Origin of the sequence: Pantoea sp. X85, assembly GCF_029623675.1 — a bacterium.
In the GTDB taxonomy this organism is placed as follows: Bacteria; Pseudomonadota; Gammaproteobacteria; order Enterobacterales; family Enterobacteriaceae; genus Pantoea; species Pantoea leporis.
Genome location: NZ_CP121108.1, coordinates 3969246 through 4084588, shown reverse-complemented (window position 1 = coordinate 4084588; position 115343 = coordinate 3969246). Strand labels below are relative to the sequence as shown.

Genomic DNA, 115343 nt, shown 5'->3' with positions numbered 1-115343 from the left:
TCGGTCCGGAGCCGCTCAGCAGCGAATTTGATGGTGCCTATCTGTTTGAAAAGTCACGCGGCAAACGCACCGTGATTAAACAGTGGCTGATGGATAACAAAGTGGTGGTGGGCGTCGGAAACATCTACGCCAGCGAATCACTGTTTACTGCCGGGATCTTGCCCGATCGTTCGGCAATGAGTTTGAGTCAGGAAGAGGCCGAGTTGCTGGTTAACACCATCAAAGCGGTGTTGTTACGCTCGATTGAGCAGGGCGGCACCACGCTGCGAGATTTCCTGCAAACGGACGGTAAACCCGGCTACTTCGCGCAGCAGTTGCAGGTTTATGGCCGCGCCGGCGAACCTTGCCGTGCCTGCGGTACGCCGATTGTCAGCGGCAAACATGGTCAGCGCAGCACCTTCTGGTGTCCACGCTGCCAGCACTGAGTTAAGGCTGCGCCAGTCGCGCCAGTAACGCCTTGTGCACAACGGCAGGCAGAAATGCCTGCACGTCACCGGCATGGCGCGCGACTTCTTTGACCAGCGAAGAAGAGACGAACGAGAAACCTTCTGACGGCATCAGAAACACGCTCTCCAGCGTGGGCAACAGATGACGATTCATCTGCGCCAGCTGCAGCTCATATTCGAAATCCGATACCGCACGCAATCCACGCACCAGCACATTGGCATTCTGCGCCTGGGCAAAGTTCGCCATCAGGTCGCTAAACCCGATTACTTCGACATTCGGCAGATGTGCCGTCACCTGACGCGCCATATCCACGCGCTCATCGAGACTAAACAGCGGCTTTTTACTCGGGCTGGCGGCAATCGCCACGACGATGTGGTCAAACATCTTCGCTGCACGCGTCACAATATCCAGATGACCCAACGTGAAGGGATCAAAGGTGCCGGGATAAATCGCTTTCGTACTCATACGCGACCTTGTGTTGAGGTGTGATGCAGCGCCCAGAGCGCCGAGTATTTGTTGAAAGTGTACTGCGCATTAACCACCGCCAGAATCCAGCCCTGCTTGCCATCGAGAAAACCGGCGCGCAGCAGCAGCGTTTTAACAAATGCGCCGAGCGTGTGGCTAAAGATCGAGAACAAGCCGCAGCGTTTGCCGCGCTGGAAACGCTCATTTGCCCAGGCTTCGGCATAGTTCATCTGCTTACGCTGAAACGCAATCAGGTCACGACAGGTGAGATGTTGCAGATCGCCCGCCAGCTTCACTACCGGCGCACCCTGCGTCTCCAGTGATTCATGCACCAGATTGTCGTTGTAATTGAACTTGCGCGGATAGAGGCGCATAACGCGATCGGGATACCAGCCGCTGTGGCGCATAAAGCGGCCAAGAAACAGGTTGCTGCGACCGAGGCTGTAAACATTGTCCGAGGCAGGCTGTGCGAGAACCTGCTCGATAGCGCGACGCAATTCGGGTGTAACGCGTTCGTCGGCATCGATCATCAAAATCATCTCGCCTTGCGCATGGGCCTGCGCGCGCTGGCGCTGCTTGCCAAACCCCTGCCAGCCTTCAGCCTGGAAAACCTGCGCGCCCTGTTCGCGAGCGACCTGCATCGTGTTGTCGCTGCTGCCGGAATCGAGCACCACAATCTCATCTGCCCAACTGACAGAAGCCAGCGCCTCCGGCAGCAGTTCAGCTTCGTTTTTGGCGATCATCACCACGGAGAGACGTTGGCGTTGCGACATGAATTAGTGAGCTCGCGGCGGTAGGTGAGGTTCGAGTAACTGTAGCAGACGCTGTAATGCGCCCTGATTTTGATGCAGCACTTCCACAGCATGACGGCCGTAATAGCGGCGATAATCGTCATCCTGCAGCAGGTTAGCGACTTCTTTCTGCAGCGATACCACGTCAGTAACGGTAATCAGCCCTTCGGCCTGCTGCAGCTTGGCGCAGATATCTTTGAAGTTCCAGATGTGCGGGCCCATCAGCACCGGAATGGCATGCGCTGCCGGCTCCAGCGGATTGTGGCCGCCGCGCTCAACCAGGCTGCCGCCAACAAAGGCGAGGTCGGCGATGCCGTACAGCATCATCAGCTCGCCCATGGTGTCGCCAATCACCACCTGCGTGGAGCTTGATGGAATTTCGCCGCTGCTACGCAGGATAAAGCTGAAGCCGCGTTTTTGTGTCAGGTCGCAGGCATCTTTGAAACGTTCCGGATGGCGCGGCACCAAAATCAGCAGCAGATCGGGGAACTGCTGCAGTAGACGTCGATGCGCATCGAGCACAATTGCCTCTTCGCCTTCGTGAGTGCTGGTGGCGATCCACACCGGACGACGCGACGCCCACTGACGACGCAGCGTGACCGCTTTTGCCGCCAGCTCTGGCGTTACGGAGATATCAAACTTGAGGCTGCCGGTAACGGTGAGATGCGAACGTTTCAGGCCAAGGCTGAGGAAACGGTCGCCATCTTCGGCGTTTTGCGCGGCAATCAGCGTGATGCGCTGCAGCAGGTCGCGCATAAAGCCGCCGAGTTTCTTGTAGCCTTTGGCCGAGCGCTCAGATAGGCGCGCGTTGGCAATTACCAGCGGAATCTTGCGCTGATGCAGAATACGGATAATGTTTGGCCACAGCTCGGTTTCCATGATGATCACCAGTCGCGGATCGACGGTATCGAGGAAACGGTTAATCGAACCTGGCAGATCGTAGGGCAGGTAAACGTGGTGTACATCTTTGCCAAACGCGGACTGCGCACGCTCGGAGCCGGTTGGCGTCATGGTGGTGACGGTAATCGGCAGCGTTGGATAGCGGTGGCGCAACGCGCGCACCAGCGGCACTGCCGCCAGCGTCTCGCCGACGGAAACCGAGTGCAGCACAATGCCATGTGGCAGCACTTTTCCGCTGCAATAGCCGTAGCGTTCTGCCCAGCGTTTACGATAGGTCGGTGCTTTTCGACCGCGCAGCCACAGGCGCAACCAGATTAGTGGCTGAATCAGGTAGAGCAAGGCTGTGTATAGAGTCGTCATAGTTACCGTTACGACAGAATCGCGTCAAAAAACAGATGAAAGGCGGCATGTTATCAGAAATTAACCGCCTGCTCATACCACTTCGTCAGCTGGTCTGCAGCACTTGCTGATACAGCGAGGTCAGCGCGTGCGCCAGCCGCTGCGGACCATAAGGTTCAATTCTGCGACGTGCGGCTTCGCCCATGGCAGAATTGTGTGAAAGCGCCGGTGTTGCCAGCACGGCTTCGTTTAACGCGTTGATATCTAATGCATCGCAGACAAAACCTTCCTGACCCGCAGTGATAAACTCTGCGCCGCCGCAGCCGGTGCTGGTGATCACCGCCAGGCCGCAAGCCATCGCTTCCAGCACTACATTTGGGAAGGGATCATAAAGCGTAGGCAGCAGCAGCGCATCGGCTGCATGGTAGAACGGTTGCACGTCCTGCTGCACGCCGACGAAGCGTAAGCGATCGAGGCAATTGAGCTGGTTTGCCAGCTGCTGATAGCGCGACAGCTGCTTATCCTGGCCGACCACCACCAGATAGCGATCGCTTTTCGCCACCGCTTCAATCGCCGCTTTTAAGCCTTTACGCTCAAAACCCGAACCCACGTAAATCATCACCGTGGCATCCTGCGGCAGTTTGAGCTGCTGACGTGCTGCATGACGCAGCGCTTCGCTGGCTGGCTGGAAGCGTTGGCTATCAATCGCGTTGTGAATCACATGGATCTTGCTGGCATCGAGCCTGAAATGACGCAAAATATCCTGTTTCACCATCTCTGAGTTACAGATCACCGCTTTCAACGACGGCGCGTTGAACATATCGGCTTCCGCCTGTAACACATAACGATGATAACGACTAAGGCGGGCGCTTAAGCGCTGCCACGGCGTCACAATGCGCGCGCGCTGCTCCAGCCAGACGCGATGCACGCCATCACCGGCACGAAAGATATCGCAACCGGCGATGCGTTCGTGGCTTTGCACAATATCGAACTTTTCGCGTTCCCAGCATGCACGCGCGGCACACGCAAAACCGCGCTCGCGCGAGATGCGACCGAATTTCGCTGGATTGCAGATGTGCAGATGCCAGGCCGGATTCGGCGTGCCCTGCCAGCTGCGAGTGATGATATTGAGATCGAGCTGCTCGCTATCCAGCGCTTCCAGCGCACGCGAAATAAAACGTTCAGCGCCGCCGTCTGGGCGGTATTTCTGCCGGACAATCGCCAGGCGTAACTTACTCATGCAAAAAACTCCGGGCGGCAGCCACCACATCCTCAACGGGAATGGCAGAAAGATAGCGCTGTTGCGTGTTGGTATCGATGTCGTCTGGCGAGGGTAGCGGGCCGTAATCACCGGCCCAAATCACGCGATTATGATCGCCCCACGGACGCCAGTGTTGCAGCTTGGTCGGTCCAAACAGCGCAAGACACGGCGTTTCCAGCGCGGCGGCCATGTGCATCGGCGCAGAATCTACGCCGATAAACAGCTGTGCCGCGTCAATCAGCGCCGCCAGCTGCGGCAAGGATAATTCTCCCGCCAGCGACACCACATTGTGGCTGCGACACAGCGACTGAATATTGGCGATCATTGCCATTTCTTTCTGGTCCGGCGCCGCCGTCAGTACCACGGTGCGGCCTTCGGCAGCGAGCGCATCAATTAGCTGTGCGACTTTTTCATCTTCCCAGCATTTAAACAGCCAGCGTGAAGTGGGTTGCAGCACAACAAACGGCATTTTCACCGCATGATGAGCCAGTACATCCTGCACTTTTTGTTGATCGGCTGTGCTGAAATGCATCGAGGCTTTTGCGCCGGCGGCGCTGATGCCCAGCGGCTTCAGCGCGGCCATATTCTGTTCAACCGTATGCAGCTGATGATGATCTTCCGTACTGACCAGATGGTTGTGCATCCAGCGCCATAAGGCGTTATCACGTTTGCGGAAGGCAAAACCAATACGCACCGGCGCGCCAGAGAATCCGGTAATGATGGCGCTGCGCCACTGATCGGCGAGGTTAATCACCAGGTCATAATGGCACGCGCGCACCGCGGAAAGCAGGGCCATTTCATGCCGGAATTTCTGCCAGCCGCCTTCCTTCTTCCAGTTGCGATCGATGATGTGCAACTGGCGAATGGCCGGGTGCGCCTCCAGCATTGGACGGGTTTCTTTGTAGAGCAGAACGTCGATGTTCGCCTGAGGATAGCGTTGGCGCAGCGCGTTTATCGCGGGCGTGGTCAGCAGCATGTCGCCGTGATGACGCAGCTTGATCAGCAGAATATTTTTCGGTGCAAATTGGTCTGGAATCGGGCTTGCCATACTCAAATGATCTCAGAATTCAGTCAGCTGATTGTAAGGCAAACCCCAAAGGCGTGAAAGCCGGACGCGGCGCTTATTTCTTGCGCCAGCGGTAAATCCGGCTTAGCCACAGCAGCAGTTGATACCATTGCTTTATACCGCGCGCGTTACGCAGCATGCGCCTGTGAGTTTGCGTAGCGAACAGATCGGCAATCATCGCCTGACGTGCGCTCTCTTCGGGTTCGCGTCGGATACAGTGGCAGACGCTGAGCGCCTCATGCGTAATCTGGTAGTGAAATGCCGGGTAGATTTTTACCTTATGACGGTAGCGTGCATTGAGCTCTTCCAGCAACTGCGCGATTCTCAGGTAGTGACGCTGATATTCCACATTACGCTGGCCGGTGCGCTTACGGTTGCTGATGGAAGCATCATGCATGTAGTAGCAGTACAACACTTTATCGGTGTAACGCACACGTTGCGCGTTGAGCATGAACTCGGTGGTCCATGGAATGTCCTGATGATGCAGGCCGGGTTCAAAGTAGAGTTTGAGCTGTTCGATCAACTCTCGGCGGTAAATGCCCAGCCAAACCACATGCATGTAGCGATGCGTTTGCAGCGCCTTATTAAGCCACTCAGGGCCGCTCAGTACCTCGGTGCTGGTGAGGCGATCGAGCGGAATCAGCGGTTTTACTTGCTGGCTGGCTTTGAAAAACCATTCCGCGTTGCACTGTGCGGCATCCAGGTTGTCGCGCTCCGCCATCTCAACCAGCGTTTGATACATCGCGGCATCCATGGTGTCGTCAGCATCCGGAAACGAAACGTACTTACCGCGCGCCACCGCTAAGCCCGCATTACGCGCGCGCGATACGCCGCCATTGGTCTGATGGATAACACGAACATGGGGATGCTGCTGCGCATAAGCATCAGCACGCTCCCCCGAACCGTCAGTGGAACCATCATCGACAATGATAATTTCCAGTGAGGTGAGAGTTTGAGCCAGTAGCGAATTCATAAACGTCTCAAACATCACACCAGCGTTGAACAGGGGCGTGATGACCGAGAGCAAAGGGATAGTTTGCGACATTGTTCATCTAATAATTTACAAATTTATTACATCAATTATTAGTAGGGAATTCAGAACTTTTTGCACATTAATGGTCAAAAGCCTTTTGTTCCCTGGTTTTCCGCATTTTTTTTGAGTTTGTCTTAGTGGATAAGCGAGACAACGCTCCTCAATCTGGGCATCAGCATGAAAAATATTCTCGTGATTAGGCGCGATAACATTGGCGACATGGTGTGTACCACCCCGCTACTGGAAGGATTAAAACGGGCCTTTCCCGAGGCAAAACTTACCTTGTTAGTAAACAAAGTTGCTGAGGATGTGGTGAGCCATAATCCGCATGTTGATCGCCTGTATGTTTACAAGAAAGCTAAGCACCGCGCTAAAAACGAAACCACGCTAGGTGTCTATTGGCAGCGAATAAAGGTCATGCTGGCGCTGCGTAAAACGCGCTTTGATGCGACCATTCTGGCGAATCCTGTGCCGTGTAAATACAGTCTGCGATTGGCGAAAATGGCCGGAGCAGGGAATGTGATTGGCGCGGCTCAGAATGACGCACAGCTTGATCATCCGTTCCAGAAAAGTGATTTCCACGGCGAGCATCAGGTTGAACACACTTACTCTTATCTCTCTGCGCTAACCAGCACGCCGCCTGCTATACCCGCTGTGAATCTCTATCTCTCCACCAGCGAACGTGAAGCAGCTGGCAAACGCATCAGCGCTCTGTTCCCCTCATTGGGCAAGGTTTATGGCGTGCACATCAGTAGCCGCAGCCCAAAGCGCCGCTGGCCGGTTGAATCCTATGCGGCTTTTATCAATAAGCTGCTGGAAGATGAGCAGGCGCGCGTGCTGGTATTCTGGTCGCCGCAGGGAACGCTTGATTTCAATGATAAAGGCGATGCAGTACGCACCGATGAGCTGATGCAGTTGGTCAATTCGCCGCGTGTGGCGCGCTATCCCACCGCATCTGTGCGCGAACTGGTGGCGGGTTTTGATCGCTGTGAGCAGATTCTGTGTAGCGATGGCGGGCAGATGCATCTTGCCGCCGGGCTGCACAAAAAGCAGGTGGTGTTTTTTGGTGATACCAATGCCAGCCAGTGGCATCCGTGGTCAGGGGAATACCGGATCATGCAGACCGCTTCGGGCGAATGTCAGGATGTCTCGCCAGAAGCAGTATGGGAAGCATGGCAGCAACTCAGCGTTAAGCCTGTTGCAGTTTGAAGTTGTCGTGATACTCCGACAGTGTCTGTCCGACGAAGCGGGGGGCTAACCAGCTAAACAACGCTTCTAAATCTTCGTACAGTCGCTCGATATCCTGTTGGTTTTTGAACGTTGGACTGCCGTCAGGCATAAATTCTGAGCTGTGCAGCATAAACTCGGCGTAATCCTGGCCTTCGGCCAGCGACATTTCAACCACGCGTTTCATGTCAGCCAGATTCCCGCCTGATGGACGTAACCAATAAACGGCAGGACTCTTTTGTTTGCCGCGTAAGCGGTACAGACCCTGTTTGACCGTATTCATCAGCGGTGAATACTTGTATTGAATACTCATGGGGATTTCGAGCAGCGAGGAGTGACCGCTGCGTGAGATGTCGTCAGGATCGATAAAATAAGGTTTATGCGGGAAGTGAGTGTAGTTCGTGCCGCCTTTCCCCTGCGGCGCACCACGGGTGTAGGCCCAGTTAACGCGCGGTGTGACGGAGCAGTCTACCTTATAGCCCAGTTCAGTTAAGATCGCCGCATAGCGCTCATCAAAAGCCCAGCGTCCGGCACGATGGCTGAGCATTTTTGTCTGGAACTTCTCCTCCAGCAGATCAGTCATATAAGCAACTTTATCCCGCAGTACTGAATCGGGATATTCAATCAGAAAAGGTTGCCAGCGCCAGTCATCATCGGTGAGTGGCGCTTCCGGTGGGCTGTTCCAGGCGTGAAGATGCATGCCAATTTCGCCCTGCTTGCGTGCAATCACATCTTTGCCGAATTCGACAAAAGCAGGATCCGTTGCCATTTCATAGTTGGTTAGCCAGGTAGGTTTAAAACCATAGCGCTCACATAAAGCCTGAAAGCGTGGCAAATAGCCGGTATTTTCAGTGGTGATGGAGCGATGATTGCGCCAAAGGTTGTCGCCTTCGGTGTCTATGGTAATAAGGAAAGCATGCCGGGTCATGTTTGCCGCCTGAGGCCAATAAAATCGCAATGTTACGCTGTGCTTTTCAGTGACGCAAAACTAATTGCTGCGGATGCTTAAAGCGAAAATAGCGCCGTGAAAAATCGGATTTGCTAGCAGACTGCGTTAAGATTCACGCGGCATTATTTAGGCAAACAGAGTTTTAAAATCAGACAGGTGGAGCATTTTGTCAAAGCGCATACTGATGGTGATTGATGGTTTACCGGGCGGTGGAGCCGAAAAAGTCGTGCTGACGTTGGTGACCGGTATGCTTGAGCTGGGACATCGGGTGTCGCTGTTTTCGCTGCGCAAAGTATGCGATTACCCTTTGCCTGACGGCGTTGATTATCAGGTCATCCAGGATACGAATCGTCAGCCCTGGCGCAAGCTGACCGAACTAACGCGTCGCGCCAGATTGCTGGATGACGCTGTTCTGCGGGCAGAACAGCGCGCCGGTAAGTACGATTTAGTGGTATCTCATTTACACAAAACCGATCGTATTGTGCGCCGTTGTCGGACGCTCTTGCCTCGTAAAACCTGGTTTTGTCTACACGGTGTATTCTCCGCCTCCTATCTGGGCCATCGTGCGGGACTATCGCGCTGGTTAAAAGCACGCAAAATTCACCGTGTTTATCAGGCACGCAACGTGATTGGCGTCTCTGCTGCTGTGGTGGAAGACCTAAAGACTGCTTTTGCGGTTACGCCGGCGCGCGAGGCCGTGATTGGTAATCCGTTCGATATCGAAGATATTATGCAACGTGCAGCCGAGCCGGCTGATGTGCCGCCGCAAGGATTTCTGGTCCATGTGGGGCGATTTCACGAAACCAAACGTCATGATCGCTTGTTGCAAGCCTATGCACTGAGCAACATACCGCTGCCGCTGGTGTTATTAGGCCAGGGATCACCGCAGCGTAAAGCTGCGCTGCAGACGCTGGCCCAGCAGTTGGGTATTGCGGATCGCGTCATCTTTCAGGGATTTACGCTCAATCCTTATGCGTGGATTAGCCGGGCAACAATGCTGATAGTCAGCTCGGACAGCGAAGGTTTTGGTAATGTCCTGATTGAAGCGATGCTGTGCGGCACGCCGGTGGTGAGTACGCGCTGTCCGGGTGGGCCAGCTTCGTTACTACAAGGCGATTTGGCGCGCGGACTGGCGGATTTAACACCTGAATCTGTGGCAGAAAAGATGCTGGAGATTTATCAGTCCCCACCTCAGCTCCATGCTGGTGAGTTCGCTGCTTTTGATACCAAGGTCATTTGCCAGCGCTATCTGGCGCTGGCCGAATAATCATAAATGGGAGCATTGCTCCCTTTTATGAGTGTTTAATCCCAGCTCAACACCACTTTGCCGGATCTTCCCGAGCGCATCTCATCAAAGCCCTGCTGGAACTCATCGATGTGATAGCGATGGGTGATGATAGGCGTGAGATCGAGGCCGGACTGAATCAGCGCGGCCATCTTGTACCAGGTTTCGAACATCTCGCGGCCGTAGATGCCTTTGATGAACAAGCCTTTAAAGATCACCTGATTCCAGTCGATGGACATCTCGCCCGGCGGAATGCCCAGCAGCGCGATGCGGCCGCCGTGGTTCATTACCTCCAGCAAGGTGCGGAACGCCGGTGGCGCACCAGACATCTCCAGACCGACATCAAAACCCTCGGTCATGCCGAGTTCGGCCATCACATCACGCAGATTTTCCTGCGCCACGTTGACAGCGCGCGTTACGCCCATTTTGCGCGCCAGATCGAGGCGATAGTCGTTGATGTCGGTGATCACCACATGGCGCGCGCCGACGTGCTTGCACACCGCCGCCGCCATGATGCCAATTGGCCCGGCACCGGAGATCAGCACATCTTCGCCCACCAGATCGAACGAAAGCGCAGTGTGCACCGCATTGCCAAAGGGATCGAAAATCGCCGCCAGTTCATCAGAAATGTTGTCGGGAATTTTGAAGGCATTAAACGCCGGAATCACCAGATATTCGGCAAAGCAGCCCTGACGATTAACGCCAACGCCTACCGTGTTGCGGCACAGATGCGTGCGTCCAGCGCGGCAGTTGCGGCAATGGCCGCAGGTGATGTGGCCTTCACCGGAAACACGATCGCCAACGGCAAAGCCCTTAACTTCCTGGCCCATTCCCACCACTTCACCCACATATTCGTGGCCGGTGATCATCGGCACCGGAATGGTTTTGCGCGACCAGTCATCCCAGTTGTAGATGTGCACGTCGGTACCGCAGATAGCGGTTTTACGAATCTTAATCAGTAGGTCGTTATGGCCGGGTTCAGGTATTGGCGCGTCCTTGACCATCCAAATGCCTTCTTCGGCTTTTAATTTGGCGAGTGCTTTCATTTCCCTGCTCCTGAAATAACGCCCAGCTGTTGACCAATACGGGTGAAGGCCGCCACGGCGTGTTCCAGCTGCGCCTGCGTATGTCCGGCAGAGATCTGCGTGCGGATACGTGCCTGACCTTGCGGTACCACCGGATAGAAGAAGCCTGTGACGTAGATTCCTTCCTGCTGCAACAGGCTGGCAAATTGCTGCGCCACTTTGGCATCGCCCAGCATTACGGGGATGATGGCGTGATCGGCGCCGGCCAGCGTGAAGCCTGCGGCAGTCATCTTCTCGCGGAAGAAGCGGGCATTTTCCCACAGACGCTGGCGCAAACCGTCACCTTCACTCAGCAGCTCCAGCACACGCAGCGAGGCAGCCACAATCGCAGGCGCCAGCGAGTTGGAGAACAGATACGGACGCGAGCGCTGACGCAGCCACTCAACCACTTCTCTTTTCGCCGCCACGTAGCCGCCCGATGCGCCACCCAGCGCTTTACCCAGCGTGCCGGTCAGAATGTCGACGCGATCCATCACGCCGCAATATTCGTGCGTGCCGCGTCCGGCAGAACCCACAAAGCCCACCGCATGGGAATCATCGACCATCACCAGCGCATCGAATTCATCGGCCAGATCGCAAATGCCCTGCAGATTGGCAATCACCCCATCCATCGAGAACACGCCATCGGTGGCAATCAGGATGTGGCGCGCGCCTTTGTCGCGTGCTTCCTGTAAACGCGCACGCAGCTCACTCATGTCATTATTGGCGTAACGATAGCGCTGCGCTTTACACAAACGCACGCCATCAATGATCGATGCGTGATTAAGGGCATCTGAAATAATCGCGTCTTCGGCGCTGAGCAGCGTTTCAAACAGGCCGCCGTTGGCATCAAAGCAGGACGAGAACAGAATCGCGTCTTCCATGCCGAGGAACGCAGCCAGCTTGTGTTCCAGCTGCTGGTGGATGTCCTGCGTGCCGCAGATAAAGCGCACCGAGGCCATGCCAAAACCGTGCGAATCCATGCCGTCTTTCGCCGCCTGGATCAATGCCGGATGATTGGCTAAACCCAAATAGTTATTGGCGCAGAAGTTGATGACGGGCGGGCTGTTGGCAACGTTGATTTCTGCCTGCTGCGCCGACGTGATGGTGCGTTCTTGTTTGAACAATCCGTCCTGACGTGTTGTCTCAAGTTGTTGACGAATTTGCGAATAAAACTGACTGGACATGATTATGCTCCTCAGATAGCAAATATTTGGCACATATTACTGATCGAAAAGCGAATCAACGACATTTTAGCCATCAATATCTCGGTTTTGCAGCATAGTTCACGCTGCGAACAGGATTTGTGCAGCGCATACGGCGTCATCTGGCTGCCTGCGTCTGGCTGAAATGTTATGATGATAGGCATTCGTGGGTGAAACCTCCTGTTTCCCCCCAACTCTTTAAAGGCAAAGCATATGATTATCGTAACCGGTGGCGCTGGCATGATTGGCAGCAACATTGTTAAAGCGCTGAACGACCGCGGTCTGACCGACATTTTGGTGGTGGATAATCTGAAGGATGGCACCAAGTTCGTGAATCTGGCGGATCTCGACATCGCCGATTACATGGATAAAGAGGAATTCCTCAGCTACATCATGTCTGGCGAAGATCTCGGCCCCATCGAAGCCGTGTTCCATGAAGGTGCGTGTTCCGCAACCACCGAGTGGGATGGCAAGTACATGATGGATAACAACTATCAGTACTCGAAAGATCTGCTGCACTTCTGCCTCGAGCGCGAAATCCCGTTCCTCTACGCCTCATCTGCTGCCACTTACGGCGGCCGCAATGAGAACTTCATCGAAGAGCGCCAGTACGAGCAGCCGCTGAATGTGTACGGCTACTCAAAAATGCTGTTCGATCACTACGTGCGCCAGATTCTGCCTGAAGCAGACTCACCGGTGTGCGGCTTCCGTTACTTCAACGTGTACGGTCCGCGTGAAGGCCACAAAGGCGGCATGGCGAGCGTCGCGTTCCACCTCAATACGCAAATTAGCAACGGTGAAAATCCAAAACTATTCGAAGGCAGCGACGATTTCCGCCGCGACTTCATCCATGTTGATGACGTGGTTGCGGTAAATCTGTGGTGCTGGGAAAACGGTGTTTCCGGTATCTACAACTGCGGAACTGGCCGTGCTGAATCTTTCCAGGAGGTGGCGGATGCGGTGCTGAACTTCCATCAGAAAGGCCAGATTGAATACATTCCGTTCCCGGACAAGCTGAAAGGCCGTTATCAGGCGTTTACCCAAGCCGATCTCACCAATCTGCGTGCAGCCGGTTACGACAAGCCGTTCAAAACCGTTGCGCAAGGCGTGGGCGAATATATGGCCTGGCTGAACCGTAACGTATAAGGAAACCGGCAGCAGCGATGAAAATTCTGGTTATTGGCCCATCATGGGTCGGCGATATGATGATGTCGCAAAGTCTCTATCGCACGCTCAAGGCTGAGCATCCTGAAGCGGTGATCGACGTGATGGCGCCGGCCTGGTGCCGCCCATTGCTGTCGCGTATGCCGGAAGTGAATCAGGCGCTGGCGATGCCGCTCGGCCACGGCGCATTGGCGCTGGGCGAGCGTCGTCGTTTGGGGAAAACCCTGCAGGCCAGCGGCTATGACCGCGCCTATGTGCTGCCGAACTCCTTTAAATCTGCGCTGGTGCCGTTTTTCGCCGGGATCAAACGTCGCACCGGCTGGCGCGGCGAGATGCGCTATGGCGTGTTGAATGATGTCCGTGTGCTGGACAAAGCGGCCTTTCCGTTGATGGTTGAGCGCTATGTGGCGCTCGGCTATGACAAACCGGTTGCTTCCGCGCAGCAGCTGCCGCAGCCGTTGCTGTGGCCGCAATTGCGCGTCGATGACGATGAAAAGCGGATGACGGCGGCGCAGTTTGCGCTGTCAGCCGATCGTCCAGTGATTGGATTTTGTCCGGGTGCAGAGTTTGGCCCGGCGAAGCGCTGGCCGCATTATCATTATGCCGCGCTGGCAGAGCAGCTGATTGGCGAAGGTTATCAGGTGGTGCTGTTCGGTTCGGCGAAAGATCGTGAAACCGGCGACACCATTGTGCAGACGCTGTCAGAAGCGGCGCGTGCGCACTGTAAAAATCTGGCGGGTGAAACGCAACTTGAGCAAGCCGTGATTCTGCTGGCGAACTGTGGGGCGGTGGTCAGTAACGATTCCGGCCTGATGCATATCGCTGCGGCGCTTAATCGTCCGCTGGTGGCGCTGTATGGTCCAAGCAGCCCGGACTTCACTCCGCCGTTGTCTCAGCACGCGCGCATTATTCGTTTAATCACCGGCTATCACAAAGTCCGCAAAGGTGATGCCGAACAAGGTTATCACCAGAGCCTGATTGATATTCAGCCAGCGCGCGTCCATCAGGAATTGAGCGCGCTGTTGCATCCGGTGCAGGAGTAAAGATGCACGTTTTGATTGTTAAAACCTCCTCGATGGGAGACGTGCTGCATACCTTGCCCGCGCTCACGGATGCGATGCAGGCGATTCCTGGCATCAAGTTTGATTGGGTGGTTGAAGAAAACTTTGCTCAAATTCCCGCCTGGCATCCGGCTGTGAATAGAGTGCTGCCGGTGGCGATTCGCCGCTGGCGCAAGCACTGGTTCGGTAGCCAGCAGCGTGAAGAGCGTGTGCAATTTAAGCGTGAGCTGCAATCGCGTCAGTATGATGTAGTGCTGGATGCGCAAGGTTTGATCAAAAGCGCCGCGCTGGTGACGCGCCTGGCAAAAGGCGAGAAGCACGGGCAGGACAGCCGCAGCGCACGCGAACCTTTCGCCAGCTGGTGGTATGACAAACGCCATGAAATCAACAAGCAACAGCATGCCGTCGAACGCACGCGCGAGCTGTTTGCCAAAAGCCTCGGCTATGAAAAGCCTGCAACGCAGGGCGACTACGCGATTGCCGGCCATTTCCGCTCTACGCTGCCCAATGACACGCAGCCTTATCTGGTGTTTCTGCATGCTACCACGCGTGATAACAAACACTGGCCGGAGTCACACTGGCGTGCGCTGATTGAGTTAGTTCAGCCAACAGGATTGCGCGTGAAATTGCCGTGGGGCGCAGAGCATGAACATCAACGCGCACAGCGTCTGGCCGAAGGCTTCGACCATGTTGAGGTATTGCCTAAGTTAACGCTGGAGCAGGTAGCGCAAGAATTAGCTGGTGCGCGCGCGGTGGTGTCGGTAGATACCGGTTTAAGTCATCTGACGGCAGCGCTGGATCGTCCGAATATCACGCTATTTGGTCCCACCGATCCGGGATTGATTGGCGGGTATGGCAAGAATCAGCATGAATTAAAAGCAAGCGATGGTACCATGCAGGCAATTACGGCCGAGATGGTTATGGAAAAATTGAAGGAACTGCTCTGAATGACCTCAATTTTTAAACAAATCTATCGTTATACTCATGCAAGGGCATTGAGACATAACGAAAACTTGTGGCCCCATATTAAGATCCGCCGAGCCAAAACCGATAATATTCAGCGGCTAAGCTACTGGGGAAAGCAAGTTAAGATTGAGGATCTCATCGCATTGCGTGCCACGATAACGGGAGATGTGACAATCCTGGCTACTGGCCCTTCGGTTAAATCATTAGACATTGAGAAACTTGCCAGCACCACATTTGTGGGCGTGAATGGCGCCTATAATCTGCGCGATAGAATTACCTTTGCATATTATGTCATCGTCGATCGGGGATTTATCGATAAAAGATTCGATCTTGTCACTGATATTATTAATGACGAAAAGCTGGTTCTGTTTACAACCGTGCACTGCTTCAATGATATCTTGCAGCGCGCTGATTTACGGGACGTTAAGTGCCGCCTGGCAATTATTGAAGATCTCAGCTTTAAAGTATTCAGAGGTATCGTTCGCCCTGAAGAGTATGCCCTCAATTATCAGGGAAAAATGGGGATTTCTCTCTCTGAAACGCCATTCATCTCTGGTTTTTCCTGGGATATTTGTCAGGGGGTTTTCGATGCCGGCACGGTTGCTTATTGGGCCTTGCAGATATCCGTCTGGCTGGGTGCCAGTCGTATTTTATTAGCTGGCGTTGATATGAATAATTTTTCAGCGCCGCGCTTTTATGAAAGCGACAATGATAAGCTTCCAAGCCTACTTGAATCTAACTTTAGCGCGGTTATTAAACCCGCCTTTATCCATGCAAGCCGGGAATTAGAACGAGCGGGGATTAAAGCGTATAACCTTTCATTAGAAAGTGCTCTTGATGAGAATATTTTTGAGAAGGCTACACCAGAAGCTATTTTTTAAAATAGATCACAACCTGAAATCTATTTATTCTTTTTTATTTTTCTAATTTATAAAAAACTATACCAGGCTTCACATTAAAACCTGGTATATATTATCAATTTAACGTTTTCAACACTGCGTTATAGACCTGTTCCACATTGATTTTCCGCATAGGAAATTGTGGGTCATCATTTTCCTCAGGCTCAATACGGATTATCTGGTGAATATCCAGATCCTGATAAGGTCCAGTATGGCGAGGATTGGCACCCACATACAGACTTACCGTCGGCGTTTGCGCGGTAACAGCAATATGTAATGGCCCCGTATCGCCCGTTATCAATACATCAATTCGCTTAATAAGCTGAAGCAGTTCGGGCAGACGCGTTTTGCCAATATATGAAGTGACCCGATGATGATACTTTTCTGGCAGTAGTGCAAAGAAGGCGCTTTCGATCGGGCGATCCTGGCCGGCGCCAGTCAGAACCAAAGTGGATTCTGGACTATGGCTAAAAATACGTTCTGCCAATTGTGCAAAGTGTTCCACGGGCCAGCGACGGTTATCACCTGATGCGCCCATTTGAAAACCGACAATGGTTGAGCTTTCCTGCTGGTGACCATTATCAACTTTTATAGGAAATTCCATGCGGATATCAGTGGTGTCACAGCCTAATGAACCAATAAGATTCAGTTTACGTTGAATAATGTGTGATTCTGCTCGCGGTGAGTAGAGATCAAGCCAATGATTAAATACAGGATTATCGCTACCGAAATTATCTCTAACCAGATATTTTGAGCCGCTTAACCGCGCGCAAAGAATATCGTAGCCTAAGCTGGAGTGCAGTAGCAGCGTTAGATCAGGTTTGAAACGGCGTAGTTTCCTGATCAGATTAGGCGCACGGACAATTTTATTGTCCCAAATAGCCACTTGATCAAACCATTCGCTGTCTTCAACCAGATCGCGGTTTTTATCGCTGGAAACCAGCATGATTTTGGCGGATGGATAACGGCGCTTAATCGCTTTTATTGCTGGTGTGTTAAACAGCAAGTCACCTAATGCCGTCGTCGAAAAAATAACGATGCGCTCGAACTCATGGGTCGCGCTCAGCGGGGACTTATTTCTGTCGATTTGGCTCAGTTTAGCGTGCAGACTCAGCACGGAGTTAATTAGATTTATTTTCCAACGCTTTTTCATTAATACGGCTTACCCTAGAGAATCTGACTATTCGACAGCCATAGCAAAAAATAATTTCGCCATTATAACGAAAAAAACATCAGCCCCGTATAGAGGCTAACGTTAAGGCCGATTTGCACTTTGACTTAATTTAGAACAAAGACTCTAAATGCTTGAACAATGGGCTTTGCGCAATGCTTTCACTAATCAACTCAACGGCATAGTGCTGCGGCACGGGCGGCAATGGTTTGCCCGGCTTACACACGCCTGGCGCACGGAAGCGTGGCGGCTGCGTTTTGGATGGCGGCGGAGTCGCACCCTGATGCTGCGGCTCATTCAGCAACTGGCTTGGCCGCACTAGCGTGATATCGGCTGGCAATGTCGGCAGCATCTGCTGCAGTACGCGCACCGTCGTCGGATGCGGATGACCAATCGCAATGGCATAACCATCGCGCTGCGCAAGTTTCACTGCGCGGGTAAACTGCGCGCGGATTGAAGCCTCATCCTGACTATCATCAAGGAACACGCGGCGTTTCAGGACTTTAACGTTGGTACCTTGCGCGGCTGGGATCGACTGACTATTGCCAATCGTCATGCTATCGAGAAAGTAATAGTTGTAGTGATTGAGCACCTGCATCACTTTCTGCATGCCGGGCAGGCTGGAGGTCATTTTGCTGCCCATATGGTTATTCAGGCCAACCGCAAAAGGCACTTTGCCGCTGGCTTCTCGAATAATCCGCTCGATTTCCGTGCTGCTCATCTCGGGCGTCAGCGTGTCTTTCTCCAGCGGCTGTTTGCTGAGCGGTGCCATCGGCAGGTGAATTAGCACTTCGCGACCACCCTGATGCGCTTTGGTGGCCATCTCACGCGCATGGGGCGCATTCGGCAGGACCGCAACGGAAATCGCGGTGGGCATCTGCAGCACTTTATTCTCTTCTTTTGGCCGATAACCAAAGTCATCGATCACGATGGAGAGTTTTCCCGCATGGGCGGAAAGTGACAGAAACAGGCCGCATAGGGCGGCCGAGAGCTTAGAGGGTTGAAACAAAACTTATCTTCCTAACCACGGTAGTGGATTGACGGCCTGTCCCTGGCGTCGGATTTCAAAGTAGAGCGAAGGCGTGCCGCGGCCGCCGCTGGTGCCCACAAGGGCGATAGGCTGTCCTGCCTTCACCTGAGCACCCACGCTCACCAGTGCGCTTTGGTTGTAGCCATAAAGGCTCATATCACCTTTACCGTGTTCCAGAACGACAACCAGACCATAGCCTTGCAGCCAGTCGGCCATTAATACGCGTCCATCAGCAATGGCTTTCACTTCGGTACCTTCTGGTGCATCGACTACCAGACCTTTCCAGCGTAATTCGCCCTGCATCGATTCACCGAAGCGATGTTCAATACGTCCCCGTACCGGCCAAACCGCTTGCCCGCCGGGCTTGCCTAATCCGCCGGTACGCGCCATCAGCTCGCGCTCACTCTGCGTTGGCTGATAACTTGATCCTTTGGCTTTCGCCTGCGCCTGACGCTGACGCACTTTTTCCGCCTCGCGCGCTTCACGTTCCGCACGTTCGCGTGCTTCACGCTCTGCCTTGGCGATTTTGCTTTGCAGGCGGCTTTCGTTCTCACGCATTTCAACCAGGTCAGCCTGATCTTTCTCCAGCGAGCTTTCTAGTATGGTGAGCGTCTTCTTACGCGCCGCGCTGGCGACTTCCAGCTTGCTTTGCTGCGTCTGCTGCTGGGCCAACAACGATTTTTGCTGCTCCTGTTTGCCCTGCAATGATTGACGCTGTTCCGCTAATTGCTGCTGGGTTTGTTTGAGATCGTCGATGTTTTTCTGGCGTGCGGCGTTGAGATAGCCGAAATAGGCAAGAATACGCTCACTGCGCTGGGCTTCTTCGCCTCCGAGCAGCAACTGCAGACCATTATGCTGTCCCTGACGGAAGGCGGCATCAAGCTGTTGTGCCAGCAGTTTTTCCTGCTGTGCTTGCTGCTTTTCCAGCCGCGAGATAGAAGAGGTGACCTGCGCAATTTCACCCTCGAGCGTGCTGAGGCTGTTACGCGTTTCGCGCAGTTGACGGCTGGCCTGCGCAATCACTTTTTCCTGGCTTTGCAGCTGATCCAACAACTTACTGCGCTGCACTTTCTGCGCTTTAACGCTCTTTTCTTTCTCGGCAATGTCCTGCTGAATGGACTTCAACTGCGTTTTACTGTCATCCGCACTGCGAGCGGCGGCAGGAAGTAATAATGTGCCTGCCAGAAGCAGACTCAGGGAGATTTCGGACCAGCGAAATGACAACGGAAGCGCAGTGCCGTTGTAACGGGTCCTTGTGTGTGTAACGGTCGCTTTTCCCTTCATAGTCGATAATTATTCCACGATGAACAGCCGCTTACCAGTTAGCCCGGCCGGGTTTTACTTTACTAAAAATGTCTGTACCGAGCTTACCGGCATAAACTTTGTCTTAATTTTGGGATTAGAACACTTTTTTTGGAAAATGACGCACAAATCGTAACTCTGTCCCCTTAGCGACTGTACATGCGAAGTGGCGCAGGTATACTCAGAACCCTTGTTTTAGCTTATCAGCCCGGTTTGGAGTCGTTACCCCTCATGCAAGAAATTATGCAGTTTGCAAGCAATCACCCCATCCTCAGTCTGGCATGGGTCGCTTTACTCGTTCTCGTGATTGTGACCACCGTTAAAGGTATGTTCTCTAAAGTAAAAACTATCAGCCGTGGTGAAGCTACCCACCTGATAAACAAAGAGGACGCGGTGGTGGTAGACGTGCGTTCACGTGACGATTACCGCAAAGGACACATTTCTGGGGCTATCAACGTAGCGGCAGCAGACATCAAAAAAGAGAGCTTTGGCGAGCTGGAAAAGCACAAGTCACAGCACATAATTGTAGTTTGCGCGACCGGTCAAAGTGCGGGTGAATCTGCAGCGAAATTGAGCGCAGCGGGTTTTGAAAAAGTCTCCGTACTGAAAGATGGCGTGAGCGGCTGGAGTGGTGAAAATCTGCCACTGGTGCGCGGTAAATAACTTCTCAGAGGTAACCGTATGGCGAATGTAGAGATCTACACCAAAGTCACTTGTCCTTATTGCCACCGTGCAAAGGCGTTGTTGGATCAGAAAGGCGTGTCGTTCCAGGAGATTCCCATTGACGGGAACGCGGCGAAACGTGAAGAGATGATTCAACGCAGCGGCCGCACTACGGTGCCACAGATTTTTATTGATGCGCAGCACATTGGCGGCTGTGACGATCTTTACGCGCTGGATGGGCGTCAGGGACTTGATCCTTTACTCCAGGCATAACTTTTCGGTCAGACAATTTTAACTCACAGGATTTAGTCACATGTCAGAGCAAAGCAGCAGCGAAATGCAGTTCCAGATTCAACGTGTTTACACCAAAGATGTTTCTTACGAAGCGCCAAATGCACCGCAGGTTTTCCAGAAAGAGTGGGAACCGGAAGTGAAGCTGGATCTGGACACCGCCTCTTCTCAGTTAGCTGATGGCGTTTTTGAAGTCGTTCTGCGCGTTACCGTAACGGCAACCGTTGGCGAAGAAACCGCATTCCTGTGTGAAGTACAGCAAGCGGGCATTTTCACCATTAGCGGTATCGAAGGCACGCAGATGGCGCATTGCCTCGGCGCGTACTGCCCGAACATTCTGTTCCCGTATGCACGCGAATGCGTAACCAGCCTTGTGTCTCGTGGTACTTTCCCGCAGCTCAACCTGGCGCCAGTGAACTTTGATGCGCTGTTCATGAACTATCTGCAGCAGCAAGGTGAAGGCGAAGCGCCACATCAGGATGCCTGATGACTACACTCAACGCTTCAATTAGCGTCATCGGTGCCGGCTCGTACGGCACCGCATTGGCCATCACGCTGGCCCGCAACGGCCATCCGGTTCTGCTCTGGGGCCACAATCCTCAAAGCGTGGCGCAGCTGCAAGCTGACCGCTGCAATGCCGCTTTCCTGCCCGATGTCCCTTTCCCTGATAATCTTGTTCCTGAAGCCGATCTGGCAACCGTGGTTAACGCCAGTCGCGATCTGCTGGTCGTCGTGCCGAGCCATGTATTTGGCGACGTGCTGACGCAGCTTAAGCCGCATTTGCGTGCCGATTCGCGGATTGTCTGGGCGACTAAAGGACTGGAAAAAGAGACTGGCCGGTTGCTGCAGGATGTGGCGCGTGAAATCCTCGGCGATGCGATTCCACTCGCGGTGATTTCCGGACCTACCTTTGCAAAAGAGCTGGCAGCCGGCATGCCAACGGCCATCGCACTGGCATCCACCGATGCGGAGTTTGCTGAAGACCTGCAGCAGAAGCTGCACTGCGGCAAAAGTTTCCGCGTCTACAACAATCAGGATTTCATCGGCGTGCAGTTAGGCGGCGCGGTCAAGAACGTGATTGCGATTGGTGCGGGGATTTCTGACGGCATTGGCTTTGGTGCCAACGCGCGTACCGCCTTAATCACCCGCGGCCTGACGGAAATGAGCCGTCTTGGCGCAGCGCTGGGCGCCGATGCCACCACCTTTATGGGCATGGCCGGTTTGGGCGATCTGGTGCTGACCTGTACCGATAATCAGTCGCGCAACCGTCGTTTCGGCATGATGCTGGGGCAAGGCGAGAGCGTAGACGAGGCGCAACGCATTATCGGACAAGTTGTAGAAGGCTACAGAAACACCAAAGAAGTCAAAGCATTGGCCGCGCGCGTCGGCGTAGAAATGCCGATTACCGAGCAGATTTATCAGGTGCTCTATTGCGGAAAATCAGCGCGAGAGGCAGCATTGACCTTACTTGGCCGTGCAAGGAAGGACGAAAACAGCCAAAGCTAAAGCAGGATGCGCCAGCGTCACCACCTGTAGCGCCCCATCAGGCGCTTTTTTTATCGGGAGCAAACAGCAATGTCGTCTGAAGAGTTAGAACTGGTCTGGAACCATATCAAAGCCGAAGCCAGAGCCCTGGCCGACTGTGAACCGATGCTGGCCAGCTTTTACCATGCGACACTGCTCAAACACGAAAACCTCGGCAGCGCGCTCAGCTACATGCTCGCTAACAAGCTGGCGAACCCGATCATGCCCGCTATCGCTATTCGCGAAATCGTGGAAGAAGCCTATCGTGAAGACCCGGAGATGATTGTCTCTGCGGCCTACGATATTCAGGCTGTACGCCAGCGCGATCCCGCCGTTGATAAATACTCTACGCCGCTGCTTTACCTCAAAGGTTTCCACGCCTTGCAGGCCTATCGCATCGGCCATTGGCTGTGGAAAGAGGGCCGCCGCGCGCTGGCTGTCTATCTGCAGAACGAAATCTCCGTCTCATTTGCCGTGGATATTCACCCGGCGGCACGCATTGGTCGCGGCATCATGCTTGATCATGCTACCGGCATTGTCATCGGCGAAACGGCAATCATTGAAAATGATGTTTCAATTCTGCAATCGGTGACGCTCGGCGGTACTGGTAAAACCAGCGGCGATCGCCATCCGAAGATCCGTGAAGGTGTGATGATTGGCGCCGGCGCCAAGATTCTGGGCAACATTGAAGTGGGGCGCGGCGCAAAAATCGGAGCCGGTTCGGTTGTCCTGCAGCCTGTACCGCCGCATACCACGGCGGCCGGCGTACCAGCGCGCATTGTCGGTAAACCGACCAGCGATAAACCGTCGATGGATATGGATCAGCACTTCAACGGCGCAGGCTTTGAGTACGGCGACGGCATCTAGCCTTTGATCAGTGCGCCAGCATAATCGAGTTGGCGCCACGCTTCATACACCACCACTGATACTGCATTAGACAGGTTCATGCTGCGGCTCTCCGCCATCATCGGAATGCGGATTTTCTGCTCAGCGGGTAGCGCGTTGAGAATTTCTGCGGGTAAACCGCGACTCTCCGGACCAAACACCAAATAATCACCCTTCTGATAGCTCACCGCGCTGTGCGCAGGCGTTCCTTTGGTGGTGAGGGCGAACATGCGCTGTGGCGTTTCTGTTGCCAGAAATTCTGCGTAATTGGCGTGTTTTTTCAAGGCGGTATATTCGTGGTAATCCAGCCCGGCGCGGCGCAGGCGCTTGTCATCCCAGGCAAAGCCCAGCGGTTCAATCAGGTGTAACTGGAAACCGGTATTTGCGCACAAGCGAATGATGTTGCCGGTATTTGGCGGAATTTCAGGTTCAAATAAGACAATGTTTAGCATAAGGCCCCCAGAAACGAGGGCCGAAGCATAACAAATTATTGACGGGCGGAGTACAGCGGCAGCCACAGCGTGAGGCGTAAACCGCCGAGCGGGCTGTCATCCGCTTTAACCCAGCCGCGATGCTGCTGGATGGCGGTTTCGACAATCGCCAGGCCCAATCCGGTGCCGCCTGACTCACGATCGCGCGCCTCATCGGTGCGGTAGAACGGACGGAAAATCTGCTCGCGATCTTCTGGGCTGACTCCTGGACCATCATCATCGACATGAATGGTGATGCCCGCAATATCCACCGAGAAGCTGACGCTGATGTGCGAATTCGAATAGCGCAGCGCATTACGCACGATATTTTCCAGCGCACTCTCCAACGCATGGGGATTACCGTACAGCGGCCACGGGCCAGGCGGATAGGGCACTTCCATCAGTTTGCCCATCTGCTCGGCTTCAAATTTGGCATCTTCCAGCACGCCATTCCAAAGCTGATTGGCCTTCATCGCTTCGCTAACCAGCGCGTTATTGTGCTGCGTTCGCGACAGCACCAGCAGATCGTTAATCATGCCATCCAGACGCTGCGCTTCCGTTTCAATGCGCTGCAGCTCTTTGCCTTCACCGTTACGGCGACGCAGGAGCGCGGTTGCCAGCTGCAAGCGAGTTAACGGCGTACGCAATTCATGGCTGATATCGGATAGCAGACGCTGTTGCGCCGTCATCATGCGTTCGAGCGCGCTCACCATTTGGTTGAAACTGGAACCCGCAGCCAGAAACTCTTGCGGCCCCGATTCCAGTTCCGGATGCTGGCGCAAATTGCCGCTTGCCACTTCATCCGCCGCATATTTAAGTTTGCGCGCGGGGCGCGCCAGGCTCCACGCCAGCCACAGCAGCAGCGGCGAGCTGATCAGCATCGTGACAATCAGCAGCAGTAGCGGGCGGTCAAACAGCAGATTAACGAAATCGAGCTGCGAGCTGGTGGCAGGACGAATCAGGTAGAGCTGATAGTTGTCTTCGCCATCGCGGACCGCGAAAGGTCCAACCATCTCCACGCGGCCATACTTTTTCTTTTGTGGGTGGTCGGCGTTATCCGACTGCCCAATAAAGTTGCGGATGATCTGCATTTCATTGTGCTGCGCGCCAATCACCCGGCCTTCGCTGGTCACCAATAACAAACGCTGACCAGGCGGCGCCCATTTGTCGATGGAGCGGAACAGGCGACGCCACCACATTAAGTCGTTGGGTGGATCCTGAGACAGCTCCGCTTCAACGTGCTGTTCAATCATGGTGCCCTGACGTTGCTCGCTTTCCAGTAACGCGGTCATCTGGCGCGAATCGAGTTTAGGCACCATGAGAACCAGCATCAACACCAACGCTAGCGTGAGCCAGAAGATGGCGAAGATGCGGGTGGTTAAACTTCCAATCATGATGCCGAAACCATCAGATAGCCGCGTCCGCGTAGGGTTTTAAACCACGGATGACCATCACGACGTTCCGGCAATTTACGACGCAGGTTAGAAATGTGCATATCGATAGCGCGGTCAAACGGTGTCAGACGTTTGCCCAACACTTCCTGACTAAGGTGCTCACGCGATACTACCTGACCCAGATGCTGTGCCAGCAAATAGAGCAGGGTGAACTCGGTGCCGGTGAGGTCCAAAGTTTCGCTGTCGAAGCTGGCTTCCTGACGACCCGGATTCAGACGCAGGCAGTCGACTTCCAGCGTGGGTGAGCTGTTATCGTGCTGCTGTTGCTGCTCGCTCCAGTTTGAACGGCGCAGAATGGCACGAATACGCGCTACCAGTTCACGATCGTTAAACGGTTTAGGCAGATAGTCATCTGCGCCCAGTTCAAGGCCCAGAACGCGGTCCAGTTCGCTGCCACGTGCAGTCAGCATAATGACCGGAGTTTGGTGCTGTTGGCGTAGTTCTTTCAAAGTGTCGATACCGTTCTTCTTCGGCATCATCACATCAAGCAATAGCAAGTCCACGGTGTTGTCTAGCAGGTTAAGCGCCTGCTCACCATCGCTTGCCACAATGACTTCAAAACCTTCCATCTCAAGCAATTCTTTAAGCAGCGAAGTTAATTCGCGGTCGTCATCAACCAACAGGATTTTATTCATTTTTTATTGCCCTCCGCAGGCAAAATACCGTGTTCCTTGACTTGCAATCCAACGCTTTACGTAGTTTTACACCCCCTGACGGATGTTTGCAGCCACCGCCGTACACTGGCTCTCGTTGAATCGCAAAACGGAACGAACTGGGAGTTAACGATGCGCTACTTAACCGCCGTCGTCATTGCCTCAGCGATGGTTCTCAGTCACGCCAGCGCCGAAGCAGCAGACACGACGACGATTGACGAGATGCATCCGAACAGCGGATTGACGACAGGCAGTATGACGCAAAATCCGCAAAGCTACATGTTCGATGGCATTGAGCTGACTGAACAACAGCGGCAACAGATGCGAGACCTGATGCAGCAAGCGCGACACGAACGCCCAACCATCAGCGTTCAAGATATAGAAACTATGCATGACCTTGTCATTGCAGACAAATTTAACGAATCGGCTATCCGACAGCAGGCAGAGAAACAAGCCCGCGCAGCGGTAGAACAGCAAGTCGAGATGGCTCGGGTTCGTAATCAGATGTATCACCTGCTAACGCCTGCACAGCAAGCGACATTGCAGAAAAATTATGAGCGACGATTAGCTGAAGTTCGTCGGCTCTCAGGATTGCAGCCATCATCACCGCTGCAAGCAGTGAGTAGTACCAGCAGTAACCAGTAACATAGTATCCCTGTTTTCCTTGCCATAGACACCATCCCTGTCTTCCCCCGCATGATGCGGGGGTTTTTTTTGCCTGTCATTTCTCTCTAACATCATTGCCTTAAAATTCAATCACGCAGCACACTTATGCCGATGATAAACTTTAGCCATCTTGAGACCTAAAGGCCGCACCTATGAAGCGTGCGACCCGGCGAGGCATAGCATGGATTCTTCCTATGCAAAGTTAGTGAATCGGGCGGCGCTGGCGGCGACTACGTTGGCGACGTTGCTGTTAATCGTGAAAATTTTCGCCTGGTGGCATACCGGTTCAGTCAGTATGTTGGCGGCGTTAGTGGATTCATTGGTGGATATCGCCGCTTCACTCACCAATTTGCTGGTGGTGCGCTATTCACTGCAGCCGGCCGATGACGATCACACCTTCGGCCACGGTAAAGCCGAATCTCTGGCCGCGCTGGCGCAAAGCATGTTTATCTCCGGCTCGGCGCTGTTTCTGTTTCTCACCGGCATTCAGCATCTGGCCTCGCCCGAAACCTTACATGCGCCGCTGGTGGGCATTGTGGTGACGGTGATTGCGCTGTTTTCAACCCTGACGTTGGTTGCCTTCCAGCGCTGGGTGGTGCGACGCACGCGCAGCCAGGCGATTCGCGCAGACATGCTGCACTATCAATCTGACGTGGTGATGAACGGCGCAATATTGGTCGCCCTCGGTTTGAGCAGCTATGGTTTTGTACGGGCGGATGCGTTGTTCGCGCTCGGCATCGGCGTTTACATTCTCTATAACGCGTTGCGGATGGGTTATGACGCGGTACAGGCGCTGTTGGATCGTGTTTTGCCCGAGCATGAAACGCAGGAGATTATCAACGTGGTGACCAACTGGCCGGGCGTACGCGGCGCGCATGCATTACGCACGCGACAATCGGGCCCCACGCGTTTTATCCAGCTGCATCTGGAGATGGAAGATCAGCTGCCGCTGGTGCAGGCCCATCAGGTGGCCGATCAAATTGAGCAGGCGTTACTCAAGAGGTTTCCCGGCTCAGACGTCATCATTCATCAAGATCCCTGTTCTGTTGTGCCGAGCAATCAACATGGATTTTTTCAAGGTTAGCGACTTAAAATCATGCAATTACACAAAAAAAGTGACGTAACGCTAACAACTCTGTAAAAAATTAGCGAAAACTTGTCTGACCTGAATCAATTCAGCATCAAGCGTTTGATATACTATTTTGCAACTATTAAGCCATGCGATCGCGAGCTGGTCCACGCCGGACACATGGCAGGAATAATCCTTAGTTTTTGAACAATCCAGAGGTTGTCATGATCAAAAAAATCGGAGTACTGACCAGCGGCGGCGACGCCCCAGGCATGAACGCAGCCATTCGCGGAGTTGTACGTTCCGCGCTGAGTGAAGGACTGGAAGTTTTTGGTATTTACGACGGCTATCTGGGATTGTACGAAGATCGCATGATCAACCTTGACCGCTACAGCGTGTCAGACATGATCAACCGCGGCGGCACCTTCCTCGGTTCCGCCCGCTTCCCAGAATTCCGCAACGATGAAGTGCGCCAGACCGCGATTGATAACATGAAAAAGCGTGGTATTGATGCGCTGGTGGTTATCGGCGGTGATGGTTCCTACATGGGTGCTAAGCGCCTGACCGAAATGGGCTTCCCGTGCATCGGCCTGCCTGGCACCATTGATAACGACGTAGCAGGTACTGATTACACCATCGGTTATTTCACTGCGCTGGAAACCGTGGTTGAAGCGATTGACCGCCTGCGTGACACCTCATCTTCCCACCAGCGTATCTCCATCGTGGAAGTGATGGGCCGTTACTGCGGCGATTTAACCCTGGCGGCAGCGATTGCCGGTGGTTGCGAGTTCATCGTGCTGCCTGAAATCCCGTATACCCGTGAAGAGCTGGTTGCTGAAATCAAAGCCGGCATTGCCAAAGGTAAAAAGCACGCCATCGTGGCGATCACCGAGCACATCTGCGATATCGACGATCTGGCGCACTTCATCGAAGCTGAAACTAAACGCGAAACCCGCGCTACCGTTCTCGGTCACATTCAGCGTGGCGGCGCACCTTGTGCCTATGACCGCATTCTGGCCTCGCGCATGGGTTCCTACTCCATCGAGCTGCTACTACAAGGCTACGGCGGCCGCTGCGTCGGTATTCAGAACGAGAAGATGGTGCATCACGACATCATCGATGCGATTGAAAATATGAAGCGTCCATTCAAACGCGACTGGCTGGATACCGCGAAAAAACTCTACTGATTATTCAGCACCAAGGCGCGACGCGATTCGCGCCTTTTTTATGCCTGCTCATATTCCGTGCGGTTATAACAGCTTATTTTTAATTCTTTAATCCGTGGATAAGTTTGTGTCAGTCTTGTTCTATAACGACCTCGGGAGAGCAAGCAATGAATAAGTGGAGTATTGGTGTCACCCTGTTACTGGCTTCAACCAGTGTTCTGGCAAAGGATATTCAGCTGTTAAACGTCTCTTACGATCCAACCCGTGAGCTGTACGAGCAGTACAACAAAGCGTTTAGCGCGCATTACAAGCAGGAAACCGGCGACAACGTGGTGATTCGCCAGTCGCACGGCGGTTCAGGTAAACAAGCAACCTCAGTGATCAATGGCATCCGAGCTGATGTGGTTACGCTGGCGCTGCAATCTGATGTCGATGCTATTGCTGACCGTGGTCGTATCAATAAAGACTGGATTAAACGCCTGCCGGACAACTCCGCACCCTACACCTCAACCATCGTGTTCCTGGTGCGCAAAGGCAACCCGAAAGGCATTCATGATTGGCCAGATCTGATCAAACCGGGCGTTTCCGTCATCACGCCAAACCCGAAAACGTCAGGCGGCGCGCGCTGGAATTATCTGGCTGCATGGGGCTGGGCGCTGGATCAAAACAACGGCGATCAAGCCAAAGCGCTGGCTTACGTGAAATCGCTGTTTAAGAACGTAGAAGTGCAGGATTCCGGCGCACGTGGTGCCACTAACACCTTCGTGGAACGCGGCATTGGCGATGTGCTGATAGCGTGGGAAAACGAAGCCTATCTGGCGGTAAATAAGCTGGGTAAAGACAAGTTTGAGATCGTCACCCCAAGCGAATCGATTCTGGCGGAGCCAACGGTTTCGGTAGTGGATAAAGTGGTCGACGAGCAGGGCACCCGCAAAGTAGCCGAAGATTACCTCAAGTATCTCTACTCGCCGGAAGGTCAGACTATCGCGGCGGAGAATTTCTATCGTCCACGTGATAAAGCCGTTGCGGAGAAATTTGCCAATAAATTCGCCCCGGTAAAACTGTTCACTATCGACAACAAGTTTGGTGGCTGGACGCAAGCCCAGAAAACCCACTTCGCCGATGGCGGCAGCTACGACCAGGTGATGAAGCCATAACGTACATTGTCAGGTCGCCATTTATGGCGACCTTTTTACATACGATTACGCCTCTTGCGTCGCTAACCGCCGACCGGCACGCTGCGCCACCAGCGGCAACAATGCCTGACGTACCAGATAGCCATCTGGATCCAGCCCCCAACCTAAAGCAGCAGCGGCATCGACAATCGCTTTATCCCATTCCAGTTTTTTCCGTCCGTCACCCGCAGTGGTAATCACCACTTCACACGCATGATCGGGTGCCTGATAGCGACGCCAGCTGCCTGCCGGCACGGAAATCACCGAACGCTCCGGCGCGGTCATCGTCACTTCTTCACCATCACGATTGAAGGTCACAGTAAGCGTGCCTTTAAACACCATGAGTACTTGCACCTGTGCGCAGCGATGCGTACCCATTTCGCCCGCTTTTGGCAAAGCCAGCCACTCTACCGAGAAGCCGTGTGGCGTGTTGATGGGCGGAGCGGCCTGACGATCCTGATTGATGCCATAGCCGATAACGGGTGCCATACGCGCACCGTGACCTGGCAACATGGCATCCAGTAGCGCGTGTTCGCTCCAGGCGCGCTGCTCACCGGTGACGGCAAACTGCGCCATCTGCTCGGGCGTAAAATGCTGTAACTGCGCCATCTCCGCCTCGGGCAGCGGCGGCATACGCTCTGCAACCGGCGGGATCGCCGCGCCGGTTGAGGTATCGATCAACATGTTATTGGGGCTGAGATAGAGTCCATACTCCGCCGCCGCCGACATCACATCGGGATGCCAGATAATGCCGCCGGTGTTATCGCCGCCCAGCACGGTAAATACCCAGCCATCGGTATCGGTAGCCGACACATTGGTGAAGCCACGGAAAATCCAGGTGGGCAGGCTGACAATCGCCGGAGCGTCGAGCTCCAGCGACTCTTCGCCTTTATTCCCCCAGCGGAAACGCCAGCGGCCTTCATGGATCAGGAAGACTTCGGCAGTGAAATGCAGATGCAGATTATTGGTCACGCCTTTTGGCATCGCCGCCGCGCCAATATTAAAACCGTGCGCTTCAGGAATATTGATCACCTGCTCAGACGACTGCGTCACGCCCGGCCCGATAAACGAGTAATTCTGCTTGAGATGCGAACCCGGCAGTTTGCAGTCGATAAACGCCAGATTGCACGACACCATATCTTGCGGCGCGATCAGGCGCGCACGTGCTGCTGTAGCGGACAATGTTTGCTGTTTCATCTTCTTCTCCTCAATAACCCGAACCAGAACGAACAGGCAACGCCTCACCGCGCGCGGTGGCGACAGCGTGGCGTGCGGCATGCGTTAGCTGCATCACATCATTGGCGGGGGTCACCAACTGAAAGCCCTGTGCGATGCGCTGTGCGGCGGCTTCTCCGCTGGTACAAAAAATACCGGCCAGTTTGTGGCCGGCGCGGGTGCGGCTCAGCACCCGTTCAATGGCATTTAACATCTCAGGATGCTGCGATTCGGCGCTGGCCTGGCCGGTGAGCGTAAGGGACAGATCGTTGGGGCCGATAAACACGCCGTCCAATCCCTCGACGTCGAGAATGGCATCAAGATTGGCCAACCCCGCGCGTGTTTCAATCATCGCCAGCGTCAGAATTTGCTGGTTAGCATGCTGCGGATAATCTTTGCCGCCATACAGCAGCGCACGCGCTGGACCAAACGAGCGCGAACCTTGCGGCGCATAGCGGCAGGCATCGACAAACTGCTGCGCTTCGGCGGCATCGTTGATCATCGGGCAGATAATGCCGTAGGCGCCGGCATCCAGCATGCGCATAATCTGCGCCGGCTCGTTGTGCGAGACGCGCACCAGCGGCGTCGCGGGTGTGGAGGATAGCGCCTGCAACATGCTGAGTGCGGCGGCGAAATCGATCAGGCCATGTTGCAGGTCAACGGTGACGGCATCAAAGCCCTGATGTCCGGCAATCTCGGCGCTGTAGCTGCTGGGGATCGCCAGCCAGCCGTTAATAATCGGTCCGCGGCGTTGTTTTAAAGGGTTGATACGCATAATTCACTCCTCTTAATCCAGGTTTGCAGCGCGCGGGCACAGGCTTGCGGCTGCTCCAGCAGCAGAAAGTGTCCGCACTGTTCAAGCGTGATGTGGCGTGCGGCGGGAGCCGCTTTGACAAGCAGGTGATGGTGTTCGGGGGTGCAGATGGCGTCGCTGTCGCCGTTGAGGATCAACAGCGGTGCCTGCAGCGCCGGTAAGGTATGCCGTAAATCGCGACGTTGTATGGCGATGGCGGTCTGTTGACGAAAGCGCTCAACGCTGCTGCGTTCTGCCATCGTCACCAGCGCGCCAAGCAGCTCGCGATCCGCCAGCCGCGATGCATGCACATAGCGCGGCCAGAGTTGCTCAATCACCGATCGCATACCGTTTTTCGCAGCTCGATCAAGCAAGGCAATACGTCCCGCAGCGTTGACCGGCGCATCCGCCAACGGATTCACCGCCAGCAGCGCGAGGCCCGCGATGCGTTGCGCGGCTTGCGCCTGCATCTCCAGTGCCACCAGCGCACCCAGCGAGAATCCCACCAGTAAAAAGCGCGCCGGCAAGTCAGTCAGCAGCTGCGCCGCGAGCTGTTCGGCGCTGTCAGCACCGCTCATCTCGGGAATGATCATCGGCTGCTGCGGTAGATGGCGGCAAAGCGGTTGCCACAACGCGCCGTCGCACAAGGTACCGCCCAGTAACACCAAAGGCAGTGACATGATTAGCCCTCCGCCACAGGACGGGCATTCACCATCCGCATCACATGGCGCACCAGCAGCAGCGACAGCAATGAAATAATGCCAATCACCATAAAGCCCTGCTGCATCGCGAAGTAATATTTGATGTAGCCGACCAGCACCGGGCCAAAGAAAATCCCGGCGGAGTAGATGCTTTGATATAGCCCAACGCGAGTGGATTGCTGCCAGGCGGGCGTGCGGGTGACGATCAGCGAATTCAGCACGGTGGAGATCATGCCGAAGGCACAGCCCGCCAGCGCCTGCAAGCCGTACAGCAGCCAGATATTGGGCGCGTAAGGCATGGCTATCGCTACGGCCCCTTGCAGCACGCCGCCGATAATCGCGGTGTTGCGTAAGCCCAGCAGGCGATAGAAGAAGGGCGCGCACAGCGCGGTGGCCAGCGCATAGAAGAACAGATGGATACCGCTTAGCGTCGCCAGCGAAGCGGCCGCCATGCCAAAGCCTTCTGCCAGTAGCGGCGTCAGCGTGTCGCGCGTGGCAAATGGCACCATCATCACCAGTGCACAGAGTCCGCCGAGATACCACACCGAAGGATCACGCAGCTGAGTGCGAACCGCAGAGAGACGTTGCGCCGTGGGCATCGCTTCCGGGCGTTTTTCACGGATAAAGAATGTCAGCAAAAAAGCCAGCAGCGCGGCAGCGGACGCCACCAAAAAGCTCGATTCGGCACCGAAATGACGGGCAATAAATCCCGCCACCGAAATCCCGATAAAAGTGCCTACCGGCGAGGTGACGCTCAGCATGGCGATCGCGGCGGCGGCTTCCAGCGGCGGGAAGTAAGCCACGAACATCACGTTATACACCACCCACGTCGCGCTGGTGACGCCATCGGCGAGCTTGGCGATAAACAGTGTTTCCGGTGTCGGCCAAAGGTAAACCACCGGCCAGGCGATAAGCGTAAACAATAAGCCAATCTGGATAATGCGTTTGCGGCGGCGAAAGCGGTCCGACAGAATGCCGGTCGGAAAACGCAGCAGCATCGAGGCCAATCCGGTCGCACCGATGATGATTCCCATCACGCGCGCCTCGACATTCAGCGACATGATGTAGGGGGCGAGAAACGGATCAAAGGCGTGAATGCTGATAAAAAACAGCAAGCTAATAATGAAAAATAGCAGCACATCACGACGCAATAACGCTTTCATAATGAGTTCCTCAATAAGCCGTCCAGCCGCCATCCACCTTCAGCGCGCTGCCGGTGATCAACGCTGCGGCCGGTGATGCCAGAAACACCACCGGCCCCATCACATCTTCCAGCGTGCCAAGACGACCAATCTGAATGCGGCGCAGCGTCTGCTGGCGAAACGCTTCATCTGCCAGCGAGGCCTGCGACAGTTCGGTTTCGATAAAGGTGGGGCACAAGGTGTTGATGCGAATGCCGTCGCGTCCCAGCTCCAGCGCCATGGCACGCGTCAGCCCTTCCAGCGCCGCTTTTGATGCGCAGTAGACGCTGCGCTGCGGGCCGCCGACGTGCGCCATCTGCGAAGAGAGATGGATAATGCTGCCGCCGTGTCTGGCGGCCTGCATACCGGCTGCGACCTGCTGCGACAGGAAAAACGTGGCGCGCAGGTTGACGTCCATCACCGCATCAAAGTTGGCTTCGCTGACCTCGCTAAACGGCTGATGGCGCGCCAGCCCGGCGCTGTTGACCAGCACATGAAAGCTCGGCAAATCGTGCAGTGTCTGGCGCACCGCGTGCGTGTTGCAGACGTCGAGCGGCAGCGGATGCAATGTCAGGCCGGCGCTCGCCGCCTGCTGCACGGCGTGCGCCAGGCGATCGGCGTCGCGCGCGGCAATCCACACCTGCGCTCCGGCGTCGGCCAGCGCGATAGCGGCGGCAAAACCGATACCGCGCGAGCCGCCGGTCACCAGCGCGCGCTGTCCATCCAGGCGAAATAAAGGGGTAGTCGGAACCATGCGCGCCTCCTTATTTCACCGTAACCGGCGCGGGTGCGGCGTAGGCCACTTCCTGCTGGCCGTAGCGGCGCACGCGGATGTTGGCCTGTTCGGCATGACCGGCAAAGCCCTCCAGCAGCGCCAGGCGCGAGCAGTAAGCGCCGATTTCTGCCGAAGCCGCATCGCTGGTGACGCGCTGCCAGGTGCAGGTTTTCATAAATTTGCCCACCCACAAGCCGCCGGTATAACGCGATGCACCCAGCGTGGGCAGCGTATGGTTGGTGCCGATCACCTTGTCGCCATAAGCCACATTGGTACGCGGCCCGAGAAACAGCGCGCCGTAATTGCGCATGTTCTGGTGATACCAGTCATCGCGATCGGTCATCACCTGCACGTGTTCAGAAGCGATGCGGTTGGCTTCTGCCAGCATCTCGTCGTGATCGGCACAGAGAATGATTTCGCCATAATCGTGCCAGGCTTGTTGCGCCACATCGGCGGTAGGCAGTTGCAGCAACAGCTGGTGGATATAGCGCTCGGTCTCCTGCGCCAGCTGGCGCGAGCAGGTCAGCAGAATCGCGGGTGAGGTGGGGCCATGTTCCGCCTGGCCGAGCAGATCGGTCGCGCAGAGTTCGCCGTCAACGCTGTCATCGGCGATCACCAGCGTTTCGGTAGGGCCAGCGAACAGGTCGATGCCAACGCGGCCAAACAGCTGGCGTTTGGCTTCGGCCACCCACGCGTTGCCCGGCCCGACTAACATATCGACCGGCGCAATCCGCTCAGTACCAATCGCCATGGCGCCCACCGCCTGAATGCCGCCGAGCGCATAGATCTCGTCGGCGCCGGCCATCGACTGCGCCGCAACAATGGCTGCAGCCGGTTTACCGTGAAACGGCGGGGCGCAGCTCACGATGCGATCGCAGCCTGCGACTTTGGCGGTAATGATCGACATATGCGCCGAAGCCAGCAGCGGGTATTTGCCGCCCGGCACGTAACAGCCGACATTGCTGATGGGAATGTTGCGATGGCCAAGTATCACGCCCGGACGCGTTTCAATCGCTAAATCGGTCAGGCAATTTTTTTGCGCCTGAGCGAAGTTATGCACCTGCTCCTGAGCGAATTCGATGTCGCGAATATCTTGTTTGGTCAGCTGTTGCAGGCAGGCATTGATCTCCTGCGGCGTTAAGCGGAAATCATCGCGGGCAAAGCCATCGAACTTAATCGAGAGTTCGCGCACCGCGTCATCGCCGCGCGCTTCAATTTGCGCCAGCACTGCTTCCACATCGCTGCGAACGCGCTGTTGCTGCTGTTGGCGTTCTGCTTTCGCTGCCGCCTGTTTTAACCAGATTGCCATGCTCATTTCCTCATCATTGATTGCTGTTAATCAGGTTTGCATACGTATGCAAAGAGCGTAAAGAGGCTGAAAGGGGAAAAGATGAAAAGTGAGAATGTGCGCAGTTTTTTCAAATTGCAGGCAGCAGAAAGCCCCGCAGAACGGGGATTAACATGATGAATTTTCTGGTTTTACAGTCGCTCTATCGCCAAAGCCAGCGCCAGCAATGCTTCTTCATCAGGCGCTGGATAGAGCAGTTCCAGCCCCAGCGGCAAACCGTTAGTCAATTGACCAAACGGCAACGTTACGGCGGGTAAGCCGCTGATGGCCGCCAGCTCCGGCGCCCAGCCCGGCGGCATCTTCTCCAGTGAAATCGGAGTGCGCTGGCTGGTGGGATAAATCAGCGCATCCAGCCGCTGATCCTGCATCTGCTGTTGCAGTTGCTGACGCAAATGGCGTTGAAAACGGCGTTGCTCGCGCCATGCGGCACACACCAGCGCGCTGCGCGTGAGGTGTAATTGCAGCAGTTCATCGAACTCGGCGAGATGTTCGCCTCGTGCCAGCAGATCCGAAAGCGAAGCAGGCGCATGGTCCATTTTGCTTAGCCAGCGGGACATCGCCGGATGGAATTCGCGCAGGCTGAGACAAGGTTCCTGCGCCACGCGCGATGATAGCGGTAACCGCAGCGGAATCAGTGTGGCGCCCGCCCGCCGCAGACGAGAGAAAGCCTGTGCTAATGCCTGACGTTGCGCGTCATCATCGCCTGACAGATCGTTAATCATACCCAGCCGCACACCCCGCAAGGTTCGCTGCGCTAGCGGGCGCACCGACAGCCCATGCGTTACCTGATGCAGCAGCGCTGCATCGGCCACGCACCATGTCATCGGCCCAACGGTGTCTTTGCTGAGCGAAAGCGGCGCGACGCCGCGCAGCTGGCGGCGGCGAAATGCCGGACGCAGTCCCACCAGACCGGTCCATGCCGCGGGAATGCGAATCGATCCGCCGGTATCACTGCCGAGTGCCGCATCCGCCATACCGGCCACCACCGCCGCTGCGCTGCCGCCGCTTGAGCCACCGGCGGTCAGCTGTGGATTCAGGGGATTGCGCACATCGCCGCCGAGCGAACTGCGCGAACGTACGTCAAAGGCGAACTCAGACAGATTCGCTTTGGCGAGAATCAGCGCACCCGCAGTTCTCAGGCGTGCAATCACGCGCGCATCTTCACGTGGCTGTGCTTCGGCCAGCGCCCGGCAGCCGAGCGTGGTAGCCATGCCGACGCAATCAATATTATCTTTTATCACCAGCGGAATGCCGTGCAGCACGCCAACCGGCGCGCCGCTACGCCATAAGCGATCGCAGCGCTGTGCCTCTTTCATCACCTGGGGATTAATACTGATAATCGCGTTGAGCGCGCGACCTGCGTTGATAGCGGCTAAGCGGCGTTCAACCTCTTCCGCACTGTTGCGCTGCGGTTGCAGGCGCGCGGCACTCATTTCACCGCATCCTGCGACAGCATGCCGCTCGCTTTACGTGCCGCTGGCGGCAACTGACGCTGCTGCACCCGTTTTGCCGCTAGCGGTGTTAACACGCCAGCGATCAGACACAAGCCACCAATCACCCAATAACCCGCGTAGACATTGACGTGTTGCAACAACACGCCCATCAACACCGGGCCGAAAAACATGCCGCACGAATAGATGGTTTGAAACAGACCCATCCGGGTGGTTTGTTCATGTTCCGAAGTGTTAACCACGCTCAAGGACATAAACACGGCAAACGCCATGCCAAAGGAAAAACCGGCCAGACCTTGCCACAGGTAAATCAGCCACATGTTGCTGGTCAAGGGGACGAAAATTGACGAGATGATTTGTAATCCGATGCCCACCAGCGCGGTGTTAACCAAGCCCAGCCGCTGATAAAACACGGAACTGCACAATGCCACGGCCACACCATAAAACAACAAGTGGATATTACTCAGCACTGCCAGCGTGCCCGCCTTGGCACCTAACTGCTGAGCGTATATGGGCGTGAGCGTGTCGCGAGTGGCAAACGGGACCAAAATCACCACCGTCGCCAGCAGCCCAATAAACCAAATTGAGCGGTCCGCTAGCTGGCGTTTAGCGCTGTCGATACAGGCTTTGAGGTGCGGCGCTTTGTGGCTATCTTCCTCTTCACGAACGCGCAGGCTGAGAATTAGCGCCAGGCAACCGGCAATCGCCGGCACAAAAAACGCCTGCGTACTGCCCAGCCATAGGGCAACGGCACCGCAAATGGCATTGCTAATAAACACGCCAATCGGCCCGGCCAATGCCAACAGCGCCACCGCAGCCGGCGCGTCGTCACGACGAAAATAGCGGATGAAAATGATGTTGTAGAGCACCCAACTCGCGGCAGCGATGCCGCAGGCCAGCTTGGCCAGCCAGAATGTCAGCGCAGCGGGGAACATCCACGCCAGCGGCCAGGCAATCACCGGCAGCAGCAGGGCGAACTGCATAAACACTTTGCGATTTTTCATCACGTCAGAGATGACGCTGAGCGGAAAACGGATACACAGCGACGCCAAACCAGAGGCGCCCATGATCATGCCGATGGTTTGCGGTTCAATGCCTAATCTCACCATGTAAGGCGCCATGAAGGCATCGAAGCCGTGAATGCAGATAAAAAACAGCACGCTCATGGTGAAAAACGTCAACAGCTCGGGACGGCTAAACAGTGCTCGAAACATGTTAAACCTCTTATCAACACAGATAAGTGACTAAAAACGCGGGTTTCATCCTGAGTCCGGGTCGGTTATGTTGCATGCATTGAATACGTATTCAACGGCCGAAGTTACGAAATGATTTCATGTTTGTAAAGTGCGTGTCTGGCAATGTGAAAAAAAAGTTATTGAGTGTTGCATACGCATGCAAAAAAGGTGTAAGAGTAAAAAACACACACCGAAGCAGGTGAGTCCGGTTGATGAAATTGGCTACAATGCCCGGCAGTCACCCGTGCATCAGTGTGCTAAACAGGAAGATAACGCCATGAAACGTAAGACCTTCGGTCCAGTGACCTCACAACAAGTTGCGCAGCACGCCGGCGTTTCACAGTCTGCGGTATCGCGTACCTTCACGCCGGGCGCCAGTATTTCACCGGCCACGCGTGAAAAGGTGCTGCAGTCTGCCCGTGAGTTGGGTTATCGACCCAACGCGTTGGCGCGATCGCTGAACACCGCACGTTCGCGCATCGTTGGTGTGGTGATCTCCTGTTTCGATAATCCGTTTTATCCCCATGTGCTGGAAGCGTTGGGGCGTGAACTGGATGCGCTTAACTACCATCTGCTGCTGTTCGTCAGCGATCGGGATAGCAATGTTGACCGCATTTTCGATCAGATCATGCAGTACCGCGTGGATGGCATTGTGCTGGCATCCGGCGCGTTATCCGATGCCTTATCCGAAGAGTGCCACGGCGCGGGCATTCCGGTGGTGCTGTTCAACCGCACCGCCGAAAGCGAAATGGCGTCAAGCGTGAATACCGATAACCGTGCCGCCGCACGTCAGATCGCCGAATTTCTGTTGGCAGGCGAACATCAACGCTTTGCCTGCATTACCGGCGCGGACAACGCTTCGGTAAATCAGCTACGGCTGGACGGTTTTCGCGAGGCATTGCGCGCGCGCAACATCGACGTCACGGTGTTAGCGGGTCAAAACGACAGCGAGCAAACCGCACAGGCGGCGCGTCAATTGTTCAGCAGCGGCACGCCGCCCGATGCGGTGTTTGCCGTCAACGATCATATGGCGCTGACGGTTATGGATGTGGCGCGTTACGAGTTTGGTCTGCGCATTCCGCAGGATGTGTCGGTGGTGGGTTATGACGATGTTGGTCCAGCGGGCTGGCCTTCGTATGCGCTGACGTCTATCTGTCAGCCGGTTGAAGTGATGGTGCAACGCACCATTGGCCTGCTAATGCAGCAAATCGACAGCGCGGTGATGGCACCCGAGCAAATTGTTATTCCCGGCACGTTGGTAGTACGCCACTCCGCGCGGCGTCCGCGTCACGGCGTGGTAGAAGAGAACGGCCAGCTGCTATTTCGTTCAGAGGAGGTTGAGTAATGCGATTGCCGGGTTTCAGTCCCCAGTTTGATTCTATTCAGCAGTTTATTCTGACGTTAACCCACGTGGTATGGGAGCAGAAGGATATCGGGCAACTGGCTGATTTCTACGCCACGCCGGTGGTATTTCACACGCCGGAAAAGCGCCTGACCGAACTCAGCGATTTCATGCGTTTGACGCTGGAAGCGTTACATTGCTTCCCGCAGCGTCAGGTGCTGACCGAAGATATTCTCACCGCGCGTGAAGGCGATACCTGTTGGTACGCCTCGCAGCGCACGCAGGCACGTATTCAGCATCTGGGCGAAGGCTTCTTTGGCGCGCCGAGTGGCAAAACGGTTTGGGTACGTACTTTCGCCGATCGTATTTGTCGTGATGGGCTGGTGGAGCAAGAGTGGCTGCTGCAGGATCGCGCGGGCATTCTTGCGCAGATTGGTACCAACGTGGCGGAGTTTGCCCAGCATCTAACGCAGATGCGCCAGCAGCAAGGGCTGGAGATGCCCGCGCCCGAAGAGCTGGAAGCGCGTTGGGCTGGCGGCCCGGATGGCGATGATGCCGAAGGAACCATCGCGGGTTTGATTGAGCGCTATCTCAGCATGTGGGCCGGCGGCAACAGCGGTGTGGTGCCAGGTGTTTATCATCCTGCCGCCACCTTGCACGGACCGGGCCACAGCAGCTTTACCGGCGAGCAGGAGATTGGCAGCTTCCTTTCCGGCTATCGCGCCTCATTCGCTGACAGCGAAACGCAGCTGCATCATTTGGTGGTGCGCCGCGATGCCAACGAACCGGTGCGCATCAGCCTGCGCTGGTCACTGTTGAGCTGGCATGACGGCTACGGAAAGTTTGGTCCGCCGTCGCGCAAGCCAGTGTGTATTTCCGGTATTTCTCATTTGGAATTACGTGATGGCGTCATCATGCGGGAATATTTAGGTATTGATGAACTCTCAATCTGGTTACAGCTACTCAGCTGATTAATCAGCACTTTTAAATAACGCATCACGTCACGGTAATTAATCCCTTAATTACCGACGGCGTTCTGCACCCTGAATTCAGCCGGGTGAATCGGCAACGCTTGATTGCGAGGACCGCGCTCACCCTTAATTCGTCAAAAGCAGGAGTGTTTATGTCTACAACGGACACGGCTAATAAAGCCACCGCCAGTGAAAAGAGCGCAGAAAAAACCTCAGCACGCACCCAGGCCGAACCGGTTTTGCAGGTTGAGCGACGGGATTTTGTCGATCTGGTTCCAGAAAACCGTGCGCGGGTGCAGCCAATGCGCGGTTTCGATCCCTGCTATACCGATATCGTTGATTACATTGTGCGTTGTACCCACAAGATCTGGGATGAGCGCGATGTCGGGCTGATCTACAGCCATTACACCCATAACTGCGTGTTATACAACGCATTGGGCACCATTTATACCCGTGAACAAGTGGTGCTCGATACCTTGCAACGTTTGGTCGCCTTCCCGGAACGTCGCGGCATGGCAACGCAGGTGATTTGGAACGGCAACGACGTGGACGGCTTCTACACCTCGCATCTGGTCACCGGTAGCGGCCGCCATACACAATCAAGCCAATACGGTAAACCCACCAACCGCACCTTCACCACGCGTACCGTGGCGGATTGCATGATTCTGGAAAACAAGATTTACCGCGAATGGGTGGTGAGCGACAACATGTCGCTGATGCGTCAATTGGGGCTGGATACCGACCAGATCGCGTACAACATGGCGAAAGAGCAGTTTGATAAGGGTTTCCGACTGACGGAGATTGGCGAAAACCGTCGTCTGCTCGGCCAGTATCCGCCAGAAAGCGATCCGGATTACACGCTGGCGCACAGTGATACCGAAGCACAGGTGCTGGGCTGGCTGCACGAGATTTACAACAAACGCATGCTGGGCAAAGTGAAAGAGGTTTACGCCAGCAATGTGCAGTGGCACGGCCCACTGATGAAAGAGTTATATGGTCAGGCATCGGTGATCCATCAGACGCTGGCGCTGATCGGCATGATCCCAGACGGCGCATGGATGCCGCAGCATATCTGCTCCAATCCATGTGAAGAGGGCGGCACCAAAGTGGCGGTGCGCTGGGTAATGGAAGGGCATCATCTTGGCTACGGCGAATTGGGTAAACCGACGGGACAGCGTCTGCTGGTGATGGGCATGAGCCACTATCACGTAGTAAACGGCAAAATTGTTGATGAATGGGTGGTTTACGATCACCTGGCGATGCTGGCGCAGATCAAACTGGGACAACTGGCGGAGACGGAAGCATGAGCAAACAACGCGTGCAGTTTATCAAGCAAGCCGCGGGCGAGGATGCGCAGGCGGATGCCAGCCTGATCGCCACCGTGAGCGACATTATTAGCAACGTGCGTCAGCGCGGAGACGCGGCACTGCGTGATTACTCGCAGAAATTTGATGGTGTCGCGCCGGAGCAGCTGGAAGTTTCGGCAGCAGAGATCGAGCAGGCGCTGGCGCAACTCGCCGATCAAACCCGCCAGGACAGTGAGTTTGCTATTGCCCAGGTGCGCCGCTTCGCCGAAGCGCAGCGCGCCACCTTGCAGCCACTGGAGATTGAGACGTTGCCGGGCGTTCATCTGGGGCATCGCATCATCCCGATTGAAACCGTGGGCTGCTATGTGCCGGGCGGACGCTATCCGATTCTCTCCGCGCCGGTGATGTCTATCGTGCCAGCGGTGGTGGCGGGCTGCGATAACATCATCGCCTGTCTGCCGCCGGGCGCTCATCCGGCAATGATTGCAATTTGCCACTTGGCCGGAGCGCACCGCATTTTCAAAGTTGGTGGTGCGCAGGCCATTGCCGCGATGGCATACGGCACCGCATCGCTGCCGGCGGTGGACAAGATCGTCGGGCCGGGCAACGCTTTCGTCAATGAGGCGAAGCGTCAGGTATTTGGCAAAGTGGGTATTGATGCGTTGGCGGGGCCGAGCGAAATCTTTATCGTCGCCGATGACAGTGCTGATCCGCGCGTGCTGGCAGCGGATCTGCTGGCGCAGGCGGAGCATGACGTGCGCACGCGTGTTGGGCTGGCGACCACCAGCGAACGCGTGGCGCATGCAACATTGCGGGAAATTGAGGCGCAGCTGGCATCCTTGCCGACGGCGAAAACGGCTGGTGAGGCGTGGCAGCGTCAGGGCGAAATTGTTCTCTGTGCCGACGAGGATGCGATGGTGGCGTACACCGATGAGATCGCCACTGAGCATCTGCAAATCCATGCGCGCGATCCCCATGCGCTGGCGGCGCGCATCCGCAATTACGGATCGCTGTTTATCGGGCAAAACGCCAGCGTGGTGTTTTCTGATAAATGCTGCGGCACCAACCACACGCTGCCCACCATGGCGGCGGCACGTTACACCGGCGGATTGTGGGTCGGTGCGTATCTGAAAACCTGCACGCATCAATGGATTGACGATCAGGGCATCGCCGCCATCGCTGCTCCTGCGGTGCGCCAGAGCCGTACCGAAGGGATGCAGGCGCATCGTCGTGCAGCGCAGATTCGTTTGCAGCCAGAAAAACTCGACGCCATCCTGCGTGGCGCGGAGGATTAGTCCGTGACTTTCATCACCTGCCAGGCGAGGATGCTGGCAGGTGATGAACAGAGGAATCGGGCTATGCAGGGCAGTCGTCGTACCCTGAAGTTACTTACCGCTTTATTGGTGCTGTTGATTGTCGGACTGATCGCCGGCGCCATCCATTTCCATAAAAACTCTAACGCCTTATGGCAGATCATCAGCGAAAAGTGCGTGCCGAATATGGCGGCGACGGGCAACCCAGCGCCATGCCAGCAGGTGAATAGCGCGCAGGGTTACGTCACGCTGAAAGATCTCAACGGGCCGTTGCAGTATCTGCTGATGCCGATCGAAAAAATCACCGGCATGGAAAGTCCCATCATTCTTGAACCTGCTACACCAAATCTGTTTGCCGAAGCCTGGCAACAGCGCGGATTACTGGCGCAAAGGCACGGCGCGCCGATTCCCGATAGCGCGCTGTCGCTGGCCATCAATGCGCAATACGGGCGTACGCAGAATCAGCTGCATATTCATATTTCCTGTCTGCGTCCGGATGTGCGCCAGCAGCTGGATGCGCTGGCACCGAGACTGAATGCACAGTGGCAGAGTGAAACGCTGCGCAAGCATGGTTATCTGGTGCGGGCGCTTTCTAAGCAAGAGCTGTCGCAGCAGAGTGCGTTTATCCGTCTGGCGGATGAAGTGCCGCATGCGCGCAGCGAGATGGGGAAATATGGCCTGGCGCTGGCACAGCTGCCGGATGGCCGTTTAGCGCTGCTGGCGCTGGAACGTAACTGGCTGAAACTGAACAGCGGCTCGGCGGAAGAGCTGCAGGATCATAACTGCAGCATATTGCCGCAATAACCCTTTTTCGTAGGGACGCAATTAATAGCGGCCAATAAAAAAGGCGGCTAATCAGCCGCCTTAATCTGCATCTAAACGCTAAGTTACACGTTTTTCGCTGCTGCTGCCGCTTTCACGATTACCGCAAAAGCATCCGCTTTCAGTGAAGCACCGCCAACCAGCGCGCCATCGATATCTGGCTGGGTGAACAGCTCAGCGGCGTTTTTGTCGTTGACCGAACCGCCGTACTGAATGATCACTTGCTGAGCGATAGCCGCATCTTTCTTCGCGATGTGGTCACGAATGAATTTATGCACCGCCTGAGCCTGCGCTGGCGTAGCTGATTTTCCGGTACCGATAGCCCAAACCGGCTCATAAGCGATGACTGCGCCTTCGAACGCCGCGGCGCCCTGCGTTTCCAGCACGGCGTCGATCTGACGTGCGCACACTTCTTCCGTTTTGCCCGCCTCGTTTTCTGCGTCAGTTTCACCGATGCACAGAACCGGCACCAGACCCGCTTCTTTCACTACGGCAAATTTCTTCGCGATGAACTCGTCGCTCTCTTTGTGGTAGGTGCGGCGCTCAGAGTGGCCGATGATGATGTATTTCGCGCCAACGTCTTTCAACATGTCTGCGGAAGTTTCGCCAGTGAATGCGCCAGACAGATTAACGTCAACGTTCTGAGCACCCAGAGCAATGTGGCTACCGGAAATGGCGTGTTTCGCCAGGTCCAGATAGATGGCTGGCGGTGCAATCGCGACGCCACAACCATCAACACCAGACAGCTCTTTGCGCAGGCCTTCAATCAGCTCTTTGGTGATCTGCTTGCTACCGTTCAGTTTCCAGTTACCCATAACCAGTGGATGTCGCATTCTTTCCTCCGCATAACGCGATTCATGAAATAGCGCTGCCATCGGGCAGCGATGTCTGCGAGACAGTATAGAGATCAAATGTGTTGCTGGCTTTGCTTTTCGTCATTTTTGCCGGTGCGATCAGGGCGTCGCGAGCGCCAGTTTTATCGGTTCAACGGCGAAGGTCAAACCCTTGTCGCCGTTGTCTGCCACCACGAAACGCAATGCACCTTCGGTGCGGGCAAAATAGCGCGCACCTTTACCGGCGCTCAGCAGGGAATCGAGTTTTTTACGCCCCTCTTCGGGCGACAAGCCGGGAATGAAGAAGCGCAGCAGGGCGGTCATGTAATCCATGGCGCGAGCCTGCGCGGCTTTCATATCGGGACCGGGAACCGGCAGCCAGGTGATTTGCAGGGTTTTGATTTTGCCGGTGCCTTGCTCCAGCGCGGTTGAGGCATACAGCGTTTCGCTGATTTTGCTGGCGGCACGCGTCAGATTGCTTTTATCGCCGCGACTATCAATGGCGCGATACTCCTGCAGCAATGCATTGGGATTAGCCGCGTTGTACTTCTCACGGAACTGAGCAACGGTCATATCGAACGTCGGCGCACCCGCGAGCAGATAGGGCGCTACAGGCAGATGATCGCTACGATCCAACGCGGCTGCATCGTCCGCCCAGGCGGGAAATGTCAGTGCGAGGCCAAGCAGCAGCGCGACTGGCAGGTTGTTCATTGCTTCGGCCCTAAATCATTCACTTAGCCCACGATTAGAACGGTTTTTACCGGGCAAAGTCAAAACCCACACTGGGAAAAATCTCAGATTATTCGCTCCGCGCCGATTACCAGTAATGCTCGCTGGTCATGTGGCCGGGTTTGCGTTTGAAATGTTTGCGCATCTCACGCGTATCTTTCAGCAGCTGCTGGGTATCGCGCACCATCTGTGGATTGCCGCACAGCATCACATGGCTGGTTTCTGCCGTCAGCGGCAAGCCAACCGCACGCTCCAGTTCTCCGCTTTCAATCAACTGCGGTACGCGGCCGTGCAGCGAACCGGCGATCTCTTCGCGGCTCACCACCGTTTGGATGTGTAACTTGCCCTGATAGCGCTGCTGCAACGCCTGCATCAAGGGCAGGAAGCTCAGATCGTCGGCGAAGCGCGCGGCGTGTACCAGCACAATATTGTCGAAACGATCCAGATCTTCGCCCTGTTGCAGAATCGATAAATAGGGGCCGATCGCCGTGCCGGTCGCCAGCATCCACAGCGTTTGGCAATCTGGAATTTCGTCGAGCACAAAGAAACCCGCCGCCTCTTTAGTGATCATCACCTGCTCGCCGGGCTGCAGCGCCTGCAAACGCGGGCTCAGTTTGCCTTCCGGCACCGTGACCAGATAAAACTCCAGCAGCGGATCCTGCGGCGCGTTGACGTACGAATAGGCACGCTGCACGCGCTCACCGTCAATCTCCAGAGCCAGCTTGGCAAATTGTCCCGCGGTAAAGGTATCAATCGGCGCTGCAACGCGCAGGCTGAACAGTGCGTCGGTCCAGTTTTTTACCTCTTTCACTTCAGCATTGATCCACTCAGCCATGCTCACTCCTTAGTGTTGAATATTCAGGCACATGATTATCATCGTTATCCATCCGATAAATTTCCAGCCCGGTACCCTGTAAAGGGCTCTCAGCGACAAACGCAGCGCACAGATCAGCAACTGTAGCGGGCGGTTTACAATCTGGACAAACAGCTTGACGGCTTGAGACATACAGCTTTGCCCGCGCCTCTCGATTTGTCACTGAATCCTGATATTTTTGCCGCCATAAATCCGAGGCGGCCTTTTTTGTGCTGCTTATTCTTTGTTTCTCAGGCAGACATTTTGTTCCATGTTGATAAGTAAAACGCAAAATCGCTTTCTGTTATTCATGCTGATCGTGCTGGTGGCGGTTGGGCAGATGGCGCAAACCATCTATGTGCCAGCGATGGCCAACATGGCCGAAACGCTTAATGTGCGCAGCGGGGCGATCCAGCAGGTGATGGCCGCCTATCTGATGACCTACGGCGGATCGCAGTTGATCTACGGCCCGCTGTCGGACAGTTTTGGCCGACGTCCGGTGATCCTGATTGGCATGACGATCTTTGCCGTCGGCGCGTTGATCGCTATGTTCGCGCCCTCGTTGGATATTTTGGTGCTGGGCAGCGCGGTACAAGGTTTAGGTACCGGCGTGGCGGGCGTGATGGCGCGCACCATGCCGCGCGATCTCTACGCCGGCATCGCGCTGCGTCAGGCGAACAGCTTGCTTAATATGGGCATTCTGGTCAGCCCGCTGCTGGCGCCGGTGATTGGCGCGCTGCTGACGCATCTGTTTGGCTGGCACGCCTGTTTTGCCTTCCTGCTGCTGCTGTGCGTCGGCGTCACCGCGTCGATGGCGCGCTGGCTGCCGGAAACGCGTCCAGCGGATACGCCCGCCACGCCGTTCCTGCGCCGTTATGCCACTTTGCTGAGCGACGGCAACTTTGTGCGGTACCTGCTGCTACTGATTGGCGCGCTGGCGGGCATCGCAGTGTTTGAAGCCAGCTGTGGCGTGCTGATGGGCGGCGTGTTGGGGCTGGATGGATTGACCGTCAGTATCCTGTTTATCCTGCCGATTCCGGCGGCGTTCTTTGGCGCCTGGTTTGCCGGACGTGAGCAGAAATCCTGTCACACGCTGATGTGGTACGGCGTGAACAGCTGCCTGTTAGCGGGCTTGCTGATGTGGGTTCCGGCCTGGTTTGGCGTGATGAACATCTGGACGTTGCTGGTGCCGGCTGCGCTGTTCTTTTTTGGCGCGGGCATGCTGTTTCCGCTGGCAACCTCGGGCGCGATGGAGCCGTATGCGTGGCTGGCGGGCAGCGCGGGTGCGTTAATCGGAGGCTTGCAGAATCTCGGTTCCGGCGTGGTGGCGTGGCTTTCTGCGCTGTTGCCGCAGCACGATCAATCCAGCCTTGGCATGCTGATGTTCGTGACGTCGCTGGTGATGCTGCTGTGCTGGTGGCCGCTCTCACGTCATCCGGAGAGCGGTAAGCAGGCGATTACAGGATAAATTGATGCAGCGCCGCGTCTTTGCGATCCAGATAGTGGATTGACTGGATGCGGCGAATGGTGCGCGATTTACCGCGCACCAGCAGGGTTTCGCTGGTGGCGATGTTGCCGTTACGCGTGATGCCTTTTAGCAAATCGCCGGTGGTGATGCCGGTGGCCGCGAAGATAACGTTATCGTTGCGCGCCATCTGATCCAGTTTCAGTACCTGACCCGCTTCAATGCCCATCTCGGCGCAGCGTTGCAGTTCATTCTCGCCCAGACGACGATTCTCTTCGCTATCCCCTTTCACCTGGTGACGCGCCAGCAGGCGTGCCTGCATGTCGCCGTCCATCGCACGGATCACGGCCGCCGATACCACACCTTCCGGCGCGCCGCCGATGCCGTACATCACATCCACTTCGCTATCCGGCATACAGGTAAGAATCGAGGCCGCAACATCGCCATCCGGGAAAGAGAACACGCGCACGCCGAGCTGCTGCAGCTGGGCAATCACCGCATCGTGGCGGGGCTTGGCCAGAATCGATACCGTTAGCTGGCTGAGCGGTTTGCCCAATGCCAGCGCGATGTTTTTCAGGTTGATATCAAGCGGCAGATTGAGGTCGATGGCGCCACGTGCGCCCGGTCCAACAATCAGCTTTTCCATGTACATATCAGGTGCGTGCAGGAAGCTGCCCTTATCACCAACCGCCAGCACCGCCAGCGCATTGGCCTGGCCCATCGCCGTCATGCGTGTGCCTTCGATCGGATCGACCGCGATATCCACCGCGTCGCCACGGCCGGTACCGACTTTCTCACCGATATACAGCATCGGCGCTTCGTCGATTTCGCCTTCGCCAATCACAATCTGGCCGTCGATATCAATAGTGTTGAGCATAATGCGCATGGCGTGAACGGCTGCGCCGTCGGCCGCATTTTTATCGCCGCGTCCTAACCAGTGATAGCCCGCCAGAGCGGCGGCTTCAGTCACGCGGGAAAATTCAATCGCGAGTTCTCGTTTCATGGTGGCACCTGACAAAAAACAGGCAGGCAGTTTAACACAGCGGAGAAGCGTGGCAGGGGAAAAACCCGCGGCAGGGCACCGCGGGTCAGCAGGATGTTACTCTTCGTCTTCCCACGCTTTGGCGCGAGCGACGGCTTTCTTCCAGCCAGCGTAACGGACGTTACGTTCGGTGGTTTCAATGCTTGGGCGGAACTCACGCTCAATCACCGCTTTAGCGCGGACTTCTTCCAGGTCGCCCCAGAAGCCAACGGCCAGGCCAGCCAAATATGCCGCACCCAGCGCCGTGACTTCACGCACTTCCGGACGCTCAACGCGCGTGCCGAGAATGTCAGACTGGAACTGCATCAGGAAGTTGTTGGCGACCGCACCACCATCCACGCGCAGTGACTGCAGGCGGGTGCCGGCATCGTTCTGCATCGCTTCCAGTACGTCGCGCGTCTGGTACGCAATCGACTCCAGCGTGGCACGGATGATGTGGTTAGCGTTCGCACCGCGCGTCAGACCGAAAATCGCGCCGCGTGCATACGGGTCCCAATAAGGCGCGCCCAAACCGGTGAAGGCCGGCACCATATATACGCCGTTAGTGTCTTTCACTTTCAACGCGAAGTATTCAGAGTCGGTTGAATCACTGATCAGCTTCATCTCATCGCGCAGCCACTGAATCGACGCACCACCGATAAACACCGCACCTTCCAGCGCATAGTTCACTTCGCCGCGTGGGCCGCAAGCGATGGTGGTCAGCAGGCCGTGCGTAGACGTCACGGCTTCGGTGCCGGTGTTCATCAACATAAAGCAGCCGGTGCCGTAAGTGTTTTTCGCCATACCCGGTTGTACGCACAGCTGGCCATACAGCGCCGCTTGCTGGTCACCGGCGATTCCGGCGATAGGAATACGCGTACCGCCTTTACCACCAATGTTGGTCTGGCCGTACACTTCGGAAGAACCTTTCACTTCTGGCAGCATTTCACGCGGGATATCGAGGATCTCCAGCATGCGCTCATCCCACTCCAGCTTGTGGATGTTGTACATCATGGTACGTGAGGCGTTGGTGTGATCGGTGACGTGCACACGTCCCTGCGTCATTTTCCAAATCAGCCAGGTATCAACGGTACCGAACAGCAGTTCGCCGCGTTTTGCACGCTCACGTGCGCCTTCAACGTGGTCAAGAATCCACTTCACTTTGGTGCCGGAGAAGTACGGGTTAATCACCAAACCGGTGGTGTGCTGGATGTACTCTTCCAGACCCTCTTTCTTCAGTTTGTTACAGTAATCTGCGGTGCGCGGATCCTGCCAGACGATGGCGTTGTAAACCGGTTTGCCGGTCTCTTTATCCCACACGATGGCGGTTTCACGCTGGTTGGTGATACCAATCGCCGCGATTTGATCGGAGTTAATATCGGCGTGCGCCAGCACTTCCACCAGCGTCGAGCTTTGTGACGCCCAGATATCCATTGGGTCATGTTCAACCCAACCCGCTTTCGGATAGATCTGGGTAAATTCGCGCTGAGAAACCGCAACGATGTTGGCATCATGATCAAGCACCACGGCGCGTGAGCTGGTTGTGCCCTGATCGAGTGCAACGATATATTTTTTATCAGTAGTCATTGTGCTGTCCTGATGTGGTATCGATGAAACTTACGCTTTACGCTGCTGAGCGCGCGCAACCGGTTTTTCTGCTGTGCTGGCTTCCGCGACGTTAACTGGCAGATGGCGGCCAATCAGTGAACGGTAACCAAAGGCTCCGAGGCAAGCACCGACCAGCGGGCCAAAAATCGGAACCAGGAAGTAAGGAATATCTTTGCCACCGGTGAAGGCGACGTTGCCCCAACCAGCGAAGAACGCGAACAGTTTTGGACCAAAGTCACGCGCCGGGTTGAGTGCGAAGCCGGTCAGTGGACCCATTGAGCCACCGATGACCGCCACCAGCAGACCAATCAACAGCGGAGCCAGCGGACCACGCGGCACACCGTTGCCGTCATCGGTCAGCGCCATGATCACTGCCATCAACACCGCTGTAATCACCATCTCAACCAGGAACGCCTGAGCTACGCTGATGTGCGGGTTCGGGTAAGTCGAGAAGATACCGGCCAGATCGAGGCTTTCAACACTGCCGCGCACCATTTGATGGCCCGCTTCGTAATCGAAGAACAGATTGTAGTAGAGACCGTAAACCAACGCGGCAGCGCAGAACGCGCCGGCAACCTGCGCCAGAATATAGGGAACAACTTTACGACCTTCAAAATTAGCAAACAGGCACAGCGCGACGGTAACGGCTGGGTTAAGATGCGCGCCGGAAACGCCTGCGCTCAGATAGACTGCCATGGAGACGGCTAAACCCCAGATAATACAAATTTCCCACTGACCGAATGACGCACCGGCCAGTTTCAGTGCAGCAACGCAGCCTGCACCAAAGAAGATAATCAAACCTGTACCGAGAAATTCAGCGATGCACTGACCTTTTAGTGTGTTAGTTGTCTGACTCATAATGGCATTCCTGAAGCGAGGTTAAATTTTATCAGTTTTTGTTCTCATCCATGAGTCGCCCAGCTATCAATGTAGGGTTGATGTGAATTTATCGTTAACGAGCATAAACGAGAAATAGCGAAATTGAAAACTGTGTACTGCGTCATAAAAATGCGCGTTTTCGCGTCTTTTGCGTTTCTTTAAGGCCCATTCACCGCGCTTTACTGGTCGATGCTGACGTGATCGCGCACACAGATGCGCGAAGATGCGCATTTTTTTAGGCATAGACTGAAAAGTGTTACAGACTGCCCTCGCAGGCCTTGTGCCGCTGGACTTGCTGGGTTTGGCTACATACAATCGAGTCATCGTGGCTGAGCGCACTGTAATAAGGCATGCACTAGCCCCATCAACGCCTTGCAAGATTTAGGAGAGGTCAGAAAGATGTCATTTGAAGTGTTCGAGAAACTGGAAGCGAAAGTACAGCAGGCGATTGATACCATCACTCTGCTGCAGATGGAAATTGAAGAGCTGAAAGAGCAAAACAACACGCTGAAAAACGAAGTCAGCCAGGCTTCAGGCAACCAGGATGCACTGGTGCGTGAAAATCAGCATCTGAAAGAAGAGCAGCATGTCTGGCAGGATCGTCTGCGGGCACTGCTGGGAAAAATGGAAGAAGTTTAAGCGTCAATGCTTAAACCAACGGGTGCCGCGGCACCCGTTTTTGTTGCGGCTTACTCGATGTCGAGCGCGTCTTCAGACAGGATGATGCCGGTATTGTCGGCATACAGATGGTCGCCAGAGAAGAAAGTCACGCCGCCGAAGTTAACGCGCACGTCACTTTCGCCAATGCCTTCACCCGCTGCTCCCACCGGAATCGCCGCAATCGCCTGAATGCCGATTTCCAGCTCTTCGAGATCGTCAACCTGACGCACCGAGCCGTACACCACAATGCCTTCCCACTCATTTTGCGCCGCCAGACTCGCCAGCTGAGCATCGACCAGTGCGCGACGGACCGAACCGCCGCCATCCACCAGCAATACGCGACCCCGACCGTTCTCTTCCAGCAAATCGTAGAGTAAGCCGTTATCTTCGAAACATTTCACTGTGGTGATTTGACCACCGAATGAGCTGCGCCCACCAAAGTTCGAAAAAAGCGGTTCAACAACATTCACAGCTTCGTGGTAGATGTCACAGAGTTCAGATGTATCGTATTTCATGAGGGTTTTCGTCTGTTTGCCACAGGAGCGCTAAGTATATCGCTATCTGGCGATTGTTGGCAAAATCATCAACCGCCAAAAAAAGCGTTGCATCAATATCCTGCGTAAAAAAAAGCCCGGCACAGTGGCCGGGCAGAGATTTCGCGGGTGAAGCTTACAGAATGAAGCGGCTGAGATCTTCGTCGGCCACCAGCTCATCCAGATGCTTACCAACGTACTCAGCATCGATAGTGATCGACTCACCGTTACGATCGCTGGCGTCATAGGAGATATCTTCCATCAGACGCTCCAGCACGGTATGCAGACGACGCGCACCGATGTTCTCGGTGGTCTCGTTCACCTGCCATGCGGCTTCGGCAATACGCCGCACTGCGTCATCGGTGAAGTCGATGTTGACCCCTTCGGTGCCCATCAGCGCTTTGTACTGCACGGTAACCGAGGCGTTTGGCTCGGTCAGGATGCGCTCGAAGTCATTGACGGTCAGCGCCTGCAGTTCAACGCGAATCGGCAGACGGCCTTGCAGTTCTGGGATCAGATCTGACGGGCTGGCGACCTGGAACGCGCCGGAAGCGATAAACAGAATGTGGTCGGTTTTCACCATGCCGTGCTTGGTGGAAACGGTGCAACCTTCAACCAGCGGCAGCAGGTCGCGCTGTACGCCTTCGCGTGACACGTCTGGACCGCCCGCATTCTGGCCGCCGCGCTTACAGATTTTGTCGATTTCGTCGATGAACACGATACCGTGCTGCTCAACCGCATCGATGGCATCCTGCTTCAGCTCTTCCGGGTTCACCAGCTTGGCCGCTTCTTCTTCAATCAGCAGCTTCATGGCTTCTTTGATTTTCAGCTTACGCGGTTTCTGCTTCTGCCCACCGAGGTTCTGGAACATCGATTGCAGCTGGCTGGTCATCTCTTCCATGCCCGGAGGCGCCATGATCTCAACGCCAGCCGATGAAGCGGCCAGATCGATCTCAATCTCTTTGTCATCCAGCTGGCCTTCGCGCAGTTTCTTGCGGAAGGATTGACGCGCTGCCGATGGCTCAGCCGCTTGTTCAGCCTGGCCCCAGTTATTTTTCGCGGGTGGGATCAGCACATCCAGGATGCGCTCTTCCGCCATCTCTTCCGCGCGGTACTTGTTCTTCTCGATCGCCTGGCTGCGCACCATCTTGATGGCAGAATCGGTCAGATCGCGAATGATGGAATCAACCTCTTTACCGACGTAACCGACTTCGGTGAATTTGGTGGCTTCCACTTTGATGAACGGTGCGTTCGCCAGTTTGGCTAAGCGACGGGCGATTTCGGTTTTACCGACACCGGTTGGACCAATCATCAGAATGTTTTTTGGCGTCACTTCATGGCGCAGCTCTTCGTCGAGCTGCATGCGGCGCCAGCGATTACGCAGGGCGATCGCGACCGCCTTCTTTGCGCCGTCCTGGCCGATGATAAAGCGATTAAGCTCGCTGACAATCTCGCGTGGAGTCATCTCAGACATGATGTTTAGTCCTTAGCCTTAGACGGTAATGCTTCGAAGTTAATATTGTGGTTGGTGTAGATACAGATATCGCCAGCGATGTTCAGCGCTTTCTCCACGATATCGTGTGCACCAATGTCGGTGTTTTCCAGCAGCGCGCGTGCCGCTGCCTGGGCGTAAGGCCCACCAGAACCAATTGCGATCAGGTCATTTTCCGGCTGGATAACGTCGCCGTTGCCGCTGATGATTAATGAGGCGTTTTCGTCGGCCACCGCCAGCAGCGCTTCAAGGCGGCGCAGCATGCGATCGGTACGCCAATCTTTAGCCAGTTCGACCGCCGCTTTCACCAGATGGCCCTGGTGCATTTCCAGCTTGCGCTCAAACAGTTCAAACAGGGTGAAGGCATCTGCGGTACCGCCAGCAAAGCCGGCGATCACTTTATCGTTGTAAAGACGACGGACTTTTTTAACGTTGCCTTTCATTACGGTATTGCCGAGCGTAGCCTGGCCATCACCGCCAATCACTACCTGGCCGTTGCGTCGTACACTTACTATTGTTGTCACGGGCAGACCCCTTGTTGCAGTAGAAAAGGAACTCCGCGCACTCGGCGCGGAGTATCATGCAACCAGATATGGGGTAGGAAAAAGGGGTTTCAACCCCCGAGAGCGAGGGGAATACAACTTCCGTGGCCGGAACTGTGTAAGCGTTTGACTGTGCTGTCGGCGCTGCTGCGATCTTTGAACGGCCCGATCACCACGCGATTCCAGCCACCGCCGGTGGTAATGCGGCTCTCAAATCCTTCAAATGCCAGACCGGCGCGCACGGATTCCGCCTGATCGGTACCTTTGAACGAACCACACTGCACCATCCAGCGTTGTGAAGCGGCTTTCTCTTCCGCTTTCGCCTTGGCCGTTTCCTGCGGCTTGGTTTGCTGCGTTGGCTCACGCGTGATCGGCGCAGCTTGCTGTTGCTGCTGCTGACGCGCGGCCTGTTGTTGCTGCAACTGTTGCTGGCGCTGCTGCTGCTGTAACTGTTGCTGCTGACGTTGCAACTGCTGCTGTTGTTGTTGCTGAACCTGCTGTTGCTGCACCTGCTGACGCTGCAGCGTTTGCTGGCGCTGCGCCGGGGTTTGTTCGTTCCACGGCACTTCGTTCAACTGCGTCGGCTGCTGGCGCATATCGGCCTGCATCTGCTCCAGCAGCTGGCGCTGTTCATCGGTCAGCTGAGTTTGTGATTGCACGCCACCAGCCGAAGGCTCAGTTGGCGACGGAACGGTAATTTGGCGATTTTCCAGCTCTTTGATGTACTTCCAGCGCTCTTCCGGCTTCGGCGGCAGGCCGTTACCGTTGGCTTTGTGGTTTGGAATGACCTCAATCTCTTCTTTCTTATGATGCGAGATAAACCATAAACCACCGGCAAAGGTGACCAGCACGGCCGCGGCCAGTACCATCATGAGCTTTGAAGTGCCTGATCCGCCTTTGCTTTTCTTGCTGCGGCTGGCGGGTTTTTTGCGACGCGTCCCTGTTGAACGCCCGCGGCCTACATAATCTTTCTGTGCCACTTTCGTTCTGCTACCCTTCAAAAAAATGCCAATGGGCATGTAAATGTGCTGTTAATTGCCCGGCAATGAATGCGCCATGTTACGCAAGGGCTGGAACTTTGACCAGCACAGTCTGCCTTCAGAATCCGCTGAAAATGCAGGCATCTGTGCACTATTTTTCCCGTTTTGCCGCCGGTGCCGTACTGCCGCGCACGCGCAGCTCCGCATCCAGCAGGCGCGAACCGTTATTCACGCGTTTACCCTGCAGCTCATCAAGTAACAGCAGCATCGCTTCTCGGCCGATGGCAAAACGCGGCTGGGCCACGGTGGTCAGCGGCGGATCGTAGTATTGCGCCAGTTCGATATCATCAAAGCCCACCACCGACAGATCCTGCGGAATGCGCATGCCAAGTTTACGCGCCTGGTTCATCGCGCCCAGCGCCATCAAATCGCTATGGCAGAAAATCGCTTTCGGCGGCTGCGGCAAACTCATCAACTGCTTAAGCGCATTCGCGCCGGCTTCAAAGGTGAAATCGCCATGCACAATCATCGTTGGGTCGATAGGGATGCTGCTGCGACGCAGCGCCTGAATGTAGCCCTGCAAACGATACTGGCTCAGCGGAATGTGTTCTGGCCCGGTGATACAGGCAATTTGGCGATGACCAAGCTGCAGCAGGTGATTCACCGCTTCAAAGGCGGCGGTCAGGTTATCGATATGGACCGTGGGTAATGCCATCTCCGGCGCAAATTCGTTGCCCATCACCATCGGCGGCAGGTTGCGCTGATCTTCAATGCCCGCCTCAAACGGCAGCTGTGAACCCAACAGCACCATGCCGTCGATCTGTCGCGTCAGCATTAAATTCAGAAAGGTTTTTTCCTGTTTATTCTGATGCGCGCAATCGCCAATCAGTACCAGATAACCCTCATGCGCAGCGGTGACTTCCACGCCGCGAATGATCTCACTGAAGAAGGGATCGCAGATGTCCGGCACAATCACCAGAATGGTTTGTGTTTCACCGCGTTTGGCATTGCGCGCCAAACCGTGCGGCGCATAACCCACGGCAATCACGGCTTTTTCGACCTTGAGCCGGGTAGCAGCAGAGACTTTTTCTGGATTCATCAACGCACGTGAAACCGTGGCGGTTGAAACGCCTGCTTTCTCGGCCACATCTTTCATGGTGGCGGCGGTGGAGGGTTGCTTCTGGTCCAACGTATAACTCCTGACGCGGTACAGCGCATTGATTTTCAGACATTACCGGGCTTCAACCGGGTCGGCACTATTGTTAACCCAAGGTCGCGTCGGGTTGTTACTTAATTTGCATAAAAATTGTGACTTGTGCGACTTTTTTCGATCTGGCTCGCAGTTGTGGCGCGGCTTAGCTCTCGGTGGGATCGATATCCAGCGTCCATTTCACTTTGCGTGACGCCGGCAAGGTGGCGATCAGCGGCAGCGATCCGCTCAACAGCTGTTGCAGACGTTTGCGCGACGGATGCTGCAACAGCAGCTGCCAGCGCCAGCGTCCACTGCGCTTCGGTGCCAACGCCGGAACCGGCCCCATCAGCCACATCGCCTCATCTTTAAGCGGGCTGGCTTCCAGCAAATTACGCAGCTGTGTGAGGAATTCCGCCGCCTGCTGGTTATCCATATCCTCAGCGCGGAACAGCGCATGGCTGGTCCACGGCGGCAGCTGAACGGACTGACGCTCCAGCAGCGTTTGATCGGCAAAGGCGAAATAGCCGCGATGCAGTAATGTTTGCAGCAATGGATGTTCCGGATGATGGGTCTGCAGCAACACTTCGCCCTGTTTACCCGCACGACCGGCGCGACCCGCGACCTGCGTGTAGAGCTGAGCGAAACGCTCGGCGGCGCGGAAATCGGCTGAGAACAGCGCGCCATCAACATCCAGCAGCGACACCAGCGTGACATCCGGGAAATGATGGCCTTTCGCCAGCATCTGCGTGCCCACCAGAATGCGCGCGCCGCCGCGATGCACATCGGCCAGATGCTGCTCCAGCGCGCCTTTACGGCTGGTGGTGTCGCGATCGATGCGCGATACCGGCACGCCGGGGAACAGCGTGCCCAGCTGCTGTTCCAGCTGTTCGGTGCCGACGCCGACCGGCATCAAATGCGTTGAACCACAGCTCGGGCACTGATTCGGCAGCGGGCGCTGGCTGTCACAATGGTGGCAGCGCAGCTGGCGATGGTTCTGGTGCAGCGTGTAGTAGCTATCGCAGCGCTGGCACTCGGCCAGCCAGCCGCAATCGTGGCACATCAGCGCCGGAGAGAAGCCACGGCGGTTGAGGAACAGCAGAACCTGATTATCGGCCTGCAGGTGCTGACGCATTTTGCCGAGCAGTGCTGGCGCCAATCCGCCTTTCAGCTGCTGACCTTTAAGATCGATCAGCTGCTGTAACGCCGGTTTAGCATTGCCCGCGCGTTTGGTGAGATTGAGCTGGCGATATTTGCCGACGCGCACGTTGTGCAAGGTTTCCAGCGCGGGCGTGGCGGAACCCATCACAATCGGAATGTCTTCCTCATGCGCGCGGAACACCGCCAGATCGCGCGCCTGATAGCGCCAGCCTTCCTGCTGTTTGTACGAGCTGTCGTGCTCTTCATCAATGATGATGACGCCGGGACGCGCCAGCGGCGTGAACAGCGCCGAGCGTGTACCGATAACAATCGCCGTTTCGCCGCTGCGCGCGCGCAGCCAGACGGCGAGGCGTTCGCTGTCATTCAGTGCCGAGTGCAGCACATCAATCGGCGCATCAAAGCGCTCACGGAAGCGGGCGATGGTTTGCGGCGTCAGGCCGATTTCCGGCACCAGCACCAAAGCCTGTTTGCCGCGTGCCAGCACGTTCTCCAGCACGCTGAGATACACTTCGGTTTTACCCGACCCGGTAATGCCAGCCAGCAGCCACGGCGCATAGTGATCGTCTTCACTGCGCATCGCGCCCACCGCCATCGCCTGATCGGTATTCAGGCGCAGGCGATCCCCTTTGACGGCAAAGCTGGTACGCCAGTCGTGCATCTGCGGCGTGTGTTCACGCAGTTCGCACAAGCCTTTTGCGCGCAACGCTTGCAGCGCGGCATCGGTAAAATCGTGTTCGCTGACCTGATGACGATAGAGCGGTCGCTGACGCAGCATCGCCAGCGCTTGCTGCTGTTTCGGCGCGCGCTTCAGGCTCTCCATCGCCACTTCACGGCCAGCATCATTAATCACCCATTGCCACAGCGGCGCTTCCTGCGCGGGTTTGCCCTGACGCAGCAGCACCGGCAGCGCATGGCTCAGCACTTCGCCGAGCGGCGAATGATAATAGTTGGCGGCCCAATGCAAAATGCGCCACAGCGCGGGCGAGAACAGACTTTGATCGTCGAGCACGCTCTCTATCTGCTTGAGCTGCGTCAGCGGCAGATCGCTGGTCTCACGCGTGCCGATCACAATGCCGATCATTTTGCGGTTGCCGAACGGCACATTCACGCGTGCGCCCGCCACCGGCTGCGGCGCATCGGCAGGCAGCAAGTAATCAAACAGGCGAGGTAGCGGAACGGGCAGGGCAACCTGAACAACGGGCATCTGAATCTATATCCGGTTCTGAATTAAGGAGAAGTAGTGTACACGGCTAATTAGGAAGCGGCTATTTGCTAAAACCGGTTAATTTCTGTATACTATGCCGCCTTCGATGAGATCACTTGTCGGAGCATACACTTAATGTTCAACCGCGTGTGGTGCTGTGCAGGCTGAGCCTGGCACGGAGAGCGACACGGCCTTTTATGAGGTTCTCCCATGAAACAAGGTATTCACCCTAAGTACGAAGCAGTAACCATGACTTGCTCTTGCGGTAACGTGATCAACACCCGTTCAACCATGGCTTCTGGTCTGAACCTGGACGTGTGCGGCAAATGCCACCCGTTCTACACTGGTAAGCAGCGTATTGCTGACACCGGTGGCCGTGTAGATCGCTTCAACAAGCGTTTCAGCGTGCCAGCAAGCAAGAAATAAGATTTTTGGCCGTCGAATCTTCGCGATTCGGCAGCAAGAAAAAACCCAGCCTCGGCTGGGTTTTTTTATTTCTGGCTTCAGTATTTCCAACTATCGGGATCGATGCCCATTTCACGCATAATCTGTTTCGCTTCTTCCGGAATCTCATCGCTGCGTTCTTTACGCAAATCGACATCGTTCGGCAGAGGCTGCCCGGTGAAAGCATGCAAAAAGGCTTCACACAGCAGTTCGCTGTTGGTGGCGTGACGCAGGTTGTTCACCTGACGGCGGGTGCGCTCGTCCGTTAAAATCTTCAGCACTTTCAGCGGGATAGAAACTGTAATTTTCTTAACCTGCTCGCTCTTCTTGCCATGTTCAGCGTAAGGGCTGATATATTCGCCGTTCCATTCAGCCATGGGTTACCTTAATCAATAAAAGTTGAATATGGGGAAATCCGTTGATTATGCCCGATTTTTCGATGCCTGACCCCTTAAACCGCAGGTTTTATGCTTGAGCACCGCTTCTGCAAAGGAAAGCGCGCTGAACACCAGGCGATGACGGACAATTTTAGCGGTTATTGATGATTTGCTCAATCTATACGCAAAGACATTTAGATGTCCAGATGTATTGACGTCTATGTGCGGAATGTTATCCTGTTGCTCTTCTTTTTCTTCAGGAACAGTAAGCACCATGACGCGTAAACAGGCAACCATCGCAGTACGTAGCGGTTTGAATGATGACGAGCAATATGGCTGCGTTGTCCCACCGATTCATCTCTCCAGCACCTATAACTTCCTCGACTTCAATGAGCCGCGTGCGCATGACTATTCACGTCGTGGTAATCCAACGCGCGATGTGGTTCAGCGCGCGCTGGCAGAACTGGAAGGTGGCGCAGGCGCGGTATTGACCAATACCGGCATGTCAGCGATTCATCTGGTGACAACCGTGTTCCTGAAGCCGGGCGATCTGCTGGTGGCGCCACATGACTGTTACGGCGGCAGCTATCGCCTGTTCGATAGCCTGAGCAAGCGCGGCGCCTATCGCGTGAAGTTTGTTGATCAGGGCGATAAAGCGGCGCTGGCCGCTGCTCTGGCCGAGAAGCCAAAACTGGTGCTGGTTGAAAGCCCAAGTAATCCACTGCTGCGTGTGGTCGATATCGCCAGCATCTGCGCCGCCGCGCGTGAAGCTGGCGCCATTAGCGTGGTAGACAACACCTTCCTCAGCCCGGCGCTGCAAAACCCGCTGGCGCTGGGTGCCGACTTTGTTGTTCACTCCTGCACCAAATACCTGAATGGTCACTCAGATGTGGTGGCGGGCGCGGTGATTGCGAAAGATCCAGCGATCGCCACCGATCTGGCGTGGTGGGCGAATAATATTGGTGTAACCGGCGCCGCGTTTGATAGCTACCTGCTGCTGCGCGGTTTGCGCACGCTGTCACCGCGCATCGCCGCCGCACAACGCAATGCATTGGCGATAGTTGATTACCTGAAGCAACAACCGCTGGTGAAAAAACTGTATCATCCGTCCCTGCCGGAAAATGCCGGTCATGAGTTTGCGGTACGTCAGCAGCGTGGTTTTGGTGCCATGCTGAGTTTCGAAATCGATGCCGATGAGGCTCGCCTGCGCCGCTTCCTGAAAGCGCTGCAGCTGTTCACGCTGGCCGAATCGCTGGGCGGCGTAGAGAGTTTGATTTCGCATACCGCAACCATGACGCATGCTGGCATGTCTGCAGAAGCACGCGCGGCAGCGGGAATTTCGGAAACACTGCTGCGTATTTCTGTTGGGATTGAAGATCACGAAGATTTAATCGCCGATCTGGATAATGCATTCCGGATCGCAGCCGAGGAGTAATCATGACGAGTTCAGTGGGCGCGGGAACGCCGATCAAGCAGTTGCATAAATTTGGTGGCAGTAGCCTGGCCGACGCACGTTGCTATCAGCGCGTGGCCAGCATCATGGCGGATTACAGCCAGCCAGGCGACTTAATGGTGGTCTCTGCCGCAGGCAGCACCACTAACCAGTTGATCAGCTGGCTGAAATTGAGCCAGAGCGATCGCTTATCTGCTCATCAGGTGCAACAGGCTTTACGGCGTTTTCACAGCGAGTTAATTGCTGCGCTGCTGCCTGCTGAATATGCCGAAACCCTGACGTCTTCCTTTATACGCGATCTGGAGAGACTGGCGGCGCTGCTCGATGGCACCATCACCGACGCGGTATATGCCGAAGTGGTGGGGCACGGCGAAATCTGGTCAGCGCGCTTGATGGCTGCGGTTTTGAGCCAGCGCGAGATCGAAGCCGCCTGGCTGGATGCGCGTGACTTCTTGCGTGCTGAACGTGCCGCGCAGCCGCAGGTTGATGAAGGCAAATCCTGGCCGCTGCTACAGGAGCTGTTAACACAGCATCCGCATAAGCGTTTGGTGGTGACCGGCTTTATCAGCCGCAGCGAAGCGGGTGAAACCGTGCTGCTTGGGCGTAACGGCTCGGACTACTCGGCAACGCAGATTGGTGCGCTGGCGGGCGTGGGGCGCGTAACCATCTGGAGCGATGTGGCGGGCGTTTACAGCGCCGATCCGCGTAAAGTTTCTGATGCGTGCCTGCTGCCGCTGCTGCGTCTTGATGAAGCCAGCGAGCTGGCGCGTCTGGCGGCGCCGGTGCTGCACACCCGCACCTTGCAGCCGGTTTCCAACAGCGACATCGACTTGCAGCTGCGTTGCAGCTATCAACCGGAGCAGGGCTCGACGCGCATTGAGCGCGTGCTGGCCTCCGGCACCGGCGCGCGTATCGTCACCAGCCACGATGATGTGTGTCTGGTGGAGATTCAAATTCCCGACAATCACGATTTCAAAACCCAGCAGAAAGAGATCGATCTGCTGCTGAAGCGCGCGCAGCTGCGTCCGCTGGCGATCGGCGTGCATCCCGATCGCCGCCTGCTGCAGCTGTGTTACACCTCGGAAGTGGTGAATAGCGCCTTCAACCTGTTGCAGGACGCCGCACTGCCGGGCCATCTGCAGCTGCGCGACGGCTTAGCGCTGGTGGCGCTGGTGGGCGCGGGCGTGACGCGTAATCCGCTGCACAGCCACCGCTTCTGGCAGCAGATCAAAGATCAGCCGGTGGAGTTTGTCTGGCAATCGGAAGATCACATCAGCATCGTGGCGGTACTGCGCGTCGGCCCGACGCAGCACCTGATTCAGGGACTGCATCAGTCGCTGTTCCGCGCAGAAAAACGCATCGGTTTGATGTTGTTCGGCAAAGGCAACATCGGTTCACGCTGGCTGGAGCTGTTTGCCCGCGAGCAGGAAACGCTGTCGGCGCGTACGGGATTTGAGTATGTGCTGGCGGGCGTGGCAGACAGCAGCCGCAGTTTGCTGAGCTACGACGGTCTGGAAGCCAGCCGCGCATTGGCGTTCTTTGATGATGAAGCGGTCGAGCGCGATGAAGAGTCGCTGTTCCTGTGGATGCGTGCGCACCCGTTCGATGATTTAGTGGTGCTGGACTGGACGTCACCGCCAGCGAGCAGCTGGCGCAGCAGTATCATGATTTCGCCAGTCACGGCTTCCACGTTATCAGCGCCAACAAGGTTGCCGGTGCGTCGAGCGGTCAGAGCTGGCGTCAGGTGCGCGATGCTTTCGCCAAAACCGGTCGTCACTGGCTGTATAACGCCACCGTCGGTGCCGGTTTGCCGGTCAATCACACGGTGCGCGATTTACGCGAAAGCGGCGATAGCATTCTGGCGATCAGCGGCATCTTCTCCGGCACGCTGTCGTGGCTGTTCCTGCAATTTGATGGCACGGTGCCGTTTAGCGAGCTGGTTGATCAGGCGTGGCAGCAAGGCCTGACCGAACCAGACCCGCGCGTGGATTTGTCCGGGCAGGACGTAATGCGCAAGCTGGTGATTCTGGCGCGTGAAGCGGGCTACGACATCGAGCCGGATCAGGTGCGTGTCGAGTCGCTGGTGCCGGCAATTTGCGACGGTGAGTCGATTGATCACTTCTTCGAAAACGCCGACGAGCTGAATGATCAGATGCTGCAGCGTCTGGAAGCGGCGCAAGAGATGGGCTTAGTGCTGCGTTACGTGGCGCGTTTCGATGCCAATGGCAAAGCGCGCGTCGGCGTGGAAGCGGTGCGCCCAGAGCATCCGCTGGCTGCGTTACTGCCGTGCGATAACGTGTTTGCCATCGAAAGCCGCTGGTATCGCGATAATCCGCTGGTGATTCGCGGACCGGGCGCAGGCCGCGATGTTACGGCCGGCGCGTTGCAATCGGATATCAACCGCCTCGCACAGCTGCTGTAATCTGCCTCACTTTGCAGACGGCATCGTCCGTCTGCATTCTTCACCTTCCCACCGCGCATCATGAAACGCTTTCACCTTGAGTGAAAATTTGTCACGCCTGTTCATTAATTTTCAGTTGACGCTAGCGTGCGAATCGTTCATTTTGTGCATCTGGACGTCTAAACGTATGGATGTTCGAAGGCCGCAAAATAATCGATATGTGATGACGAGGTATTAGGATGAGTTTCTTTCACGCCAATCAACGCGAAGCGTTGAACCAGAGCCTGGCTGAGCTGAACGGGCAAATTAATGTCTCTTTCGAATTTTTCCCGCCACGTACCAGCGAAATGGAAGAAACCCTGTGGAGCTCAATCGATCGACTGAGCAGCCTGAAGCCAAAATTCGTCTCCGTCACCTACGGTGCCAACTCGGGCGAGCGCGATCGTACGCACAGCATCATCAAAGGCATCAAAGATCGTACCGGTCTGGAAGCCGCACCGCATCTAACCTGTATCGATGCCACGCGTGATGAGCTACGCAGCATCGCGCGTGATTACTGGGATAGCGGCATTCGTCATATCGTGGCCCTGCGCGGTGATTTACCGCCGGGCAGCGGCAAGCCGGAGATGTACGGCTCGGATTTGGTGGCGCTGCTGAAAGACGTTGGCGATTTCGATATCTCGGTGGCGGCCTATCCGGAAGTGCATCCCGAAGCGAAAAGCGCGCAGGCCGATTTGATTAACCTGAAACGCAAAATTGATGCCGGTGCTAACCGCGCCATCACGCAGTTCTTCTTCGATGTGGAAAGCTACCTGCGCTTCCGCGATCGCTGTGTCGCAACCGGTATCGACGTGGAGATCGTGCCGGGTATTTTGCCGGTCTCTAACTTTAAACAGCTACAACGCTTCGCCACCATGACCAATGTGCGGGTGCCGGGATGGATGAGTGCAATGTTTGAAGGTCTGGATAACGATCCGGAGACGCGCAAAATGGTCGGTGCCAGCGTCGCCATGGACATGGTGAAAATCCTGTCGCGGGAAGGGGTGAAGGATTTTCATTTCTATACGCTGAACCGCGCCGAGTTGAGTTACGCCATTTGCCACACGCTGGGTGTGCGTCCGGCGATGGGAGGTTAATGCCCTCACCCTGTCCCTCTCCCGCCAGCGGGCGAGGGAAGGGTTAGGTGGAGCAATGTTGAAACACCTGTGCTTGATTGGTTCCCTCTCCCGCCAGCGGGAGAGGGTTAGGGTGAGGGGAAAAATTAACCGGTATTACGCATACCCGCTGCAACACCCGCGATCGTCACCATCAGCGCTTGTTCTACACGCGCATCTGGCTCATCACCGCGCTCTTCCTGCGCACGTGAACGATGCAGCAGTTCAGCCTGCAACACGTTCAGTGGATCGGTATAAACGTTACGCAGCGCGATGGACTCAGCAATCCACGGTTGGTCAGCCATCAGATGGGCATCGTTAGCGATGGTCAACACCGCTTTGATATCCGCATCCAGCTGATCGCGCAGCTGCTTGCCGAGCGACCACAGTGATTTATCCACCAGACGCTGATCGTAGTACTCCGCCAGCCACAAATCGGCTTTCGAGAACACCATCTCCAGCATGCCAAGACGTGTGGCGAAGAATGGCCACTCGCGGCACATGTTCTCCAGCTCATCCTGATGACCTTCATCCATCGCTTTCTGCAACGCGGCACCCGCGCCCAGCCAGGCTGGCAGCATCAGGCGGTTCTGCGTCCAGGCGAAGATCCACGGAATGGCACGCAGCGATTCCACACCGCCGGTTGGGCGACGTTTAGCCGGACGTGAACCCAGCGGCAATTTGCCCAGCTCCTGCTCTGGCGTGGCTGAGCGGAAATAGGGCACGAAGTCCGGATTCTCACGCACATAGCCGCGATACATCGCGCAGGAGTGCGCCGACAGACCATTCATGATCTCCTGCCATTCGCGCTTGGGTTCCGGCGGTGGCAGCAGGTTGGCTTCCAGAATCGCACCGGTATACAGCGACAGGCTGGCGATAGTGACTTCGGGCAAACCGTATTTGAAGCGAATCATCTCGCCCTGTTCGGTCACGCGCAGGCCACCTTTCAGGCTGCCCGGCGGTTGTGACAACAGCGCCGCATGGGCTGGCGCGCCGCCACGACCGATTGAGCCGCCGCGTCCGTGGAACAGCGTCAGCGTGATGCCCGCGCTTTCACAGGTTTTGATCAGTGCGTCCTGCGCCTGATATTGCGCCCAGCTGGCGGCCATCACGCCGGCATCTTTCGCCGAGTCGGAATAGCCAATCATCACCATCTGTTTGCCATTGATAAAGCCGCGATACCAGTCGATGTTCAGCAACTGCGTCATCACATCGTTGGCGTTGTTCAGGTCATCAAGGGTTTCGAACAGCGGCGCAACCGGCATGGCGTAAGGAATGCCGGCTTCTTTCAGCAGCAGATGCACGGCCAGCACGTCCGACGGCGTTTTCGCCATGGAGATCACGTAGGAAGCAATTGAACCCTGCGGCGCTTCGGCCACCACTTTGCAGGTATCCAGCACTTCGCGCGTCTCATCGCCCGGTTCCCACTGATGCGGCAACAGCGGACGCTTGGAATTCAGTTCGCGAATCAGGAAAGCTTGTTTATCCGCTTCTGACCAGCTTTCGTAATCACCGAGGCCGAGATAGCGCGTTACTTCGGCAATCGCCTGGGTATGGCGGGTGCTCTCCTGACGGATATCAATGCGCACCAGCGGCACGCCGAAACACTTCACGCGGCGCAGCGTGTCCAGCAGCTGACCATTGGCGATGATGCCCATGCCGCACTGCTGCAGAGATTGATAGATAGCGAACAGCGGATCCCACAGCTGATCGTTAGAGACCAGCAAATCGGCCGGACGCGGCAGGCGCTCGCCTTTAAGACGACGGCCAAGATAAGCCTGCGTGGTCATCAGCTGGCCGCGAAGGCGCTTCAGCACCATGCGGTACGGCTCCAGCGCTTCCGCATCGCCGCACAGCTCGCGCACTTCGTCGCTGCATTCGGACATCGACAGCTCGGAAATCAGCACGCCGATATCGCGCAGGAACAGGTCCGCGGCCTTCCAGCGGCTCAGCTGCATCGCGTGGCGGGTAATCGGTGCGGTGACGTTCGGGTTGCCGTCACGGTCGCCGCCCATCCACGAGGTAAATTTAATCGGCACGAAATCGACCGGCAGCTTAATGCCAAAAGTCTCTTCCACTTGCTCATTCAGCTCACGCAGGAAGGCTGGCACGCCTTGCCACAGGCTGTTTTCCACCACGGCAAAGCCCCATTTGGCTTCATCGATCGGCGTTGGACGATATTTGCGGATTTCGTCGGTATGCCACGCTTGTGCCACCAGCTGGCGCAGACGGCGCATCACCTGGGTACGTTCGTAGTCAGAGATATCGCTATGATCGAGTTGCTGCAAACAGCTGTTCACTTCGCCCAGCATATGGATCAGCGTGCGGCGGGTAATTTCGGTGGGGTGCGCAGTCAGCACCAGCTCCAGCGACAGCTCTTCAATCGACTGGCGGATCGCCGCTTCGCTGATATCGCCTTGCTGTTTCAGACGTGCGAAAGTCTTTTTCAGCAGTTCAGGATGGTTCGCGCCATCGCCGCTACGCGAAATGGTTTGATACTGTTCAGCGACGTTGGTGAGATTAAGGAACTGGCTAAACGCGCGCGCCACCGGCAGCAGCTCGTCGTTCGACAGATTTTGCAGCGTGGTCAGCAGTTCCTGACGATGAGTGTCATTTCCCGCGCGGGATGACTTAGAGAGTTTACGGATGGTCTCCACCTGGTCGAGGATGTTCTCTCCTAGTGCATCCTTAATCGTATCCCCGAGCAGTTTGCCGAGCATACTGACATTACTTCGCATTGCGGAATATTGTTCGTTCATTGGACCCTGACACCCTTATCGTCTTTTTTAATACTCTTACGCCCAACGGGCATAACATCGTCTTTTATCTAGCCACGTATCTTCCTGCGCGTCAATTGCCTTAAATCTACGTAAATGTGCTGCTAAATGGCGGAAATTCAAAGAATTTGCTTGCAGCGAAGCGAGATAAGTTATTCTTATTATCAAATCCCGAACAATGACGGGGCAATTTGCTGATTTAACAGTGAAATGCCCCATTTGTTGTTCATCAATGACAAAAATGCTGTACGACTTGGGTGATAAGCGCATGAGTCGGCTTGATAAATGCGGTATCAATAAACTCATCAGGTTGATGGGCTTGATTGATCGATCCCGGGCCTAATACCAGCGTTGGGCACAACTGCTGGATAAAAGGCGCTTCAGTGCAATAGTTCACCACTTCGGTTGGCACGCCCAGCAGCTTCTCCACCACTTGCACCAGCTCATGATCGGCCGGACATTCGTAGCCTGGAATCGGCGGATGCAGCTCGCCTACGGTGAGACGTCCCGGCCAGCGCGCACTTACCGGCGCCAGCGCGTCATTCAGCAGACCATCCAAATCGCTCAGGGTTAAGCCCGGCAGCGGACGAATATCCATGTGCAATTCACAGCAGGCGCAGATGCGGTTGGCCGCGTCGCCACCATGAATATGACCAAAGTTCATGGTTGGATAAGGAATGGCAAAACCATCGTGGTTGTAACGCTCTTTCAGCGTGTTACGCAGCTGCATCAGCTGGGTAATGGATTCATGCATCAGTTCAATGGCGTTAACGCCGCGTGACGGATCGCTGGAGTGGCCTGATTGCCCCTGAATACGAATCACATTCGACAGATGACCTTTATGCGCGCGCACCGGCTTAAGTGAGGTGGGCTCGCCGATGATGGCGCAATCCGGACGCAATTGGGTGGATTCAGAGAAATACTTCGCGCCCGCCATGGTGGTCTCTTCGTCGGCGGTGGCGAGGACGTAGAGCGGCTTGCTGAGTTTGGTCACGTCAACGTCACGCAGCGCGTCCAGAATAAAGGCGAAGAAGCCTTTCATGTCGGCGGTGCCGAGGCCGTACAGCTTGTTGTCGTGTTCGGTCAGCGTGAACGGATCGCGCGTCCAGCGGCCATCATCGTAAGGCACAGTGTCGGTATGACCCGCCAATAACAAGCCGCCTGCGCCCAATCCGCTGCGCGCCAGCATGTTGAATTTATGCCGCGTGCCAGGCACCGGCTGCACTTCTACACTGAAGCCAATATCGCGGAACCAGCCGGCCAGCAAATTGATTAAAGTTTCATTACTCTGATCCAGTGCGCTATCGGTTGCGCTGATTGATGGCGTGGCAATCAACTGGCGGTAGAGTTCGATAAAAGGTGGTAATTTTGTCTTCACTGTTGACGGTCCTTGGGTTAGGATGTATCAATATTCATGCATTAATAGTGAATAAAAATACAATAACGTCGCTTGCATGTGAAGCATCAAATCTTCTGCAAACGGCATTCTGGGCAACGGGGCAAGGCCGCGACCCGATACGTGTGACTGTAATAAGGTATACAGCCTGATGTTGAATACGCTGATCGTTGGTGCCAGTGGTTACGCTGGCGTAGAGCTTGCCACCTACCTGAATCGCCATCCGCATATGAACATAACCGCTTTGGCGGTTTCAGCGCAAAGCCCGGATGCTGGAAAGTTATTGTCGGATTTGCATCCGCAGCTCAAAGGCATTGTCGATTTGCCGCTGCAGCCGCTGAGCGATGCCGCTGAATGGGCCGACAAAGTGGATGTGGTGTTCCTCGCCACCGCCCATGAAGTCAGCCACGATCTGGCACCCGAATTCCTCAAAGCCGGTTGCGTGGTGTTTGATCTCTCCGGCGCGTTCCGCGTAAACGACGATGCGTTCTATACCCAATATTACGGTTTCAGCCATCAGCATCAGGATTGGCTGGACAAGGCGGTTTACGGCCTGGCCGAATGGCAGCACGACAAAATTAAAGATGCGGAGCTGGTTGCGGTGCCGGGTTGCTACCCAACCGCAGCCCAACTTTCGCTGAAACCGCTGATCGCAGCGGGCCTGCTTAACGATACACAGTGGCCGGTGATTAACGCCACCAGCGGCGTGAGCGGCGCAGGGCGCAAAGCCAACGTTGGCACCAGCTTCTGTGAAGTGAGCTTGCAACCGTACGGCCTGTTTAATCACCGTCATCATCCGGAAATCGTGGCACATCTCGGTACGCCGGTGATCTTCACGCCACATCTGGGCAGCTTCCCACGCGGGATTTTATCGACCACCACTTGCCGCCTGAAAGCGGGCGTGACTCAGCAGGATGTGGCGGATGCCTTCCATAACGCTTACCACGACAAACCGCTGGTGCGCGTCTATGACAAAGGCGTACCGGCGCTGAAAGCGGTGGTCGGTTTGCCGTTCTGCGACATCGGCTTCGCCATGCAAGGCGAGTACCTGATTGTGGTGGCTGCCGAAGATAACCTGCTGAAAGGCGCCTCATCGCAGGCGGTTCAGTGTTTGAACATTCGTTTCGGCTTCCCCGAAACGCTGTCTCTGATTTAACGAACGGATAACGCAATGAATCCATTAATCATTAAACTGGGTGGCGTGCTGCTGGATAGCGAAGAAGCGCTGGCTCGTCTGTTTGATGCCCTGCTGGCGTACCGCAATGAACATCAGCGTCCGCTGATCATTGTGCACGGCGGTGGTTGCGTGGTGGACGAGCTGATGAAGAAGCTCGCGCTGCCGGTGAAAAAGAAGAACGGTTTGCGCGTGACGCCAGCCGATCAGATTGACATTATTACCGGTGCGTTAGCCGGTACCGCCAACAAAACGCTGCTGGCGTGGGCGAAGAAATATGGCATCGGCGCGGTGGGTTTGTGCCTCGGCGATGCCGGTCTGGTCAACGTGGCGCAGTTCGATGAAGAGCTGGGACACGTTGGCAACGCGACGCCGGGCAATCCGGCGCTGGTGAACACGCTGCTGGCGGCGGGCTACATGCCGGTGATCAGCTCGATTGGCATCACCGACGGCGGCGAGTTGATGAACGTCAACGCCGACCAGGCCGCCACCGCACTGGCTGCGACCATCGGTGCCGATTTGGTGCTGTTGTCTGATGTCAGCGGTATTCTCGACGGCAAAGGTCAGCGCATCGAAGAGATGACCGCCGCGAAAGCGGAGCAGCTGATTGCGCAGGGCATCATCACCGATGGCATGATCGTGAAAGTGAACGCGGCGCTTGATGCCGCCCGCACGCTCGGTCGCCCGGTCGATATCGCCAGCTGGCGTCATGCTGAACAACTGCCAACCCTTTTCAACGGCGTGTCGATTGGCACCCGGATTCTCGCATAATCAAGGATTAAGACATGAGCACGCAAAACATCAAAAAAATCGTTCTGGCCTACTCCGGCGGTCTGGATACTTCAGCCATCATTCCATGGTTGAAAGAGAACTATGGCGGCTGTGAAGTGGTGGCGTTCGTGGCGAACATTGGCCAGGATCCAGCCGATCTGGAAGGCGTTGAGAAGAAAGCGCTGCAGTCAGGTGCGTCTGAGTGCCACGTGGTTGACCTGCGTGAAGCGTTCATCAGCGAATACGTGTATCCGGTTCTGCAGACTGGCGCCCTGTACGAAGGCACTTATCTGCTGGGTACGTCTATGGCGCGTCCGATTATCGCTAAAGCCCAGGTTGAGCTGGCGCTGAAAGTGGGCGCAGATGCGCTGTGCCACGGCGCAACCGGTAAAGGTAACGATCAGGTGCGTTTCGAAACCACCTACACCGCGCTGGCGCCACAACTGAAAGTGGTTGCGCCATGGCGTGAGTGGGACCTGCGTTCACGTGAAGCGCTGCTGGATTACCTGAAAGAGCGCAATATCCCGACCACCGCGTCGCTGGAAAAAATCTACAGCCGTGATGAGAACGCCTGGCACATCTCTACCGAAGGCGGCGTGCTGGAAAGCCCAGCCAATGCACCGAACAAAGATTGCTGGGTGTGGACCGTTGATCCGCTGGAAGCGCCCGATCAGCCAGAAAATGTCACGGTCACCGTGGAGAAAGGTCGCGTGGTGGCGGTGAATGGCGAGACGCTGAGCCCGTTCCAGTGCCTGGAAAAACTCAACGTGCTGGGCGCCAAACACGGCGTCGGCCGTATCGACATCGTGGAAAACCGTCTGGTAGGCATCAAGTCCCGCGGCTGCTACGAAACTCCAGGCGGCACCATCATGGTTAACGCGCTGCGTGCGGTTGAACAGCTGGTGCTGGATCGCGATAGCTTCAAATGGCGTGAGCAGCTGGGCCATGAAATGTCTTACGTGGTTTACGATGGTCGCTGGTTCGCGCCGCTGCGTAAATCTATCCAGGCCGCAGCTGAATCCCTGGCAGAAGAGGTGAATGGCGAAGTGGTACTCCAGCTGTATAAAGGCCAGGCCACGGCGATTCAGAAAACCTCTGCTAACAGCCTGTACTCAGAAGAGTTCGCCACCTTTGGCGAAGACGAAGTTTACGATCACCGTCACGCGGGCGGCTTTATCCGCTTGTTCTCACTCTCTTCACGCATTCGCGCGCTGAACGAGCAGAAGAAGTAATACCGCGGCAATCGACATATTTTGCAAGGGCGGCTTCGGGCCGCCTTTTCTATAACAGATTCAGGAGTAATGCAGATGGCACTTTGGGGCGGACGTTTTTCGCAGGCAGCAGACCAACGGTTCAAACAGTTCAACGACTCGCTGCGTTTTGACTATCGCCTGGCCGAGCAGGACATTACCGGCTCGATTGCCTGGTCAAAAGCGCTGGTGACGGTCAACGTGCTGACCAATGAAGAGCAGCAACAGCTGGAAAGCGCGTTGAATGAACTGCTGGCCGAGGTACGCGCCAATCCTGAGCAGATTCTGCAAAGCGATGCGGAAGATATTCACAGCTGGGTGGAAGGCAAGCTGATTGACAAAGTCGGCGCGCTGGGCAAGAAATTGCACACCGGCCGTAGCCGTAACGATCAGGTCGCGACCGATCTGAAACTGTGGTGCAAAGAGCAGGTTGCCGTGCTGCTGGAGGCGACGCGTGAGCTGCAATCGGCGCTGGTCGCCACGGCACAAGCCAATCAGGACGCGGTGATGCCGGGTTACACGCACCTGCAGCGTGCGCAACCGGTGACGTTCGCGCATTGGTGCCTGGCGTACGTTGAGATGCTGGCGCGTGACGAGAGCCGTCTGCAGGATGCACTGAAGCGTATGGATGTCAGTCCGCTGGGTTGCGGCGCGCTGGCGGGTACCGCCTACGAGATTGATCGTCAGCAGCTGGCCGGCTGGTTAGGTTTTGCCTCTGCCACGCGTAACAGCCTCGATACCGTTTCCGATCGCGATCACGTGCTCGAGCTGCTGTCAGACGCCTCGATTGGCATGGTGCATCTGTCGCGCTTTGCTGAAGACCTGATCTTCTTCAACACCGGTGAAGCGGGCTTCCTTGAGCTGTCGGATAAAGTCACTTCCGGATCGTCGCTGATGCCGCAGAAGAAAAACCCGGATGCGCTGGAGCTGATCCGTGGCAAATGTGGCCGTGTGCAAGGTGCGCTGACCGGCATGATGATGACGCTGAAAGGCCTGCCGCTGGCGTACAACAAAGATATGCAGGAAGACAAAGAAGGGCTGTTCGATGCGCTGGATACCTGGCTCGACTGCCTGCATATGTCGGTGCTGGTGCTGGACGGCATTCAGGTAAAACGTCCGCGCTGCCAGGAAGCCGCTGAGCAGGGCTACGCCAACTCGACCGAGCTGGCCGATTATCTGGTGGCAAAAGGCGTTCCGTTCCGCGAAGCCCACCACATTGTGGGTGAAACCGTGGTGGAAGCGATCAAGCAAGGCGTGGCGCTGGAAGCGCTCACTCTGACGCAGTTGAAGCAGTTCAGCGCGGTGATTGAGGATGACGTGTATCCAATTCTGTCGCTGCAATCCTGCCTGGATAAGCGTAATGCGCAAGGCGGTGTCGCTCCTCAACAGGTCGCCTTCGCCATCAGCGAAGCGCAGAAGCGCTTGGGTTAAAAGCTATGCGCATTAGATTGCGCCGCTGCGGTATATGCAGGAATGCGTAGCGGCGCGATTTATCGCGCTCTGTTGATATCCAGCAAGCGAGTGACAAGCAAAAAAAAGCGGGCACCTCTTCGGTAGCCCGCCAACCTCTAGCTTCGGAATTACATTTTGTTATAGGCACATCATCAAGGGCAGGCCACTCCCGGCCAGCACAGTGATTGGTTTTAAGCAGTTTGCAGGTTCTGCTCCAGATCATTTGATGCGCGCATTATTCCCGCTCACGCCTTGATAGGGCCAATCGTTCATTGCTATTCTATCTATCGCCACGGGCTATCGTGGTTTGGAGGATTTCAATGAATATTCGTGATCTCGAATACCTGGTTTCACTTGCGGAGCATCGCCATTTCCGGCGTGCAGCTGACGCATGTCATGTCAGCCAACCTACCTTAAGTGGACAGATTCGTAAGCTGGAAGATGAACTTGGCGTGATGCTGCTGGAGCGAACCAGCCGTAAGGTGTTGTTTACTCAGGCAGGACTGTTGCTGGTGGATCAAGCGCGAACCGTGCTGCGCGAAGTGAAAGTGCTGAAGGAGATGGCGAGCCAGCAAGGCGAAGCGATGTCTGGACCGCTGCACATTGGTTTGATTCCAACCACCGGGCCGTATCTGCTGCCGCACATCATTCCGATGCTGCACAAAACCTTCCCCAAACTCGAAATGTACCTGCATGAAGCGCAGACGCAGCAACTGCTGGCACAGCTCGACAGCGGCAAGCTGGATTGCGCCATCGTGGCGTTGGTGAAAGAGAGTGAAGCCTTTATTGAGGTGCCGCTGTTTGATGAGCCAATGACGCTAGCGGTGTATGCCGATCATCCGTGGCGCGATCGCGATCGCGTGCCGATGTCGGATCTGGCCGGTGAGAAATTACTGATGCTGGAAGATGGGCACTGCCTGCGCGATCAGGCGATGGGCTTCTGCTTCGAAGCCGGTGCCGATGAAGATACGCATTTCCGCGCCACCAGTCTGGAAACGCTGCGCAACATGGTTGCCGCCGGTAGCGGCATTACCTTGTTACCTGCGCTGTCCGTGCCGAATGAACGCGAACGTGATGGCGTCTGCTATTTACCGTGCTACAAGCCGGTGCCGCAGCGCACCATCGCGTTGGTCTATCGTCCAGGATCGCCTCTGCGCAGCCGCTATGAGCAGTTGGCAGAAGCAATCAAAACCCACATGAAGGGTTATCTGGATACCTCGTTAAAACAGGCGGTTTAAGCCGTTTAACGCTGCCACGCGATAGGCTTCGGCCATGGTGGGATAGTTGAAGGTGGTATTCACGAAGTACTCAATCGTGTTGCCGCCGTTCTTCTGTTCCATGATGGCCTGGCCGATGTGAATGATCTCCGCAGCACGCTCGCCAAAGCAGTGAATCCCTAAAATCTCTTTGGTTTCGCGGTGGAACAGAATCTTCAGGCTGCCGACGTGCATGCCAACAATCTGCGCACGCGCCAGATGTTTAAACTGCGCACGACCCACTTCATACGGCACTTTCATCGCCGTCAGCTGCTGTTCGGTTTTACCCACTGAGCTGATCTCCGGAATGGTGTAAATCCCGGTTGGAATATCTTCGATCAGGTGCGCGGTAGCTTCACCTTTGATGATCGCCTGCGCGGCAATGCGGCCCTGATCGTAAGCAGCAGAAGCCAGGCTTGGATAACCAATCACGTCGCCAACCGCGTAAATATGCGGCAGCGCAGTTTGATACATGCTGTTCACCTTCAGCAGGCCACGACCATCCGCTTCCAGTCCGACGTTTTCCAGCGCCAGTGAATCGGTGTTACCGGTTCGACCGTTTGCGTACAGCAGGCAATCGGCTTTCACTTTTTTGCCCGATTTAAGGTGAATTATCACCCCGTCATCAACGCCTTCAATCTTCTCGAACTCTTCGTTGTGACGAATCACCACGCCGCTGTTCCAGAAGTGATAGGAGAGGGAATCTGACATCTCTTGATCGAGGAATGCCAGCAGACGGTCGCGGGTGTTGATCAGGTCAACCTTGACGTTCAGGCCGCGGAAAATCGAGGCATATTCACAGCCAATTACGCCGGCGCCATAAATGATGACGTGGCCAGGTTCATGATGCAGGTTGAGGATGGAGTCGGAATCGTAAACGCGCGGATGGGTGAAATCGACATCCGCGGGATGATACGGGCGAGAACCGCAGGCGATCACGAATTTCGCCGCGGTTAATCGCTCGCGGGTGCCGTCGGGTTGTTCCACTTCGATAGTGTTGGCATCAACAAATCGGGCATCGCCCTGATAAAGTTCACAGCGGTTGCGCTCGTAGAAGCCCTGACGCATAGCGGTTTGCTGACTGATCACGTTCTCGGTGTGGTTGAGAATGTCGGCGAATGAGGAGCGCAGGAGGCGAGTGTGATCGCTGTAAAGTGGGTTTTGATTGAACTCGATGATACGGCTAACAGCGTGACGCAGGGCTTTGGAAGGGATGGTTCCCCAGTGTGTACAACCGCCGCCGATGTTGTGGTAGCGTTCGATCACTGCAATACGCGCTCCCTGCTTCACCAGCCCCATCGCCGCACCTTCGCCGCCCGGACCGGAGCCAATCACAATGGCATCGTAATCGTAAGACTTTTGCATACCAGTACGTCCTATTTTTTTATCACATTTTTACAACGAGATTCTAACATCTCGCCGCGCACATCTGAATTCTAACAGCGTAAATTGCTGAAGTTTGACAAAGCGTGAGGTTCACAGGCGTTCACAAAGTTTGCACCGCTGTACGCTGAAAAGTTTGTTATAGTGCCTGCCAAATCACCTAAAAGGCCGGGAAAATGGGCGTCAGAGCGCTACAAAAAGAACGTACACGACGTTCACTGATTGAAGCTGCCTTCAGTCAGTTAAGTGCAGAAAGGAGTTTTGCCAGCCTGAGTTTGCGCGAAGTTGCACGCGAAGCGGGGATTGCGCCGACCTCATTTTATCGTCACTTCCGCGATGTCGATGAGCTGGGGCTGACCATGGTGGACGAAAGCGGCTTGATGCTGCGCCAGTTAATGCGTCAGGCGCGCCAGCGTATTGCCAAGGGTGGCAGCATTATCAAAACCTCGGTGGCAACTTTTATGGAGTTCATCGGGAACAATCCCAATGCTTTTCGGCTCTTACTACGCGAGCGCTCCGGAACCTCGGCGGCCTTTCGTGCCGCAGTCGCGCGTGAGATTCAGCACTTCATCGCCGAACTGGCCGATTATCTTGAATTAGAAAATCGCATGCCGCGCAGCTTCACCGAAGCGCAGGCCGAAGCCATGGTGACGATTGTGTTTAGCGCGGGTGCCGAAGCGCTGGACGTTGATATTGAGCAGCGCCGTAAGCTTGAGGATCGATTAGTGCTGCAGCTGCGCATGATCGCCAAAGGCGCTTATTACTGGTATCGCCGCGAGCAAGAGCGTCTGGCGGTTACCCTGGAAAAACCCGAAGAGTAATGTGATAAGGATAATGAAATGATTGAGCAAAACCCACGCGATAAAGGAACGCTTTTATTGGCTTTTATCACCGGTTTAGCGATCAACGGCTCCTTTTCGGTGCTGTTCAGCACGTTTGTTCCCTTTTCGATATTCCCGCTGATTGCGCTTGGCCTCGCGGCCTGGTGTTTGCATCAGCGTTATCTCAACCGCAATATGCCAGACGGCATGCCTTCACTGGCGGCGGCGTTCTTCCTGCTGGGTATTTTGGTTTATAGCGCGCTGGTGCGGGCTGAATATCCGGATATCGGCTCCAACTTCATCCCGACCATTCTGATGGTGGCGCTGGTGTTCTGGATTGGTATGCGTTTTCGCCGCGCGAAGAGCAAGCAGTGAAAAAACGGGAACCTTGGGGTTCCCGTTTTTGTTTAGGCCTTGCGCGTCAGCAGCACGCCGCATTCCATATGATGGGTATACGGGAACTGATCGAACAGCGCCAGACGCGTGACATCATGCGTTTCTCCCAGCACCGCGAGGTTGTCGCACAGCGTTTGCGGGTTGCAGGAGATATAAATGATGCGCGGATAGGCCTGCACCATCTTCACAGTTTCCTCATCCAGCCCGCTACGTGGCGGATCAACAAAAATGGTTTCGCATTGGTAGCTCTTCAGGTCGATGCCTTCTAAACGATTGAAGCTACGTACGCCCGTCATCGCCTGGGTAAACTCTTCAGCGGCCATACGAATAATCTGCACGTTATCAATATGGTTGGCGGCAATGTTGTATTGCGCGGACGCGACCGACGGCTTGGCAATTTCCGTGGCCAACACGCTGCGGAAGTTACGCGCCAGCGCCAGCGAGAAGTTGCCGTTACCGCAATAGAGTTCCAGCAGATCGCCTTGCGAATCCTGCGTGACGTCCAGCGCCCACTCCAGCATCTGAATATTCATCGCCGCGTTTGGCTGGGTGAAGCTGTTTTCCACCTGACGATAAATCATCTCTTTCCCCGCGACCGGCAGGCGCTCATCCACGTAATCGCGATCGAGGCAGATTTTGGTTTTGGTGGCGCGGCCGATCAGCTGCACGTCAAAGCCTTCGGCACGCAGGCTGTCGCGCAGGGCGCTGGCGGCGGCGGTCCACTCCTCTTCCAGCTTACGGTGGTAGAGCAGCGAGATAACAATCTGGTGGCTCATCGTCGACAGGTAATCGATCTGGAACAGTTTGAAACGCAGCGCGCGGTTGTCACGGATCGCCGCGATCAGTTTTGGCATCAGCTGGTTGATCAATTCACTGGCCGCCGGGAATTGATCGACGCGGATACGTTGCTTGGTCTGTTGATCAAAGATGATGTGGTAGAGATCGTCTCCGTCGTGCCAGATGCGGAATTCGGCACGCATCCGATAGTGGCTGACCGGCGAACGGAACACCTCCACGTCGGGCGCGGCAAAGGGCATCATCATCGCCTGTAAGCGGCTGACTTTTTCCGCCAGTTGCGCGTCGTATTGTTCAATCGGGAGCTGTTCGGGTGTCATCTTTAATCCTGGTAATAAGCTGGCTTGCCGGGCGATTGTAGGCATTCAACTGCTGATGTCCAGCCCTGCGGAAAACAAGATGGCTGGAAGTCTGGATTTCCGGCCTTCCTGGCCGTAGACTGCGCCTGCCGGCCTCCTTGAGTTAAAAGGGAATCCAGTGTGAATCTGGAGCTGACGCGCAGCGGTAAAGAATGTCGTGGTGATGGCAATTACAAACACTGTCCTGCCGGATGGGAAGTTTTTTCACCATTTATGATTCTCAGCCCGAAGACCTGCCGGTGTGACGTCGCAATACATACGACCATCGCGAGCTATTGGTCGTAGTCGTGCGGCATCCTGCTTCGTCTTTTGGATGCTATAACAATGAAAAAAAAACACGCTTCGCTGTTTGCCTTCAGTGCAACGGCGTTGTCTCTCTGGGCGCAATTTGGCTACGCGCAGCAGAATGATGATACGCAAATCGTTACCGCTAACCGCTTCGCGCAGCCGGTCTCGTCGGTGCTGGCTTCGACTTCTGTTGTCACCCGTGATGAGATCGATCAGTGGCAATCCAAGAACCTACTGGAAGTGTTACGCCGCTTGCCGGGCGTGGATATCGCGCAAAGCGGCGGCATTGGGCAAAGCGCTTCTATGTATGTGCGTGGTTCGGAAGCGCGCCATACGCTGATTCTGGTTGACGGTGTGCCGTTCTCTAAGCCTGGCATTACCGGCGTTGCTGACTTCAACCAAATCCCTGTTTCCATCATCCAGCGCGTTGAGTTCATTCGTGGCCCGCGCTCTGCCGTTTACGGCGCAGATGCGATTGGCGGCGTGGTGAATGTCATTACGCAAAACCCGAATAATCAAAACTCGCTGACGGCTGGCTTTGGTTCGAAGGGCTATCAGGAATACAGCGGCGGCATCAATCAAAATGTCACGGACCAGACGCGCGTAACGGTGGCGGGCTCTTATCAGGCCACCAACGGCTACAACGTTCAGCCGGGCTCAACGTCTCCGACCGATCGCGATCGTGATGGCTGGCGCAATAAGGCGTTCTGGGCTGGCGTTGACCACAAGTTTAACGAGGCGTTTTCTGGCTTCTTCCGGGGTTACGGCTACGCCGCGAACTCAGATTACGATGCGGGTTATGTCGGTGGTCAGGATGAGCAACAGATCTATAATCACTCGTTTGATACCGGTCTGCGCTTTAATAAAGAGGAATACTCCTCGCAGCTGACCGCCAGTTATCAAAAGTACAAAATCTATAACTACGTTGGGTCTGACGGCCGCTATGCAGATTCCAATAGCCTGGATGACTTGGAGCAGCGCAACCTGCAATGGGGTAACACCTTTGCGGTGGGGCATGGCATGGTCAGCGCTGGTCTGGATTGGCAGCAGCAGAAACTGAGTTCGATTGGACAACTCTATTCTGGCGCACCGCGTGATGAAGATGGTTACAAGCAAGACAACACCGGCGCTTACCTGACGGCTCAGCAGCAGTTTGGAAATGTTACGCTTGAAGGTTCGGCGCGTGGCGATGACAACCAGGACTTTGGCCGTCATGGCACCTGGCAAACGGCTGCGGGTTGGGAGTTTGTGCCGGGTTACAAGGCATCACTCTCTTACGGCACGGGTTTCCAGGCGCCGACGTTAGGCCAGCTATATGGTCTGAAGCGCTTTGGTATTAGCTCTAATCCCGATCTGAATCCTGAGAAATCAAAACAGTGGGAAGCCGCGCTGGAAGGTTTAACCGGTCCGGTTAATTGGCGTGTTGCGGCGTATCACAATAAAGTCAGTAATCTCATTACCTATGCTTCTGATCCTGTGACTTTTGAGGGCGGCTATTACAATGAAAAAGCCGTTACGCTGAAAGGTATTGAAGCCACCGCTGATTTTGATACCCGCTTCCTTCATCACCAGATCACCTTGGGTTATCTGGATGCGCGTCGTGATTCAGATGGTGAAACGCTGGCGCGTCGTGCGCGTGAGCAGGCCAAATATCAGCTGGGTATGACGGTGTATGACTTTGATATTGATGTCATCTACCAGTACTTCGGTAAGCGCTACGATAACAACACCAGCGAATATGCCAGCGAGCAGCGTCGTTTATCGAGTTACAGCACGGTAGATCTCGCGGTCTCGTATCCGGTCACATCACAGCTCACCGTTCGTGGTAGAATTGCCAACTTGTTCGATAAAGATTATGAGACAGCGTATGGCTATCCAACTCCAGGAACGGAGTACTACCTCAGCGCCAGCTACAGCTTCTGATCTGCGTCCCACCGTGCTGGTGTTTGACTCCGGCGTGGGTGGGCTCTCCGTTTATGATGAGGTCCGGCATTTACTGCCGGATCTTCACTATCTCTACGCCTTTGATAATGAAGGGTTCCCGTACGGCGAAAAATCCGAAGACTTTATTGTCGAGCGCGTGGTGGCGGTGGTGACGGCTATCACTCAGCGTTTCCCGCTTGCGTTGGTGATCATTGCTTGTAACTCGGCCAGCACCATCTCTTTGCCGGCTCTGCGTGAACGTTTCGAATTCCCGGTTGTGGGTGTGGTGCCTGCGATAAAACCTGCTGCGCGTCTGACGCGTAACGGCGTAGTGGGATTGCTGGCCACGCGCGGCACGGTGAAACGTCCTTATACCCATGAGTTAGTGGCGCAATTTGCCCGTGACTGCAAAATCGAAATGCTCGGCTCTGCTGAGCTGGTGGAGCTGGCGGAAGCCAAGCTGCATGGCGAAGATGTTGAGCTCGCTGATGTACGCCGTCACTCCGAAGAACTCCCTATAATGCGCCTCCACTGACACGGAACAACGGCTTACAAACGCCGTGACAGGAGGCTTCAGTCTTCAAGGAACGCCGGCAGAAAAAGCAAAAATAATCGCTTGACTCTGAAAGAGGAAAGCGTAATATACGCCACCTCGCAACGGTGAGCGAAAGCCGCGTTGCACTGCTCTTTAACAATTTATCAGACAATCTGTGTGGGCACTCAAAGTGACATGGATTCTTAACGTCCTCGGACGAAAAATAATACAAGTCTCTGAGTGAACATACGTAATTAATTCATTACGAAGTTTAATTCACGAGCAACTCAAAATCAAACTTAAATTGAAGAGTTTGATCATGGCTCAGATTGAACGCTGGCGGCAGGCCTAACACATGCAAGTCGAACGGTAGCACAGAGAGCTTGCTCTCGGGTGACGAGTGGCGGACGGGTGAGTAATGTCTGGGAAACTGCCTGATGGAGGGGGATAACTACTGGAAACGGTAGCTAATACCGCATAACGTCGCAAGACCAAAGAGGGGGACCTTCGGGCCTCTTGCCATCAGATGTGCCCAGATGGGATTAGCTAGTAGGTGGGGTAACGGCTCACCTAGGCGACGATCCCTAGCTGGTCTGAGAGGATGACCAGCCACACTGGAACTGAGACACGGTCCAGACTCCTACGGGAGGCAGCAGTGGGGAATATTGCACAATGGGCGCAAGCCTGATGCAGCCATGCCGCGTGTATGAAGAAGGCCTTCGGGTTGTAAAGTACTTTCAGCGGGGAGGAAGGTGTTGTGGTTAAATAACCACAGCAATTGACGTTACCCGCAGAAGAAGCACCGGCTAACTCCGTGCCAGCAGCCGCGGTAATACGGAGGGTGCAAGCGTTAATCGGAATTACTGGGCGTAAAGCGCACGCAGGCGGTCTGTCAAGTCGGATGTGAAATCCCCGGGCTCAACCTGGGAACTGCATTCGAAACTGGCAGGCTAGAGTCTTGTAGAGGGGGGTAGAATTCCAGGTGTAGCGGTGAAATGCGTAGAGATCTGGAGGAATACCGGTGGCGAAGGCGGCCCCCTGGACAAAGACTGACGCTCAGGTGCGAAAGCGTGGGGAGCAAACAGGATTAGATACCCTGGTAGTCCACGCCGTAAACGATGTCGACTTGGAGGTTGTTCCCTTGAGGAGTGGCTTCCGGAGCTAACGCGTTAAGTCGACCGCCTGGGGAGTACGGCCGCAAGGTTAAAACTCAAATGAATTGACGGGGGCCCGCACAAGCGGTGGAGCATGTGGTTTAATTCGATGCAACGCGAAGAACCTTACCTACTCTTGACATCCAGAGAACTTAGCAGAGATGCTTTGGTGCCTTCGGGAACTCTGAGACAGGTGCTGCATGGCTGTCGTCAGCTCGTGTTGTGAAATGTTGGGTTAAGTCCCGCAACGAGCGCAACCCTTATCCTTTGTTGCCAGCGGTTAGGCCGGGAACTCAAAGGAGACTGCCAGTGATAAACTGGAGGAAGGTGGGGATGACGTCAAGTCATCATGGCCCTTACGAGTAGGGCTACACACGTGCTACAATGGCGCATACAAAGAGAAGCGACCTCGCGAGAGCAAGCGGACCTCATAGTGCGTCGTAGTCCGGATTGGAGTCTGCAACTCGACTCCATGAAGTCGGAATCGCTAGTAATCGTAGATCAGAATGCTACGGTGAATACGTTCCCGGGCCTTGTACACACCGCCCGTCACACCATGGGAGTGGGTTGCAAAAGAAGTAGGTAGCTTAACCTTCGGGAGGGCGCTTACCACTTTGTGATTCATGACTGGGGTGAAGTCGTAACAAGGTAACCGTAGGGGAACCTGCGGTTGGATCACCTCCTTACCTTAAAGAACCTGCCTTTGCAGTGCTCACACAGATTGTCTGATGAAAAGTAACGAGCAGAAAAAAAATCTGCTAGGCTTGTAGCTCAGGTGGTTAGAGCGCACCCCTGATAAGGGTGAGGTCGGTGGTTCAAGTCCACTCAGGCCTACCAAATTTCTTCTCATGCTGCGTTAAAGCGCCGCTCGTATAGTGAACTATACGTCGCGCCACTTTGCCTTGCCTGAAACTGTATGGGGCTATAGCTCAGCTGGGAGAGCGCCTGCCTTGCACGCAGGAGGTCTGCGGTTCGATCCCGCATAGCTCCACCATCCTTTTACTCACCAAAGAAAACTTCAGAGTGTAAACCGAAACGGTGTGTGCGCTGCGAAGTTTTGCTCTTTTAAAAATCTGGATCAAGCTGAAAATTGAAACGACGCACGTGTGTCTGTTCTCCGTAATAAGAGCAGATGAAGGTGTGAAGTGTGGGTCTCAGATTTCGCAATCAGAAGTGAAAAACAGCTTCGGGTGTGAGGTTAAGCGACCAAGCGTACACGGTGGATGCCTAGGCAGTCAGAGGCGATGAAGGACGTGCTAATCTGCGATAAGCGCCGGTAAGGTGATATGAACCGTTATAACCGGCGATTTCCGAATGGGGAAACCCAGTGTGACTCGTCACACTATCGTTAAGTGAATACATAGCTTAACGAAGCGAAACCCAGGGAACTGAAACATCTAAGTACCCTGAGGAAAAGAAATCAACCGAGATTCCCCCAGTAGCGGCGAGCGAACGGGGAGCAGCCCAGAGTCTGAATCAGCATGTGTGTCAGTGGAAGCGTCTGGAAAGTCGCAGGGTACAGGGTGATACTCCCGTACACGAAGATACACCTGCTGTGAACTCGAAGAGTAGGGCGGGACACGTGGTATCCTGTCTGAATATGGGGGGACCATCCTCCAAGGCTAAATACTCCTGACTGACCGATAGTGAACCAGTACCGTGAGGGAAAGGCGAAAAGAACCCCGGCGAGGGGAGTGAAAAAGAACCTGAAACCGTGTACGTACAAGCAGTGGGAGCCCCCTTAATGGTGTGACTGCGTACCTTTTGTATAATGGGTCAGCGACTTATATTCTGTAGCAAGGTTAACCGTATAGGGGAGCCGAAGGGAAACCGAGTCTTAACTGGGCGTTAAGTTGCAGGGTATAGACCCGAAACCCGGTGATCTAGCCATGGGCAGGTTGAAGGTTGGGTAACACTAACTGGAGGACCGAACCGACTAATGTTGAAAAATTAGCGGATGACCTGTGGCTGGGGGTGAAAGGCCAATCAAACCGGGAGATAGCTGGTTCTCCCCGAAAGCTATTTAGGTAGCGCCTCGTGAATTCATCTCCGGGGGTAGAGCACTGTTTCGGCTAGGGGGCCATCCCGGCTTACCAACCCGATGCAAACTGCGAATACCGGAGAATGTTATCACGGGAGACACACGGCGGGTGCTAACGTCCGTCGTGAAGAGGGAAACAACCCAGACCGCCAGCTAAGGTCCCAAAGTCATGGTTAAGTGGGAAACGATGTGGGAAGGCACAGACAGCCAGGATGTTGGCTTAGAAGCAGCCATCATTTAAAGAAAGCGTAATAGCTCACTGGTCGAGTCGGCCTGCGCGGAAGATGTAACGGGGCTAAACCATGCACCGAAGCTGCGGCAGCGACACTATGTGTTGTTGGGGGTAGGGAGCGTTCTGTAAGCCGCGTTCTGTAAGCCGTCGAAGGTGACCTGTGAGGGTTGCTGGAGGTATCAGAAGTGCGAATGCTGACATAAGTAACGATAAAGCGGGTGAAAAGCCCGCTCGCCGGAAGACCAAGGGTTCCTGTCCAACGTTAATCGGGGCAGGGTGAGTCGACCCCTAAGGCGAGGCCGAAAGGCGTAGTCGATGGGAAACAGGTTAATATTCCTGTACTCGGTGTTACTGCGAAGGGGGGACGGAGAAGGCTATGTTGGCCGGGCGACGGTTGTCCCGGTTTAAGCATGTAGGCGGAGGTTCCAGGTAAATCCGGTACCTTATTAACGCTGAGGTGTGATGACGAGGCACTACGGTGCTGAAGTAACAAATGCCCTGCTTCCAGGAAAAGCCTCTAAGCATCAGGTAACATCAAATCGTACCCCAAACCGACACAGGTGGTCAGGTAGAGAATACCAAGGCGCTTGAGAGAACTCGGGTGAAGGAACTAGGCAAAATGGTGCCGTAACTTCGGGAGAAGGCACGCTGATATGTAGGTGAAGCCCCTGCGGGTGGAGCTGAAATCAGTCGAAGATACCAGCTGGCTGCAACTGTTTATTAAAAACACAGCACTGTGCAAACACGAAAGTGGACGTATACGGTGTGACGCCTGCCCGGTGCCGGAAGGTTAATTGATGGGGTTAGCGGCAACGCGAAGCTCTTGATCGAAGCCCCGGTAAACGGCGGCCGTAACTATAACGGTCCTAAGGTAGCGAAATTCCTTGTCGGGTAAGTTCCGACCTGCACGAATGGCGTAATGATGGCCAGGCTGTCTCCACCCGAGACTCAGTGAAATTGAAATCGCTGTGAAGATGCAGTGTACCCGCGGCAAGACGGAAAGACCCCGTGAACCTTTACTATAGCTTGACACTGAACACTGGTCCTTGATGTGTAGGATAGGTGGGAGGCTTTGAAGCGTGGACGCCAGTCTGCGTGGAGCCATCCTTGAAATACCACCCTTTAATGGCTGGGTTTCTAACGTGGGCCCGTAATCCGGGTTGCGGACAGTGTCTGGTGGGTAGTTTGACTGGGGCGGTCTCCTCCTAAAGAGTAACGGAGGAGCACGAAGGTTAGCTAATCCTGGTCGGACATCAGGAGGTTAGTGCAATGGCATAAGCTAGCTTGACTGCGAGAGTGACGGCTCGAGCAGGTGCGAAAGCAGGTCATAGTGATCCGGTGGTTCTGTATGGGAAGGGCCATCGCTCAACGGATAAAAGGTACTCCGGGGATAACAGGCTGATACCGCCCAAGAGTTCATATCGACGGCGGTGTTTGGCACCTCGATGTCGGCTCATCACATCCTGGGGCTGAAGTAGGTCCCAAGGGTACGGCTGTTCGCCGTTTAAAGTGGTACGCGAGCTGGGTTTAGAACGTCGTGAGACAGTTCGGTCCCTATCTGCCGTGGGCGCTGGAGAATTGAGGGGGGCTGCTCCTAGTACGAGAGGACCGGAGTGGACGCATCACTGGTGGTGTCGGGTTGTCATGCCAATGGCACTGCCCGGTAGCTAAATGCGGAAAAGATAAGTGCTGAAAGCATCTAAGCACGAAACTTGCCCCGAGATGAGTTCTCCCTGACTCCTTGAGAGTCCTGAAGGAACGTTGAAGACGACGACGTTGATAGGTCGGGTGTGTAAGCGCAGCGATGCGTTGAGCTAACCGATACTAATGAACCGTGAGGCTTAACCTTACAACGCCGAAGCTGTTTTCGGCGACTGAGACAATTTTCAGCTGATACAGATTAACCGGGTGGCCCGTGTGGCGGCCCGGAAACAGAATTTGCCTGGCGGCTGTAGCGCGGTGGTCCCACCTGACCCCATGCCGAACTCAGAAGTGAAACGCCGTAGCGCCGATGGTAGTGTGGGGTCTCCCCATGCGAGAGTAGGGAACTGCCAGGAATCAGAACGATTGTCTGATATCAGTACAGAATCGGTGGAGCGGTAGTTCAGTTGGTTAGAATACCTGCCTGTCACGCAGGGGGTCGCGGGTTCGAGCCCCGTCCGTTCCGCCACCCTAATTAGGGGCGTAGTTCAATTGGTAGAGCACCGGTCTCCAAAACCGGGTGTTGGGGGTTCGAGTCCCTCCGCCCCTGCCAGAAAATAATCCTTTGCTTCGGCAAAGGATTTTTTTTGTCCAAAATTCGGCAGTGAAATGAGTTTGAGTTTCACTGTGATCCACTCAAACTCCCTCATTTATTATCTTATTGTGTCAAAACCGGATATTTAAGCAGCTGACGAATGTGACTTTGCTGATCGCTATTCTGCAGCCACACCGCATATAACGGTCGCACGGCGACGGGTGTATCTGGAATAACCATCAAATCACTATAAATGCCGTGCCAAAAATCAGGTAAAAAGGCACAAGCACCGGTGGTATGCAGTAATTCGCGTGTTAAATGTGCGGATGTGGTGGTTAATACGGGAACATCATCACTAGACAGATAACTTTCATGCTGATGAAAATCTGCGCCCCATTCCAGCTTGATATAGTCATATTTTTCACGCTTCTCGGTTTTACGCGCCCGGAATAATGCGAGCGAAATATGCCCTATTTGCTGGCTGGTTAACTCATCCATTTTTGGCGCTTCAGTTGTGATCAACAGGTCCAACTGACGTTCATGCAATTGCTTAACCAGTAAATGTCGCTGGGCGATACGTGCCTCGAGATGAAGGCTTTCTCGATTCTCATAAAGTGTTTGCAACCAGGGAGTTAAGTACGCTTCCCAAAGGGATGCGCTACCTCCTATTGAAAGCTCATGATGCTGTTGTGTATGCGAAACTTCCTTTTTGGCCATCAGCCAGGTGCTCATCAGGCTTTCGGCATAGGGTAATAAACGCTCGCCTGCTGAAGTCAGCCGGATGTTATTACGGTGACGAGTAAAAAGGTTTACGCCCAGCTGATTTTCCAGCTGACGAATGCGAAAACTAACGGCAGATTGCGTGAGGTAAAGCGCTTCAGCAGCACGCCCGAAATGGCGTGTTCTGCTCACTTCGAGGAAAGTTTTCAGTAATTCCGTATCCACTGCATTCTCCCAAAAATTGTTTGTCGTACTGATTTAAATGTTTTGTTTTACACTCTGTCAAGCCTATCTAATACTCCGCGCCATAAATAGCACGGCCATATGAGAGTCAGGAGCGTGTAAAATGGCGGATAGCTTCGCAACAACGAATCGTTTCTTTGATAACAAACATTACCCACGTGGTTTTTCGCGTCATGGTGATTTCACCATTAAAGAAGCTCAGCTTCTGGAGCGCCACGGTTACGCCTTTAATGAACTGGATCTCGCTAAGCGTGAACCCATTACAGAAGAAGAGCGTTCATTTTTAGAAGTATGTCGTGGTCTTCGTGAGCCACAAACGGAAGCTGAACGTGTATGGTCGAAATATACCGCACGTATCAAGCGACCTAAGCGTTTCCATACGCTATCTGGCGGCAAGCCGCAGATGGATACGGTGGAAGATTTTAGCGATAGCGATGATTAAGAATAGCGGGGCTTATGTAAGCCCCGTTTTTTATTCCAGAGTCTTGTGCAGATAGATCATTAAGCGGTCGATGCTGCGATATCCCACCGCTTCCTGCAAATGACTACGAGTAATCTGCTCTTCACCTGCTAAATCAGCTATTGTCCTGGCCACCTTTAAAATCCGCTGCCAGGCGCGTACTGAAAGCCCCAACGAATTCAACACTTCTTCCAGCCATTCAGCATCCTGTTGCTTCAATGGACACCAGCGTAAAATCTCTGGGTTAGAGAGATGAGCATTCACTTTTCCGCTGCGTGCTGTTTGAATCTTTCGTGCGGCGAGGACGCGAGTTAAAACTTCAGCGCTGCTTTCGCTGACTTGTTGTTTCTTACTTAGCGATCCACTGGGCAGAAGTGGGACCTCTAACGATAAATCAAAGCGATCGAGAAAAGGTCCTGATAACCGATTGAGATAGCGCAACACTTGCTGAGGTGATGAGCGATTATGGTTGCCCTGATAATGCCCGGTCGGGCTGGGATTCATCGCGCCGATCAATTGAAAGCGCGCGGGATACGTCACTTTAGCGCGCGTGCGTGAAATGGCGATTTCCCCGGATTCAATCGGTTCGCGCAAAGCATCAAGTGTTCTGCGCTCGAACTCTGGCAGCTCATCGAGGAATAACACGCCATTGTGTGCCAGGGAGATTTCTCCCGGCCGCGGCAAGGATCCGCCCCCAACCAGCGCATAGAGTGATGAACTGTGATGAGGCGCTCTGAATGGCCGTTTGCGCCACTGATGATGGAGATTGCCACTGCTTACCAGACTGGCGATAGCGGCGCACTCCAGCGCTTCCTGGTCGTCTAACGGTGGCATGATACCGGGCAGACGCGTCGCCAACATGGTCTTGCCGGTGCCAGGCGGCCCAATCAGTAACAGGTTATGCCCGCCAGCTGCGGTGATCTCCAGTGCACGTCGGCCCTGATCCTGGCCAATGATATCGCTGAGGTCCTGCTTTTCCTGTTCAAGCGTTTCGGGCTGATAATGCGCGACAGTGAGAGTGGTTTTGTTATGGAGAAACGCACAGATTTCTACCAGATGTTTACCAACCAGCGTCTCGCCTTGTTGAATCAACCCTACATCCTGTTGATTCTGTTCAGCTAACACCATTTGTCTGCCTGCTTGCAGTGCCGCCATCGCAGCTGGAATAGCGGCCTGAACGCCACAGAGCGCGCCGTTAAGTGCTAACTCCCCCAGGAATTCAAATTGCCCCAGTTTTGCGTCTGGCAGCTGCTCAGAGGCCGCCAGAATGGCGATAGCGATGGGGAGGTCATAGCGTCCGCCCTCTTTTGGCAGATCGGCAGGCGCCAGATTGATGGTGACGCGTTTCGCCGGGAAGGTGAACCCGCTATTGATAATCGCGCTTCGCACCCGTTCCCGCGCTTCTTTTACCGTGGTTTCAGGCAGTCCAACCAGCGTCAGGGCCGGCAAGCCGTTGCTGATGTGCACTTCCACCGTCACCAGCGGAGCCTGAACACCCAGCGCAGCTCGTGTTAATACCTTCGATAAAGACATAACCGCTCCTTGTTGTCCTTATCATCAAAGCAGCCAGACAGATGAACAATGGCTTACTGCTCAACTTCAGAGCCAGATTCCTTACATTCCCTGATAATTGCCGCTCTTTCACTGAAAATCAGAGCTTGATCGTAAACTCCAAATGAAGATTACGACGCGGGCGTTATGAATTTTTATCACAAATGTAAATAACCTTTTATTTACAATGTGATAACGGCGGGCCGCCAGCGGCATCATAAAATTTTCCAATGAAAATTATTGTCAACGACACGCTAACTATGGTAACTCTGTAGGTATTACTTCGAACAATCGAAAAGACAAACAACACATGAAAGCCCTTCTACAAGTGATTAGCCTAGTCGTGATTAGCGTGGTGGTGATTATTATCCCACCGTGCGGGGCATCGCTTGGAGAAAGAAAGGCTTAAAAATCAAGTCTGGAATTCCAAAAACCCCCGCACCGAAAGGTCCGGGGGTTTTTTTTTGACCAGGCTAAATATCAGCAAATTAGCGAGGAACAGATTATGAGCAGTAGCATAAAATTCTGTTGTTCCCCTAGGAATACAGGAGAATAACCATGACAGGTGCACAGTGGGTAGTTCAGGCTTTACGCGCGCAGGGTGTCGATACAGTGTTTGGCTATCCTGGCGGCGCAATCATGCCAGTGTACGATGCGCTCTACGATGGCGGCGTGGAACACTTACTGTGTCGTCATGAGCAAGGTGCGGTGATGGCTGCTATTGGTTATGCCCGCGCAACCGGCAAGACTGGCGTATGTATCGCCACTTCGGGGCCCGGCGCCACCAACCTGATCACCGGTTTGGCGGATGCGATGATGGATTCGATCCCGGTTGTGGCGATCACCGGCCAGGTATCATCGGCCTTCATCGGCACCGACGCCTTCCAGGAAATAGACGTTCTTGGTTTATCGTTAGCCTGCACCAAACACAGTTTCCTCGTTGAATCGCTTGATGATTTACCCTCGGTGATGGCAGAAGCTTTTGCCATCGCGCAATCGGGTCGTCCCGGCCCGGTACTGGTCGATATCCCGAAAGACATTCAGATCGCCAATGGCGAACTGACGCCTCATCTGCTGCCAGTTGAGGAAGAAATCAGCCACTCCGCGCAGCACATTGCAGAGGCGCGTGCATTGATGGCGCAATCGCATAAGCCGATGCTGTATATCGGTGGCGGCGTGGGTATGGCGCAGGCGGTTCCAGCCTTACGTGCCATGGCGCAGGAAACCGGTATCCCGATGGTTTCTACGCTGAAAGGCCTCGGTAGCGCGGATGCCAGCAGCGATCTCTATCTCGGAATGCTGGGCATGCACGGCACCAAAGCCGCTAACCTCGCGGTACAATCCTGTGATTTGCTGATTGCGGTTGGCGCGCGTTTTGACGACCGCGTTACTGGCAAGCTGGACACCTTCGCACCGCACGCCAGCGTCATCCATATCGATATCGATCCTGCCGAGCTGAACAAACTGCGCCGTGCTCACGTTTCACTGCAGGGCGATATGAATCAGGTGCTGCCGGCACTGAGCATGCCAATGCACATTGATGGCTGGCGCAAAGAAGTCAGCGCGATGAAAAGCGAGTTCGACTGGCGCTACGATCATCCCGGCGAAGCGATTTATGCGCCGTTGTTGCTGAAGCAGTTGTCTGACCGCAAAGCGGACAGCGCCGTGGTCACCACCGATGTAGGTCAACACCAGATGTGGGCCGCTCAGCACATGAGTTTCACCGCGCCAGAAAACTTCATCACCTCGAGCGGTCTCGGCACTATGGGCTTTGGCCTGCCGGCGGCGATTGGGGCGCAGGTAGCGCGTCCGGAGGACACAGTGATCTGCGTGTCTGGCGATGGTTCTATCATGATGAACATTCAGGAGCTGGGCACCATCAAGCGCGGCAAGCTGCCGGTGAAGATTCTGCTGCTGGATAACCAGCGTCTCGGCATGGTGCGCCAGTGGCAGCAACTGTTCTTTGATGGTCGCTACAGCGAAACCATTCTGACCGACAACCCCGATTTCCTCACGCTGGCCAGCGCGTTTGATATCCCAGGCCAGCGCATTAGCCGTAAAGATCAGGTCGACGCCGCCCTCGATGCTCTGCTGAACAGTGAAGGTCCTTACTTCCTGCATGTTTCGATAGATGAGCATGAAAACGTCTGGCCATTGGTACCGCCGGGTGCCAGCAACGCAAACATGATGGAGAAAACCGCATGAATCAGCATCAATTGTCTATCGAAGCCCGTTTTCGTCCTGAAATATTGGAGCGCATTTTGCGTGTCGTGCGTCACCGTGGTTTCCAGGTGTGTGCAATGAATATGGCCACCGCGGTCAATGCGGAGAACATTAATATCGAAATGACCGTTGCCAGCCAACGCTCAGTCGATTTACTGTCTTCGCAGTTAAGCAAACTTATGGATGTCGCTTGCGTCGAGATCCAACAACAGACAACACAACAAATCCGCGCATAGTCGCCAAAGGAAAAAGCAATGAGTACGAAGAAAGCAGACTTTATTTGGTTCAATGGTGAGATGGTTAAGTGGGAAGACGCCAAGGTCAGCGTTATGTCTCACGCCCTGCACTACGGTACTTCTGTGTTTGAAGGCGTGCGTTGCTACGACTCACACAAAGGTCCAGTGGTGTTCCGCCACCGTGAGCATATGAAGCGTCTGCATGAATCCGCCAAAATTTACCGTTTCCCGATTAAAGCCAGCGTTGATGAGTTGATGGAAGCGTGCCGCGAAGTGATCCGCGTGAACAAACTGAAAAGCGCTTATATCCGTCCGCTGGCCTTCGTGGGTGACGTGGGTCTGGGTGTAAACCCGCCAGATGGCTACACCACCGATGTAATCATCGCAGCCTTCCCTTGGGGTGCTTACCTGGGCGCTGAAGCGCTGGAAAACGGTATCGACGCCATGGTTTCTTCGTGGAACCGCGTTGCACCAAACACCTTGCCAACCGCCGCGAAAGCGGGTGGTAACTATCTCTCCTCTCTGCTGGTAGGCAGCGAAGCGCGCCGCCACGGCTATCAGGAAGGTATCGCGCTCGACACCAACGGCTATATTTCAGAAGGTGCTGGCGAAAACTTGTTCGAAGTGAAAGATGGCATTCTGTTCACGCCGCCGTTCACCTCTTCAGCGCTGCCGGGCATCACCCGTGACGCCATCATCAAGCTGGCGCAAGACATGGGTATTGAAGTGCGTGAGCAGGTTCTGTCGCGCGAATCCCTGTATCTGGCCGACGAAGTCTTCATGTCAGGTACTGCAGCGGAGATCACTCCGGTGCGCAGCGTCGACGGCATTCAGGTCGGCGAAGGTAAACGTGGCCCGGTCACCGGTCGTATCCAGAAGGCATTCTTTGGCCTGTTCACTGGCGAGACGGAAGACAAGTGGGGCTGGTTGGATCCGGTTAACGCATAACGAGATTTTTTGCGGGCGTCAGATGGCGCCCGCAACCTTATTATTACTGGAGTAAATAGAGCATGCCAAAGTACCGTTCCGCCACCACCACCCATGGACGTAACATGGCCGGTGCCCGTGCCTTGTGGCGCGCGACAGGAATGACCGACGACGATTTCGGTAAGCCGATTATCGCCGTGGTCAACTCATTCACCCAATTCGTACCGGGCCACGTGCACCTGCGCGATCTTGGCAAACTGGTTGCTGAGGAAATCGAAGCAGCTGGCGGCGTGGCCAAAGAGTTCAACACCATTGCGGTGGATGACGGTATCGCCATGGGTCATGGCGGCATGCTGTATTCACTGCCTTCACGTGAGCTGATTGCCGATTCAGTGGAGTACATGGTCAACGCGCACTGCGCCGATGCCATGGTATGTATCTCCAACTGCGACAAAATCACCCCTGGCATGCTGATGGCGTCACTGCGCCTCAACATTCCGGTGATCTTTGTGTCTGGCGGCCCGATGGAAGCCGGTAAAACCAAACTGTCTGATCAAATCATCAAGCTGGATCTGGTTGATGCAATGATTCAGGGCGCCAACCCGAACGTCAGCGATGCCGACAGCGATCAGATCGAACGTTCTGCTTGTCCAACCTGCGGTTCCTGTTCCGGTATGTTCACCGCCAACTCGATGAACTGTCTGACCGAAGCGCTGGGTTTGTCGCAGCCGGGTAACGGTTCACTGCTGGCCACACACGCCGATCGTAAAGAGCTGTTCATTAATGCCGGTAAGCGCATCGTTAGCCTGACCAAACGCTACTACGAGCAGGATGACGTCAACATGCTGCCGCGTAACATCGCCACCAAAGCGGCGTTCGAGAATGCGATGACGCTGGATATCGCTATGGGCGGTTCCACCAACACCGTTCTGCACCTGCTGGCAGCGGCGCTGGAAGGTGAAATCGACTTCAACATCTCCGATATCGATCGCTTGTCTCGTAAAGTGCCGCAGCTGTGTAAAGTGGCGCCAAGTACGCCGAAATATCACATGGAAGATGTGCACCGTGCGGGTGGCGTTATCGCCATTCTCGGTGAGTTAGATCGCGCCGGTTTAATCGACACCAGCGCGCGCAACATCTTGCAGCAGAGCATGCGTGAAACCCTGGATCAGTACGACATCATGCTGACCAAAGATCAGGCGGTGAAGGATATGTTCCGTGCCGGTCCTGCTGGTATTCGTACCACCAAGGCGTTCTCGCAGAACTGCCGTTGGGACACGCTGGATGATGACCGTACCGATGGTTGTATTCGTACGCGCGAACACGCGTACTCGCAGGATGGCGGCTTAGCTGTGCTTTACGGCAACATTGCCGAAGATGGCTGCATCGTTAAAACCGCGGGCGTAGACAAAGAGATCCTCACCTTCAAAGGCCCGGCGAAAGTGTACGAAAGCCAGGATGATGCAGTTGAAGCGATCCTTGGCGGCAAAGTGGTAGCCGGCGACGTCGTGGTGATCCGCTACGAAGGACCGAAAGGCGGACCGGGCATGCAGGAAATGCTCTATCCGACCACTTATCTGAAATCCATGGGCCTCGGCAAAAGCTGCGCACTGATCACCGACGGTCGCTTCTCTGGCGGCACGTCAGGCTTATCGATTGGTCACGCCTCTCCGGAAGCGGCGAGCGGCGGCACCATCGCGCTGGTGAAAGATGGCGACATGATTGAGATCGATATCCCCAACCGTGGTATCAAGCTGGCGGTACCGGATAACGAACTGCACGCCCGTCGTGAAGAAGAGCAAGCGCGCGGCGATGCGGCTTATACCCCGCACGGCCGCGTACGTGAAGTCTCCTTTGCCCTGCGTGCCTATGCATCACTGGCGACCAGCGCAGACAAAGGCGCGGTACGCGATAAGTCCAAGCTGGGAGGCTAACCGATGGCTGAGTCTCAACCGCTCTCCGCGACGCCAAACGGCGCGGAGTATTTGCGCGCAGTGCTGCGTTCACCGGTGTATGAAATTGCCCAAGTGACGCCACTGCAAAAAATGGAAAAAATTTCATCGCGTCTTGGCAACACCATTCTGGTGAAGCGTGAAGATCGTCAGCCGGTGCATAGCTTCAAGCTGCGCGGGGCTTACGCGATGATTGCCGGGCTGAACGAAGAGCAAAAAGCGCGCGGCGTGGTCACGGCTTCGGCCGGTAACCATGCGCAGGGCGTGGCGCTTTCGGCCAGCACGTTGGGCATCAAATCACTGATTGTGATGCCGCTGGCCACGGCAGACATCAAGGTTGATGCAGTACGCGCATTTGGCGGTGAGGCTTATCTGTTTGGTGCCAACTTCGACGAGGCGAAAGCCAAAGCGATTGAGCTGGCAGAGCAGCAGGGTTACACCTTCGTTCCTCCGTTTGACCATCCGGCAGTGATCGCCGGGCAGGGCACGCTGGCGATGGAGTTGCTGCAGCAGGACGCGCATCTTGATCGCGTCTTCGTGCCGGTCGGCGGCGGTGGTCTGGCGGCGGGTGTCGCGGTGTTGATTAAGCAGCTGATGCCGCAGATCAAAGTGATTGCCGTGGAATCGGAAGATTCAGCCTGCCTGAAGGCCGCGCTGGATGCGGGTGAACCGGTAGATTTGGCGCGTGTCGGCTTGTTTGCGGAAGGCGTGGCGGTCAAACGCATCGGCAGCGAAACCTTCCGTCTGTGTCAGGAGTATCTCGATGACATCATCACGGTGGATAGCGATGCAATTTGCGCAGCGGTGAAAGATCTGTTCGAAGATGTGCGTGCCGTGGCGGAACCTTCTGGCGCGCTGGCGCTGGCGGGCATGAAGAAGTACATCCAGCTGCACGATATCAAAGGCGAGCGCCTGGCGCACGTGTTGTCGGGTGCCAACGTCAACTTCCACGGCTTGCGCTATGTCTCCGAGCGTTGTGAACTGGGCGAACAGCGTGAAGCGCTGCTGGCGGTCACCATTCCAGAACAGCAGGGCAGTTTCCTCAAGTTCTGTCAGACCATCGGCGGGCGCTCCATCACCGAGTTCAACTATCGTTACGCGGATGCGGATAACGCCTGCATTTTCGTCGGCGTGCGCTTAACGCGCGGGCTGGAGGAGCGCGGTGAGATCATCAGCCAACTGAGCGAAGCCGGTTATCACGTGGTGGATCTGTCGGATGACGAAATGGCCAAGCTGCACGTGCGCTACATGGTGGGCGGACGTCCATCGAAGCCGCTGCGCGAACGCCTGTTTAGCTTTGAATTCCCGGAAGCACCGGGTGCGCTGCTGAAGTTCCTGCAGACGTTGGGTGCGCACTGGAATATCTCGCTGTTCCATTATCGCAGCCACGGCACCGATTATGGCCGCGTGCTGGCGGCATTTGAAGCCAACGATCAGGAACCGGATTTCGAAACCCATCTCACCGCGTTGGGTTACGAATGGCATGACGAAGCGAGCAACCCGGCGTTCCGTTTCTTCCTCGCCGGGCAGTGATTACAGCTGGTGCCAGAACGCATTGATAAGCGGCTCTCCGAGCCGCTTTTTTTGTACGCAAACGCCGAGTTCCAGCGGTGCGACAGACTCCACATTCTCCAGCGTCAATACGCGATTGCGCACCGGTTCCGGGCTGTTCTCCAGCACCACATCCGGCAGCAGCGCAATACCACATCCCAGCGCCACCATCGACACAATCGCTTCATGACCGGAAACCGTGGCATAAATCTGCGGATTGGGAATGCGCTGGCGGCGGAACCATAAATCGATGCCGCGGCGTGCAGGTCCTTGTTCCGGCAGGATAAACGGAATTTGCGCCCAATCGGGTTGCTCCTGCGTCGCCTGATTGCGCACCGGGCAAGGCAGCGCCGGGGCGATCAGCACCAGCGGAATCAGGCCCAGTGGCGTAAAATCTATGCTGGCCGGCAGCGATTCTGGGCGACCGGCAATGGCGAGATCGGCGTCGCCGGACTGCACCATCTCAATCGCATCGGCGGCATCACCGGTAGTAAGTTTGATCTCTACCTGCGGATGTTCAGCACGAAAGCGGTCAAGAATCGGCGGCAGATGGCTGTAAGCGGCGGTCACCGAGCAGAACAGGCGCAGTTCACCGCTCAGTGACGGGCCGTTAAGATCCATCACATGGCGTAACTGCTGATACTGCAGCAACGTCTGCTGCGCAAACTGGCGCAGGCGCTCACCGGCTTCGGTTAGCGTGACGGTGCGGTTATCACGCAGGAACAGCGCGTGACCGACATCCTCTTCCAGGCGCTGAATCTGGCGCGAAAGAGTTGAAGGGCTGACGTGCATGGCACGCGCGGTGCGGCCAAAGTGGCAGCTTTCAGCCAGATGAAGGAAGAGTTTCAGGTCTCGTAAATCCATGCGCGTATCGCCTCAAGGTTATGTTGCAAATTATGCAATGTGACCTTGCTAATATATCAATTTAAGCAACGGATTTCCTGTCATATGATGGGGTCATTCGCGGCGTAAGAGATAACGTCGTTACTGAACAAAAACAAACACAACATCTAACCGGAGTACCCATGGCTAATTACTTCAACACATTGAATCTGCGCAACCAGTTAGCGCAGCTGGGCAAATGTCGTTTCATGTCACGCGACGAATTCGCTGATGGCGCTAGCTTCCTGAAAGGCAAGAAAGTGGTCATCGTTGGCTGTGGCGCTCAGGGTCTGAACCAGGGTCTGAACATGCGTGATTCTGGTCTGGACGTGGCGTATGCCCTGCGTGCTGAAGCGATTGCTGAGAAGCGTGCCTCTTTCCGCAAAGCGACCGACAACGGCTTCAAAGTCGGTACTTACGAAGAGCTGATCCCACAGGCCGATCTGGTGGTTAACCTGACGCCAGACAAGCAGCACTCGGCGGTCGTTCAGGCTGTTCAGCCGCTAATGAAAGATGGCGCTGCGCTGGGTTACTCACACGGTTTCAACATTGTTGAAGTAGGCGAAACCATCCGTAAAGACATCACCGTCGTGATGGTGGCGCCGAAGTGCCCGGGTACGGAAGTACGTGAAGAGTACAAGCGTGGTTTCGGTGTACCTACGCTAATTGCTGTTCACCCGGAAAACGATCCGAAAGGCGAAGGCATGGCGATTGCTAAAGCCTGGGCAGCAGCGACCGGCGGCGACCGTGCAGGCGTGCTGGAATCTTCCTTCGTTGCGGAAGTGAAATCTGACCTGATGGGCGAGCAGACCATCCTGTGCGGTATGCTGCAGGCCGGTTCTCTGCTGTGCTTCGACAAGCTGGTGGCTGAAGGTCACGACGCGGCTTACACCGAAAAACTGATTCAGTTCGGCTGGGAAACCATCACCGAATCACTGAAGTTTGGCGGCATCACGCTGATGATGGATCGCTTGTCTAATCCGGCAAAAATCCGCGCTTATGCGTTGTCTGAGCAGCTGAAAACCATCATGGCTCCGCTGTTCCAGAAGCACATGGATGACATCATCTCTGGCGAATTCTCTTCAGGCATGATGGCTGACTGGGCTAACGACGACAAAAACCTGCTGACCTGGCGTGAAGAGACCGGCGCAACGGCATTCGAAAACGCACCGCAGTTTGATGGCAAAATCGAAGAGCAGGAATATTACGACAAAGGCGTCGTGATGGTTGCGATGGTCAAAGCAGGCGTTGAGTTGGCATTCGAAACCATGGTTGATGCGGGTATCATCGAAGAGTCGGCTTACTACGAATCACTGCACGAGCTGCCGCTGATTGCTAACACCATCGCACGTAAGCGTCTGTATGAAATGAACGTGGTTATCTCGGATACCGCAGAATACGGTAACTACCTGTTCTCCTTTGCGGCAGTTCCACTGCTGAAAGAGTTCATGACCACGCTGCAGCCGGGCGATCTGGGCAAAGCAGTTGAAGGTACGCAGGTGGATAACGCGCAGCTGCGTGACGTCAACGAAGCCGTTCGTCAGCACCCAATCGAATCTGTAGGCCGCAAACTGCGTGGCTACATGACCGATATGAAACGTATCGCTGTCGCTGGCTAAGCCACGCGCGACACAGTTTTCAGCACAATAAAAAACCCCGGCTTGCCGGGGTTTTTTTTAATTAGTGCTCGCTGTTGCTCCAGGTATGTACTCGCTGTCCCCCATCCCGGCCTTCCCCCGCTTGCGGGGGAAGGAGACGCTGCCACATGCAGCTTCAGAACTCACATATGGCAGCATCTTCCTCCCCCATTTATGGGGGAGGACCGAGGAGGGGGACAGCGAGCACATACCTAAGGGACAGCAAGCACACACGACCCAGAGTACAGCCAGCTCAATCACACCGCTTCATACAGCGTTTGATTTCGCGTCTCTTTACAGGCAATCAGCGCGATCAACGTCAGCACCGCCATCGAAGCCAGATAGAAGCCCACCGCCTGCAAACCGTAATGGGCGTTCAGCCAGGTGGCGATATAAGGCGCTACCGAGGCACCAAGAATCGACGACAGGTTGTAAGAGAACGATGCGCCGGTATAACGCACTTCCGTTGGGAACAGCTCTGGCAGCAGCGCGCCCATCGGACCAAACGTCAGGCCCATAATGCTCAGACCAAGGATCAGGAAGCCCATTACCAGCACCTGAGAACCGGAACCCAGCAGCATTGGGAACATCAATGCAAAGGCGATAATCATCAGCGTAATGGTGATCATGGTTTTACGACGACCAAAGCGATCGGCCAGCAGACCGGCAATCGGCACCATCACACCAAAACCAATCACCGCCACCATCAGCATCCACAGGAAGCTGTTACGCGAATAGCCAAGGCCAGCCGGTGCGGGTGCGGTGCCGTAACTCATCGAATACACGGTCATGATGTAGAACAGCGTGTAAGTGGCGAGCATGATGAAGGTGCCGAGAATGGTGGCGGTCAGATGCTTACTCAGCAGCGTGCCAATCGGCATTTTCACCTGTTTGTTCTCTTTCTGCACTTTGGCGAATACCGGGCTTTCATGCAGCGAAACGCGCACATACAGGCCAATTAACACCAGCACCGCAGAGAGAATAAACGGCACGCGCCAGCCCCAGTTCATGAACTGCTCGTCGGTCAGCAACCATGAAAGCAGCAGGAACGTGCCGTTAGCGAAGAAGAAGCCAATCGGCGCGCCGAGCTGTGGGAACGAACCATAAAGCGCACGTTTCTTCGCCGGAGCATTTTCGGTCGCCAGCAGTGCTGCGCCGCCCCATTCGCCACCAAGGCCAAGACCCTGACCAAAACGCGCCAGCGCCAGCAGCAGCGGCGCTGCCACGCCAATGGTTTCATAACCTGGCAGTAAACCAATCAGCACCGTCGAGACGCCCATGGTCAGCAGCGATGCCACCAAGGTGGCTTTACGGCCAACGCGGTCGCCAAAGTGTCCAAACACGGCAGAACCGATAGGACGCGCCACGAAGGCGATCGCGAAAGTCGCCAGCGACTGCAACGTGGCCACGGTCGGATCGCCCTGCGGGAAGAAGATGTGCGGGAAAATGATCACTGCGGCGGTGGCATAGATATAGAAATCGAAGAACTCAATGGCGGTGCCGACAAGCGATGCCACAACCACTTTGCCACGTGAATTGACCGGCGTGTCGTCGTGTTTTTTGTCGAGTGTTTCTGTGATGGAGGCTTGCATAAGTGTTTCTTAATTGTAAATGTAGACAGAGAATCTTACGCACCTGGTTTGCGGCATTCAATGGCGAAAAACCGCGTCAGACCGGGCTTTTTCGGCGAATAAGTGGATAATTTCTGAGTTGCTGCGATCAGTGGCGGATGGGAACGAGAAGTGTCACTTTTTTGGCGGGAATCTCTGCAAAAGGGCCAAATTAAAGTGACCCTTTAGCGTTTCCTGCTGGTTTTTGCTGAAAAAGCAGCCAGCAGGAGACATTTTTAGCTAGTACGGCAATTGTAACAACCTCGTTGGCTTATTTAGCCTGATGCGGCTGCGGCATCTCTTTATCATCTTTGTATTTGGCGGTGGCGATCCACGCGGCGCAGAACAGCGTCAAACGCGCAAAGAAGTAGAAGAACGCCATTAAGCCGAGTACTGAACCAAAGGCCGCGCCCGACGGCGAGCTTGCCAGCTTCGGCAGCGTCAGCGTCATTACAAACTTGATCACCTCAAAGCCAATCGCCGCCAGCAGCGTGCCGCGGAACAGCGCTTTTTTACGCGGCTTATGGCGCGGTAAAATCCAGAAGATCCACAGGAACAGCAGATAGTTAGCCAGGATAGAGATGGATAACGCAATCACCGTCATCGCTGGACGCAGCCACTCAATGTCTTCCAGCCCCAGCGCGTTAACGATCGCTGCCTGCGCCGCGCCGGCAATCGAGGTCAGCGACAGCGTAATCACCAGCGCAAACATCAAACCCAACAGCGAAATCAAATCGCGCGCGTACTTCTTCCAGAATTTCTCCTGATCGTCCGGCGTGCGTTCCCACACGTCGCGTGACTGCGCGCGCACCGCTTCACGCAGGTTGCCCATCCAGTTAATGCCGGAGTAGAGCGCCAGCAGCAAACCGGTTAATCCCACTGTGGCACGCTGCTGAATCGCGGTATTCACCGTATTTTTCAGCGTGGTGGCCAGCGTCGGATCGCTGATGCTGTTAACGATTTTGTTGATCAACTCGGTGAGCAAATCCTGATTCGACGCCAGCACAAAACCGACCGCCGCAAAGGAGACCATCAAAATCGGTATCAGAGAGAGAAAGGAAAAGTAAGTGATCGCCGCGCCAAACTGGCTACCGAGACGATCGTTGAAGCGTTCCAGCGCGCGCATAAAGTGCGCCACCGCCGGAATCGCCTGGAACCAGGCAGCGAAGCGCGACACATTTTGAATCGAGCCATCCACGGTTTTATTGCCGGTTTTAATATCAATCAGCGGCTTGGCTTCTGCCTCGGCCGCGGTCTGTTTAGGGGTTTTGTCCGTCATAGACGATAGTCATCCTGTTCACTGCGAAAATACAATTATAGTCTGCTAAGTTACATATTCCTGCAGGACTTGGCTGAGCCATTCCATAAACACTCGCACGCGGCGCGCCACGTTGCGGCGATGTGGGTAAAGCAGCGAGATGGGCATCGGTTTCGCCGGGAAATGATGCAGCACTTCCACCAGTTGCCCCGACTCCAGTAGCGGCTGTACGCCAATCGCCGGCACCTGAATAATGCCGAGCCCTGCCATACAGGCGGCGCGATAGGTTTCGGTGCTGTTTACCGTCACTACGCCGCCGGTTTGAACGTAATGACACTGTTTGCCATCAAAATATTCAAAGCCCAATGAAGGTTGTCCCAGTTGCTGGGTGTAATGCACCATCGCGTGTTGCGACAGATCTTCCAGCCGCACCGGCATGCCGAAGCGGGAAAGGTAGCCGGGGCTGGCGCAGTTGATCAAGGCGTGCGAGCCGATTTTCCGCGCAATCAGCCCGGAATCTTTCAGTTCGCCAACGCGCACCACACAGTCAAATCCTTCGCGAATCACATCAACCTGACGATCGCTACTGCTCAACTCAATTTCCAGACCGGGATAGTGCTGCAAAAACTCCGGCAATCGTGGCAGCACAAAGCCGGTCGCCATCGCCACCGACATGTCCACGCGCAGTTTGCCGCTTAAGGTGCCGGGATCGTGCTGGAACAGGCTGTCCATGTCGTCGAGCATCGACAGTAAATCGAGGCAGCGATCGTAATAAACCAGGCCGTCCTGCGTCAGGTGCACACGCCGCGTGGTGCGATGCAGCAGGCGCGTCCCCATTTGATTCTCCAGCGCCTGCAGCTGGCGGGATACGCTGCCTTTCGGTAAACCTAAGCTTTCTGCCGCACGGGTAAAACTGCCCATCTCTGCCACCCGCACAAAAACCTGCATAGCGTGAATTTTATCCATGTTGTTCACCGATTGTTGTTGTTAGTGAAACAGTGCTGCGTATTCCTCTGCGTTTATAGATCAATTATTCACGAATATCCTTAACACGTGTTCAATTTTCCAACTGGAGCGAAACATGAGTCATAAAATTGCATTGATTACCGGCGGAAATCGCGGTTTAGGCAAGAATGGGGCGCTGAAACTGGCTGCCAAAGGCACCGATATCCTGTTTACCTATCGCGGTCACGCGGAAGAAGCGCAGGCGGTTGTGCAGGAGATTGAAGCGCTGGGCGCGCGTGCGGTGGCGTTGCAACTGGATGTGGGCGACACCAGTACGTTCGACGGCTTCGTGGCGCAGGTTAAAGAAGCGCTGCAGAAAACCTGGCAGCGTGACAACTTTGATTATTTAGTGAACAACGCCGGTCACGGTCACTACAAGCTGTTCGCAGAGACCAGCGAAGATGAGTTTGACGCGCTGGTGAATGTGCACTTCAAAGGGCCGTTCTTCCTGACGCAAAAACTGCTGCCGCTGATCGTTGATGGTGGACGCATCCTGAATATCTCCAGCGGGTTAACCCGTTTGACGCTGCCGGGTTCAGGCACGTACGCCTCAATTAAAGGCGCGATGGAAGTGCTAACACGCTATCAGGCCAAAGAGTTAGGCGAGCGCCACATCCGCGTCAACATTCTGGCGCCAGGCGCGATTGAAACTGACTTCGGCGGCGGCCGCGTGCGTGATACCAAAGATCTCAACGACCATATCGCTTCAGTCACCGCGCTGGGCCGCGTTGGTTTGCCGGATGATATTGGCGATGCCATCAGCGCGATCCTCAGCGATGAAACCGGCTGGATCACCGCACAGCGCATTGAAGCCTCAGGCGGCCAAGGTCTGTAAAAATATAAACTGATGCACATATTCGTAGCGGCGCAATTTATTGCGCAATAAATTGCGCCGCTACGGATGGTGCAGATTACAATTACAGCTCAATCGTCCCGTCAATCACCGTCACGGTTTGGCCACCAATCCAGATCGCTTTATCGCTAAAACTCACCTGAATGCGACCTTCCCGCTGAATCGCGCTGCCCTGACGTGCCCGATAATCCCGCGTTTGCTTGTTAGCCTCGAAATAGCGCGCCAGACAGGCGTTGGCGCTGCCGGTCACCGGATCCTCAGTCAAGCTGCCGTTCTCAACCAGCAATGCGCGCACTTCATACTGCTCGTTTTCGCCCGACGGTAACGCACCAAAAATTGCCGTACCGTTAACCTCAGCATGCTGATGTAAACGGTGTAAATCGGCTGCGGACGGCACCACATCCAGCACCGCTTGCGCGCTACTCATAGGAATCAGCAGCCAGCGAATACCCATATCAACGATGGTCGGCATTTGGCTGAGATCGAATGATTCACTGTTCAGCGCGCTGCTCATCAGCGCATCACTGAACGGCGTTAATGTGGCGGCAGGCGCGGCAAACGCCAGCGCTCCGTCATCGCTGATTTTCACCTCAACCAGACCAACGCCGCACTCCTGCACGATTTTTCCCGGCGTTTTCAGCGGCCAACCGGCTTCCAGCAGCGCATGCGCGGTACCTAACGTCGGATGCCCGGCAAAAGGCAGTTCACCTTCGACGGTAAAAATGCGCACGCGGTAATCCGCCGACGCATCCTGTGGCGGCAGCACAAAGGTGGTTTCCGACAGATTGGTCCAGCGCGCAATCGCCGTCAGCTGCGCGTCACTTAATCCCTGTGCATCCATGATCACCGCCAGCGGATTACCTTTAAACGCCGATGAGGTAAACACGTCCACCTGTTTAAATGCGACCTTCATTGTCACTCCTTCCTCGTTGAGGTTGTCTGAAATCGGGATTTACATCCTGCTGATTGCGAAAGGCCAGCAACAGGGCTATGAATAGATTAAGAATTCTGGAATCGGAGTCCGCAATGTTAAAAGTTCTTGGCCGTACTTCATCAATAAACGTGCGAAAAGTTCTGTGGCTGTGCGCAGAACTCGATATTGCGTACGAATTAGAACCCTGGGGCGATGATCCACAATCGCTGCACTCGAAAGAGTTTATGGCACTCAATCCCAACGCCATGGTGCCGGTAATAATCGAGGACGACTTCGTGCTGTGGGAATCCAACGCTATTCTGCGCTATCTCGCCAACAGCAATGGCGGCGAATGGCTCTATCCCGACAATCCCCGCGCGCGCGCGCCAGTTGATCAGTGGATGGATTGGCAAGCCACCGAACTTAACACGTCCTGGCGTTACGCATTTATGTCGCTGGTGCGCAACTCGCCGGCGCATCAGGATCCCCGCTTGCTGGCGGCGGCGGTGAAAGGCTGGACGCACACCATGAACATACTCAACCAGCATCTGGAGAAAACCGGGCGCTATGTCGCAGGCCGTAATTTCTCGCTGGCCGATATTCCGGTTGGGCTGGCGGTGAACCGCTGGTTTGAAACCCCGCTGGAACACCCTGACTTCCCGGCGGTGCAGACTTATTACGAACGCCTGACCGAGCGTGAGCCTTACACCACCTGGGGCCGCAACGGCAAACCCTGATCCTGTCCCGGCGCGAGGCCTGTCATTTCACAGGCCAGCGCGCCGGTGCGCTGCAGCGCCCACGTATAACGTTCATCAAACGGGTAGCAGCAGGAGAGGCGCAACGCATGTTTGTAACGATCGCTCAGGGAGTAGAGCGCGCCCGGTGTCACACAGATTTGCTCCTGCAGCAGACGATGAAACATCTCTACGGTATCAATGTTCCCCGGCAGTTCGACCCAAAAAACAAACCCGCCGCGCGGCAGGGTCGCGCGCGTGCCCTGCGGAAAGTGGCGTGCCAGAATCCCGCGCGCCGCATCCAGATTGGCGGCATAGCGCCGACGCAGCGTGCGCAGATGATGATCGTAGCCGCCGCTGGCAAGAAATTCGGCCAGGGTTTCACTTAACAAGCGTGATTCCGCCATCGACGACACCGCTTTGAGGTGAGCGATAGCGTCATGAAAACGCCCGGCAGCAGTCCAGCCGACGCGGAAATCAGGCGCCACGGTTTTGGTAAAGCTGGTGCAGTAAATTACCCAACCCTCGCTATCAAACGCCTTTACTGGCGGCGACAGCGGCCACTCAAACTGCAATTCGTCGTACAAACCATCTTCCAGCAGCGGAACGTGGTAAGTGTTCACTAACTTCGCCAGCCGCTTTTTATTCTCCAGCGGCATCACATATCCCAGCGGGTTCTGCGCGCCGGGCATGGCGATCACCGCCTGAACCCGCTTCTCCTGCAGCAGCATCTCCAGCGCATCCAGCGACAATCCCTGCTGCGGATCGGTAGGAATTTCCAGCGCTTTCAGCCCCAGCGACGCCAGCAGCGGGAACAGGAAGAAATAGGTCGGCGACTCCAAACCAATGCAATCGCCGGGTTTAGTCACCGCGCGCAGCGCCAGCTGGAGTGCTTCCATGCAGCCGTGCGTCAATGTGATCGCCTGCGGCGGCAAGTTGATGCCGTTGTGCAGGGCACGACGCGCAATCTCCTCCCGTAAGCGCTCACTACCGGGTGGAAGCGCATAGCGTCCGATAATGTCGGGATTCTGGCGCAAAATCGATGCAGTAATTCGCCCGATTCGCGCCGCCGGATAGAAGGTGCCATCCTGCGGACAGGCTAATGAGATATTGGTGTAATCGGGATTATTTTGCGCCGCGAACACTTGCTCAATCAGCTCCAGCTTCTGCGCGCTGGGATCGTTGATTTTTGCCGGCAGCGGTTTTACTGAACGCGTCACGGCGGGCAGCACGCCACGCACGTAATAACCCGACTGCGGCCGCGATTCAATCAGGCCGCGATCTTCGAGGATTTGCCACGCATTGAGCACGGTATTGATACTCACCTGATGCGATTGTGCCACGCGGCGTATCGCCGGCAGCCGTTTACCCGGCTTCAGCGTGCCCTGATGTATCGACTCGGCAAAGCTATCGACCAACTGCTGATACAGCGTTTGACCGGATGAGAGTGGAAGGGACACAAAAGCCTCCGCGCGCGATGGGTACAATTCATTTTTGAGACAACTGTACCCATTACAATAGTGGTTTTGTGTCTCTGTTTCCATTGCAACATACGCATTAGCATGAAGGCATCATTGATTCTTCAGGAAGCGCATCATGCTCGATCCCTCATTCTTCAGCTACGTCACCGTGATGTCGATCACGCCGGGTCCAAATAACCTGCTGCTGGCAACGTCGGGTGTTAACTTTGGCTTTAAACGCACGCTGCCGATGCTGTTTGGCATCCTGCTAGGCTGCGCAATACAGATGCTGCTGGCGAGCGTGGCGCTGGATGCGCTGCTGCACTGGATGGGCGCGATTCGCCTGCCGCTGACGGTAGTCGGCTGTAGCTATCTGCTGTGGCTTTCGTGGAAGATTTTCCGCGCTGGCGCGCCGCAACTGCGTGAACGCCCGCGTCCCATGACGCTAATTGGCGGCATCTGTTTCCAGGCGGTTAATCCCAAGGCCTGGTTGATGGTCACCAACGTGGCGTTGATGTACGCCAACAGTAACGGCGTGCTGACGGTGCTGTTGGGATTCGCCGCACTGAATCTGCCGTGCATTTTGATTTGGGCAGCGCTGGGCGATCGCCTTCGCAGCCATCTGCAGGTCGCGTGGAAACGTCAGGCGTTTAACAGTTTGATGGCGCTTTCGCTGGTGGCGACAACAGTGTGGATGTTGTACGACGCGGTGCTTCTGAGCTAGATACTTCGGTGCGCAAAAATGCGCACTTTGCACTTTCCGGGTTGCCATTAATGGCAACCCGTTCGCCTTACAATCCGACCAGGCTCTCTAATGGAATTCCAAACTGCTTATGCAGATTACGGATCATTTCCAGTGACAATGAACGTTTGCCATTGAGCACTTCATAAACGCGATTGCGGCGGCCAATTGCGGGCTCCAAATCCTTGGCAGTAAGCCCTTGTTGTTCCATCCGGAACTTGATGGCTTCAATCGGATCGGCAGCCTCAATGGGATAATGCTTTTTTTCCCATGCCTCAATTAGCATGCTCATCACAATCATATAATCGCTCTCTGGTGTGCCGAGCTCGGGCACATGTTCAAAGAGCGGCGAAATAGCTTCAAGAGCCGCTTCGTAATCCTGTTCGGAATGAATAGGTTTAATGGTTAATGTCATTAGCGTTGCTCCACCGTATTAGCGTCAATCGCGTCATATTCCCGATGTGTGCCGATAAACTTTATAAATATCAGCTTCTGTGGATACGCAATGGCCGCTATCAGTCGATAATCGTTTCCTTTGATGTTGAATACCACTCGGCTGCCTTTAAGGATGCTGGCGTGGCGGTATTGTTCCTTAATATCTGCCGGGCTTGACCAGTCGGCCTTCTGTGCTTCATCAATCCAGGCTCTCAACGGCTGCGAAGAGTCGGGGTTCGCCGTCATAAACTCCCTTAATGACCTTACCGATATGATTCTCATGCAGCGCATCTTAATCCCGTTTTGGGACTATAACAAACCTGAATCCCAATTTGGGACATTTCTTGCGTTAGGCATAAAAAAGAGGCCGCTTTCGCGGCCTCTCATCTTGCCAGCCTCTGATACTACCTTGTTACTTACCCACCACGTGCGCGGTTTCGCGCGCTTCATCGTTGGCGGCATCAGGTGTAATCACCGGCTCGTAGTCGAGTTGCAGCACGCGGCTGGTATCGGCCAGCACTTTCTCGGTCAGTGCGACGTCGCCGTTCAGCTTGCGGCCCCACGATGGGATCACCATGCGGATTTTGGTCTGCCACTCCGGTGAACGCATCTGTTCCGGGAAGGCTTTCGCCATCAGCTCGAGCATAATCGGTGCGGCGGTGGAGGCGCCCGGTGAGGCACCCAGCAAGGCGGAAATGGTGCCATCTTCCGAAGTCACCACTTCAGTACCAAGACGCAGCACGCCACCTTCAACGGCATCGTTCTTGATGATTTGCACGCGCTGGCCAGCAGTGACTAAACGCCAATCTTCCTGCTTCGCCTGCGGCACGTAAGCGCGCAACGCTTCCATACGATCGCTGTCGCTTTGCAGCACCTGATCAACCAGATATTTCACCAGGTCGAAACTTTTCAGGCCAACCTGCACCATCGGCTTGAGGTTGCTGGTGTTCATCGCGCCGAACATATCCAGCAGCGAACCCTCTTTGAGGAATTTGGTTGAGAAGGTAGCAAACGGCCCAAAAAGCAGCACCTGTTTGCCATCCAGCACGCGGGTATCGACGTGCGGCACCGACATCGGCGGTGCGCCGACGCTGGCTTTGCCATACACCTTCGCCATATGCTGTTTCACCACGTCAGGATTTTCCGTCACCAGGAATGAACCGCCCACCGGGAAACCGGCGTAGCCTTTCACTTCCGGAATGCCGGATTTCTGCAGCAGCGGCAACGCCGCACCGCCGGCACCGATAAACAGCTGGCGCGTGGTCAGCACACGATTTTCACCGCTGGCCAGATTATGCAGCGTGACCTGCCAGCGACCGTCGCTCAGGCGTTTGATATCACGCACTTCCTGGCGCAGACGCAGGCGGAAATTGGCTTTCTTCTCTAAAGAGGCAATCAGCTGACGCGTTACTTCACCGAAGTTCACGTCGGTACCCATTTCGGTCCAGGTCGCCGCCACTTTCTGTTTGCTGTCGCGGCCGTTCATCACCAGCGGAATCCACTCCGTGATTTGATCGCGATCTTCAGAGTAATTCATGCCGCGGAACAGCGTGCTTTTCTGCAGCGCATTGAAACGCTTACGCAGGAATTCAACGTTATCGTCGCCCCAGACGAAACTCATGTGCGGCGTACTGTGGATAAAGCTTTTGGGATTGCGCAGGTTGCCTTTCTGCACGTGATACGCCCAGAACTGACGCGAAATCTGGAACGATTCATTAATCGCGACCGCTTTGGCGATGTCGATGCTGCCATCCGCCTTCTGCGGCGTATAGTTGAGCTCCGCCAGCGCGGCGTGACCGGTTCCGGCGTTGTTCCAGCCATTAGAGGATTCAACGGCCACATCATCAAGACGTTCAACCATCTCAACTGACCAGTCAGGCTCGAGATCTTGCAGCCATGCGCCCAAAGTCGCACTCATCACGCCTGCGCCAATCAGCAGTACGTCGACGTCTTTTCGTTCCTGAAGGTTTGCACTTTCCATTGAAGCGGCGGCGAGCGCCAGATTTACCGCAGTAGTACTCATGAGGCGACATCTCCTCTCTCTGTTGACCTGAAGCTCAACAGGTTCGCAGGCGAAATAGCCGCGCTTCTTTCGAGCGCGTGGCGCTATCTCTCAAAGGTTAAGACTCAGGTATAAGTCACGGGGACGATAACGGTTAACTGCACGTTATGCATATGCATCCGAATATAACATTCTCGTATCGGAATTAAACGTTTGTTTATTTTTTAAAGGCGGAAATGATTCAGCATAAGAATTAATCAGCTCAACCTCGCGGTCATAAGGGATTTTTATCTCTTAATCAGACGGTTAGAGTAATGCAGTTGTTACGCTATTGTGAGGGGTTTTGACGGGGGTGAAAACGGCGGGTGATATGCATCACATTTTAATGTGTTGAAAAATATATGTTTTAACTAAATTGATTATTTATGCGGATTTTATGTTGCGCGATATTTCGCCATGTCGTGTAAAAGTAATGTTACATTTTTGTGGTGATGAATTGAGGTATGGCCGCGTAAAGCTGCCAGAAGAAAAATGCATCACCTTGCCGGAAAAATGATCAGCGCGATCGGCGGCGCCACAGGAAGCGAATCACGAAAAACTCGATCGCGCCCAGCAGCAAAAACCACAAACTAAAGACGATGGTATACAGCTGATTAACATCCATCAAATGCAGGCTTTCCTGCAATTGTTTTGCCAGCTCAATACCAAATGAAGGCGCGGGCAGCAGCAGGGCGGAAAGAAAGCCTAGCAGCAGAATGCCGCCTGGGATGATCAGCGTTTCGAATGGGTTATTCATGGTCATTGTCCAAATCAGTTAGCGCGGGCATTAGCGCATAAAACCGCGCTACGGTGCAATCCCCGCGCCGGCTCGCGCTCAGAAATTTCTTCTATTCCATTCACTTAGCGTCAAAAATAGCGGAAGTTAAGAGTTATAGCCTTTGCTATACTTAAATCCCTGATTTTACTGTCTTTTTTTTGGCGTTTTTGCGTGTTAGACTGCGCGCACTTTTTCATTACTGAACAATAAATGCGGACAAGTAGCGGCTTTAGCGCCGGTTCCGCGGCATTGATTGAAAACCCATGACATTTATCGCAACCCTGATTTTGGCCTTTGGCATGTCGATGGACGCTTTCGCCGCAGCACTGGGCAAAGGCGCGTCGCTGCATCGCCCAGGTTTCAAAGAGGCACTGCGAACCGGCCTGATTTTCGGCGTTATCGAAATGTTGACGCCGCTGATTGGCTGGGCAATTGGCCTCGCGGCCAGCCGCTACATCATGGCGTGGGATCATTGGGTGGCATTCGTGCTGTTAACCGTGCTGGGCGGCCGTATGATGATGGAAGGTTTTCGTCAAACCGCTGACGAGCCGTGCGAAGCGCCGCAGCGTCATGGTTTTATGGTGCTGGCGTTAACCGCCGTCGCCACCAGTCTTGATGCGCTGGCCGTCGGTGTTGGCCTGGCGTTCCTGCAGGTGAATATCATCATGACCGCCGTCACCATCGGCGCGGCGACCACTATCATGGCAACCACCGGCGTATTGGTTGGACGCTTTATCGGCCCGGTGATGGGCAAATGGGCGGAAGTGTTGGGCGGCGTAGTGCTGATCAGCATTGGCTGCACCATTTTAAGCGAGCATTTAGGCTGGTTTAACTAACCACGTTGTCGTTATGCCATTCATGGCGACCTCTTCTTCACATCCGCACTAATCCCCAATTCTGTGATCTACTTCAAAAATAATTGCGGTAAAAACGCTCAGCGGCTATACTTTTTGCGTATTTCTTCAACAATTTTTGAACCAGGTGCTTTATGAAACGCTTTTTCCGCTACGTGTTCCGTTCTTATGTCGAGACTTTCAAACACGTACCGCCGGGTGCTTTAAACTAAGCATTCCGTCAAATACCCTCGATAATCGCGGTCAGGGATCGACCTGTGGTTATCAACGATTTTCTTATCTCTCCAGCCGCTAATCTCTCCATTTTTCCCCTAACTCGCTGATAAAACTTCTCAGCCATTAGATTTCGATCTGGCTATAGCCGCACGTTATACCCCGCCACTAAACAAGCATTCGTCACCCTATCTTCTGCGTGAAATAGTCAATTCAGGCCCTATAAACCGTCTGAAACGAGAAACATCATGCTGATCCCACAACCTTATTTACTCTTCCTCGGCGACGTTACCGATCCACTGGCCGCTAAAACCGCACGCGGCATTCACGTCTGGCGTCCAGAGCAGTGCGTTGGCGAAATCAAACTGCCGGGCTGCACCGTCACGCTTGGCCTCGACGTCCTCGACATCGCCGCTGCCAAAGCGCGCGGTGCCAAAACGCTGGTGCTCGGCACCGCCAATGCCGGCGGTTACTTGCCCACGCATTGGCTCGACACGGTAAAAAGCGCCCTCTCTGCCGGGATGAACGTGGCCAGCGGTTTGCACCATCGTCTGGTGGATGAGCCGGAGCTGGTGGCGTTGGCCAAAGAGTTCGGCGTTGAGCTGTTCGACCTGCGCCACATGCGTCCAAAACTGGAGGTCGGCAGCGGTAAAAAGCGCACAGGTAAGCGTGTACTTACTGTCGGCACCGATTGCTCGGTAGGCAAGATGTACACCTCGCTGGCGCTGGAAGCCGCGATGCGTGAACGCGGCATGCAAGCCGATTTCCGCGCCACCGGCCAGACCGGTATTTTGGTCGCGGGCGAAGGTATCGCGATTGATGCAGTGATTGCCGACTTCATCGCCGGCGCGGTCGAAGCGCTGTCGCCAGCCAATGACGCCGATCACTGGGATATCGTTGAAGGTCAGGGTTCGCTGTTCCATCCTTCCTATGCTGGCGTCAGCATGGGCCTGATCCACGGTGCGCAGCCGCACTGGCTGGTGATGTGCCATGAAATGGGGCGTCCGCATATGCGTCATCTGCCGCATCAGCCAATGGTCAGCCTGAAAGATTGCGTTGAAGCCAACCTGCGCGCAGCGCACGTCACCAGCGACGCGGTTCAGCTGGCCGGTTTCGCCATCAACACCTCGAACTACAGCGAAGACGAAGCGCGCGCCTATTGTGCAGAGATCAGCGCCGAATTCGGCGTGCCTGCTACCGATCCGGTGCGTTTTGGCATTGCGGATATCGCCGCGCTGCTGCAGGAGCGTGGCTAACATGCGGCGCATGCAGATTGAAGTGCTGGAGCTGCCGCTGGCGCGTCCGTTCGCCATCTCACGCGGTACGCGCACCGCAGTCACGGTGATTCGCGTGACGCTGGAGCAGAACGGCTTTATTGGCCGCGGCGAATGTACGCCAACGCCGCGCTACGATGAAACGCCAGAAAGCGTCAACGCCGAACTGGAAGCGCTGCGCGCTGCCATGGAAGCGGGCCTGAGCCGCCTCGATCTGCAAAGCCGTTTATCAGCGGGTTCAGCGCGTAATGCGCTGGACTGTGCGCTGTGGCGTCTCGATGCCGCGCTGGCGAAGCACACGCTGTGGCAACAGTGCGAGCGTCGTCAGCCGCCATCGGTGATCACCGCCGAAACTCTCAGCCTCGACTCCATCGAAAACATGGCCGCCGCCGCTGCCGATGCGGTATCACGCGGCGCCATCCTGCTGAAAATCAAACTTAATCGCGACGACATTCTGGAGAAAGTCGCCGCGATTCGTCAGGCCGCGCCGCGCGCCACCTTAATCATTGATGCCAACGAAGCCTGGTCGGGCGTGGATTTGCCCAGCCTGTTCAACGCGCTGGCGAGTTTTAACATCGCGATGGTCGAGCAGCCGCTGCCGGCGGGTCAGGATCAGGCGTTGCAGCGCTTCACGCACCCGATTCCGGTGTGTGCCGACGAGAGCTGCCACACCCGCGAGGACATCGCGCCGCTGCGCAATCGCTACGAGATGATCAACATCAAGCTGGATAAGTGCGGCGGTTTGACCGAAGCGCTGGCGATGGTGGAAGAGGCGCAGAAGCACGATATGCGGTTGATGGTCGGCTGCATGCTCGGTTCTTCACTGGCGATGGAAGCGGCGCTGCCGGTGGCGATTGCCGCTGAACATGTCGATCTCGATGGCCCCATTTGGCTGGCCGCCGATAGCTCGCCCTTCCTTTCTTACGCTCAAGGCCAAATCTGGCTGTAACCCGCACGCGGAGCAACGATGACGGACACTTTACTCACATCCAACGCCGCCAGCGTTGCCGGTTCAGAACCGGTGCTCGCGATTCAGGATCTCAGCGTCAGTTTTCGCGGCCGCAGCGGCGAAAATCAGGCGTTGAAGGGCATCAGTTTTAACATTCATCAGGGCGAAATTGTCGCCGTGGTGGGCGAAAGTGGCTCGGGTAAATCGGTCACCTCGCTGGCGGTGATGGGCTTGCTAGCCGCATCCGGGCGTATCGATCGCGGCAGCATGCAGTTCCGCGATCGTCAGGGCCACGTGCATCAGCTTGCCACGCTGAATGAAACCCAGCGCCGTGCTTTGCGTGGTCGCGAAATGGCGATGATATTTCAGGAGCCGATGACCTCGCTCAATCCGGTGCTGCGCGTCGGCGATCAGCTGACTGAAGCGCTGCGTGACCATCAGATTTGCGATAAAAGTCAGGCCGACTCGCGCGCACGTGAATTACTGCGCCAGGTGCGCATCGCCGATGTGGACCGCGTAATGAAAAGCTA

101 protein-coding genes, 4 tRNA genes, 3 rRNA genes, 2 pseudogenes and 1 riboswitch (2 of these 111 cut by a window edge) are annotated in these 115343 nt (G+C 55.3%); of the genes and pseudogenes, 58 read left to right on the top strand and 52 right to left on the bottom strand.

Going from position 1 to position 115343, the window contains the following annotated elements; all coding sequences use genetic code 11:
• On the top strand, positions 1–425 hold the 3' portion of the coding sequence (gene mutM, locus P6287_RS19040; RefSeq protein WP_101760687.1) for a bifunctional DNA-formamidopyrimidine glycosylase/DNA-(apurinic or apyrimidinic site) lyase. It extends 385 nt beyond the left edge of the window; 425 of the gene's 810 nt are visible here — the last part of the coding sequence; its start codon lies off the left edge, out of view; the stop codon is at positions 423–425.
• A 1-nt stretch (position 426) separates the two neighbouring features.
• On the opposite strand, the gene coaD is transcribed toward mutM, so the two are convergent.
• The 6 genes from coaD to P6287_RS19010 all read right to left on the bottom strand — a co-directional run bounded on the left by coaD (position 427) and on the right by P6287_RS19010 (position 6314).
• On the bottom strand, positions 427–912 hold the full coding sequence (coaD, locus tag P6287_RS19035) for a pantetheine-phosphate adenylyltransferase (protein WP_192415295.1): 486 nt from the start codon (positions 910–912) through the stop codon (positions 427–429).
• Positions 909–1685, bottom strand: a complete 777-nt coding sequence (locus P6287_RS19030; protein ID WP_192415297.1) for a glycosyltransferase family 2 protein — start codon at positions 1683–1685, stop codon at positions 909–911. The genes coaD and P6287_RS19030 overlap by 4 nt, the downstream gene beginning before the upstream one ends.
• Positions 1686–1688: 3 nt before the next feature.
• Positions 1689–2963, bottom strand: a complete 1275-nt coding sequence (waaA, locus tag P6287_RS19025) for a lipid IV(A) 3-deoxy-D-manno-octulosonic acid transferase (protein WP_277974250.1) — start codon at positions 2961–2963, stop codon at positions 1689–1691.
• 85 nt (positions 2964–3048) lie between these two features.
• Positions 3049–4182 carry a glycosyltransferase family 4 protein gene (locus tag P6287_RS19020; RefSeq protein ID WP_192415299.1) on the bottom strand — a complete coding sequence of 378 codons (1134 nt, stop codon included), beginning with the start codon at positions 4180–4182 and terminating at the stop codon, positions 3049–3051.
• On the bottom strand, positions 4175–5251 hold the full coding sequence (gene rfaQ, locus P6287_RS19015) for a putative lipopolysaccharide heptosyltransferase III (protein ID WP_192415300.1): 1077 nt from the start codon (positions 5249–5251) through the stop codon (positions 4175–4177). Before rfaQ ends, P6287_RS19020 begins: the two co-directional genes overlap by 8 nt.
• 73 nt (positions 5252–5324) lie before the next feature.
• Positions 5325–6314 (bottom strand): glycosyltransferase, encoded by a 990-nt coding sequence (locus P6287_RS19010; protein WP_277974249.1) that lies wholly within the window; start codon positions 6312–6314, stop codon positions 5325–5327.
• A 165-nt stretch (positions 6315–6479) separates the two neighbouring features.
• Between P6287_RS19010 and P6287_RS19005 the strand changes: the two genes are divergently transcribed.
• Positions 6480–7511 carry a glycosyltransferase family 9 protein gene (locus P6287_RS19005; RefSeq protein ID WP_277974248.1) on the top strand — a complete coding sequence of 344 codons (1032 nt, stop codon included), beginning with the start codon at positions 6480–6482 and terminating at the stop codon, positions 7509–7511.
• On the opposite strand, the gene P6287_RS19000 is transcribed toward P6287_RS19005, so the two are convergent.
• Complete coding sequence (locus tag P6287_RS19000) at positions 7492–8457, bottom strand: polysaccharide deacetylase family protein (RefSeq protein ID WP_277974247.1); 966 nt, start codon at positions 8455–8457, stop codon at positions 7492–7494. The two genes, P6287_RS19005 and P6287_RS19000, sit on opposite strands and share 20 nt — an antisense overlap.
• A gap of 205 nt (positions 8458–8662) precedes the next feature.
• Between P6287_RS19000 and P6287_RS18995 the strand changes: the two genes are divergently transcribed.
• Complete coding sequence (locus P6287_RS18995) at positions 8663–9745, top strand: glycosyltransferase (RefSeq protein ID WP_277974947.1); 1083 nt, start codon at positions 8663–8665, stop codon at positions 9743–9745.
• 35 nt (positions 9746–9780) lie between these two features.
• Here P6287_RS18995 and tdh read toward each other — a convergent pair whose 3' ends face one another.
• The gene (gene tdh, locus P6287_RS18990) at positions 9781–10809 is read right to left on the bottom strand and encodes an L-threonine 3-dehydrogenase (protein ID WP_101760674.1); all 1029 of its coding nucleotides are present in this window, start codon (positions 10807–10809) and stop codon (positions 9781–9783) included.
• Complete coding sequence (locus P6287_RS18985; RefSeq protein ID WP_210081794.1) at positions 10806–12014, bottom strand: glycine C-acetyltransferase; 1209 nt, start codon at positions 12012–12014, stop codon at positions 10806–10808. Before P6287_RS18985 ends, tdh begins: the two co-directional genes overlap by 4 nt.
• A gap of 231 nt (positions 12015–12245) precedes the next feature.
• Here P6287_RS18985 and rfaD point away from each other — a divergent pair, with 231 nt between their 5' ends.
• Genes rfaD through P6287_RS18965 form a run of 4 tightly spaced genes read left to right on the top strand, consistent with a single transcriptional unit; the run spans position 12246 to position 16104 of the window.
• Positions 12246–13178: an ADP-glyceromanno-heptose 6-epimerase gene (gene rfaD, locus P6287_RS18980; RefSeq protein WP_101760676.1), complete on the top strand. Its 933-nt coding sequence runs from the start codon at positions 12246–12248 to the stop codon at positions 13176–13178.
• Positions 13179–13195: 17 nt separating this feature from the next.
• Entirely contained in the window at positions 13196–14239 is a 1044-nt protein-coding gene (gene rfaF / locus P6287_RS18975; RefSeq protein ID WP_277974246.1) for an ADP-heptose--LPS heptosyltransferase RfaF, read from the top strand.
• Between the two features lie 2 nt (positions 14240–14241).
• On the top strand, positions 14242–15204 hold the full coding sequence (gene rfaC / locus P6287_RS18970) for a lipopolysaccharide heptosyltransferase RfaC (RefSeq protein ID WP_277974245.1): 963 nt from the start codon (positions 14242–14244) through the stop codon (positions 15202–15204).
• Positions 15205–16104, top strand: a complete 900-nt coding sequence (locus P6287_RS18965; RefSeq protein WP_110868202.1) for a sugar glycosyltransferase — start codon at positions 15205–15207, stop codon at positions 16102–16104.
• Between the two features lie 94 nt (positions 16105–16198).
• On the opposite strand, the gene P6287_RS18960 is transcribed toward P6287_RS18965, so the two are convergent.
• The 3 genes from P6287_RS18960 to envC all read right to left on the bottom strand — a co-directional run bounded on the left by P6287_RS18960 (position 16199) and on the right by envC (position 19607).
• Positions 16199–17275, bottom strand: a complete 1077-nt coding sequence (locus P6287_RS18960; RefSeq protein WP_277974244.1) for a glycosyltransferase family 9 protein — start codon at positions 17273–17275, stop codon at positions 16199–16201.
• 130 nt (positions 17276–17405) lie between these two features.
• Positions 17406–18302 carry a divergent polysaccharide deacetylase family protein gene (locus P6287_RS18955; protein WP_277974243.1) on the bottom strand — a complete coding sequence of 299 codons (897 nt, stop codon included), beginning with the start codon at positions 18300–18302 and terminating at the stop codon, positions 17406–17408.
• Between the two features lie 3 nt (positions 18303–18305).
• Positions 18306–19607 (bottom strand): murein hydrolase activator EnvC, encoded by a 1302-nt coding sequence (envC, locus tag P6287_RS18950; protein WP_137386767.1) that lies wholly within the window; start codon positions 19605–19607, stop codon positions 18306–18308.
• Between the two features lie 249 nt (positions 19608–19856).
• Here envC and P6287_RS18945 point away from each other — a divergent pair, with 249 nt between their 5' ends.
• The 5 genes from P6287_RS18945 to cysE all read left to right on the top strand — a co-directional run bounded on the left by P6287_RS18945 (position 19857) and on the right by cysE (position 22970).
• A complete protein-coding gene (locus P6287_RS18945) occupies positions 19857–20288 on the top strand; it encodes a rhodanese-like domain-containing protein (protein WP_008109709.1) in 432 nt (143 codons plus the stop codon).
• A gap of 18 nt (positions 20289–20306) precedes the next feature.
• Positions 20307–20561 (top strand): glutaredoxin 3, encoded by a 255-nt coding sequence (grxC, locus tag P6287_RS18940; RefSeq protein ID WP_007885328.1) that lies wholly within the window; start codon positions 20307–20309, stop codon positions 20559–20561.
• A 40-nt stretch (positions 20562–20601) separates the two neighbouring features.
• Entirely contained in the window at positions 20602–21066 is a 465-nt protein-coding gene (secB, locus tag P6287_RS18935; protein WP_101760668.1) for a protein-export chaperone SecB, read from the top strand.
• Positions 21066–22085, top strand: coding sequence for an NAD(P)H-dependent glycerol-3-phosphate dehydrogenase (gene gpsA / locus P6287_RS18930; protein WP_101760667.1), 1020 nt, complete (start codon positions 21066–21068; stop codon positions 22083–22085). The genes secB and gpsA overlap by 1 nt, the downstream gene beginning before the upstream one ends.
• Before the next feature lie 69 nt (positions 22086–22154).
• Positions 22155–22970 carry a serine O-acetyltransferase gene (gene cysE / locus P6287_RS18925; protein ID WP_007885334.1) on the top strand — a complete coding sequence of 272 codons (816 nt, stop codon included), beginning with the start codon at positions 22155–22157 and terminating at the stop codon, positions 22968–22970.
• Here the strand turns inward: cysE and trmL are convergent.
• Genes trmL through cpxR form a run of 3 tightly spaced genes read right to left on the bottom strand, consistent with a single transcriptional unit; the run spans position 22967 to position 25547 of the window.
• A complete protein-coding gene (trmL, locus tag P6287_RS18920; protein WP_101760666.1) occupies positions 22967–23440 on the bottom strand; it encodes a tRNA (uridine(34)/cytosine(34)/5-carboxymethylaminomethyluridine(34)-2'-O)-methyltransferase TrmL in 474 nt (157 codons plus the stop codon). The genes cysE and trmL overlap by 4 nt on opposite strands.
• 35 nt (positions 23441–23475) lie before the next feature.
• Positions 23476–24852 (bottom strand): envelope stress sensor histidine kinase CpxA, encoded by a 1377-nt coding sequence (gene cpxA, locus P6287_RS18915; protein ID WP_101760665.1) that lies wholly within the window; start codon positions 24850–24852, stop codon positions 23476–23478.
• Positions 24849–25547: an envelope stress response regulator transcription factor CpxR gene (cpxR, locus tag P6287_RS18910; protein ID WP_007885339.1), complete on the bottom strand. Its 699-nt coding sequence runs from the start codon at positions 25545–25547 to the stop codon at positions 24849–24851. Before cpxR ends, cpxA begins: the two co-directional genes overlap by 4 nt.
• 150 nt (positions 25548–25697) lie before the next feature.
• On the opposite strand from cpxR, the gene cpxP reads away from it, so the two are divergent.
• The 4 genes from cpxP to P6287_RS18890 all read left to right on the top strand — a co-directional run bounded on the left by cpxP (position 25698) and on the right by P6287_RS18890 (position 29623).
• Positions 25698–26210, top strand: coding sequence for a cell-envelope stress modulator CpxP (cpxP, locus tag P6287_RS18905; RefSeq protein WP_101760664.1), 513 nt, complete (start codon positions 25698–25700; stop codon positions 26208–26210).
• A 202-nt stretch (positions 26211–26412) separates the two neighbouring features.
• Positions 26413–27315, top strand: coding sequence for a CDF family cation-efflux transporter FieF (gene fieF, locus P6287_RS18900; RefSeq protein WP_110868197.1), 903 nt, complete (start codon positions 26413–26415; stop codon positions 27313–27315).
• A 209-nt stretch (positions 27316–27524) separates the two neighbouring features.
• Positions 27525–28487 carry a 6-phosphofructokinase gene (pfkA, locus tag P6287_RS18895; RefSeq protein ID WP_101760662.1) on the top strand — a complete coding sequence of 321 codons (963 nt, stop codon included), beginning with the start codon at positions 27525–27527 and terminating at the stop codon, positions 28485–28487.
• 146 nt (positions 28488–28633) lie between these two features.
• Positions 28634–29623: a sulfate ABC transporter substrate-binding protein gene (locus P6287_RS18890; RefSeq protein ID WP_101760661.1), complete on the top strand. Its 990-nt coding sequence runs from the start codon at positions 28634–28636 to the stop codon at positions 29621–29623.
• Between the two features lie 45 nt (positions 29624–29668).
• Here P6287_RS18890 and P6287_RS18885 read toward each other — a convergent pair whose 3' ends face one another.
• The 8 genes from P6287_RS18885 to P6287_RS18850 form a co-directional block, all read right to left on the bottom strand.
• Entirely contained in the window at positions 29669–30838 is a 1170-nt protein-coding gene (locus P6287_RS18885) for a cupin (protein ID WP_277974242.1), read from the bottom strand.
• A gap of 10 nt (positions 30839–30848) precedes the next feature.
• Positions 30849–31631, bottom strand: a complete 783-nt coding sequence (locus tag P6287_RS18880; protein WP_192415322.1) for an aldolase/citrate lyase family protein — start codon at positions 31629–31631, stop codon at positions 30849–30851.
• Positions 31613–32329, bottom strand: a complete 717-nt coding sequence (locus tag P6287_RS18875) for an alpha/beta hydrolase (RefSeq protein ID WP_192415324.1) — start codon at positions 32327–32329, stop codon at positions 31613–31615. Before P6287_RS18875 ends, P6287_RS18880 begins: the two co-directional genes overlap by 19 nt.
• A 2-nt stretch (positions 32330–32331) precedes the next feature.
• Positions 32332–33513 carry an MFS transporter gene (locus P6287_RS18870; protein WP_158238591.1) on the bottom strand — a complete coding sequence of 394 codons (1182 nt, stop codon included), beginning with the start codon at positions 33511–33513 and terminating at the stop codon, positions 32332–32334.
• Between the two features lie 10 nt (positions 33514–33523).
• Entirely contained in the window at positions 33524–34285 is a 762-nt protein-coding gene (locus tag P6287_RS18865; RefSeq protein WP_192415325.1) for an SDR family oxidoreductase, read from the bottom strand.
• A gap of 10 nt (positions 34286–34295) precedes the next feature.
• Positions 34296–35615 (bottom strand): histidinol dehydrogenase, encoded by a 1320-nt coding sequence (hisD, locus tag P6287_RS18860; protein ID WP_101760655.1) that lies wholly within the window; start codon positions 35613–35615, stop codon positions 34296–34298.
• 170 nt (positions 35616–35785) lie between these two features.
• Complete coding sequence (locus tag P6287_RS18855) at positions 35786–37087, bottom strand: amidase (protein ID WP_277974241.1); 1302 nt, start codon at positions 37085–37087, stop codon at positions 35786–35788.
• Positions 37084–38319, bottom strand: coding sequence for an MFS transporter (locus tag P6287_RS18850; RefSeq protein WP_277974240.1), 1236 nt, complete (start codon positions 38317–38319; stop codon positions 37084–37086). Before P6287_RS18850 ends, P6287_RS18855 begins: the two co-directional genes overlap by 4 nt.
• Before the next feature lie 298 nt (positions 38320–38617).
• Here P6287_RS18850 and P6287_RS18845 point away from each other — a divergent pair, with 298 nt between their 5' ends.
• The 5 genes from P6287_RS18845 to P6287_RS18825 all read left to right on the top strand — a co-directional run bounded on the left by P6287_RS18845 (position 38618) and on the right by P6287_RS18825 (position 44077).
• Positions 38618–39685 carry a LacI family DNA-binding transcriptional regulator gene (locus tag P6287_RS18845; protein WP_101760652.1) on the top strand — a complete coding sequence of 356 codons (1068 nt, stop codon included), beginning with the start codon at positions 38618–38620 and terminating at the stop codon, positions 39683–39685.
• The gene (locus P6287_RS18840; protein WP_110868187.1) at positions 39685–40653 is read left to right on the top strand and encodes a nuclear transport factor 2 family protein; all 969 of its coding nucleotides are present in this window, start codon (positions 39685–39687) and stop codon (positions 40651–40653) included. Before P6287_RS18845 ends, P6287_RS18840 begins: the two co-directional genes overlap by 1 nt.
• Positions 40654–40805: 152 nt before the next feature.
• Positions 40806–41960 (top strand): ester cyclase, encoded by a 1155-nt coding sequence (locus P6287_RS18835; RefSeq protein ID WP_110868186.1) that lies wholly within the window; start codon positions 40806–40808, stop codon positions 41958–41960.
• Positions 41957–43255, top strand: coding sequence for a histidinol dehydrogenase (gene hisD / locus P6287_RS18830; protein WP_101760649.1), 1299 nt, complete (start codon positions 41957–41959; stop codon positions 43253–43255). Before P6287_RS18835 ends, hisD (P6287_RS18830) begins: the two co-directional genes overlap by 4 nt.
• A 63-nt stretch (positions 43256–43318) precedes the next feature.
• Positions 43319–44077 carry a CDP-diacylglycerol diphosphatase gene (locus P6287_RS18825; RefSeq protein ID WP_192237040.1) on the top strand — a complete coding sequence of 253 codons (759 nt, stop codon included), beginning with the start codon at positions 43319–43321 and terminating at the stop codon, positions 44075–44077.
• A gap of 83 nt (positions 44078–44160) precedes the next feature.
• Here P6287_RS18825 and tpiA read toward each other — a convergent pair whose 3' ends face one another.
• The 3 genes from tpiA to fpr form a co-directional block, all read right to left on the bottom strand.
• Positions 44161–44928, bottom strand: coding sequence for a triose-phosphate isomerase (tpiA, locus tag P6287_RS18820; RefSeq protein ID WP_277974239.1), 768 nt, complete (start codon positions 44926–44928; stop codon positions 44161–44163).
• Between the two features lie 120 nt (positions 44929–45048).
• Positions 45049–45639 (bottom strand): YiiQ family protein, encoded by a 591-nt coding sequence (locus P6287_RS18815; protein ID WP_137386755.1) that lies wholly within the window; start codon positions 45637–45639, stop codon positions 45049–45051.
• 106 nt (positions 45640–45745) lie between these two features.
• Positions 45746–46492 (bottom strand): ferredoxin--NADP(+) reductase, encoded by a 747-nt coding sequence (gene fpr / locus P6287_RS18810; RefSeq protein WP_110868182.1) that lies wholly within the window; start codon positions 46490–46492, stop codon positions 45746–45748.
• A gap of 289 nt (positions 46493–46781) precedes the next feature.
• Here fpr and emrD point away from each other — a divergent pair, with 289 nt between their 5' ends.
• On the top strand, positions 46782–47978 hold the full coding sequence (gene emrD / locus P6287_RS18805; RefSeq protein ID WP_277974238.1) for a multidrug efflux MFS transporter EmrD: 1197 nt from the start codon (positions 46782–46784) through the stop codon (positions 47976–47978).
• Here emrD and glpX read toward each other — a convergent pair.
• The 3 genes from glpX to P6287_RS18790 form a co-directional block, all read right to left on the bottom strand.
• The gene (gene glpX, locus P6287_RS18800; protein ID WP_277974237.1) at positions 47968–48978 is read right to left on the bottom strand and encodes a class II fructose-bisphosphatase; all 1011 of its coding nucleotides are present in this window, start codon (positions 48976–48978) and stop codon (positions 47968–47970) included. The two genes, emrD and glpX, sit on opposite strands and share 11 nt — an antisense overlap.
• Before the next feature lie 96 nt (positions 48979–49074).
• Positions 49075–50583, bottom strand: coding sequence for a glycerol kinase GlpK (gene glpK / locus P6287_RS18795; protein ID WP_110868179.1), 1509 nt, complete (start codon positions 50581–50583; stop codon positions 49075–49077).
• 30 nt (positions 50584–50613) lie between these two features.
• Complete coding sequence (locus P6287_RS18790; RefSeq protein WP_061720295.1) at positions 50614–51462, bottom strand: MIP/aquaporin family protein; 849 nt, start codon at positions 51460–51462, stop codon at positions 50614–50616.
• A gap of 420 nt (positions 51463–51882) precedes the next feature.
• Between P6287_RS18790 and zapB the strand changes: the two genes are divergently transcribed.
• Positions 51883–52122 (top strand): cell division protein ZapB, encoded by a 240-nt coding sequence (zapB, locus tag P6287_RS18785; protein ID WP_007885384.1) that lies wholly within the window; start codon positions 51883–51885, stop codon positions 52120–52122.
• A gap of 50 nt (positions 52123–52172) precedes the next feature.
• On the opposite strand, the gene rraA is transcribed toward zapB, so the two are convergent.
• The 6 genes from rraA to priA form a co-directional block, all read right to left on the bottom strand.
• Positions 52173–52658, bottom strand: a complete 486-nt coding sequence (gene rraA / locus P6287_RS18780) for a ribonuclease E activity regulator RraA (protein WP_061720294.1) — start codon at positions 52656–52658, stop codon at positions 52173–52175.
• A gap of 154 nt (positions 52659–52812) precedes the next feature.
• The gene (hslU, locus tag P6287_RS18775; protein ID WP_007885388.1) at positions 52813–54150 is read right to left on the bottom strand and encodes an HslU--HslV peptidase ATPase subunit; all 1338 of its coding nucleotides are present in this window, start codon (positions 54148–54150) and stop codon (positions 52813–52815) included.
• A 5-nt stretch (positions 54151–54155) separates the two neighbouring features.
• Positions 54156–54692 (bottom strand): ATP-dependent protease subunit HslV, encoded by a 537-nt coding sequence (hslV, locus tag P6287_RS18770; protein WP_101760642.1) that lies wholly within the window; start codon positions 54690–54692, stop codon positions 54156–54158.
• Positions 54693–54781: 89 nt separating this feature from the next.
• The gene (ftsN, locus tag P6287_RS18765; protein ID WP_277974236.1) at positions 54782–55690 is read right to left on the bottom strand and encodes a cell division protein FtsN; all 909 of its coding nucleotides are present in this window, start codon (positions 55688–55690) and stop codon (positions 54782–54784) included.
• Positions 55691–55841: 151 nt separating this feature from the next.
• Positions 55842–56879, bottom strand: a complete 1038-nt coding sequence (gene cytR / locus P6287_RS18760; protein ID WP_277974235.1) for a DNA-binding transcriptional regulator CytR — start codon at positions 56877–56879, stop codon at positions 55842–55844.
• Between the two features lie 166 nt (positions 56880–57045).
• A complete protein-coding gene (priA, locus tag P6287_RS18755; protein ID WP_110868178.1) occupies positions 57046–59244 on the bottom strand; it encodes a primosomal protein N' in 2199 nt (732 codons plus the stop codon).
• A gap of 210 nt (positions 59245–59454) precedes the next feature.
• On the opposite strand from priA, the gene rpmE reads away from it, so the two are divergent.
• A complete protein-coding gene (gene rpmE, locus P6287_RS18750; protein ID WP_007885402.1) occupies positions 59455–59670 on the top strand; it encodes a 50S ribosomal protein L31 in 216 nt (71 codons plus the stop codon).
• Between the two features lie 77 nt (positions 59671–59747).
• Here the strand turns inward: rpmE and metJ are convergent, their stop codons facing one another.
• Positions 59748–60065 (bottom strand): met regulon transcriptional regulator MetJ, encoded by a 318-nt coding sequence (gene metJ / locus P6287_RS18745; RefSeq protein WP_277974234.1) that lies wholly within the window; start codon positions 60063–60065, stop codon positions 59748–59750.
• A gap of 274 nt (positions 60066–60339) precedes the next feature.
• Between metJ and metB the strand changes: the two genes are divergently transcribed.
• From metB to metF, 3 genes and pseudogenes are all read left to right on the top strand, one after another.
• Positions 60340–61500 (top strand): cystathionine gamma-synthase, encoded by a 1161-nt coding sequence (gene metB, locus P6287_RS18740; RefSeq protein WP_277974233.1) that lies wholly within the window; start codon positions 60340–60342, stop codon positions 61498–61500.
• Positions 61501–61502: 2 nt separating this feature from the next.
• Positions 61503–63940, top strand: a pseudogene (locus P6287_RS18735) (bifunctional aspartate kinase/homoserine dehydrogenase II).
• A 218-nt stretch (positions 63941–64158) separates the two neighbouring features.
• Complete coding sequence (gene metF / locus P6287_RS18730) at positions 64159–65055, top strand: methylenetetrahydrofolate reductase (protein ID WP_101760639.1); 897 nt, start codon at positions 64159–64161, stop codon at positions 65053–65055.
• Between the two features lie 125 nt (positions 65056–65180).
• Here the strand turns inward: metF and ppc are convergent, their stop codons facing one another.
• Together ppc and argE are read right to left on the bottom strand one after the other, a co-directional pair.
• The gene (ppc, locus tag P6287_RS18725) at positions 65181–67832 is read right to left on the bottom strand and encodes a phosphoenolpyruvate carboxylase (RefSeq protein WP_277974232.1); all 2652 of its coding nucleotides are present in this window, start codon (positions 67830–67832) and stop codon (positions 65181–65183) included.
• Between the two features lie 247 nt (positions 67833–68079).
• The gene (argE, locus tag P6287_RS18720; protein ID WP_101760637.1) at positions 68080–69228 is read right to left on the bottom strand and encodes an acetylornithine deacetylase; all 1149 of its coding nucleotides are present in this window, start codon (positions 69226–69228) and stop codon (positions 68080–68082) included.
• A gap of 169 nt (positions 69229–69397) precedes the next feature.
• Here argE and argC point away from each other — a divergent pair, with 169 nt between their 5' ends.
• From argC to oxyR, 5 genes are all read left to right on the top strand, one after another.
• Positions 69398–70402, top strand: a complete 1005-nt coding sequence (gene argC / locus P6287_RS18715; protein ID WP_277974231.1) for an N-acetyl-gamma-glutamyl-phosphate reductase — start codon at positions 69398–69400, stop codon at positions 70400–70402.
• A 15-nt stretch (positions 70403–70417) separates the two neighbouring features.
• Entirely contained in the window at positions 70418–71191 is a 774-nt protein-coding gene (gene argB / locus P6287_RS18710; protein ID WP_007885411.1) for an acetylglutamate kinase, read from the top strand.
• Positions 71192–71205: 14 nt separating this feature from the next.
• On the top strand, positions 71206–72423 hold the full coding sequence (locus P6287_RS18705; RefSeq protein WP_101760634.1) for an argininosuccinate synthase: 1218 nt from the start codon (positions 71206–71208) through the stop codon (positions 72421–72423).
• A gap of 75 nt (positions 72424–72498) precedes the next feature.
• The gene (gene argH, locus P6287_RS18700) at positions 72499–73872 is read left to right on the top strand and encodes an argininosuccinate lyase (protein WP_192415346.1); all 1374 of its coding nucleotides are present in this window, start codon (positions 72499–72501) and stop codon (positions 73870–73872) included.
• A 341-nt stretch (positions 73873–74213) separates the two neighbouring features.
• On the top strand, positions 74214–75131 hold the full coding sequence (gene oxyR, locus P6287_RS18695) for a DNA-binding transcriptional regulator OxyR (RefSeq protein WP_008109652.1): 918 nt from the start codon (positions 74214–74216) through the stop codon (positions 75129–75131).
• Here the strand turns inward: oxyR and sthA are convergent.
• Complete coding sequence (gene sthA, locus P6287_RS18690; protein WP_101760632.1) at positions 75114–76514, bottom strand: Si-specific NAD(P)(+) transhydrogenase; 1401 nt, start codon at positions 76512–76514, stop codon at positions 75114–75116. The genes oxyR and sthA overlap by 18 nt on opposite strands.
• A gap of 194 nt (positions 76515–76708) precedes the next feature.
• Here sthA and fabR point away from each other — a divergent pair, with 194 nt between their 5' ends.
• Positions 76709–77353: an HTH-type transcriptional repressor FabR gene (gene fabR / locus P6287_RS18685; RefSeq protein ID WP_008109648.1), complete on the top strand. Its 645-nt coding sequence runs from the start codon at positions 76709–76711 to the stop codon at positions 77351–77353.
• A gap of 18 nt (positions 77354–77371) precedes the next feature.
• Complete coding sequence (locus tag P6287_RS18680) at positions 77372–77728, top strand: YijD family membrane protein (RefSeq protein ID WP_061720276.1); 357 nt, start codon at positions 77372–77374, stop codon at positions 77726–77728.
• 32 nt (positions 77729–77760) lie between these two features.
• Here P6287_RS18680 and trmA read toward each other — a convergent pair whose 3' ends face one another.
• Positions 77761–78864: a tRNA (uridine(54)-C5)-methyltransferase TrmA gene (gene trmA, locus P6287_RS18675; protein ID WP_277974230.1), complete on the bottom strand. Its 1104-nt coding sequence runs from the start codon at positions 78862–78864 to the stop codon at positions 77761–77763.
• 112 nt (positions 78865–78976) lie between these two features.
• Positions 78977–79159, top strand: a riboswitch (cobalamin riboswitch).
• Positions 79160–79227: 68 nt separating this feature from the next.
• Between trmA and btuB the strand changes: the two genes are divergently transcribed.
• The 9 genes and pseudogenes from btuB (at position 79228) to P6287_RS18630 (ending at position 87330) form a co-directional block, all read left to right on the top strand.
• Positions 79228–81114 (top strand): TonB-dependent vitamin B12 receptor BtuB, encoded by a 1887-nt coding sequence (gene btuB, locus P6287_RS18670; protein ID WP_277974229.1) that lies wholly within the window; start codon positions 79228–79230, stop codon positions 81112–81114.
• Positions 81059–81613: pseudogene (murI, locus tag P6287_RS18665) on the top strand (glutamate racemase); the annotation flags it as partial. The gene btuB and the pseudogene murI, both read left to right, overlap by 56 nt.
• Before the next feature lie 337 nt (positions 81614–81950).
• A 16S ribosomal RNA gene (locus tag P6287_RS18660) occupies positions 81951–83489 on the top strand.
• 74 nt (positions 83490–83563) lie between these two features.
• Positions 83564–83640: transfer RNA gene (locus tag P6287_RS18655), tRNA-Ile, on the top strand.
• An 81-nt stretch (positions 83641–83721) separates the two neighbouring features.
• Positions 83722–83797, top strand: a tRNA-Ala gene (locus P6287_RS18650).
• Positions 83798–83999: 202 nt separating this feature from the next.
• Positions 84000–86925, top strand: a 23S ribosomal RNA gene (locus P6287_RS18645).
• Positions 86926–87017: 92 nt separating this feature from the next.
• A 5S ribosomal RNA gene (rrf, locus tag P6287_RS18640) occupies positions 87018–87133 on the top strand.
• Together the 16S, 23S and 5S rRNA genes with 4 tRNA genes alongside form the textbook arrangement of a ribosomal RNA operon.
• 36 nt (positions 87134–87169) lie before the next feature.
• Positions 87170–87246: transfer RNA gene (locus tag P6287_RS18635), tRNA-Asp, on the top strand.
• An 8-nt stretch (positions 87247–87254) separates the two neighbouring features.
• Positions 87255–87330 (top strand) — tRNA-Trp (locus tag P6287_RS18630).
• A 105-nt stretch (positions 87331–87435) separates the two neighbouring features.
• Here the strand turns inward: P6287_RS18630 and hdfR are convergent.
• The gene (hdfR, locus tag P6287_RS18625) at positions 87436–88257 is read right to left on the bottom strand and encodes an HTH-type transcriptional regulator HdfR (RefSeq protein ID WP_008106614.1); all 822 of its coding nucleotides are present in this window, start codon (positions 88255–88257) and stop codon (positions 87436–87438) included.
• 121 nt (positions 88258–88378) lie between these two features.
• Here hdfR and P6287_RS18620 point away from each other — a divergent pair, with 121 nt between their 5' ends.
• Positions 88379–88717, top strand: coding sequence for a DUF413 domain-containing protein (locus P6287_RS18620; RefSeq protein WP_008106616.1), 339 nt, complete (start codon positions 88379–88381; stop codon positions 88715–88717).
• Between the two features lie 30 nt (positions 88718–88747).
• Here P6287_RS18620 and P6287_RS18615 read toward each other — a convergent pair whose 3' ends face one another.
• Positions 88748–90268: a YifB family Mg chelatase-like AAA ATPase gene (locus P6287_RS18615; protein ID WP_110867717.1), complete on the bottom strand. Its 1521-nt coding sequence runs from the start codon at positions 90266–90268 to the stop codon at positions 88748–88750.
• 328 nt (positions 90269–90596) lie between these two features.
• Here P6287_RS18615 and ilvL point away from each other — a divergent pair, with 328 nt between their 5' ends.
• The 6 genes from ilvL to ilvA all read left to right on the top strand — a co-directional run bounded on the left by ilvL (position 90597) and on the right by ilvA (position 97157).
• Positions 90597–90695, top strand: coding sequence for an ilv operon leader peptide (gene ilvL, locus P6287_RS18610; RefSeq protein WP_071531048.1), 99 nt, complete (start codon positions 90597–90599; stop codon positions 90693–90695).
• Between the two features lie 149 nt (positions 90696–90844).
• Entirely contained in the window at positions 90845–92491 is a 1647-nt protein-coding gene (gene ilvG, locus P6287_RS18605; protein WP_008106622.1) for an acetolactate synthase 2 catalytic subunit, read from the top strand.
• Complete coding sequence (ilvM, locus tag P6287_RS18600) at positions 92488–92745, top strand: acetolactate synthase 2 small subunit (RefSeq protein ID WP_101762784.1); 258 nt, start codon at positions 92488–92490, stop codon at positions 92743–92745. The genes ilvG and ilvM overlap by 4 nt, the downstream gene beginning before the upstream one ends.
• Positions 92746–92763: 18 nt before the next feature.
• A complete protein-coding gene (locus P6287_RS18595) occupies positions 92764–93693 on the top strand; it encodes a branched-chain amino acid transaminase (RefSeq protein WP_007888821.1) in 930 nt (309 codons plus the stop codon).
• Positions 93694–93755: 62 nt separating this feature from the next.
• Positions 93756–95606: a dihydroxy-acid dehydratase gene (ilvD, locus tag P6287_RS18590; RefSeq protein ID WP_008106626.1), complete on the top strand. Its 1851-nt coding sequence runs from the start codon at positions 93756–93758 to the stop codon at positions 95604–95606.
• Between the two features lie 3 nt (positions 95607–95609).
• A complete protein-coding gene (gene ilvA / locus P6287_RS18585; RefSeq protein WP_217549805.1) occupies positions 95610–97157 on the top strand; it encodes a threonine ammonia-lyase, biosynthetic in 1548 nt (515 codons plus the stop codon).
• Here the strand turns inward: ilvA and ilvY are convergent, their stop codons facing one another.
• The gene (gene ilvY, locus P6287_RS18580; RefSeq protein ID WP_008106630.1) at positions 97158–98039 is read right to left on the bottom strand and encodes an HTH-type transcriptional activator IlvY; all 882 of its coding nucleotides are present in this window, start codon (positions 98037–98039) and stop codon (positions 97158–97160) included.
• A 161-nt stretch (positions 98040–98200) separates the two neighbouring features.
• On the opposite strand from ilvY, the gene ilvC reads away from it, so the two are divergent.
• Entirely contained in the window at positions 98201–99676 is a 1476-nt protein-coding gene (gene ilvC, locus P6287_RS18575) for a ketol-acid reductoisomerase (protein WP_008106632.1), read from the top strand.
• 275 nt (positions 99677–99951) lie between these two features.
• On the opposite strand, the gene P6287_RS18570 is transcribed toward ilvC, so the two are convergent.
• From P6287_RS18570 to P6287_RS18560, 3 genes are all read right to left on the bottom strand, one after another.
• Positions 99952–101286, bottom strand: a complete 1335-nt coding sequence (locus tag P6287_RS18570; protein WP_101762781.1) for an MFS transporter — start codon at positions 101284–101286, stop codon at positions 99952–99954.
• Between the two features lie 289 nt (positions 101287–101575).
• Positions 101576–102583: an inner membrane protein YhjD gene (yhjD, locus tag P6287_RS18565; protein ID WP_110867713.1), complete on the bottom strand. Its 1008-nt coding sequence runs from the start codon at positions 102581–102583 to the stop codon at positions 101576–101578.
• A gap of 45 nt (positions 102584–102628) precedes the next feature.
• Positions 102629–103528: a LysR family transcriptional regulator gene (locus tag P6287_RS18560; protein WP_101762793.1), complete on the bottom strand. Its 900-nt coding sequence runs from the start codon at positions 103526–103528 to the stop codon at positions 102629–102631.
• Positions 103529–103643: 115 nt separating this feature from the next.
• Between P6287_RS18560 and P6287_RS18555 the strand changes: the two genes are divergently transcribed.
• On the top strand, positions 103644–104402 hold the full coding sequence (locus tag P6287_RS18555; protein ID WP_277974228.1) for an SDR family oxidoreductase: 759 nt from the start codon (positions 103644–103646) through the stop codon (positions 104400–104402).
• A gap of 82 nt (positions 104403–104484) precedes the next feature.
• Here the strand turns inward: P6287_RS18555 and P6287_RS18550 are convergent, their stop codons facing one another.
• Positions 104485–105333, bottom strand: a complete 849-nt coding sequence (locus P6287_RS18550; RefSeq protein ID WP_101762778.1) for a PhzF family phenazine biosynthesis protein — start codon at positions 105331–105333, stop codon at positions 104485–104487.
• 113 nt (positions 105334–105446) lie between these two features.
• On the opposite strand from P6287_RS18550, the gene P6287_RS18545 reads away from it, so the two are divergent.
• Positions 105447–106070, top strand: a complete 624-nt coding sequence (locus tag P6287_RS18545) for a glutathione S-transferase (protein WP_101762777.1) — start codon at positions 105447–105449, stop codon at positions 106068–106070.
• Here P6287_RS18545 and P6287_RS18540 read toward each other — a convergent pair.
• The gene (locus P6287_RS18540; protein WP_137386740.1) at positions 106037–107527 is read right to left on the bottom strand and encodes a PLP-dependent aminotransferase family protein; all 1491 of its coding nucleotides are present in this window, start codon (positions 107525–107527) and stop codon (positions 106037–106039) included. The genes P6287_RS18545 and P6287_RS18540 overlap by 34 nt on opposite strands.
• A 136-nt stretch (positions 107528–107663) precedes the next feature.
• On the opposite strand from P6287_RS18540, the gene P6287_RS18535 reads away from it, so the two are divergent.
• Positions 107664–108251, top strand: coding sequence for a LysE family translocator (locus P6287_RS18535; RefSeq protein ID WP_176972553.1), 588 nt, complete (start codon positions 107664–107666; stop codon positions 108249–108251).
• Positions 108252–108318: 67 nt separating this feature from the next.
• Here the strand turns inward: P6287_RS18535 and P6287_RS18530 are convergent, their stop codons facing one another.
• The 4 genes from P6287_RS18530 to P6287_RS18515 form a co-directional block, all read right to left on the bottom strand.
• A complete protein-coding gene (locus tag P6287_RS18530) occupies positions 108319–108684 on the bottom strand; it encodes a helix-turn-helix domain-containing protein (protein ID WP_192415454.1) in 366 nt (121 codons plus the stop codon).
• A complete protein-coding gene (locus P6287_RS18525; protein WP_036621935.1) occupies positions 108684–108986 on the bottom strand; it encodes a type II toxin-antitoxin system HigB family toxin in 303 nt (100 codons plus the stop codon). The genes P6287_RS18530 and P6287_RS18525 overlap by 1 nt, the downstream gene beginning before the upstream one ends.
• Positions 108987–109116: 130 nt before the next feature.
• Positions 109117–110727, bottom strand: a complete 1611-nt coding sequence (gene mqo, locus P6287_RS18520; RefSeq protein ID WP_217549809.1) for a malate dehydrogenase (quinone) — start codon at positions 110725–110727, stop codon at positions 109117–109119.
• 535 nt (positions 110728–111262) lie between these two features.
• Complete coding sequence (locus tag P6287_RS18515) at positions 111263–111502, bottom strand: DUF1158 domain-containing protein (protein WP_007891898.1); 240 nt, start codon at positions 111500–111502, stop codon at positions 111263–111265.
• 284 nt (positions 111503–111786) lie between these two features.
• Between P6287_RS18515 and mntP the strand changes: the two genes are divergently transcribed.
• The 4 genes from mntP to P6287_RS18495 form a co-directional block, all read left to right on the top strand.
• Positions 111787–112359 (top strand): manganese efflux pump MntP, encoded by a 573-nt coding sequence (gene mntP, locus P6287_RS18510; protein WP_101762773.1) that lies wholly within the window; start codon positions 111787–111789, stop codon positions 112357–112359.
• A gap of 479 nt (positions 112360–112838) precedes the next feature.
• Complete coding sequence (gene dgcN / locus P6287_RS18505) at positions 112839–113846, top strand: N-acetyltransferase DgcN (protein ID WP_192236912.1); 1008 nt, start codon at positions 112839–112841, stop codon at positions 113844–113846.
• A gap of 1 nt (position 113847) precedes the next feature.
• A complete protein-coding gene (gene dgcA / locus P6287_RS18500; RefSeq protein ID WP_192236913.1) occupies positions 113848–114813 on the top strand; it encodes an N-acetyl-D-Glu racemase DgcA in 966 nt (321 codons plus the stop codon).
• A gap of 18 nt (positions 114814–114831) precedes the next feature.
• A protein-coding gene (locus tag P6287_RS18495; RefSeq protein WP_277974227.1) for an ABC transporter ATP-binding protein crosses the window boundary here: on the top strand, positions 114832–115343 show its 5' end (the start). Its footprint extends 1351 nt past the window's final position; the window shows 512 of its 1863 coding nt (coding positions 1–512); the start codon lies at positions 114832–114834; the stop codon falls past the right edge of the window.

Bases quoted from the DNA above. Each gene is read 5' to 3' on its own strand.
- coaD (WP_192415295.1), bottom strand. From the start codon at position 912: ATGAGTACGAAAGCGATTTATCCCGGCACCTTTGATCCCTTCACGTTG.
- P6287_RS19030 (WP_192415297.1), bottom strand. From the start codon at position 1,685: ATGTCGCAACGCCAACGTCTCTCCGTGGTGATGATCGCCAAAAACGAA.
- waaA (WP_277974250.1), bottom strand. From the start codon at position 2,963: ATGACGACTCTATACACAGCCTTGCTCTACCTGATTCAGCCACTAATC.
- P6287_RS19020 (WP_192415299.1), bottom strand. From the start codon at position 4,182: ATGAGTAAGTTACGCCTGGCGATTGTCCGGCAGAAATACCGCCCAGAC.
- rfaQ (WP_192415300.1), bottom strand. From the start codon at position 5,251: ATGGCAAGCCCGATTCCAGACCAATTTGCACCGAAAAATATTCTGCTG.
- P6287_RS19010 (WP_277974249.1), bottom strand. From the start codon at position 6,314: ATGTCGCAAACTATCCCTTTGCTCTCGGTCATCACGCCCCTGTTCAAC.
- P6287_RS19005 (WP_277974248.1), top strand. From the start codon at position 6,480: ATGAAAAATATTCTCGTGATTAGGCGCGATAACATTGGCGACATGGTG.
- P6287_RS19000 (WP_277974247.1), bottom strand. From the start codon at position 8,457: ATGACCCGGCATGCTTTCCTTATTACCATAGACACCGAAGGCGACAAC.
- P6287_RS18995 (WP_277974947.1), top strand. From the start codon at position 8,663: ATGGTGATTGATGGTTTACCGGGCGGTGGAGCCGAAAAAGTCGTGCTG.
- tdh (WP_101760674.1), bottom strand. From the start codon at position 10,809: ATGAAAGCACTCGCCAAATTAAAAGCCGAAGAAGGCATTTGGATGGTC.
- P6287_RS18985 (WP_210081794.1), bottom strand. From the start codon at position 12,014: ATGTCCAGTCAGTTTTATTCGCAAATTCGTCAACAACTTGAGACAACA.
- rfaD (WP_101760676.1), top strand. From the start codon at position 12,246: ATGATTATCGTAACCGGTGGCGCTGGCATGATTGGCAGCAACATTGTT.
- rfaF (WP_277974246.1), top strand. From the start codon at position 13,196: ATGAAAATTCTGGTTATTGGCCCATCATGGGTCGGCGATATGATGATG.
- rfaC (WP_277974245.1), top strand. From the start codon at position 14,242: ATGCACGTTTTGATTGTTAAAACCTCCTCGATGGGAGACGTGCTGCAT.
- P6287_RS18965 (WP_110868202.1), top strand. From the start codon at position 15,205: ATGACCTCAATTTTTAAACAAATCTATCGTTATACTCATGCAAGGGCA.
- P6287_RS18960 (WP_277974244.1), bottom strand. From the start codon at position 17,275: ATGAAAAAGCGTTGGAAAATAAATCTAATTAACTCCGTGCTGAGTCTG.
- envC (WP_137386767.1), bottom strand. From the start codon at position 19,607: ATGAAGGGAAAAGCGACCGTTACACACACAAGGACCCGTTACAACGGC.
- P6287_RS18945 (WP_008109709.1), top strand. From the start codon at position 19,857: ATGCAAGAAATTATGCAGTTTGCAAGCAATCACCCCATCCTCAGTCTG.
- grxC (WP_007885328.1), top strand. From the start codon at position 20,307: ATGGCGAATGTAGAGATCTACACCAAAGTCACTTGTCCTTATTGCCAC.
- secB (WP_101760668.1), top strand. From the start codon at position 20,602: ATGTCAGAGCAAAGCAGCAGCGAAATGCAGTTCCAGATTCAACGTGTT.
- gpsA (WP_101760667.1), top strand. From the start codon at position 21,066: ATGACTACACTCAACGCTTCAATTAGCGTCATCGGTGCCGGCTCGTAC.
- cysE (WP_007885334.1), top strand. From the start codon at position 22,155: ATGTCGTCTGAAGAGTTAGAACTGGTCTGGAACCATATCAAAGCCGAA.
- trmL (WP_101760666.1), bottom strand. From the start codon at position 23,440: ATGCTAAACATTGTCTTATTTGAACCTGAAATTCCGCCAAATACCGGC.
- cpxA (WP_101760665.1), bottom strand. From the start codon at position 24,852: ATGATTGGAAGTTTAACCACCCGCATCTTCGCCATCTTCTGGCTCACG.
- cpxR (WP_007885339.1), bottom strand. From the start codon at position 25,547: ATGAATAAAATCCTGTTGGTTGATGACGACCGCGAATTAACTTCGCTG.
- cpxP (WP_101760664.1), top strand. From the start codon at position 25,698: ATGCGCTACTTAACCGCCGTCGTCATTGCCTCAGCGATGGTTCTCAGT.
- fieF (WP_110868197.1), top strand. From the start codon at position 26,413: ATGGATTCTTCCTATGCAAAGTTAGTGAATCGGGCGGCGCTGGCGGCG.
- pfkA (WP_101760662.1), top strand. From the start codon at position 27,525: ATGATCAAAAAAATCGGAGTACTGACCAGCGGCGGCGACGCCCCAGGC.
- P6287_RS18890 (WP_101760661.1), top strand. From the start codon at position 28,634: ATGAATAAGTGGAGTATTGGTGTCACCCTGTTACTGGCTTCAACCAGT.
- P6287_RS18885 (WP_277974242.1), bottom strand. From the start codon at position 30,838: ATGAAACAGCAAACATTGTCCGCTACAGCAGCACGTGCGCGCCTGATC.
- P6287_RS18880 (WP_192415322.1), bottom strand. From the start codon at position 31,631: ATGCGTATCAACCCTTTAAAACAACGCCGCGGACCGATTATTAACGGC.
- P6287_RS18875 (WP_192415324.1), bottom strand. From the start codon at position 32,329: ATGTCACTGCCTTTGGTGTTACTGGGCGGTACCTTGTGCGACGGCGCG.
- P6287_RS18870 (WP_158238591.1), bottom strand. From the start codon at position 33,513: ATGAAAGCGTTATTGCGTCGTGATGTGCTGCTATTTTTCATTATTAGC.
- P6287_RS18865 (WP_192415325.1), bottom strand. From the start codon at position 34,285: ATGGTTCCGACTACCCCTTTATTTCGCCTGGATGGACAGCGCGCGCTG.
- hisD (WP_101760655.1), bottom strand. From the start codon at position 35,615: ATGGCAATCTGGTTAAAACAGGCGGCAGCGAAAGCAGAACGCCAACAG.
- P6287_RS18855 (WP_277974241.1), bottom strand. From the start codon at position 37,087: ATGAGTGCCGCGCGCCTGCAACCGCAGCGCAACAGTGCGGAAGAGGTT.
- P6287_RS18850 (WP_277974240.1), bottom strand. From the start codon at position 38,319: ATGTTTCGAGCACTGTTTAGCCGTCCCGAGCTGTTGACGTTTTTCACC.
- P6287_RS18845 (WP_101760652.1), top strand. From the start codon at position 38,618: ATGAAACGTAAGACCTTCGGTCCAGTGACCTCACAACAAGTTGCGCAG.
- P6287_RS18840 (WP_110868187.1), top strand. From the start codon at position 39,685: ATGCGATTGCCGGGTTTCAGTCCCCAGTTTGATTCTATTCAGCAGTTT.
- P6287_RS18835 (WP_110868186.1), top strand. From the start codon at position 40,806: ATGTCTACAACGGACACGGCTAATAAAGCCACCGCCAGTGAAAAGAGC.
- hisD (WP_101760649.1), top strand. From the start codon at position 41,957: ATGAGCAAACAACGCGTGCAGTTTATCAAGCAAGCCGCGGGCGAGGAT.
- P6287_RS18825 (WP_192237040.1), top strand. From the start codon at position 43,319: ATGCAGGGCAGTCGTCGTACCCTGAAGTTACTTACCGCTTTATTGGTG.
- tpiA (WP_277974239.1), bottom strand. From the start codon at position 44,928: ATGCGACATCCACTGGTTATGGGTAACTGGAAACTGAACGGTAGCAAG.
- P6287_RS18815 (WP_137386755.1), bottom strand. From the start codon at position 45,639: ATGAACAACCTGCCAGTCGCGCTGCTGCTTGGCCTCGCACTGACATTT.
- fpr (WP_110868182.1), bottom strand. From the start codon at position 46,492: ATGGCTGAGTGGATCAATGCTGAAGTGAAAGAGGTAAAAAACTGGACC.
- emrD (WP_277974238.1), top strand. From the start codon at position 46,782: ATGTTGATAAGTAAAACGCAAAATCGCTTTCTGTTATTCATGCTGATC.
- glpX (WP_277974237.1), bottom strand. From the start codon at position 48,978: ATGAAACGAGAACTCGCGATTGAATTTTCCCGCGTGACTGAAGCCGCC.
- glpK (WP_110868179.1), bottom strand. From the start codon at position 50,583: ATGACTACTGATAAAAAATATATCGTTGCACTCGATCAGGGCACAACC.
- P6287_RS18790 (WP_061720295.1), bottom strand. From the start codon at position 51,462: ATGAGTCAGACAACTAACACACTAAAAGGTCAGTGCATCGCTGAATTT.
- zapB (WP_007885384.1), top strand. From the start codon at position 51,883: ATGTCATTTGAAGTGTTCGAGAAACTGGAAGCGAAAGTACAGCAGGCG.
- rraA (WP_061720294.1), bottom strand. From the start codon at position 52,658: ATGAAATACGATACATCTGAACTCTGTGACATCTACCACGAAGCTGTG.
- hslU (WP_007885388.1), bottom strand. From the start codon at position 54,150: ATGTCTGAGATGACTCCACGCGAGATTGTCAGCGAGCTTAATCGCTTT.
- priA (WP_110868178.1), bottom strand. From the start codon at position 59,244: ATGCCCGTTGTTCAGGTTGCCCTGCCCGTTCCGCTACCTCGCCTGTTT.
- rpmE (WP_007885402.1), top strand. From the start codon at position 59,455: ATGAAACAAGGTATTCACCCTAAGTACGAAGCAGTAACCATGACTTGC.
- metJ (WP_277974234.1), bottom strand. From the start codon at position 60,065: ATGGCTGAATGGAACGGCGAATATATCAGCCCTTACGCTGAACATGGC.
- metB (WP_277974233.1), top strand. From the start codon at position 60,340: ATGACGCGTAAACAGGCAACCATCGCAGTACGTAGCGGTTTGAATGAT.
- metF (WP_101760639.1), top strand. From the start codon at position 64,159: ATGAGTTTCTTTCACGCCAATCAACGCGAAGCGTTGAACCAGAGCCTG.
- ppc (WP_277974232.1), bottom strand. From the start codon at position 67,832: ATGAACGAACAATATTCCGCAATGCGAAGTAATGTCAGTATGCTCGGC.
- argC (WP_277974231.1), top strand. From the start codon at position 69,398: ATGTTGAATACGCTGATCGTTGGTGCCAGTGGTTACGCTGGCGTAGAG.
- argB (WP_007885411.1), top strand. From the start codon at position 70,418: ATGAATCCATTAATCATTAAACTGGGTGGCGTGCTGCTGGATAGCGAA.
- P6287_RS18705 (WP_101760634.1), top strand. From the start codon at position 71,206: ATGAGCACGCAAAACATCAAAAAAATCGTTCTGGCCTACTCCGGCGGT.
- argH (WP_192415346.1), top strand. From the start codon at position 72,499: ATGGCACTTTGGGGCGGACGTTTTTCGCAGGCAGCAGACCAACGGTTC.
- oxyR (WP_008109652.1), top strand. From the start codon at position 74,214: ATGAATATTCGTGATCTCGAATACCTGGTTTCACTTGCGGAGCATCGC.
- sthA (WP_101760632.1), bottom strand. From the start codon at position 76,514: ATGCAAAAGTCTTACGATTACGATGCCATTGTGATTGGCTCCGGTCCG.
- fabR (WP_008109648.1), top strand. From the start codon at position 76,709: ATGGGCGTCAGAGCGCTACAAAAAGAACGTACACGACGTTCACTGATT.
- P6287_RS18680 (WP_061720276.1), top strand. From the start codon at position 77,372: ATGATTGAGCAAAACCCACGCGATAAAGGAACGCTTTTATTGGCTTTT.
- trmA (WP_277974230.1), bottom strand. From the start codon at position 78,864: ATGACACCCGAACAGCTCCCGATTGAACAATACGACGCGCAACTGGCG.
- btuB (WP_277974229.1), top strand. From the start codon at position 79,228: ATGAAAAAAAAACACGCTTCGCTGTTTGCCTTCAGTGCAACGGCGTTG.
- P6287_RS18620 (WP_008106616.1), top strand. From the start codon at position 88,379: ATGGCGGATAGCTTCGCAACAACGAATCGTTTCTTTGATAACAAACAT.
- P6287_RS18615 (WP_110867717.1), bottom strand. From the start codon at position 90,268: ATGTCTTTATCGAAGGTATTAACACGAGCTGCGCTGGGTGTTCAGGCT.
- ilvL (WP_071531048.1), top strand. From the start codon at position 90,597: ATGAAAGCCCTTCTACAAGTGATTAGCCTAGTCGTGATTAGCGTGGTG.
- ilvG (WP_008106622.1), top strand. From the start codon at position 90,845: ATGACAGGTGCACAGTGGGTAGTTCAGGCTTTACGCGCGCAGGGTGTC.
- ilvM (WP_101762784.1), top strand. From the start codon at position 92,488: ATGAATCAGCATCAATTGTCTATCGAAGCCCGTTTTCGTCCTGAAATA.
- P6287_RS18595 (WP_007888821.1), top strand. From the start codon at position 92,764: ATGAGTACGAAGAAAGCAGACTTTATTTGGTTCAATGGTGAGATGGTT.
- ilvD (WP_008106626.1), top strand. From the start codon at position 93,756: ATGCCAAAGTACCGTTCCGCCACCACCACCCATGGACGTAACATGGCC.
- ilvA (WP_217549805.1), top strand. From the start codon at position 95,610: ATGGCTGAGTCTCAACCGCTCTCCGCGACGCCAAACGGCGCGGAGTAT.
- ilvY (WP_008106630.1), bottom strand. From the start codon at position 98,039: ATGGATTTACGAGACCTGAAACTCTTCCTTCATCTGGCTGAAAGCTGC.
- ilvC (WP_008106632.1), top strand. From the start codon at position 98,201: ATGGCTAATTACTTCAACACATTGAATCTGCGCAACCAGTTAGCGCAG.
- P6287_RS18570 (WP_101762781.1), bottom strand. From the start codon at position 101,286: ATGCAAGCCTCCATCACAGAAACACTCGACAAAAAACACGACGACACG.
- yhjD (WP_110867713.1), bottom strand. From the start codon at position 102,583: ATGACGGACAAAACCCCTAAACAGACCGCGGCCGAGGCAGAAGCCAAG.
- P6287_RS18560 (WP_101762793.1), bottom strand. From the start codon at position 103,528: ATGGATAAAATTCACGCTATGCAGGTTTTTGTGCGGGTGGCAGAGATG.
- P6287_RS18555 (WP_277974228.1), top strand. From the start codon at position 103,644: ATGAGTCATAAAATTGCATTGATTACCGGCGGAAATCGCGGTTTAGGC.
- P6287_RS18550 (WP_101762778.1), bottom strand. From the start codon at position 105,333: ATGAAGGTCGCATTTAAACAGGTGGACGTGTTTACCTCATCGGCGTTT.
- P6287_RS18545 (WP_101762777.1), top strand. From the start codon at position 105,447: ATGTTAAAAGTTCTTGGCCGTACTTCATCAATAAACGTGCGAAAAGTT.
- P6287_RS18535 (WP_176972553.1), top strand. From the start codon at position 107,664: ATGCTCGATCCCTCATTCTTCAGCTACGTCACCGTGATGTCGATCACG.
- P6287_RS18530 (WP_192415454.1), bottom strand. From the start codon at position 108,684: ATGACATTAACCATTAAACCTATTCATTCCGAACAGGATTACGAAGCG.
- P6287_RS18525 (WP_036621935.1), bottom strand. From the start codon at position 108,986: ATGAGAATCATATCGGTAAGGTCATTAAGGGAGTTTATGACGGCGAAC.
- mqo (WP_217549809.1), bottom strand. From the start codon at position 110,727: ATGAGTACTACTGCGGTAAATCTGGCGCTCGCCGCCGCTTCAATGGAA.
- P6287_RS18515 (WP_007891898.1), bottom strand. From the start codon at position 111,502: ATGAATAACCCATTCGAAACGCTGATCATCCCAGGCGGCATTCTGCTG.
- mntP (WP_101762773.1), top strand. From the start codon at position 111,787: ATGACATTTATCGCAACCCTGATTTTGGCCTTTGGCATGTCGATGGAC.
- dgcN (WP_192236912.1), top strand. From the start codon at position 112,839: ATGCTGATCCCACAACCTTATTTACTCTTCCTCGGCGACGTTACCGAT.
- dgcA (WP_192236913.1), top strand. From the start codon at position 113,848: ATGCGGCGCATGCAGATTGAAGTGCTGGAGCTGCCGCTGGCGCGTCCG.